This window comes from Acinetobacter sp. C32I (assembly GCF_023702715.1).
Classification (GTDB): domain Bacteria; phylum Pseudomonadota; class Gammaproteobacteria; order Pseudomonadales; family Moraxellaceae; genus Acinetobacter.
Genome location: NZ_CP098480.1, coordinates 2882347 through 2997689, shown reverse-complemented (window position 1 = coordinate 2997689; position 115343 = coordinate 2882347). Strand labels below are relative to the sequence as shown.

Sequence of the window (115343 nt, the reverse complement as noted above, 5' to 3'; positions counted from 1 at the left end):
AATGAATTGTATTTTTATGGAAAGGTTGTCTATGGGTTGGGAAGGATGGTTATCACTGGCGTTAACACTAGGAGGACTACTTACACTCATCTTTTCAAAAATTGCCCCACATATTGTGATGCTGGCAATTTTGACAATATTAAGTGTTTTTGGTGTGTTAACCGCTCAGGAAGCTTTGGCAGGTTTTAGTAATTCTGGATTGATTACAGTGGCAGCGATGTTTGTCGTTGCGGCAGGTATTTCTAATTCAGGAGGAATTGATCTGTTTGTGAATAAGTTATTGGGTACTCCAAAATCTGAACGCATGGCATTATTGCGAATTTTCTTACCCATCGCTCCGCTCAGCGCTTTTTTAAATAATACACCTGTTGTTGCAACCATGATTCCTGCCTTGAATAGCTGGTCGAAAAAAATTGGGGTCGCACCGTCAAAATTAATGATTCCTTTGAGCTATACTGCGATTTTGGGTGGGACGATTACCTTGATCGGGACAAGTACGAACTTGGTGGTTAATGGGCAATATCAAGTGCTAACAGGTCAAGAAGGTTTTGGCATTTTCGATATCACGGTGATTGGTTTGCCTGTCGCGATTATTGGAATGTTGATCATGTATTGGTTTGCACCGAAATTATTGCCCAATCATCAAGAGCAAAATGTTTTTTCAAATCTACGAGAATTTACCTTAGAAGTCGTGGTAAGCCCAAATGGGCCATTGGTGGGGCAATCGGTTGCGGCCGCAGGCTTGAGAAATCTAAAACGTGTTTATCTGGTTGAAATTGAACGACAGCAAACCATTTTAACTGCCGTGTCTTCGGATGAAATTTTATTCGGCAATGATCGCTTAGTGTTTGCTGGAGATACTGAAGCGATCACTGAACTATTAAAGATTCATGGTTTGGTTGCACCAGCGAGTATTGACGAAAAAACCGCTTTGGAAGAAGTACATGCGGGTCGTCGATTAGTTGAAGCGGTGGTTTCTCCGCATTGTGAGGCAATTGGAAGTGCAATTCGGGATTCTAAGTTTCGTAACCGTTACGGTGCTGTGGTATTGGCTGTGGCACGGAATGGTGAGCGCCTCAAGGGTGGTTTGGGACAGATTAAACTACAGGCTGGTGATACCTTATTGCTGGAAGCACGCCCAGCCTTTGTAACGCGTCAAAAATATAATAAAGATTTTCTTTTGATCAATGAACTGGATCATGAGCCACCTCAACACGAGAAGGCATTATTGTCATGGGGAATTTTACTGGCAGCTGTTTTTGCAGCAGGCTTTGGCATACTGAGCATGTTGAACGCTGCGTTATTGGCCGCAGGGATGATGTTGCTGACGGGCTGTTTAACGGTAAAGCAGGCTGAGAAGAGTCTTGATCTGACCGTGATTTTAACCATTGCCGCTTCTTTTGCTCTAGGAGCCGCCTTAGAGAAAACGGGTGTTGCTGAGATGCTGGCACAATTGATCGTACATTTCAGTGCAGGTGAGGCGATTCTATTATTAATTTTGACCTATTGTTTTGTGTCTATATTGACAGAAGTGATTACCAATAATGCAGCGGCATTGCTGACTTTACCAGTTGTGTTAGAAATCACGACACAAGCTGATTTGAATCCGATCCCTTTTGTTTTTGCAATTATGATGGGGGCATCTGCAAGTTTTGCGACCCCACTGGGTTATCAAACTAATCTGATGGTGCTTGGACCTGGTAACTACCGTTTTAGTGATTTTATTAAAGTCGGTTTACCCATGAATATCTTGATTGGCACGATAACAATTTTGTTGCTGCTTTTACTTTTTCCGATAAAGCTATAAATGAGAAAGCCCTGAATCATTCAGGGCTTTCTCATATGTGAGTGTATTGGCTTAGAAATGAATGTCTAAACCGATATAAGGACCTTTAAAGTTAAATTTAAGGTCATTTTTTTCGTAATCATCTAGTTTGACATCGAGGATACGATAGCCTGCTTTTAAGCCAACATCGACCAAGAGATTGTCAATAAAGTTGTATTGTAGTTCGGCTTGTGCATCGGTGATTTTAGCGTCGTTAAAGTTGCTATATAACAACTCAGCTTTAGCGCTTAAGCCTGTGAAAGGTAGTTTTACCCCAGCTGATCCATAGATGACAGGAACTGTTTTATCGATATCAGTTTTGCTTAGGCCTAGTGTTTTTACATCACCGTTCAGGTTAGTGGCACCTAGACCAACATCTGCATTTACGATGGTGTCCAAGATTTCATAATACAAAATGAAGTCGGTATGATCGATATTCAGATCATAGACAGGTTGGCCTGCCAGCTCTTTCTCTGTTTGTGATTTTAAATTGACATAGCGAATTTTTGCATTTGGAATCAGTGGAATTGGGTGTTCAAATGCAAGGGAAACTTGTGCAGAACCTTTACGATCAAGGTCTTGATCTGGTGCAGAAGTTTGCGCAGCCATATTGACTTCACCATTGTAATTCCAATAGCTAAGATCACCTTTTACACCAATCATATCTGCTTGTGCTAGACCACAAAAGCTTGTCCCTAAAGCAAGCATTGATATTTTTAATATTTTCATTGCATTGTCCTAATCAGTATCAAAAACCGTAATGAATTGTTGTGAATTCATCAGTGAATGGGCGAATCATATAGTGATCTTGGAAAATATGCAGTAGTCTAATTTTAAATTTTTATAACGGGATCAAGAATAATGACAGATACAGCAAGCGTGCGAGATTATCCACTGTATGTCGCGGGAAAAGCGGTAAGCACAGGGCAATGGCTTGAAGTACATGATAAGTATCGAAATACGATCTATGCACGTGTTGCTCTGGCCGATGCCAAAGTGCTTGAAAAAGCGATTTCTGCTTCAGTAAAAGCAGAACAGGAAATGGCAGCATTAAAGCCCTTTCAAAAACAACAAATCTTATTGCATTGTGTAAAGCGCTTTAATGAACTGCGTGAAGAATTGACGGACATCCTGATTGCCGAAGGAGGCAAGCCACGAGGTGCAGCCAGTGCAGAAGTTGAACGTCTGATTAATACCTTCCAATTGGCTGCGGATGCGGTGACGCAGTTGGATGATGGCCGTATGTTGCCCTTGGCGGTGACACCTGCAGCAGCCCGTTTTCGTGGCATGGTTAAGCATGTGCCAATTGGTGCGATTTCTTTAATCAGTCCGTTTAATTTCCCTTTAAATCTGGTGGCACATAAGATTGCCCCTGCGATTGCAGCAGGCTGTCCTTTTGTTTTAAAACCTGCCAGTTTGACCCCAATCAGTGCATTAATGATCGCTAAGGTATTAGCTGAAACAGATTTACCCAAAGGTTCATGGTCGATTTTGCCGTGTGACCGTCAAGCAGCAGATATTTTGGTGACCGACGATCGCTTTAAATTACTCAGCTTTACAGGTTCAGATCAGGTCGGCTGGGATATGAAAGCACGTGCAGGTCGCAAGAAAGTCACTTTAGAACTGGGCGGTAATGCTGCGGTTCTGATCGATGCAGATACTGTGATTGATGAAGCGCTCATAGATCGTTTGCTTAGCGCCGCTTATGGGCATGCGGGGCAGGTCTGTATCAGTGTGCAGCGGATTTTAATTCATGCTGATATTTATGCAGAAGTGAAAAAGAAACTGGTCGCCAAACTGAAAAAAATCAAAGTGGATGATCCCGCTTTAACAACGACATTGGTTGGACCCATGATTAAGGAGACTGAGGCGGTTCGCTTAAAAAAATGGCTGGATAAAGCCGAAAAAAAAGGAGCAAAAATACTCACTGGAGGAAGTTTACAAGGTATGTTGTTTGAACCCACGTTGCTGGAAAATGTAGATGCCAAGCTGGAAATCTATAAAGATGAAGCTTTTGGCCCTGTGGCGATCCTCGAAAAATTTAAGGATTTTGAGCAAGGTATTGCCACCATTAACCAGAGTCGTTTTGGTTTGCAGGCGGGTGTGTATACGCAAAATCTCAATAAAATGCTGTATGCATGGGACCATTTACATGTCGGAGGTGTGATTATTAACGATGTCCCAACTTTCCGTGTCGATAATATGCCTTATGGCGGCGTGAAGGATTCTGGCCTTGGTCGGGAAGGGATTCATTCTGCAATTCGGGATATGCAAGAGGAAAGATTATTAGCCATCAAACAATAAAAAAGATTGTGGCCCAAGCGGAGTTTTAGCTGCGCTTGATTGTTTTATGTACTTGATTTTTATAAGTTGACTGCAAGGTCAAAATTACAGTCTGTTGAAAAATAATCAGTTGTTTAAAAAAGATGACTTTTTCTTTCAGAATTTACAGTAAAAAGAAATAAAAACAGGTATTGTTCGGCTATTAAAAGCAGAAAAACAAAGCCCAATCTTTAAGGAAGATGGTTTGGTTTTTGCTTTGTTTGTCTATGTAAACGGAGACCCACAAGGTTGAAATTTCATGCAAGCAAAACAAGATTTTTTATGGCACTTTTCATGTCTGTTGGATAATAAAAACCTAGGGCAGCATGGAACGGCCAGCAGGACAATTTAGGTGTTTTATGGCAGATTCTCGTGAAAACTGGACATCACGATCTGGTTTTATTATTGCAGCTGTTGGTTCAGCTGTAGGTTTAGGTAACATTTGGCGTTTCCCTTATGTTGCTTATGAAAATGGCGGCGGGGCGTTTCTTATCCCTTATTTACTGGCGTTGATTACTGCTGGTTTACCTCTTTTATTCTTAGATTATGCAACAGGTCATCGTGCGCGTAACTCACCACCCAAAGCCTATCGTGCACTATTTAAAGGCGGTGAGACACTTGGTTGGTGGCAAGTCTGTGTCTGTATCATCATTGGTTTGTACTATGCCAGCGTACTGACTTGGGCAGGAAGTTATGTCTACTTCTCAATTGGTCAGGCGTGGGGCAGTGACCCAGAAAGCTTCTTCTTCAATACTTATTTGCAGACCTCGAAAGCAACAGGCTTCGATCTACAATTCGTGAGTCATTTGTTTTGGCCAATCGTTGGGATTTGGGCACTGACCTTAATCATTTTGTATGGCGGTGTTAAGAAGGGCGTTGAATTATCCAATAAGATTTTCATGCCGTTGTTATTTGTCTTGTTTACGGTTCTTGTGATTCAGTCATTACGTTTACCTGGTGCGGTAGAAGGCTTAAATGCATTCTTTACTCCGAACTGGTCAGCGATGATGAACTATAAAGTTTGGTTAGCTGCATATGGCCATACTTTCTTCTCACTGTCTGTAGGTTTCGGGATCATGGTGACTTATGCGTCTTATCTCAAACCAAAGACCAACTTAACGGGTTCTGGCTTGATTGTTGGCTTTGCCAATGCATCGACTGAAATTTTAGCCGGTATTGGTATTTTTGCTGCGTTGGGCTTTATGGCGCACACTGCAGGGAAAGAAGTACAGGATGTTGTGAGTGGTGGTATTGGTTTGGCATTTATTGCCTTCCCGAAAATCATTTCAAGTTTAGGTGCGGGTGCAGATTTATTTGGTTTCTTATTCTTCTCTTCGCTGTTTGTTGCAGGTATATCTTCCATGGTAAGTATTTTGGAAGTGCCGATTGCTGCAATGCAGGATAAGTTGAAATGGGGCCGTACCAAAGCTGTAACGATTATTGGTGGTGGTAGTGCACTTGTTTCAGTGATCTTATTCTCTAGTGTGAATGCGATTAAACTGGTGGATATCGTCGATCACTTCATCAATAACATCGGTATTATTGGTGGTGCATTGATCTCGATTATCAGTATTGCTTGGTTTAAACGTTCTGCCTTGCGTGAATTGCGTGATCATGTGAATCGTATTTCGACTGTTCAATTGGGCAAAGGTTGGGATTTCACTTTAACAGTGATCACATCGTTGATCTTGTTAACGACCTTAAGCATGACCGTATTTAACTTGGTGAAAAACGGTTACGATAGTTATAGCATGAGCTTACAAGGCGTATTTGGATGGGGCAGCGTGATTTTCTGTGCTGTCGTTGCAATTGTACTCAGCCGAATCAAAGATCGCTAGGAGAACAAATATGAATACTTCAGCAATCGTAATGATGGTGATTTCAATGGTGTTTTTATGGGGCGGATTGGCATTGTCTATTCTGCACTTAACTAAAAACCCAGAAGAGTTAGATGACGTTCTGGAAGAAGTCAAAGATCAGCATACGCTTTAAATGTTAAAGCTAAAAATAACCCAATCATAGATTGGGTTATTTTTTGAACAATAACGCAGGCTTTAAACTGTATAAGTAAATTTTAGATATTGCAGGATTTTTTATTAAGCGTATTTGTGAATAGCTTTTTACCATTCTTATCTATATAAATGTAATCAACCACAATACCATTTTTTATATAATTCTTTAAATACGTGCAATTATATGCTTGATTTTCTGGAATTAAGTTGTTTTTTGCATCGTCGAGATCTACTTCATCTGCAGTATGGTTAAATGTCTGATAAGTATAAGTAACATGAAGCTTATCCTGTTTAATATTAATAAGTTTGACCGTTGAATTAACATTAAAAGGTATTTGTGATTGTTCTACTAAAAGGTCTTTAGCTATCGATTCAACAAGCTCCGTTTGAAGCTTATGTTTATAAGCAATTAAGGCTGCTATTAGAACTACAGTAAAAGTGATTCCCCAAATGGCTAATTTATATTCTTTGTAACTAAAATTCATTTTAGATAATTAAATAAGTTGTTGATATTATTTTAAACATAGACTGAAATATTGACAATATTAGATAAAAAAGCAGGCTTTAAAGCCTGCTTTTTTATTTTTGATTTATCCCAATTTTTTAATCAGGCAATAATAGAAACCATCACCAGCGTGGGCAGAAGGGAACAGCTGACGACCATGGGTCTGTTCAACGCCCCAATTGGCTTCGATTTTGATTTCTTCTGCATCCGTATGTGCTGCAAAGAATGCAGCCATTTGCTGCTCATTTTCAGCTTTTAGAATCGAGCAGGTGATATACAGTAAAGTGCCGCCCACTTTAAGCTGTTGCCACATCTGCTGCAAAATCTGCTGTTGTAACGTAACCGTTTGCGCGATATCGGTCGACTGTCTAAGCAGACGAATATCGGGGTGGCGACGAATCACACCTGTTGCAGAACAAGGCGCATCCAGCACGATACAATCGACGGGCTCTGGTGCCTGCCACGTGGTGGCATCAGCTGTAATAATCTCAACATTGTCCTGATCTAGGGCAAGACGTTCTAAATTTTCAGAAACACGCAGTAAACGTTTGGCATCATGATCAAGTGCAATCAATTTTTTAGGATGAAAGCGCTCAAGGATATGTGCGGCTTTACCACCCGGTGCAGCACAAGCATCGACAACAACTTTATTATCTAAGTTCGGTAAAAGCGTGGCGCACAATTGTGCATGCTCATCCTGAACAGAAAAACCGCCTGCTTCAAAACCGGGTAAATGGGTAATATTGCCCGTTTGTTCCAGAACAATACCCACATCTGAAAGTGTGCAAGGACGAGCATCAATCTGTTCTTCGTCCAAAATCTCTAAATATTCGTTACGACTGACTTGGCGTTCGTTGATGCGCAGGGTCAATGGCGCGACTTGTTTTAAGGCTTGGCATAGCGGCTCTACTTGCTCAGGCCAATCTTTTTTGAGTCGTTTGAATAACCAACTTGGTAAACCATGGGTATGATTCAATGCGGTTTGAAATTCATCTGTTTCACGTGAAACACGGCGCAGAATCGCATTGACCAAACCACTCATTGGCTCGAAACCGAGTTGCTTAGCCGCATTTACAGTTTCTGAAATCGCAGCATGCACTGGAATACGCGTACATAAAATTTGATATAAACCCAGATATAAACAACTTTCTAGGGCTTCATTGTCTAATGGTTTTGTGAGCAAGGGTAAGGTAATGGCTTTTAACGAATACCATTGGCGCAAACAACCTAACGTAAGCTCGTGGTATAAACCACGGTCACGTTCAGAAACGATATTGATATGTTGATTTAAAACGGAAGACAAAGATTGCCCATTTTGAACCGCCAAAAGTGTTTTGACCACTTGCGCACGCAGATTCAAATTTTTTGTAGATGATTGATTCGATTGGCTCATGGGAGAATTTGTCCAATATGCAATTTTTGAGTTTGAGCAATTTGTACTGGATTGAGGGCTTTAGCACCTGGCCATTGTAAGCTGGTTAAGCACACTGCAGTATTTTCGCCACAAGCAACATGCACGCCTTGTTTATCAATGGCAAGGATTTCACCAGCTTGTGCATCGGTTTTGCTCAGTTGTGAAAGTGTAGAACCCCAAACACGTAAGGCATTGTTTTCATCGAGCTGAATAAACGCGACTGGCCAAGGGTTAAAGGCACGAATATTACGGTCGATTTGAACTGCATTTACAGTCCAATCGATACGCGCTTCGGCTTTCACTAATTTGTGCGCATAAACGGTCAGTGCTTCATCTTGTACTTCACGTTTTTCAATAAAATCCTGCAAGCTTTGTTCGGATTCAAGCACAGTACAAATCGCTTCTGCGCCTTGAACCGCCAATTTGTCATGCAAGCTGGCCGTGGTATCTTCCGCAGTAATTGGGCAATAGGTTTTATACATCATATCGCCAGTATCTAAACCAGCCGCCATTTGCATGATGGTAATGCCCGTTTCAGCATCCCCTGTGGCAATGGCACGTTGAATCGGGGCAGCACCACGCCAGCGTGGTAACAGTGAACCATGAATATTTAAACAACCGTATTTCGGTGTATCCAAAACCGCTTGCGGTAAAATCAAGCCATAGGCTGCAACCACCATCACATCTGCGCCTAGTGCAGCAAGCTCTTGTCGAGCGGCCAAACCTTCTTCCGTAGACGCTTTAAAATTCAAAGGTTGATAAACGGGTAAACCGTGTTCAAGTGCCAATTGTTTAACAGGCGATGGCGTTAATTTTTGCCCACGTCCTGATTTACGGTCAGGTTGGGTATAAACCGCAATGATCTGGTGGGATGTTTTTAATAATGCCGCCAATGCGGTTGCCGCAAATTCAGGCGTACCAGCAAAAATGATTTTCACAAATGGAATCCAAATAAAACTTATCTCAAATTATAAGCGAAAACGCGGCGAGTCCCTAATTCACGGACTGAATTGCTTTTGTGCAAAAAAGATAGGCCTGTTGGTCATCTGTTAAACGATAACTTGTAGTATGATGCAAAGAGCTCAGTATCATTTCGCCAGAGAGAAAGTCTTATTTTTCTCGAGCACACACTTGTTGGGAATACAAAATGCCTGATTATCGTTCGAAAACATCAACACATGGAAGAAATATGGCGGGCGCGCGCGGTTTATGGCGTGCAACCGGTATGAAAGATGAAGATTTTGGCAAGCCAATTATTGCGGTGGTCAACTCATTTACCCAGTTTGTTCCCGGTCACGTGCATCTTAAAGATTTAGGTCAACTTGTTGCGAGAGAAATTGAAGCTTCTGGTGGTGTGGCAAAAGAATTTAATACCATTGCTGTCGATGACGGCATTGCCATGGGCCATGACGGGATGCTGTATTCACTGCCATCACGTGATTTGATTGCCGATTCTGTGGAATACATGGTCAATGCCCATTGTGCCGATGCCATGGTCTGTATCTCGAACTGTGACAAGATCACACCGGGAATGCTAATGGCTGCGATGCGCTTGAATATCCCAGTGGTATTCGTGTCTGGTGGTCCAATGGAAGCGGGTAAAGTCAAATTCCGTGGTGATGAAAAGGCGATTGACTTGGTTGATGCCATGGTGGTTGCAGCAGACGAAAGCTACACCGATGAAGAAGTTGCTGCGTTTGAACGCTCAGCATGTCCGACGTGTGGTTCATGTTCAGGGATGTTCACGGCCAACTCAATGAACTGCTTAACTGAAGCTTTAGGTTTATCTTTACCAGGCAATGGTTCGATCGTGGCGACCCATGCCAACCGTGAAAAACTGTTCTTAAGAGCAGGTCGTTTAGTGGTTGAACTGGCGAAACGTTATTATGAACAGAATGATGACAGCATTTTGCCACGTTCAATTGCAACCAAAGCCGCATTTGAAAATGCCATGACGCTTGATATCGCGATGGGTGGTTCAACCAATACCGTATTGCATTTACTTGCTGCCGCACATGAAGCTGAAGTTGATTTCACGATGGATGATATCGACCGCCTGTCTCGTCAAGTACCGGTATTGTCAAAAGTTGCCCCAGCAAAACAAGACGTGCATATGGAAGATGTGCACCGTGCGGGTGGCATCATGGCGATCTTAGGCGAGCTAGATCGTGCGAATTTACTGAATACCTCATGCCCAACCGTGCATGAACCAACCCTAAAAGATGCATTGGACAAGTGGGATATTATCCGTACTGAAGATGCGGACGTGTATGAGTTCTATCGTTCATCTCCAGGTGGTATTCCAACCCAAGTGGCATTCTCGCAAAACCGTTATTATTCAACTTTGGATGGTGACCGTGAAAAAGGCGTGATTCGTAATGCTGAACATGCTTTCTCTAAAGATGGTGGTTTGGCCGTCCTTTACGGCAACATCGCTCTAGATGGCTGTATCGTCAAAACTGCGGGTGTGGATGAGTCGATTCTTAAATTCACTGGTACAGCACGTGTTTTTGAAAGCCAAGACGCAGCGGTTGAAGCGATTCTGGATCATAAAATCGTAGCGGGTGACATTGTGGTGATTCGCTACGAAGGCCCACGTGGTGGACCAGGGATGCAGGAAATGTTGTACCCAACCAGTTACTTGAAGTCGAAAGGCTTAGGTAAGGACTGTGCCTTGATTACCGATGGTCGCTTCTCGGGCGGATCATCTGGTTTGTCGATTGGTCACGTGTCTCCTGAAGCAGCTGAAGGTGGTGCCATTGGTCTGGTTGAAGATGGTGATACCATTCAAATCGATATTCCGAATCGTACCATTCATCTTGATATCGACGATGCAACCATGGCGCATCGCCGTACCGTTCAAGAAGCCAAAGGTTGGCATCCAGCAGAAGAACGTAAACGTAAAGTGTCTAAGTCATTGAAGATTTACGCAATACATTCGACCAGCGCAGCCAAAGGCGCAGTACGAGTTTTGTAATCCCTTTCAGTCCCTCTTTCAATTAAGGGGGACTTTTTTGTTATTTTATAAGATACTGAACAGACTTATTGACTCACTTGTTCCAACCCAAGTTTGAGTATATCGATTCATATTTCACTTTATGACCATTAGAGGCTATCGACATGTCTTTGTTACGTCGTTGGTTTGATCCCCTCCGATCGAGTTGGTTCTATCAGAAACCTTCACGTCAGGCGGTGTTACCCACGGAACAGGGTTTAAGCATTTACCTGCGTCTAGACGATGTTTATAGCTATCTTGCGGTACAACAACTGGATCAGCTCAATGAAATCTTGAGTGATGAGTTGAAACCTCTAAAAGTAATTATTTCGAGGCAGGACGCAGAGCCTCCGAATGGCATGTCCACGCAGGAATGGCTCAGTTACTGTTTAAATGATGCCAAGATTCTTGCCAAGCAACATCGTTTTGGCTTTGATGACACCCCAGAAATTCCCAGCGCAGAAGCATTACAACAAGCTGAAACCATTCTTCGAAACACCCCCTTACGTGAACAGAACTTCTTACATTTACTGGAAGATGTGTTCCATATGCTGTGGCAACAACAATACGGCAAATTACGTACCCTGTATGCCATGGCCAGTCGGCACCAAAGCCCTCAAGATTATCCTGAACGCATTTTTAAAGATGTGCCCGTTGCCGCCAGCTATTTCGAATTTGGTGAACGGAAATATCAAGCGGTCGATGATTTATTGCGTTTGACTCGTCGTCTAAAACAGCAAAAATTGCTGACGGGAAATCCAATTTTCCTGATTAATCATATCGAATGGCGCGAGCATTTGATTAATGATGGTGAGGCGCTCAATGAAGTGCAGGCCATGCATCCCGAGCTAGATTTATATATCGCGCTTGAAGATCCCATGAGCTGGTTATTATTGGCCTATATCAAAGAAGAACTGGCCAATTATTATAATATTCAGTTGAAAGTCTATCCGCTGAGTTATCACGGGCGGGATTGGTTTGATTGGAGTTTGGCAACACGTGTTTCCAAGCGAACACAAGTGGCATTTACGCCGTTCTGCCGTCCGACCAAGGAAGCGACGTATGAGATGGCACGACTGTTTTATAGTGTGCCTGAAGAACAGCAAGTCGATTGTATCCACCAGATTTTTGAAGGGGTGTGGACACGGGGTAAAGACCTATCATTTAAAGCCCATTTTCAGCGCATGCAAAAGCGTTTAGAGATCGAGCACATCACTGAACAGGATGTCGAAGCTTTATTGCAGCAGAACGATGAACTGTGTCAGCAAAAGCATCAGCCTGATTTTCCAGTGTTAGAATTGCGTATTGACGGGCAAAGTTATGTGTTTAACAGCCTGTATCGGGTCTGGATGATTGAAAGCATTATCAGCAATGTGTTGGAAGATAAATATAGAATCGCCTCAAGCTCTGCCTGAGGCCTACTCCCAAAAATAAGAATAGGGCAAACTTGGCTTTTTTTCGTAGCATAACTCCGATGCAAGATCGGAGATTCGGATGTGACTTTTTTAGCAATTATTGTAATGGTATTTATCTTTGCGGGCATGATTAAAGGCATGATCGGCTTAGGTTTACCTGCGGTCTCCATGGGACTACTGACGATTGCCATGAGTCCATTTCAGGCTGCATCCCTGCTGATCGTTCCGTCCATGATCACCAATATCTGGCAGCTGTTTGCTGAGGGGCGGGTCTGGACTTTTGTATGCCGCTTTTGGTCTTTGTTGCTTGGGATTGTGGTTGGATCGGTCTGGAGTTTTTTACCCACTTTAAGCCAAAGTCATGGCCAAAGCAGTGAAATTCTATTGGGTACGATGCTGATACTGTACGGGCTTTATGGTTTATGCGTTAAGAATCTGCCTCACTTGGGCAAATATGAGCGCTGGCTCTCACCTGTGGTCGGTTATATCGGTGGGGCGGTGACCGTAGCAACAGGTGTGGTGATTATTCCCGTAGTGCCTTATTTACAGTCTTTGCATTTAAAACGGGATGAGCTGGTTCAGGCTTTGGGCTTGACCTTTACCGTGTCCACCATTTGCCTCGCCGTATTTTTACAGCATAACCCGATGGCAGGCATCACTCTGGATTATCGCCTATCCATCGTGGCTTTGATCGCGGCTTTAATAGGTATGTGGTTGGGTAAAAAAATCCGCTATCAATTGAATGAGCAACGCTTCCGCCGCCTATTTTTTATGGGCTTGGTCGCATTAGGTGCGTATATGCTATCGCATTAATTGGGGGCTGAACTAAGGACGATGTTGCAATAAAAAATCTGCAAACTGTTGATAAGTTTCGGGCAATTGGCTGAAATCCTGCGTTGCCAACAGCAGTTTCCGATTGGCCCATGCACCCATGAGTTGTACGGTGTGGAAATCATAGTCGGGTTCTAAACGCTGTGCAGCACGGGCAGGCATAATCGCGATGCCGACGCCTTTTGCCACTACTTCAGCAATCGCAGCGAAATTAGGCAAACGCAAACGGTATTGGATATTAAAACCGAGCAACTTGGCTTGGGTTTCGATGGATTGCTGCAAAGAATGATGCGGCATCAATCCAATAAAACCATAGTTTAGGGCCTCGACCAAATTCAATTGTTTGTGTTGGGCGAGAGCATGTGAGGCTGGGCAAATCAGCACCAAGGGATCACTGGCAAATTCTTGGGTCTGCAATGGGCGAATATCAAAGAAACTGGAAACCAAGCCGAGTTTGGCCATGCCTTTGCCGAGCGCCGCAATAATCTCTGAACTTTCAGCTTCATGCAGATCGATATTGATGTCAGGATGGCGCATCAGATATTGCGGTAACAGCGGTGGCAGATATTCACTTTGTGCAGAGGAGTTGCACCACAGGGTTATGGATTCGGGTTGTTGCTGCCGAAAGCGTTGCATCTCTTGTTCAAGTTGGTCTTTTTGTCGGAGCAAACGTCGTGCATGTTCGGCTAAGGCATGGCCTGCACTGGTGAGCTCAACACCCGTGGTGTGTCGAATGAATAAAGGCGTATCGAAATATTGTTCAAGTTTTTTGATGCGTTCACTGGCTGCTTGCAAGGAAATTGCAGAACGTTCCGCCCCTTTGGTCAGACTGCCTGTAGTGACGATATGCAGAAATAGCTGTAAATCAAAAAAATCAAAACGCATGATGTCAACGCATTGAAATGCAAAAAATCATCATACTAAACATCACTTAAATAAAGATAGTGGACTTAAGTGCAGCAAAAACTGTTTTTGGTGAGGGGCGAAGCGTTTAAGCCTGATCCAAAGGATGATCTTTAAACAACTGTACCATCCATTCAATAAATACCCGTTGTCGAGGTGAAACCCGTGTTTTTGAGGGGTAAAGCAAAGAAACGGGTAAAGAAGGAACAGTGTATTGGGTTAACACAGGGCACAGCTGACCATTTTCGATTTGCTTTAAATGACCATAACGTGGCACCTGAATAATACCAAAGCCTTGTTCTGCCGCAGCAGAGTAGGTCTGTGCCCCATTGACTTGAATCAAGGAGGTGAGGTCATAAAACTCAACTTTATCGTGAATCAAAAACGCTAAGGGAAGCGTTTTTTGTCGTGCTGTGGAGTGGAAGCCCACCATAAAATGCTGTTTTAAATCACTTAGTGTATTCGGAGTACCATAGTTTTTGAGGTATTCAGGACTCGCGAGAGTGACTTGCGGGATCAGCCCCAAAGGTCTGACCACCAGTTCACTATTATTTAAATGACCAATCCGAATCACACAGTCGATGCCTTCTTTAATCAGATCAACATAGCGATCACTTTCAGTTAGTTGTAATTGAATTTGTGGATATTCGCTGAGAAACTGATGTAGTTTGGGCAGAATAAAATGCGCAGCAAAGATACCGTGAACTTCGACCTTTAAGGGACCTTGCGGTTTGGCATGTAAAAAATCATGATCTGATTCATCAATATAAGCCAGAATATATTTACAGCGTTGATAGTACAGATGGCCTTCATCGGTCGGATTCACTTGTCGTGTGGTCCGAAATAGTAGGCGGGTATTCAACTGCATTTCCAACTGTTTAATCGCATCTGTCAGGGTCGAGCGCGGTAAGTTCAGGATCTGTGCTGCTTTGGTAAAACTTCGCTGCTCAACCACATGTACGAATGCCGACATTGCATTTAACTTGTCCATAGGCTTGATTCTTTTGTTCGGCCTATCCGTATAAAGAAGCCGAAATTTGATGGATTATCTTGTTCTCACTGAACAGTATCATAGATCGTATTCCGTGATAAGTTGAGTTGGACGAGGTTAAAAATGAATACGCCAGCAAATGATAAAAAAGTGATTTTGATTACAGGCGCATCCCGAGGTATAGGTGCTTTTACCGCGACCTTATTGGCACAGCAAGGCCATCAAATCGTGATTAATTATGCGCGCAATGATTTAGAAGCAAATCAGCTGGTCGAAAAAATTACAGCTGCGGGTGGGACAGCAAGCGCATTTAAAGCAGATATCAGCCAGTCGCATCAGGTTGAGCAGCTATTTGAATATGTCATTCAACACTACGGGCGAGTGGATATTCTGATTAATAATGCGGGCATCATGTGCTTGCAAAAAATTGAAGCTTTAGATGATGAAACCATTGAAAAGGTTTTAGCGATTAATTTAAAAGGCAGCTTATATAGCATGCGAGAGGCGGCGAAACGACTTGAGCAAGGTGGAAAAATTATCAATCTGTCCAGTAGCGTGATTGGTATGAAACTGGAAGGGTATGGTATTTATACCGCATCTAAAGCAGCCATCGAAGCTTTGACCGCTATCCTTGCCAAAGAATTAAGAGGCAAAAATATTACGGTTAATGCAATTGCACCTGGGCCAACAGCGACGGAGCTATTTTTTGAGGGCAAGAGCGAAGCATTGATTGCACAGTTGGCCAAAGCAGCTCCTTTAGAGCGTTTAGGTACAGTGGAAGATATTGCTGCGGTGCTTGATTTTGCCGTGAGTGATGCCAGTAACTGGATCAATGCACAAGTGATTAGAGCCAATGGTGGCATTATCTAGGAGTGGCATCTTTCTCAAAATAAAAAAAAGGCAGCTTGCGCTGCCTTCAAGGTTTTAGTTTTTATCTTTTAAACTGAATAACAGGTTCAGGAAAATCGCAGCAAAAGTTGCGGTTCCAATACCACCTAAATTAAAGCTACCAAATAACAATTCAAAGTTACCTGCACCTAAAATAATGGTGACAGAGGCAATGATCAGATTTTTATTGTTTGAGAAATCGACTTTGTTTTCGATCCAGATTTTCGCACCGGCAATGGTAATCAAGCCAAACACCACAATCGAAGCACCTGTCAGAACTGCGGTTGGAATGGTACTGATGACTGCGCCAAACTTAGGCGAAAGCCCCAAGAAAATAGCAAACACACCAGCGATCACGAATACAATTGTCGAATAGACACGGGTCACTGCCATTACACCAATGTTTTCCCCATAAGTGGTCATCCCTGGTGCACCGACACTGCCCGATAAGGTTGTGGCCAAACCATCGGCAACAAAAGCTTTGCCCAATTGCGGAGTCAGGTTTTCGCCAGTCATTGCACCCACAGCTTTGATATGTCCCAGATTCTCTGCCACTAAAATCAGAGCCACAGGGGCAATAATTAGGATTGCATTTAAATCAAAAGTTGGATGTGAAAAGCTTGGAATACCAAACCATGGCGCTGCTGCGATTTGGGAGAAATCAATCGGTTTGCCATAGCCTAAAACATTGGTTGCAATGGCATAAAGCGCATAGGCAATCAGTAAGCCAACGAGTAACAATAAACGCTGTAATAGCCCTTTGGTAAAGACTGCAATGATGCCCATACTCAATACCGTGATGAGTGCCATCCACATCTCAAACGGTTGACCGGCAACCCCTTTAATGGTGACAGGTGCAAGGTTGAGACCAATGATCATCACGATCGCGCCAGTGACGACGGGTGGCATCAGTTTTTCAATCCAGCGTGTACCTGTCAGCATCACCGCAAAACCGATCAAGGCATAAAAAATACCACAGGCGACGATCCCGCCAAGTGCAACCGAAAGGTTAGGATTGGCCCCAGAGCCCGTGATATGTCCTGTTGCCGCCGCAACTACACCGATAAAGGCAAAACTTGAACCTAAATAGCTTGGTACGCGTCCACCAGTGATCAGGAAGAAAATAATGGTACAAATCCCTGACATTAAGATGGCAAGGTTTGGGCTAAAACCCATTAATAAGGGTGCAAGAACCGTTGCACCAAACATTGCAAATGCGTGTTGAACCCCGAGCACCGCACTTTGTAAGGGCGGTAAATATTCATTTGTCGCAACAGGGCGATGATCGATCTTCCCCTGATACGGCTGCCATTTTGGAAACCAACTTGACATAAATTAGACTCATTATGTGATATCAGCGCGTATGATACCCTGTCTTAAAACGAGCTTTCACCTATAAGCCATTGAGAATATTGCCAGAACAGGCATTACGGGTTTGTATTTTTACCTTTTGGTAAAATTTGTTTCAAAATAAGCTAGCGGTTTTATTATTTATTTTTGTGCTGATGCTTTGAAAAGTTAACTCTTTTATTTTCAAAATATTTTTTGAATTTTTTCTGTTTTTAAAATTTAGATGGCATATTTTGCCAGTCTCGCCATCAACAGTCATGATTTCTTTCGATGGCGAGGCTGGCGTTCGACTTAACCTGTATTACGCAGACCTGCGGCAATCCCCGCAATACTGACCATCAAGGCATGATCGACAGGGCTGTGTTCGGTTTGGTGTTCAGCCAGATATAAACGACGACGTTTCATCAACTCCGCTTGTAATAAATGCAGTGGCAATAAATACGGCTTACGCACCTGCATGGATTGATCTAAAACTTCATTGTTGCTGAGCAGTTTAGATTCACCCTTTAAGCTCAGCAGGGTATCCACCGCATTTTGCAGACGCTGGCGTAACTCCACGCCAAGCACCTTTAAGTCCTGATCTTGGGTCAGATGTGATTCATAATACAGGGCAATATCGGCATCAGATTTAGACAATACCATTTCCAACATATCAATCAGGGTTTGGAAATAAGGCCATTGTTCCAACATTTCATTCAAGGTGTTTTTATGCTGCTCATGCACCTGATTAATCGCCGTACCTGTACCTAACCAAGCAGGCAGCATCAAACGGATTTGGGTCCATGCAAACACCCATGGAATGGCACGCAGTGATTCAATACCGCCACTGACTTTACGTTTGGCTGGGCGTGAACCCAATGGCAGCATTTGCAGTTCCAGTTCTGGTGTAACTGTCCGTAGATAGCTGACAAAGTTTGGATTTTCACGCACAGTTTGACGATAGACCTTGACCGATAAATCAGTCATTTGATTCATCAAGTCACGCCATTGTTTTTTCGGTTCCGGTGGTGGGAGCAAAGTCGCTTCTAAAGTTGCAGCGGTATAGATTTCCAGATTTTGCAGCGCAATACCTTCTAGACCGAATTTGAAGCGAATCATCTCACCTTGTTCAGTCACTCGAATCGCACCTGAAATTGAGCCTGGTGGCTGCGAGAACAGGGCTTGTTGCGTTGGCGCACCACCACGACTGATTGAACCACCGCGACCATGAAACAAGGTCAATTGCACGCCATGTTGTTTGGCAATTGCAGTCAATTCTTCTTGGGCGCGGTATTGCGCCCAGTTGGCGGACATAAAGCCTGCATCTTTGGCAGAATCTGAATAGCCAATCATCACCTCATGTTTGCCTTGAATATGCTGTTTATACCAATGCATATTGAACAAGGTGGTCATGGTTTTGGCCGCGCCATCCAGATCTTTCAAGGTTTCAAATAAAGGCACGACGCGTAGCGGATGTTGAATCCCAGCTTCCTTTTGCAACAATAAAACTGCGAGCACATCACTTGGATATTCTGCCATCGAAATGATATAGGCACCCAAGCTCTCGGTTGGCTGTTCCGCCAAGGTACGCATGGTGGCAAATACTTCCAGTACGTCTGGATGCTGAATCAGGCTGCCTTCAGGTTCATTGAAGAACTTCGGTAATAATGGACGTTTGCTTTGCAGCTCTTGGATCAGGAAGTTTTGACGTGCTTGTTCTGTCCATGATTCAAAATTGCCAAGACCCAGATATTCAGTAATGGCAGAAATGGCCTGACGGTGACGGCCCGATTCTTGACGAATATCCAGCTTGAGCAGTTCTATGCCGAAACAGTTGACCCGATAAATGAAATCCAGCAATTGTCCATTGGCGATTTCGGCTAAGTTACTGTCAATCAACGAGCGATAGCAAAGCAGTAAAGGGGCTAATAGTTCATCTTTATCTTTGATGATATTGCTGTCATCGGCTTCAGCCCCTTGTAAGCGTTGTCCCAACCAATAGCGGGTGGCTTTTAAACGTTCACGGGTGTCGCGCAGATATTCACGATACGGTTCAGGGTGTTCATAGCCCAATGCCTGAGTCAGTTCTTCAGAACAACTTTGAATCGACAGTTCCCAACGCAGATTTTCAATATCACGCAAATACAAATCAGCAGCTTGCCAACGTGATAGCCACAGCACTTCTTGGGTGACTTGATGGGTGACATTTGGATTGCCATCGCGGTCACCGCCCATCCATGAAGCAAAACGGATCGGTGCAATGCTCAAAGGTAAGGCATGCTCACAATGCTGCTGCGTGAGTTCATTCAGTTCACGTACGAATTTCGGTACCGCATTCCAGAGCGACTGCTCGATGGTGGCAAAGCCCCATTTGGCTTCATCGACAGGAGTTGGACGATGCTGACGAATCTCATCGGTTTGCCATGCTGAGCTGACCAATTGCTTCAGTGTCGCGATGGTTTGTTGGCGTTCTCTTGGTGTCAGTTTTTGTTGATCTAACTGTGAAAGACAGTCGGTAATATCATCATATTTTTGAATCAGGGTACGCCGGCTGACCTCGGTTGGGTGTGCTGTCAGTACCAGTTCAATTTTTAAATCACAGATCTGTTGGAATAATTGCTGTGCATTGATTTGTTGGGTTTTGAATTTTTCGAATAAATGTGGCAGCGGGTTTGGGCTAGGCGCGTGCTCATCGAACTCGGCCTGACGACGGCTACGCACCACATGATATTGTTCAGCAATATTGGCGAAGTTCAGAAAATGTGAGAATGCGCGGGTCAGCGGCAAAATCTCTTCATCTTTTAAACCGAGAAACAATTGTTCGAGCTGTTTTTCTGCTTCGATCTGGCCGTCACGTGCACCTTTGGCTAATGCGCGAATTTGCTCAATCTGATTAAACAAATCTTGCCCAGCATGTTGCTTTAAGGTCTCTCCAAGTAAATTGCCCAGTAAGCGGACATCTTCACGTAGTGGAGCAGTGATTTGCTGAATCATTCTAATTCTCCTGTTGTTCTCACTCGACTATAGCGCGATTGAGAGACATTCCAAGAGCAGAACGTAAAAAAATGTGAATATTCTCTAAATTATTGGTTGATATTTAAGCATAAAAATTTCGATGGCCTGTTCAATCATCTGATTGATTTCAGTTGCGCTGGGCACAGGGGCTAAACCCAGTAATACTTGTTGATGACGGATACCCAACATCAGCGAGATGATCAGCTCCGTTTGCTTTAGTGGCGCATCTGCCTGAATAAATTTAAAGGCGATGGCTTGCTCAAAAAAATCACACCAGACATGACACATGCGGGTATGTGAGGCATCAAAAAACTGTTGGGTTAAGGGACTTTGTTCTGCTGCCAATTCAAACAGCAGGCAATCCAGCTTCAGCGCTTCAGGCAGATAAATAATACTTAATGCACGCTGACACATAAGCACCAGTGCCTGTTTAAAATCAGCGTCTGCGGTCAGTTCAATCTGTTTGGTTCGAATCGATTCTTCACAGCTTTCTTCAATCGCACAGATAAATAGATTGCCCTTATCTTGGAAGTGGTTATACACCGTGAGTTTGGTCACCCCCGCTTCTTTGGCAATCTGATTCATATTGGTGGCGTGATAGCCCATTTTTAAAAAAATAGATTTTGCAGCCTGTAAAATCTTGGCTCTTTTTTCTAAATCTTTAGGGCGACCACTGTTGATTTGCACGTTACCGTTCTCTTTTAATTAATTTAAAAATCAAAATTCTAGCTTTAATTTTTAATTAGTGTACTCATGGGTATATTAATTAAAAAATAAACAATCTATGATAATGCTCATATCACGCCTTAAAAATCAATTTGAATAAGAGCGCAAAGAGATGAATCAGATCAATCGTATCATATTGGGGTTACTCATTGTCAGTAGTGTACTCCTCAGCGCCTGTCAAAAAGAGGTGCCGAAGACAGAGGAAATTCCCTATGTCATGGTAACTCAGCCCAGTCGCAATCATGTCGATCAAAAAAGCTATGCAGGGGATGTGCAAGCGCGACAGCAAACTGCTTTGGCCTTCCGGGTCGGGGGACAGATTACTGAACGTTATGTTGATGTCGGTGATCGGGTTAAAGTGGGACAAGTGCTGGCAAAACTGGATGTCAAAGATGCGCAATTGCAAATGAATGCAGCCAAGGCCCAGCTACAGAGTGCAGAGGCTGCGGCAAAAATTGCGGCTCAAGAATATCAGCGTTATCAGCAATTACTCCCTGTGAATGCAGTAAGCCGTTCACAATTTGATGCGGTCAAGAATCAATATGAATCTGCTCAAGCAAGCCTGCAACAAGCACGTTCTAATTATGAAGTGTCTTCTAATCAAACGGGTTATAACCAGCTGATCTCCAATAAAAATGGGGTGATTACCCAACGTCAGATTGAGATTGGGCAAGTGCTGGCCGCAGGACAAGCCGCTTATCAATTGGCGATTGATGGTGAGCGCGAAGTGGTGTTCGGGGTACCTGAACAGGCGGTCAGTACCATTAAGGTCGGACAACCGGCATGGGTCACTTTATGGTCGCAACCTGATGCACGTTTTGCTGCCAAAGTCCGTGAAGTCTCTCCAGCAGCAGATCAATCACGTACTTTCACGGTTAAGGTCTCTTTGCTCGAAGGCCAGTCCAGTATCCAGTTAGGGCAAAGTGCACGGGTGTTCTTTGTGGCACAAGACAATAATGTTTTGAGCGTGCCTTTATCCAGTGTCACCGCCAATGAGCAACAAGCCTATGTTTGGGTGGTGAATGCCAATCAAAGCATTCGTAAAGTCCCTGTGACTCTGGGCAGTTATGGACGTGATAGTGTGCCAGTTGTATCTGGTTTAAAAGCAACGGATTGGGTGGTGGTTGGCGGGGTGCACTTATTGCGTGACCAGCAAAAAATTCATCCAGTTGACCGTGATAATCGCGATGTCACCGTCAAAACGGGAGGTTAAACATGAAATTTAACCTTTCCGAATGGGCACTCAAAAATAAGGGCATTATCCTTTATTTTATGCTGTTGCTCGGCATCGTGGGCATCATGTCCTATTCCAAATTGTCGCAAAGTGAAGATCCGCCATTTACCTTTAAAGTGATGGTGGTACAGACCTATTGGCCTGGCGCAACCGCCAAAGAAGTCTCAACACTGGTGACGGATCGAATTGAAAAAGAATTGATGACCACGGGGCAGTATGACCGCATCATGGCCTATTCACGGCCGGGTGAGTCTTTGGTGACCTTTGTCGCGAAAGACAGTTTGCCGTCAAGTGCTATTCCTGACGTTTGGTACAACGTGCGCAAGAAGGTCAATGATATCCGCTCGCAGTTGCCGAGTGGCGTACAAGGGCCTTTTTTCAATGATGAGTTTGGGGACACCTTTGGCAATATCTATGTGCTGACAGGCAAAGACTTTGACTATGCGGTGATGAAAGAATATGCCGATCGTTTGCAACTGCAGTTGCAACGGGTCAAAGATGTCAACAAGGTCAATCTGGTGGGTCTGCAAGATCAGAAAATCTGGATTGAATTATCAAATACCAAAGCGGTACAACTGGGTGTACCAGTTACAGCCATTCAGGAAGCGATTCAAAAGCAAAATGACATGGCCGGTGCGGGGTTCTTTGAAACCGGTACGGACCGTATTCAAATCCGTGTCAGTGGGCATTTGCATAGTGTCGAAGACCTGAAAAAGATGCCATTGCTGGTCGGTGATAAAACCATTCAACTGGGCGATGTTGCAGATGTTTATCGTGGCTTTAGTGAACCGGCGCAACCCCGTATGCGCTTTATGGGGGAGAACGGGATCGGGATTGCGGTCTCGATGCGCAAAGGTGGTGACATCATTGCGCTGGGTAAAAATCTGGAAACCGAATTTAATCGTCTACAAAAAACCTTACCCTTGGGCATGAAACTGCAAAAAGTTTCGGATCAGCCGGTTGCGGTACAACGCAGTATTCAAGAGTTCTTAAAAGTCTTGGCCGAAGCCGTGATCATTGTGTTATTGGTCAGCTTCTTCTCGCTGGGTTTCCGTACTGGTTTGGTGGTGGCGCTGTCTATTCCACTGGTATTGGCGATGACTTTTGCAGGCATGAATCTGTTTGATGTAGGGCTGCATAAGATTTCCTTGGGGGCATTGATTCTGGCCTTAGGGTTGCTGGTCGATGATGCCATTATCGCCGTGGAAATGATGGCGATTAAAATGGAGCAGGGCTATAGTCGATTAAAAGCCGCAGGCTTTGCGTGGCAAACTACGGCTTTCCCGATGTTGACAGGGACTCTCATTACCGCCGCCGGATTTTTGCCGATTGCCACCGCTCAATCAGGGACAGGTGAATACACCCGTTCTATTTTCCAAGTAGTGACCATTGCGCTGATCGTGTCATGGATCGCAGCGGTGTTGTTTGTGCCGTATTTGGGTGAAAAACTCTTGCCCGATTTCACCAAACAGCAGCAACAAGCGGCATGGTATGTCCGTCTTTGGGCAAGATTGCGCAAGCAACCTGCGCCTGTGGTGGAAGCGCATGCTCAGCATCATGACCCCTATCAATCCAAGTTTTATCAATCTTTCCGTCATGTGGTAGAAGTCTGTATTACCTATCGCAAAACCGTGATTGCAGTAACCGTAGGCATCTTTGTGTTGTCGGTGGCGATGTTTAAACTGGTGCCGCAACAATTCTTCCCGCCATCGAATCGTGCAGAAATTTTGGTGGACTTAAAGCTGGAAGAGGGTGCATCTCTGACCGCAACTGAACAAGCGGTGCATAAAGTAGAGCAGTTCCTGTCTACGCAAAAGGGCATTGATAACTATGTGGCCTATGTCGGTACAGGCTCACCACGTTTTTATTTACCACTCGATCAGCAATTACCTCAGGCCAGCTTTGCCCAGTTTGTGGTGTTGGCTTCCTCCCTAGATGATCGGGATGAAATCCGCCGTTCTCTGGATAAGCAGATCAAGCAATTATTGCCGCAAGTGCGGACAAGGGTGTCGTTATTGGAAAATGGTCCACCGGTGGGTTATCCATTGCAGTATCGTATCTCGGGTGAAGACCTCGGCACTGTACGTCAATGGGCTCAGAAAGTGGCCAAAGTCCTGAGTGAAGACCCAAATACCACCAATGTCCATTTGGATTGGGGTGAGCCGAGCAAAATCATTGCGATCGAAATTGACCAAGACCGTGCGCGTCAAATGGGTGTGTCCAGTGTCGATTTAGCCAACTTCCTCAATGCTTCGGTAACGGGGGCGGTGATGAATCAATATCGCGAAAAACGGGAGTTGATTGAAATCCGTTTGCGTGGTGATAAATCGGAACGTGTTGAAGTCGCATCTTTAGCGAGTTTGGCGGTGCCAACCAGTAAAGGCACAACAGTTCCGTTGGCGCAAATTGCCAATATTGAATCCCGCTTTGAAGAAGGTCTGATTTGGCATCGTAATCGTTTGCCAACCATTACCGTTCGTGCCGATATTCGCACGCATTTACAACCTGCAACCGTGGTTCAGCAGTTAGCAGATCAAATGCAGACGCTTCGTGCAGACTTGCCAAGTGGTTATTTGCTTGAAGTTGGGGGGACGGTTGAGGAGTCAGCGAAAGGGCAGAATTCAGTCAATGCAGGTATGCCATTATTCTTGGCTGTGGTGATGACTTTATTGATGATTCAATTGCGCAGTATGTCGCGGGCAACCATTGTCTTGCTCACTGCACCCTTAGGTTTGATTGGTGTGGTGGCATTCCTGTTGCTGTTCAATAAACCCTTTGGTTTCGTCGCCATGTTGGGCACCATTGCCCTGTCAGGGATGATCATGCGTAACTCGCTGATTTTGATTGACCAGATTGAACAGGACATTCAGGCGGGGCATGAACCGTGGGAGGCCGTGATAGGTGCAACCATGCGCCGTTTCCGTCCGATCGTGTTAACAGCACTGGCGGCAGTACTGGCCATGATCCCTTTATCACGCAGTATTTTCTTTGGTCCGATGGCGGTTGCGATTATGGGTGGCTTGATTGTTGCCACCTTATTAACCCTATTTTTCCTGCCTGCGCTTTATGCGGCATGGTTTAAGGTTAAAAAAACAACACAACTATCGTAATTATTTTGTGAATAAAGGTGCGAAACATTGAAAATTTCAATATAGTAGCACCTATATTTTAAGACCAAAAAATAATTGAATTTCATAGCATGACAAATTTTGCACGATGCTGTGAATGAGGTGATATAAAGCATGGGGCAAGACAATATTGAGCAGCATCGCCGCTACGTGGCGATTTCTTATGTGTTCATGTTTCTTGCATTATTTACAATAGTGTTTGCGGTGTTTGCATACCTATTAGCAAAAAAAGTTGCGATTGTGGATAATGCCGAAGTATGGATACATGCGCATGCACTCTGGATTATGCGTAATGTGCTGTTATTTTTATTGATGGCTTTCTTCGCAGCGCTATGGTTTATTCCCCTGTTCTTTTTTGCTTGGAACAGCGCACTCTGGGTCACCGCGATGACGGTTGCTGGGGTGGTGTTTAGTTCAATTGCATGGTTGTTCTTATTAAATGCATGGTTAAAAGGGATTGCCAAGTACTTTAAGAATAAAGCCGTTTTTTAAATTTATGGCTTTTTTATTGCAATAACCCTTGTAAATTTATCGTACAGCCCCTATTAAGGCTCTGTTGACTTTTTTATTACCGAAGTCAGCAGAGCCTATTTGTTTTTTTAGATTTAAATAAATTCCGTGAGGAGCATCGCCAACCATGGCTAAACGTGATTATTATGAGGTTTTAGGCGTTTCGAAAACCGCAAGTGATGATGAGATCAAAAAAGCCTATCGTAAGTTGGCGATGAAGTATCATCCAGACCGTAACCCGGACAACGCTGAAGCAGAAGAAAAGTTCAAAGAAGCGGCAGAAGCTTATGAAGTGCTTTCTGATGAAGAAAAGCGCAGCATGTATGACCGCGCTGGGCACAGTGCCTTTGAAGGTGGCTTCGGTGGCGCAGGTGGTGGTTTCGGTGGTTTTAGCGCAGAAGACATTTTCAGTCAGTTTGGCGATATTTTTGGTGGTGCATTTGGTGGCGGTGGCCGTCAGCAACAACGTCAACGCCGTGGTTCAGACCTCCGTTATGTGATGGAACTGACGCTTGAAGAAGCGGTCAAAGGTGTGAAAAAAACCATTACCTTTACTGCGCCAGCGCCATGTGAAACCTGTGATGGCAAAGGATCTAAAAATCCGAACGATGTTGAAACCTGTCGTACCTGTCATGGTGCGGGTCAAGTGCGTATGCAACAAGGTTTCTTCTCAGTTCAGCAAACCTGTAGTACCTGTCGTGGTCAAGGTAAAATCATCAAGAATCCATGTAGCAGCTGCCATGGTTCAGGTGTTGCAGATCGTCAGCAAACCCTTGAAGTCACCATTCCTGCAGGCGTGGACAATGGTGACCGCGTACGCTTAACTGGTAAAGGTGAAGCGATTCGTGATGGTCAAGCGGGTGACTTATACGTTGAAGTGGTGGTTCGTGAACACGAAGTCTTCCAACGTGATGGTGCAGATCTGTATATGGATGTGCCTGTCAGCATTGCAGATGCAGCTTTAGGGAAGGAAATTGAAATTCCGACCCTTGATGGCCGTGTCAGCTTAAAAATTCCAGAAGGAACGCAAACGGGTAAATTATTCCGCTTACGCGGCAAAGGCGTTCGTCCTGTACGTAGCAGCATGGTTGGCGATCTATTGTGCCGTATCGTGGTCGAAACCCCTGTGAATTTAAACAGTCGCCAACGTGAATTATTGAAAGAATTACAAGCTTCATTTGATGGTGATGGCCATGCTGCATCGCCAAAGAAAAAATCGTTCTTTGATCGTCTATTTGACTAATTAGACATCAATAAAAAAACCTGCTGCGGCAGGTTTTTTTATTGGATAAGGCAATAGATTAACGCCAAAATTTCCACCAAGATTTTTGTGGGGGATGTAGTACCTTTTCATCTTGTAAGAGCGTTTCTAAACGACAGATCATATTTTCAATCACACCATTGATAATCATAGAGCCGAAGAGTCCAGTATGGTATTTTTCATGGACTAAAATGTCGCTGATAAAATAAGCTATTTCTTGTATGTCGAATTGATCAACTCCGCCAATTGTTTGTGCCTGTTTGATATCGACTGATTTTTTATATTTTGAAAAAACGAAAATATGACGAAACAAATCTTCTAAGTTGGAGATCGGGTCTATGTATAGACTTGCCATCATTGCAGCATCGTCTAAATAGAGTTCCTGATAAGTCTTGGGGAAATTGGGAATATTTCGATAATATTTAACCAGTTTATCTATTTCAAATGCGTTATAAGGTTTGACTGACATCGTGTGCCTTAAATTTCAATTTTCTTAAATGCCTTATTTTAACTTTTTTACAAACACAGAGTTTTGCTATAGTAGCTGAATTGTTTAAATAAAAGACTGGGAAAAATTATGTCATCTTCTCCACGCATTGGAATCTTGGGTGCAGGCGGACGCATGGGGCGTATTCTGATTCAAGCGGTACAACAAGCAGGCTACCAACTGGCAGCCGCTGTTGAGCGTCCTGAAAGCAGCTTGGTGGGTGCAGATGCAGGGGAACTTGCAGGCATTGGCAACATCGGTGTCAAGATCGTGGGAAGTTTGAGTGAAGTCTTAAAAGACTGTGATGTGGTGATTGATTTCACGGCACCGGTTGCAACGGAACAGCATTTGAAGCTATGCCGTGAAGCAGGTGTGGCCATGGTAATTGGCACCACAGGAATGTCGGATGAACAAAAGGCATTTTTGGATGAGACGGCAACCCAGACCCCAGTCGTCTATGCTGCTAATTATTCAGTGGGCGTCAATGTGTCGATTAAATTACTGGAACTCGCAGCGAAAGTGTTTGGCGATACGGTGGATATCGAAATCATTGAAGCGCACCATCGCCATAAAGTCGATGCGCCTTCTGGTACGGCATTTATGATGGGCGAGGCGATTGCCGATACTTTAGGCCGTAATTTAAAAGAAGTGGCGGTGTATGGCCGTGAAGGTTATACCGGCCCTCGTGATCGTCAAACCATTGGTTTTGAAACCATTCGTGGTGGCGATATTGTCGGTGAACATACAGTGATGTTTATTGGTGAGGGTGAGCGTGTTGAAGTCACGCACAAAGCCACCAACCGTATGAACTTTGCTTCAGGTGCAGTCCGTGCAGCAGCGTGGGTGGTTGGCCGTGAAGCACGTAAATATGATATGAAAGATGTTTTAGGCTTTAACGAGATTGATGTTTAAAACGTTCCTTTTTTGTACTATAAAAGAGCTTGTTGAGCTTTCTTTCCGAAAGGAGTGAAACAAGCTCTCGCCCTGATTACAACAATTGAGCATGACATGAATAAAAAACATATTGTTCTTGCTACACTGCTCAGTCTCAGCAGCTTTGCGGTGACTGCAGCAACAGATACAGCCAAACTCAGTTTGCATCGGAATAATATTAAGGTTTGGACGTACCAAACAGAAAACAATCCGATTATCCAATATAAAGCTGAAACCACATTTGACGTACCCTTAGAGCGCGCTGTGGCAGTGGTACTGGATGTAGAACGTACACCGCAATGGGTGCCGTATGTGGGCAAGGCACAAATGCTGTCTCGGGATGATAAAAAAGGTGAATTTACCCTATATATGGTACTGGATTTTCCTTTCCCTTTAAAAGACCGTGATGTGGTGATTAAAGGCAAAATGACTAAGAATGCCGATGGCAGCATTAATATTAAAAATAATGCCATTCAAAATAACTACCCTGAGCAGCCTGATGTGGTGCGTTTAAGCAAATACGCAGGGGAATGGACCTTTCAGAAATTAGCCAATAATAAAGTCAAAGTGACCACCAGTGGCTATGCTGATCCAGCCGGTTCAATTCCATTGAGCTTTGTGAATATGTTTGTGCAGCAACAACCTTATCAAATGCTGATGAAAATGAAAAAGGAAGTGAATAATCCTTTATATGCACAGCCGAAATTGCCTGATGTACTGAAATAATAAAAAAGCCTGATTGAAATCAGGCTTTTTTATTTGTGCTTAAGCTTGAGGGCACTGTTTTAGCTGTGGATTTGCTTTTGATACAAGTTTCATTTGAATGAATACGAGAATTAAGCCGATACCTGCTAATACTGCTCCGATCATAGAGACTGCCGCATAGTTTAAGCCGAGGCTTAAGACTGCACCGCCTGCTGCAGCTCCAATGGCATTGCCTAAGTTAAAGGCACCAATATTCACTGAAGAAGCAAGACCTGAGGCTTCATGTGCAACCGACATCACGCGCATTTGTAATGGCGGAACAATGGCAAAGGCTGCTGCGCCCCAGATCACCAAACCGATTGCTGCACCCAATTGGCTTTGAGCAAGGATTGGGAAGATGACCATCAACGCGATCAGTAGTACCAAGAAGCCAATCAAGGTTTTATCAATTGATAAGTCTGCAAACTTCCCACCGAAATGGTTCCCGATTGAAAAACCAATTCCGATCAAGACCAGCATCATAGTGATAAAGGTCGGTGAGGCATGGGTAAACTCAACCAGACTTGGTGCGATATAGGTGTACAAGGTAAACATCGCTGAGGCACCAAATACGGTTGTGAGCAATGCCAATACCACGGGGAGACGAGTAAGAACACTTAACTCCATTTTTACATTTGGCTTTTGTCCAACAGAGCCGACCGGAAGGGCCTTCCAAAGTGACAGCATGGTGATGACACCGAGGGCTGAAATCGCGAGGAAAGACATTCTCCAACCAATGTTTTGCCCCACCCATGTTGCCAGTGGTACACCACCAATATTGGCGATGGTGAGGCCCATAAACATGGTGGCCACCGCACTGGCCTGTTTATTTGCTGGAACAACACTGGCCGCCACCACCGAGCCAATCCCGAAGAAGGCACCGTGGTTTAAGCTGGTAATTAATCGAGCACCCATTAAGCTCATGTAATTGGGTGCAAAGGCTGCGATCAGATTACCGATGGTGAAGATTGCCATGAGTAGAATCAGGGCATTACGACGGGCAAAGCCACCAAACCACAGGGTCATGATCGGTGCACCGAGCATTACACCCAGTGCATAACCTGTAATCAACATGCCTGCACTTGGAATCGATACCCCAAGGTCATTGGCAATATTGGGCAACAGCCCCATTGGAGAGAACTCTGTTGTTCCAATTGCAAATGCACCAATCGCCAGTGCCAGCAAAGGAAGGTTGATGCGGCTGCTCATATTATTTGTCCCATTCAGGCGCAAATGGTTCAGGACTCACTTCTCGACCATTACGTTCAAGTTGAGCGATCAACTGCATTTCCTCTGCACTTAAAGTTAGGTCTTGTGCTTTTAAGTTGCTGATCAGGTTTTCACGTTTGGTTGATGATGGAATCACAGCAAAACCATTTTGTAAGGCCCAAGCCAAAGCGACTTGTGCGGTGGTTGCTTGATGCTGTGCAGCGATCTCAACTAAGGTTGGGTCCTGCAGTACTTTGCCATAAGCCAAGGTCATGTATGAAGTCACATCAATATTTTGTTCACGTAAATAGTTCACCAAATTACGGTTCTGTAAATATGGGCTGAGTTCAATCTGGTTGGTGGCAATGTGTTCGACACCAATGCTGTCAATCGCTTGCTGGGTCAAGGCGATATTAAAGTTTGAAATCCCGATTTGTTTCGTCAAACCCTGTTGTTTTGCCTCTAATAACAATTGCATCACGCTTGGGATGGAGACACCCAGTGCTGGAGCAGGCCAGTGAATTAAAGTGAGATCAACGGCATCGGTACGTAGTTTTTGCAGACTGTCTTTTAAGCTGGGAATGAATTTATCTTCAGCAAAGTTATCGACCCAGATTTTTGTGGTGAGGAATAAATCTTGGCGCGCAACGCCGCTTTCAGCAATGGCTTGGCCAACTGCCGCTTCATTCTCATAAACCTGTGCCGTATCGATGGCACGATAACCCACATCAAGGGCGGTTTTAACTGAGTCAATGACTGCTTGATCTTTAAGACGGAAAGTACCTAAGCCAAATTGTGGAATACGCATATTTTTTACCTAATCTTGTGTTGCTCGATTGAGCGTTTTCTGTTGATGGGTGCAATTTTGCAATGATTATTGTTGCTAAAAAATAGATGAATTTGCAAAATACAGTTGACTAAATATCAATAATTGAGAGGGTGGCAATGAAATCTACGGTAGAAGAACTGCTTGCTTTTATGACCATCGTCGATACAGGTTCATTTATTGCCGCTGCTGAACGACTGGGACAGACGGCATCTGGGCTGAGTCGCTCGCTCAGCCGTTTAGAATCCAAGCTCGAAGTGACCTTATTAGAACGGACCACGCGAAAATTAAAGCTCACTCAAGAAGGCCAGCAGTTTTTACAACAGGCCCGTAAAATCCTGAGTGATTTGAATGCCGCCGAAGAAGCTTTACAAAAATCAGATCAGGATACTTCGGGAGTGATTCGGATTGACTCAGCCACACCTTTTATTTTGCATGTGATTACGCCATTGGTACATCAGTTTCGGCAGTGTTATCCCAATATTGAAATCGAGTTGAATAGTAATGATTTGGTGATTGATTTACTGGAACATAAAACCGATGTGGCGTTTCGTTTTGGTGAATTACATGATTCCAGCTTACACGCCAAATTGGTGTGTAAAAGTCGTATCTATATTGTTGCCAGTCCTGAATATCTAAAACGCAAGGGCACGCCTTTACAGCCTCAAGCATTGCCTGAACATGATGTGATTGGTTTTACCCGTCCAACCTACATCAACACTTGGCCGATTAAAATTGAGGGAGAGTATTTTCAAGCACAACCCAAAGTGAGAGCGTCAAGTGGTGAAACGGTCCGACAACTGTGTTTACGTGGGCAGGGTATTGCTCGGTTATCTGAATTTGAAATTTGGCAGGACATTCGAGAAGGTCGTCTTGAGGCGCTGTTTGAAGATCAAATCGAACATTCTTATCAAAGCATCCATGCTGTTTATTATCAACAAGAGCACTTGCCGAAACGTGTCCGTTTATTTATTGAGTTTTTGACTGAGCAACTAAGCCAGGGCTTCTCGGTTTGCCAATAGCATCATTTTGCAGTTGTACATTCAGCACCGGAATTGATGGCCCTGTTTTTTGTATCACTGACACAACAATATGTTGCTGCTGTAGCTTGCATTCAAGTTCGACTGTTGGCAGAAAGTTGCTTGAGAGTATCAAACCATTTTCATTGGGTTTCTTATAGGTCAGTTTGATAATGCGAGTCTGCTCGGGGGCGTCACTTTTTTCCATTTTCCATAATTCATAGGTCGGTTGGTTTTGAATTTGCAGATAGCCCTGAGAAAGTGATTTACACACTTGCTGTTGTTGATGGGTGGCTTGATCAGTGAGATTGCAGCCTGTAAATAAAACGGCGCTTAATATAAATAAGATATTACTTTTCATGGTCTTATCCTTTGGCTGTTGATTTTTATAGCTTAACGGTGTTGTATAAACCAATACAGATACAGAAATTTATAAAAAAGCAGTACAGAGATGACCTTCCAATATCAACGTTTAGCAGAACAGCTGGCGCATAAAATTTACCAGCATGAGTTACAGCCACAACAGAAGTTAAGTTCTTTAAGGGAATTTGCACGTCAGCAAAGTATTAGCCTGAGTACAGCGCAACAGTGTTACGAACTACTAGAAGCCAAAGGGTTGATTTATGTAAAAGCCAAATCGGGCTATTTTGTCAATTCGAGACAATATCAAAGTGCCGTACCTGACAGTCCCAGTTTTGAATCTAAGGCGAGGCAAGTTTCAAATTTAGACTTGCAAAACCAGATTCAGACCGCCTCAATTCAACACAATTTAACCCCTTTGGGGGCGATTCAATTGTCTCCGCATTTGATTCCTGTGGATGGGTTGCGTCGCTCTTTACAACGCGCGCTCAAGCATTGTCAGCCCGAAGATTTTTTATATTGTAATAAGCAGGGGCATCAGCATTTACGCCAAGCGTTGTCAGACCATTGGCGTGAAGATGGAATTTATGTTGCGACAGAGGATATTTTTATTAGCAATGGCTGTATGCCAGCTTTATCCCTGTTAATCCAACAGATTAGCAAAGAAGGCGATAGTATTTTAATTCCAACCCCGACCTTTAATGGTCAGTTGCAAATGCTGGCCAGCCTCAAGCGCAACATTATCGAAATCCCAGCGGATCATCGTGGTGTTGATCTAGAACGTTTAGAATTTTTCATGCAGCAGGGCAATGCCAAACTGTGTTTGCTCACCGCCAATTTCCAGAACCCTTTGGGTTATTGTCTTAGCAATGAACAGAAACAGCAGATCGCGCTACTGGCACAAAAATATCAATGCTTTATCTTGGAAGATGATATTTATGGCGAATGCAGTTTCCAAAAGGAACGACCTATGCCGATTCGTTATTGGGATCAGGACGGTTATGTGATCTGGTGTGGTTCGGTCTCTAAATCATTATCAACCGCCTATCGGGTCGGGTGGTTCTGTTTAGGGAGACAGTTGCAACACTTACGTCCACAGTTGCTGGCCAATAACGTGGGGGTGAATACGCCGTTACAGTTAGGTTTAGCCGACTTTATTTATAGTCGTGGTTATCGGGAGCATTTAGACCGACTCAGACCCAAGTTAATGCAGCAAGTAGAGCAGTACCGAGCGTACATTTTAGAGCGTTTTCATGGCATTCCGATTGCGCTGAGCCAGTCACAAGGTGGCTATGCTTTATGGATGCAGCTTCCAGAAAGTATCACGGGTTTGGAACTGTATTATTTGGCGCAAGCACAGGGGATAAACATTGTGCCGGGTGAAGTGTTTGGTGAAGACCGTCGTTATCAGCATTTTATCCGCTTAAATGCGGGCCATGCCTTAACAGCAGAAATCCGCCAAGCGATTCAACAGTTGGCGGATTGGGTCAGAACAAGCCTGAATTAATCGAAATCGGCTTTGAGCACAATACGATAACGCGCTTGGCCTGAATGCAGACGTTCAATCGCTTCATTCAGTTGCGACATCGAAAATAGCTCAATCTGTGGCGCAATGTTTTTACGTGCGGCAAATTGCAGCAGTTGGCGTAGCGCCAAAGGTGAACCTGTAGGCGACGCAGTCACCGATTTGGCGCCACTCATGATTGCCCCGACGGCAACAGGAATGGGTTCTAAAGTAATCCCCAAGAAATGCAGGCTACCATTCGGTGCAAGGGTATTTAGATAGGCTTGCCAGTTCAACGTCACATTGACAGTACTGAGCAATAAATCAAACTTACCTCGTTGTGCCTTGATCGCTTGAGCATCACGGCTATTGACCACGTGGTCGGCGCCCATGGCTTTCAGCTCTTCCGTTTTATCTGGATTAGAACTAAAGGCAGTGATTTCACAGCCCCATGCTTTCAGTAATTTAATCGCCATATGACCGAGACCACCGATTCCAATCACACCGACATGATGCGTGGCTTGAATCTTGTGCTTGAGCAAAGGATCAAAGACGGTAATACCACCACACAGTAGTGGGCCAGCACTTTCAGGGTCTAAATCGTCTGGTAGGGGAATGACCCATTGCCAACCTGCACGAACTTTGTCGGCAAAACCACCAGCATGCCCAACGATGGTGGCAGTTCTTTCGCCAGTACAGAGCACCTGATTGCCACCGATACAGGGATCACAGGCTTGGCAGGTCTCAGCGGTCCAACCTATTCCTACTCGTTGACCGAGCTTCAACCCTTTGGCTTCTGATCCTAGTGCAATGATGGTCCCAATGATTTCATGTCCAGCCACCGCAGGGTAAACCGATGATTGCCATTCATTATTAATTACCGACAGATCAGAATGGCATAAGCCACAATATTCAACTTTGACTTCAACCTGATGGGCTTGTAATTCTCCCGCATCAAATTGGTACGGCACCACTTGCTCACCTGCTTGCATTGCAGCATAAGCACGAATTTGATTATTGCTCATTGGAACTCCCATTCAAGGAAAATCGATGATGATTTGTTATTTAAATTGGCAATGATTTTCATGATCATTGACCATACCAACCGCCTGCATAAAGGCATAACAGGTGGTCGGGCCCACGAATTTAAAGCCACGTTTTTTTAAAGTTTTGGACAGTTTTTGGCTAAGTTCAGTTTGTGCAGGTGCTTCGCGGTAATTCGCCACATCATTATTTTCAGTTTGATGATCGACGAAACTCCATAACCAAGCAGGGACATCTTCGACTTCATCTTTCAGTTTGAGCCAAGCAATGGCATTGTCGCGAATAGCTTTGAGTTTGCCGATATGACGGATTAAACCTGCATCACTGAGTTTGAGTTCGAGTTGATCATCGCTGAGTGCTGCGACGTCTGCAATGGAATGTTGAAAGAAATGTGAGCGGTAGTGTTCACGTTTTTTCAGTACCGTAATCCAAGAAAGCCCCGCTTGTTGTCCTTCCAGACAGAGCATCTCAAACAAATGGGTTTCATCATGTTGCGGCTTGCCCCATTCCTGATCATGGTAGGCAATATAGAGGGGATCATCGGAGCACCAGCCACAGCGTTGAGTTGACATATTTGATGCTCCTTGTTGTTATTTGAACAGTATCATTTAAAGTTGGAATACCACCCATTCATTTGGGCGAGTATCCCAATAATACAATTCTGCATCGGTTAAATCAGCAAATTTAAGCCAAAAGTCTTTACCTGATTTATCGGCAAAGCCGGTACTGATCAGCAAGGCTTCTTCAGTAATTTCCATAATCCAACCCTGATAGCTGGTGCCATTCAGGATGATTTTTTGCTGATTTCCAGACTCTGCAAATTCAACCAGACGTTCAATCAATGCTTCTGACATTGTGTGTTCCTAACGTAAATATGGGTATGGGTTGACTGCACCACGCCCTTTGCCATTTAAATAAATTCCATAGTGTAAATGCGGAGCGGTATAGCGGGCGTTACCGGTATTGCCCACGTAACCGATCAGATCACCTTTACGGACATAGTCGCCAACATTGAGACCACGTTTATGTCCATCCAGATGCGCATAATAGTGCCAAGAGCCTGCTGGACCCATGATCCAGATTACCTTGCCACCTAAATTATTATTACGTAAATCAGCAACTAAGCCTTCGGTCGCACTATACACTTTCGTACCGCGCTCTGCCATGATATCGATTCCCTCATGACTGCGGCCCTGACTCCGTGCCGCGCCCCAAGTATCCCGTAATTCATTTCGACTCACACCTTTGACAGGCACAGGCAGGCGGCTGTCTAAACGCATGCTCTTGAGCTTGTTCACCTGAGCATTGGGTAAGGGGGTAGGCTTCTTTGGGGTGGTGGCACATGCTGATAGTAAAACCATCAGCACACCTAGAACCGTATAGGAAATCGAATGACGCACACAAACTCCTTGCGTTTTGAACTACAGCATTGAAGGGGTTAAGCCTTTTGTTTGGCTGTGATCAATTTTTTCATGGCTGTTGGAATGCCTTTGGCAATCGCAGTTTCTGGACTGAACCATATGCCATTTAATTCGATGCTGAGTTGTTCTTTTTGATCGTGTTCCACGTGGAACAACTTTTCATGCAGCAACCAAGTAAAGTGAGTAAAGCTATGGCTAATCTGCAAAGATGATACTTGAGCTTGTAGTTTAAAGTGCTGTTCAATCTGTTGTAATTCGGTTGCTTGCTCGATGATCGGGAGGCAATACAGTCCCCCCCAAAGCCCATGTGCTTCACGTTGTTGCCACAGCCATTCATCACCTGACTGAATCAGGAGCACATTCGCGGTTCTGACGGGGATGGGCTTCTTGGCCTTTTTAAACGGTAGTTCCTGTTCTAGTCCTTGTTGATAGGCCTGACAGTGTTGCTGCATTGGACAGTATAAACACAGTGGCTTTTTCGGGGTACAGACTGTTGCGCCTAAATCCATGATTGCTTGGGTGTAATCATGATTGCGCTCTTCTGGGCAAAGAGCTTCCGCAATTTGCCAGAGTGTTCGTTCATGTTGAGGTTTGGATAGATCATCTTCAATGGCGAGGAAACGAGCCAATACACGTTTCACGTTGCCGTCCATAATTACGCCATATTGACGTAAGCCGAGCGACATGAGCGCACCAGCGGTGGAGCGACCAATGCCTGGCAGCTCAATCCATTGTTCGAGTGTTTCTGGAAATTTCCCTTGTTGACTGACAATACCTGCTGCTTTATGCAGATTGCGTGCACGGGCGTAGTAGCCAAGACCTGCCCAATAAGGTGCGACATCATCCCAACTGGCTTTTCCCAGGGTTTCAACACTCGGGAAGCGTTTAATAAAACGGTCGAAATATTGCAGTACAGTTTTGACTTGAGTCTGTTGCAACATGATCTCTGAGACCCACACTTTGTAGGGATCATCGGCTACTTGCCATGGTAGGTCGTGGCGACCGTGTTGGTCGAACCATGTCAGGAGTGCATCAGAAAATGAGAAATCAGGCATGAATCAGAACAGTAAAAAGCAGAGCCGTAGTATAGCGGAAATAGGCAGAGGAGTTGATGTATACAAACAAATTCGTGATTAAATGCTGATCAAGATTGGCTTTTGCAAAGGCGACATTCATGTCACCTTGCACGAGTAGAAATTTTCTAGGATTTAAACAAACGATATCGTCGCTCAATTCCGTGTTGATGGGGTTTTGAGAGATCGTCTTTTCAAATCACTTTAAATGTTTATCTAACAGCTCATACATCGCCTCAAGACTTTGACGCTCTGCTTCGACGTTATAGCCTAAGTCAACATTATTGGCTTTAGCACGCTCGTCTGCGAGCGGATTACTAAAACCATGTTTGGCATCTTCAAAAATAATCACCTCATGATCCACGGCAGCGTCATGCATTTCCTGACGGAAGCTGGCGACATTGTCCAAAGTGACCATGCTGTCCAGTTCGCCATGTAGGACTAAAATCTCGGCTTTGACTTTGCCTTTCTCAGCAGGAGCTTTCGGACTTAATATCGCATGGAACGTGGCAACGGCTTTGATATCTGCACCTGAACGCGCCAAATCTAGCACCACTTTACCGCCATAGCAGAAACCAACCGCTGCCAATTTGTCAGCATTCACTTCTACTTGAGCCGCTAAAGCATTTAAGCCTGCTCGAGCACGGTCAACAATGGTATCTGGCTGTTCAAAGGTTTGGTTCATCCATTCCGATGCTTGAGGCACGGCTGTGGTCACTTTTTTATCACCATACATATCAATCGCGAGCGCAGCAAAACCATGTGCCGCCAGCTCGCGCGCGCGTTGCTCGGTATATTCATTACGGCCCCACCATTCAGGTGCAACAATCACACCTGCAACAGGTGTATCAATTGCTGGCGCTGCAAAATAACCAATTAAACGTTGACCATCAGGCGCGGTATATTCAATTTCACGTGTGTTAATCGAGAAGCTCATGATTTAATCCTGATCTGTATTTTTAGACTGCCTTGATTAAAGCATAAAAAAGTAAAATGAGTGATAGGACAAAATCAGAAATGCGGTGTCTATCATGATTTTTAGCCATAAAAAAAGAAGAATCAGGGATTCTTCTTTTTGAGTATGAGCGAGATGAATACAGAACTAAACTTTGCCTCTGGATAGGAAACCAACGATTGCTAAAATAGCGGCAACTACAAGTAAAATAACGGCAAAGTCTTTGGATAAACCTGCAACACCACCAAAACCTAATAAACTGGCAATGAGTGCAATGACGGCAAAAATAATGGCCCAACGGAACATGTTGTGTCCTCCTATTTTTTCATTCTTTTTTCACTATAGCGCGTGTTTTTTGCACAAAATGTGGTGTTTATGTGGTTTAAATGTTTAATACTTAAAGAAGTGTTAAACCAATTAAAAGAGTAAAGTCAGCAAAGCAAAGATGAATGCTATAATAGAAAGCTCTGTTTAAAACTGAACGCTCTGGTATGTCCGTCGAACTGCGCCCCAACTTTTGGAAACACTATCCGCTGGATCAGCTCAGCAATGCGGAGTGGGAAGCATTGTGTGATGGTTGTGGTTTATGCTGTCTGGTTAAACTTGAGGATGAAGAAACAGCAGAAGTGGCCTATACCAAAGTGGCATGCAAATTACTGGACTGTAAAACTGCGCGTTGTTCAGATTATCCCAATCGTCAGCAGCAAGTGCCAGATTGTATCCAGCTGACGCCTGAACGACTCAGCACCATTTCTTGGTTACCATCCAGCTGTGCGTACCGTCGATTAAGTGAAGGTAAGAATTTACCTTCATGGCATTACCTGAATACTGGTTCACGGCAAAGTGTGATCAAGGCTAAGAAGTCCGCTGCAGGGCGTTGTATTTCAGAAGCTGAAATCGATGAAGAACAAATTGAAGATTATATTGTGCGTTGGATACGTTAATCGCGGCTAGCAAATCAATAAGACATGATGATCATAAAAACAACACTTTTGCAGTTTTTTTATTGCTGATGTTCCCTAAGATAAAGGATAAAAGAGGGAGATAAGCCATGAATAAACTGTGGATGACACCTTGGCTCTATAGCGGCATTTTATTGCTGGCTGCGTGTGGTGCCAACGAAAGCAATTCTAAAACGCCAGAACAGAATACAGCACAACAGGCGTCAAGCCAGCGCATTGCACAAAAGTATCAGATTGAGAGCGTCGCTGAATTTGATGAGCCATGGGCGATTGCGAGTTTGTCCGATCAGCGTTTACTGATTATTGAGCGTAAAGGGCAATTAAAATTATTTGATCCCCAAACCAAGAGCAGTACCAATGTCGTTGGTGTTCCAACCGTCAGTTATGGTGGGCAAGGAGGCTTAGGTGATGTGATTTTGCATCCTGATTTTCAGCAAAATCATGAATTATATTTAAGCTATGCCAGCAAAGGTCAGGGTGGTTATGGGGCCGAGATTGCACATGCAAAACTGGATTTATCTGATCCTAAACACCCCAAGCTCACGGATTTAAAAACCATTTGGCAACAAGTGCCGAAAGTGTCAGGGCAAGGTCATTATGGTCATCGTATGCAGTTTGGTCCCGATGGCAAACTTTGGGTCAGTTCGGGGGAGCGCCAGAAGTTTGATCCCGCCCAAGATTTAAACAGTAATTTAGGCAAGATTTTACGTTTAAATGCTGATGGTACGCCTGCTGAGGGCAACCCGTTTCAGCAAAAAGGCGGTGTCACTGCAGAGATTTGGTCACTGGGTCATCGTAATCCATTGGGCATGGCTTTCGACCAGCAAGGACAATTGTGGGTGGTTGAAATGGGCCCTAAAGGTGGTGATGAATTAAACCGTATTGTGAAAGGGGAAAACTATGGCTATCCAACGGTTTCGAATGGCGACCATTATTCAGGGTTGCCGATTCCTGATCATGATACCCGTCCAGAATTTAAAGCCCCTGAAATCGATTGGACACCTGTGATCTCACCGTCTAGCTTAATCATTTATTCAGCTCAGCAGTTTCCCCTGTGGCAACACAAAGCATTGATTGGTGGTTTATCCTCTCAAGCAATTGTGGTGGTGGATTTAGCTGCTAAACCAGTTCAAGAAGTTCAACGACTTGAGATGAAACAACGAATTCGTGGCCTACATCAAGCCCAAGATGGTTCAATCTGGGTGATCGAAGATGGACCGAAAGCCAAGCTACTTAAACTGCATACCAATTAAATTTTAACTCCAAGTGATACAGATAATGAATCAACCGAAAGCCTTTTCTATGACTTTAAAAAAACTATTTGTACTTACAGGACTGTTGTCCTGCAGTTCAGCGCTTTGGGCTGGAAATTTGACCGAGCAACAAGTTCAAACCATTGTTGATCAGCAATTTAAGCCTTTATTGGCACAATATAAAATTCCAGGTATGGCCGTTGCTGTGACCTTGAATGGTCAACATTATTTCGTGAATTATGGGCTTGCTTCAAAGCAAAACCAGCAAGCGGTCAGCAACAGTACTTTATTTGAACTTGGCTCGGTTAGTAAGACCTTTAATGCGACTTTAGCAGGCTACGCACAGGCACAAGGACAACTGTCTTTGTCGGATCATCCTGCCAAATATTTCCCTGAACTGAAAAATACTGCGGTCAATCGTGCCACGATCTTGAATCTGGGGACCTATAACGCAGGTGGTTTTCCGTTGCAGTTCCCCGATGAAGTGGTTCAGCAGCAGGATATGATCAAGTATTTTCAGACTTGGCAAGCAAAAACCAAAGTCGGCGCTGCCCGTCAATATTCCAACCCAAGTATTGGTTTGATGGGCTATGTCACTGCCTTGGCAATGGAAAAACCGTATAGTGAACTGATTGAAACAACCTTGCTGCCACAATTGGGAATGACACAAAGTTTTATTCGAGTACCTGAGCAGCACATGTCGCAATATGCATGGGGGTACAAAGCCGATCAAGCCATGCGTGTTTCACCGGGTATGTTTGATGCAGAAGCTTATGGGCTGAAAAGTAGCAGTGCGGATATGCTGAAATTCCTCGATGCGCAAATCAATCCACAGCAGTTCAAACAACCACTTCGCCAAGCGATTGAAAATACTCATGTGGGTTATTTTAAAGTGGGTGCAATGACCCAAGGCCTGGGCTGGGAACAGTATGCCTATCCTGTAGCACTTGAAACACTGTTACAGGGTAACTCGAGCAAAATGGCGTTAGAAAGTCATGCAATCACACCAATTAAACAACCAAAGCTTGCCATGCCTGCGACCTTCTTTAATAAGACAGGAGCAACCAATGGTTTTGGTGCCTATGTGGCCTTTATTCCGCAGCAAAAAATTGGAATCGTGATGTTAGCCAATACCAATTTTCCCAATGAAGAGCGGATCAAAGCCAGCTATCGGGTGATGCAACAGTTGGTTCAGAACAACAGCGCGCAATAGAATGTCGCGTGAGTGCAGATTCAAATTGTAGATTTGAGCCAGACACAATAGACTAGGGTAAAAGATCATAAAGCCAGTGATGATGTCAGATACGCATATTCCTTTACCTGAACGTTTACGTCCTCGTGACTTGTCCGAAATTATCGGACAAGATCATTTGTTGGGTGAAAATGCCCCTTTACGTCAGATGATTGATCAAGGGCATTTGCCTTCGATCATCTTCTGGGGGCCTCCAGGGGTCGGAAAAACCACGATTGCATTGTTATTGGCTCAGGCGGTAGATCGTCCTTTTATCAGCCTATCTGCCCTCAATACAGGCGTGAAAGAACTCCGTGAGGTGATTGCGGAAAGTGGTGACTTGTTGACCCCTGTGGTATTTATTGATGAGATCCATCGCTTCAATAAATCGCAGCAAGATGCCTTACTCAATGCGGTTGAGAAAGGCAAAATCACCTTGATTGGGGCAACCACAGAGAATCCTTCTTTTGAAGTGAATAGTGCCTTGCTGTCCCGTTGTCAGGTGTATACCCTGAATAATCTGAGTGCTGATGCGATTCAAACCCTACTGAATAAAGCGATTCAAACAGATAAGTTCTTAAAAGAACGTTTTATCCAGATTGAAGAATATGATGCACTGATTCAGTTTGCGGCAGGTGATGCACGTAAGGCGCTTAATCTGATTGATCTAATTGCCAGTACCTTTGAACCTGATATTGAGAATCTCGTAACCAATGCCATCGTCGTTAAAGTCGCGCAGCAGAATATCGCACGCTATGACAAATCGGGTGAGCAGCATTACGATCTGGTTTCGGCTTTTATTAAATCGATTCGTGGTAGTGATCCAGATGCAACCCTGTACTGGATGGCACGCATGCTGAAAGGTGGCGAAGATCCAGTCTTTATTGCACGTCGTATGTTGATTGCCGCATCGGAAGATATCGGCAATTCCAATCCAAATGCCTTGTTATTGGCGGGAGAGTGTTTCCGTTCAGTCCAAGCGGTGGGGATGCCTGAAGCGCGTATTATTCTAGGCCAATGTGCCGTGTATCTGGCCACTAGCCCGAAAAGTAATAGCACCTATCTCGCGATTAACAAAGCCTTAGAGTTGGCAGAAAAAACCGCAAACCTGCCTGTGCCTTTGCACTTACGCAATGCACCAACCAAGTTGATGAAGCAGCAAGGTTATGGCGTGGATTATCTGTATCCGCACAACTATCCTGAACACTTCGTGTTACAGGACTATTTGCCTCCAGAATTACGCGGTACCAAACTGTATGAACGAGCCTTAAATAAACGTGAGGTCGAAGGCGAACGTTTGCAGCAACGCCGTTGGCAGCAGGAACAACAGCAGCAGTAATCAAAACTCGGTGAATTCACCGATCATTTTAAAATTGCCCAGAGCAAGATTCCGAATCGCATCGATAGATTTTGCTTTGGCCTCAATATGCTATTTGTATAAAAATGAACGCAAAAAAAGCAACACTGATTGGATTGGTCGCGATCTTGCTCTGGAGTTTGATCGTTGCCTTAATTAAGGATGTCAGTAGTCATTTTGGCGCAGTGGGCGGTGCAGCACTGATTTATACACTGGCCTCAATTTTCCTGTTTTTTTCGGTCGGCTGGACCAGCCTCAAAAGTTTTCCCAAAACCTATTTGATCTGGGGCAGTATTCTATTTGTTGCCTATGAAATTTGTTTATCGCTTTCGATTGGCTATAGCAGTAATAATCGACAGGCAATTGAAGTGGGAATGGTCAATTATTTATGGCCGACCTTTACCATGGTGGCTGCCATTGTTTTTAATCAGCAAAAAGCCAATGTCCTGATTATTCCTGGCTTTATCCTTTCAATATTGGGAATCTGTTGGGTACTCGGTGGCGAGCAGGGTTTTGATTTGGCTGGTATGCTGCAAAATATTCAGCACAATCCATTTAGTTATGGGCTGGCCTTTATTGGAACATTACTTTGGGCTGCCTATTGCACGCTCACCGCGAGAATTGCGCAGGGAACCAATGGCATCACCCTATTTTTTACGCTGGTCTCGGTGGTGCTGTGGATTAAATATGCATTGATGGGGGGCGGTAGTTTTGATTTTGATGGGCCTTCTTCAATTGCATTATTTTTTGCGGCAGTAGCGATGGGCTTTGGTTATGCCGCTTGGAATGTTGGGATTTTGCATGGCAATGTAACGTTATTGGCAGGTGCATCCTATTTTATTCCAGTTCTATCTGCCTTCTTCTCGGCAATTCTACTTAGTACGCCATTAGGCCTTTCTTTCTGGTATGGCGCATTTATGGTGTGTTTAGGCTCGATTCTATGTTGGCTAGCAACGCAGAGAAAACACTAAAATATTGTCTGGTTTTATGGGGTCTTGCTGATGCGCTGAACAGTCACTGTATTTTTGTAAGCGACCTCTAGACACTACAGATAAAAGGTCGCATCATCCCGCTTATCAAGGATGATCAAGCTCCACCATGACCACAAACAAAATTAATGCTGCGGAAAGTATCCGAGGCTTGGCATGTCTCGCCGTTGTGTTGTCACATCTATCACTGACCTTTTTTCCGCAACTGCATAATTTTGATGTCAGTGCTGTACCGCGATATGATTTTTTTATGCAGTTACATCACTCGCCGTTGGCCTTCTTTTATTCAGGTACAGGCGCGGTTTTTGTGTTCTTTGTTTTAAGTGGTTTTGTACTGACATTATCCAGTTTTAAAAAGCACAATACCGCAACGCAATTGAAAAATTCCTTGATTAAGCGCTATCCACGTTTGGCCATTCCAGCTTTTGTCTCTTGTATTGTCGCTTATCTGGTGTGTTTTGTACCTGTGGATGTGTCGCATGTTTCCGAATGGGGAGCCGCACTCGCCAACCCACATCCGCAACTGGGTACCGCCTTATATGAAGGCAGTATTGGCGCATTCTTATTTGGCGATTCCAGTTATAACTGGGTGCTGTGGACCATGCAAATTGAGTTGCTTGGGTCACTGGTGATTTATCTGGCTTGCTATCTCTATGGCAAGCTGCCAATTCTATGCGGTCTATTTCTCATCATCAGCATTGTGACCGCATATATGATCTCGCAAACCGTGTTGTTGGGTCTTCTCAGTTTTGTTTTGGGGATGGGACTGTTTCTCTATGCCGCAGAACTGAGTACAGCAGTTTCGGTACTGCTATTTTTGTTGGGATTGTATTTTTGTGGCGCACACAACAGCAGCAATAGTTACCAGTTTTTTACTCAATTTTGGGGCGAGCAAAGCTACGATTATCTCAACTTTATTGGCGGCTTTTGCATTGTTTATGCGGTGCTGAAAGGCAAATGGCTAGCACAGTTTTTTGATCGGTCTGTTTTGGTATTTCTAGGCAAAATCTCATTTTCAATTTATTTAATTCATCTTGCTGTACTTTATGCTTTGGGGATTCCATTGTTTAATCTATTGCATGTGCAATGGGGCTTCTCCTATTTAAATGCAGGACTCTTGGCAAGTTTACTGATTGTGCTGCTGAGCATCGTGTTGGCACAGCCGTATAGTCATTATGTCGATGATCTTGCGATTAAAGTCTCCAATAAACTGGCGAAAATGTTTTAAGCACTGAGCTATGCCGCATCCAAGTCATGTTGCGGCACAGTAAAAAATTGATCAAACATTACAAAAATAATCCGTGAATACTTTCTATTGTGGACAGAATCGGCTTTAATCAAAAAAGACATAATAAAAATATGGGTTTTAATGCATGAACCGTACTTATCTCAAATACTGTGCCTTATTTACTTCTATTTCACTGGCTGTAGTGGGCTGTGCAACCACGGCAGTGCCTGTCACTGCAACAGAACAACTGTTTTATGGTGGCCCGATTCTAACCATGTCGGGCAACAGTCCTGAATATGCAGAAGCCCTGTTGGTAAAGGATGGAAAAATCCGTTTTGTAGGCTCAAAACAGCAGGCTGAACGTTTGGCGGATAAAAAAGTTCAGCCGATTGATCTAAACAATAAAACCTTATTACCGAGTTTTATTGATGCGCATAGTCATGTGAATATGGTCGGTTTCCATCAAATGGTAGCTAATCTCTACCCCATGCCTGATGGTCAGGTCTCCGATATCAACTCTTTGGTGAATGTGCTGAATAGTTGGAAAGTCCAAAATCCATCCGTAATTAAAACCATGGGCGGCTGGATTTTGGGGAATGGCTATGATGATGCACAACTGAATGAGCAGCGTCATCCGACGGCAACCGATCTAGATCGGGTCTCTCAAGACCAACCGGTGATGATTTTGCATCAATCAGGGCATTTAGCATCAGTCAATCACAAAGCACTGGAGTTACTGAAGATTAATCAAAATACCCTGAATCCAGCGGGTGGTGTGATTCGCCGTGAAGCAGGCTCAAATGTTCCAAATGGCGTATTAGAAGAGTCTGCTTTATTTACTGCAATTGGCTCAATTTTTAAAGATGTCCCCCCTGCGGTGATGTTCCAAATTGCAGAAAAAGGCATTGATACCTATGTAAAAAATGGTTTTACCACGGTACAGGAAGGGCGGGCCGACCAGGGCACCACTGAAATGTGGCATGCTTTAGCCAAGCAGAATCGACTGCCAATTGATGTGGTTTCTTATCCCGATATCACCACCAGCCAAGACTATATGCTCAAGCAAGGCAGCCAGCGACAGTATGATCATCATTTTCGGATTGGTGGAGTGAAAATCAGTTTAGATGGCTCACCCCAAGGCAAAACCGCTTGGCTGACCCAGCCTTATCTGGTACCACCTGAAGGTAAAGATAAGACCTATAAGGGCTATCCTGCCATGAGTAATGATCAGCAGGTCAAGGACTATATCAATTTAGCCTTTAAGCAAGGTTGGCAGGTGCTTGCGCATGCCAATGGGGATGCCGCGATTGATCAATTTATCGGGGCGGTAAAAGATGCGACCGCGAAGCAAGGCAAAGCCGATCGTCGTAGCGTATTAATCCATTCGCAAACGATTCGTGATGATCAGCTGGATCAGCTCAAAGCCTTAGATATTATTCCGTCCTTCTTTTCGTTGCATACCTTTTATTGGGGTGATTGGCATCGTCAGCAAACGCTAGGCGAAACCCGAGCTGCCCATATTTCGCCAACTGCAACAGCTTTAAAAAAGCATCTGATCTTTACCGAACATCATGATGCACCTGTGGTACCACCAAGCAGTATGATGATGCTGGATGCGACTGTGAACCGAGTAACACGGAGCAATTATATCTTGGGTGCAGATGAGCGCATTAGCCCATATCTGGCATTAAAGTCGATGACGGATTGGGCTGCGTATCAGTACTTTGAGGACCAAACCAAGGGTACTTTAAGCCAAGGTAAATTGGCTGATTTGGTGATTCTGAATCAGAACCCGTTGACTGTACCGAGTCGTGAGATTAAAAACATTAAAGTATTAGCTACTTATAAAGAAGGCAAACTGATTTATCAGAACGCGCAGAATTAAACTGAAAACTGAGCCAGATGGCTCGGTTTTATTTTTAGTCCAAGTATCAATATTATTCTGTGTATTTAAAGATATACCAAATACTTCCGATGAAACTGATTAGTTGGCCGAGCACCCAACCCAGTACAGAAAGATTTGAACACTGTGTAATTGAGTCATAGATGATTTCTGTATAGGAAGCGGTTTCCATCATATTCATGAATATGAATTCTAGGATGAATAGAATCAAGACAACTGCTAAATATAAATATTTGTTTTTTATTAAAATTAGAATGATTGAAAAAATAATGGAAAATATTCCACACATGCTGAGCATGGACGGATCATTTGCAGACACACCCTGCAACTCTTTAAAGTAGGTGACAGTACCAACAGCGATATATTCAGAAAGACATAGATCCTGTCCAAATTTATCGATGGTATATCCAGCTATGCCTGATATCAATAAGAACAAAATTGAAAGATATCTAATCATCATTTTATAAACTTAAGCCAAAGATAGATCGAATACCCATGTTTCTACAAAATATTCAAGATCTGCTTAGCGACTTGATTAATAGTGGAATGCCTATTAATGGGTTTTTAGAGTTAATTGATTCAATATCATAAATCAAAAACCGAGCCAGATGGCTCGGTTTTTGATTACTACCAACGATAATTGATCTTGCCGTAATAGAACGCGCCATTAAAGCCAAAAGGCGAGAACTGGCTATAAGGTAAGCTGCCGCCTGTGGGTTGGTTGATATCGTAGACATCTTTATCAGGATATACATCGGTAATATTGTCGCCACCGACCGTGAAGTTCCAGTTTTGATATTGGTAAGACAGCGCTAAATCGAGTAACCACTTGGCTGAGAATTTTTGGTCTTTGGCTTCACCTGAATTACTAAAGGTTTTAAAGCTGCCATAGCGGGTGAGATTGGTATTCACCGTGAAGTTTCCAAGCTTATAGTCATTCGCCAAACTGAATTTATGCTCAGGGGTACTGGCAGCCAATAAACCGTATTGCTCTCGACGATCCAGACGCGTGAGGTTAATACCCAACGCATCTAAGATGGCTGGATTTCCATCCACATGCGTCACTTTATTTTTATTGTAGTTGTAGGCCAGTGAGGTATTTAGTTCGCCATAAGGTAATGCAGTCCATTTATAGGTTGCCACTAAGTCAACACCGCGCGTGCGGGTATCGCTGGCATTGTTGAAATAACGAATCGTGCTGAAGTTGGTGTCGGTGATTCCTTTTGAATTTAGGTACTGGCGCACGGCCGCACTGCTGGCATTGATATTGGAGGACAGACTAATCCGGTTATCAATATCAATTTGATAGGCATCCAAAGTCACATACAGTTGATCTGTTGGGGTCAGTACTAAACCTATACTATAGTTCTTGGATTTCTCTGGTTTAAGTTGTTCCGCACCAAGCAATTGAGCAACTTGCGAAGAGGTTGGAAAGGTGCCTGCCTCAACCAATTGACTATTGACCAGTTGTGAGGAGGTTTGCGCAAAATATTGTTGAGCCAAACTTGGTGCTCGGAAACCGGTAGAGGCACTGCCACGTAGCGCAACAGTTGGATGAATCGCATAGCGCAAAGACAATGAAGCATTATCGGTATGACCAAAATCATTGTAATATTCATGGCGATAGGCTGTAGATGCTGAGAGTTTTTCAGTTAAATTGGCCTCTAAGTCCAGATAAGCCGCATAACTGTCGCGTGACCATTCACCAGCATCGGCAGAGCGAAAGCCCGCTAAACCAGAAGAGCCACTTTTATAATAGGACGCTGGATCACCCGCTTGGATTTGATACTTCTGATTCAAATATTGCGTACCAAAGGCAACATTCAGTGGGCTGGCGAGTGCTGCAAGGTTAAACTCTCGAGAAACATCAAAATTCACTACCGTTTGAGCATTTTTCAGTGTGCCATTTTGGAAGCCGAAAGGCGTGGTAGCGGTGTCTTTATAGAGATCGACATTAATGGTCTTGGTGTCGACATCATAACGATTTAAACCATAATTCACCGAGGCATCATAATGCCATGCAGACCAATCGCCTTTGATCCCTGCAACTGCGCCAAAATCATCGAGTTGGCCCTGAATGATCGGCAGATAGCCATTGGGAAACAGGGCAGGAATATTATTGGAGGCATTGCTTAAACGATAGAATCCAGCAGTTTCTGCATTACGATGGCTATAGGTCGCAAAAGAATACAGCTCGGCATGATCACTGAGGTCATAACCCAGATTCACTGCGGCTTTGACTTCATCGGAATCTGGATCACCAAAACGGAAAGTGCGCTGTCCATAAGTGGTTGATTTGGGATCACGCAGGTCAGCACCTGCACGATTGGTGGCTTGGCTATCCTGCCATTCCCCTGAAAAGATCGCATAGCCATAATTATTCAGTTTGGTCCCACCAGAAACAAAAGATTGCTTCTGTTCACCATCTCCTTTGTTATAAATCCCGTATTTAATCCCAGCCTCGCCATGTGTCGGGTTGGATTTCAAAATAATATTAATCACGCCTGCAATCGCATCGGAACCATAGCGAGCCGATGCGCCTTCACGCAGTACTTCGACACGACTAATCGCTGAGATCGGAATGGCATTTAAATCGGTTGGGGCAGAGCCACGACCAATGGTTCCGCCAAGGTTAATAAAGGCACCTGTATGGCGACGTTTTCCATTGACCAAGACCAGCACCTGATCTGGTGCAAGTCCTTTCAGTTGGGCAGGGCGAACCAGTTCAGTTCCATCCACCACGGTTGGGCGTGGAAAATTAATTGAAGGAATAATTCGAGAGAGTGCTGTACCAAGTTCATTGGAGCCAGTGCGTTCGGTCAGTTCTTTGGCACTGATCACATCAATGGGTTGTAGGGACTCTGTTTGCGAACGATTGTTGGCGCGAGTTCCGGTGACGACAATGGTGGCGAGTGTTTTGACTTGTTCTGGCTCTACCGGATTGTTCTCAGCGGCATGTACATTGCTATACAGGGCCAGCAAAATCAGGCTACTACTTAGACTGAAAGGAAAAGTTTTTACAAGGGGAGCATTCATTTTGATCTTCTAACTCAAGTTTTGTAAACATTTGTGAATATGGTAGGAGCATCAAAATATTTTCAAAAACAATATAAAAACATAAGGTTAGAATTAAAGCTGCAAAGCTGATGGAATGCTTTTTAAGTGGATGATTTATATGGTATTGAGATTTAAAACGAAGCACTTTATTTTTGAATAAAGAATAAAAAAACCAGCCCGATTGGACTGGTTTTTTGTTTAGAACTAACAGCTTAGCTAGGCTTAGATATCGTCTAAGTTAATGCCTAAACGTGCAGCAACTTCTTCGTATGCTTCAACCACACCGCCTAAACCTTGGCGGAAGCGGTCTTTATCCAATTTTTTCTTGGTGTCTTTATCCCATAAACGGCAACCGTCTGGAGAGAATTCATCACCCAATACGATACGGTCATGGAACACACCGAATTCAAGTTTGAAATCAACCAGAATCATATTACCTGCATCGAATAATGCTTTAAGTACATCATTCACTTGGTAAGTGAGTTCTTTCATTTTTTCAAGTTGTTCCGCAGTTGCCCAACCTAAAGCAATCGCTTGAGATTCGTTCACCATTGGATCGCCAAGCGCATCATCTTTGAAGAACAATTCAAATGTTGGCGGAGTTAATTCCTTACCTTCTTCAACACCTAAACGACGGCACAATGAACCCGCTGCATAGTTACGAATGACGCATTCAACTGGAATCATCTGAAGTTTTTTAACCAGCACTTCAGTTGGAGAAAGCAATTTTTCAAAATGCGTTTCGATACCCGCAGCGGCTAATTTTTCCATGATGAAGGCGTTAAAACGGTTGTTGACCTTGCCCTTACGATCGAGTTGCTCGATTTTTTCGCCATTGAATGCCGAAGCATCATCACGAAAGACTAAAATCAGGTGATCAGCGTTATCTGTCTCGTATACAGATTTAGCTTTACCAGTATAGAGCAAGGTTTGTTTTAACATGGGGGAACCTTTTGAAAAAAATGCCTAGTAAACGACTAGGCTGGCCAATTTTGGTAAATCTGGGCTAACACTTCAGTTGCAACCGCTGGTTCTGCAAAAGTTGTGTCGAGTTTGAAGAGGGCAATGGTATTGCTTGAGCCAACCGCAGAAAGCTTCAACAGGTAGTTTTGCTCACCCACCTTAATTGTTGCTTCATAGCCATGATCTGCTTGAGAGATGACTTTGTAGTTGAGGCTGCTCACGGTTGCAAAGGCATACTGCCAAGCAGTTGCTGTTGGACCTTCCACTTTCAGTAACGGGTTTTTATTCCCATCCATCACCAATTGTGGACGACCTAAAGTCGTTGCTGCCGCTTCAGTGGTAGTGCTTGCAGCGTTCATTGACTCTGGACGAGGCAATGCATAACGGTTGCCAGTTTTGTTTTCAAATGTTGGCGCATGTTGAATCGCAAGTGGGTCAACCGTTGGTGCTGGATACAATGGCGTGAATGGTCTTACCGTTGCATTCTCAGGGAATTTGAGTGGTTCAAGCGCTTGCGCTTTTTTATAATCTAAAGAATGATTATTGAGGGCAAAACGACCACAACCAGCCAAACTTAAAGCTGAAATGACAAGGACAACACCAAGACGTAATTGCATCATAAATTGCTCGTATTAAATAATGCCCGCAGTTTTTAAATCTGTGCGGAGCGGTTCACGATATTGTTCTGCGAGAGCGGTTAAAGGCAGGCGTAGACCTGTACTAATGTATCCCATCTCATGCAATGCCCATTTCACAGGAATTGGGTTTGATTCGCAAAACAAAATATTGTGTAGATTTGCAATTTGTTGATTCAAACTTTGTGCTTTGGCTTGATCGCCAGCTAAGGCTGCTTCACAAACTTCGCTCATTTGTTTTGGTGCAACATTGGCGGTAACCGAGATATTGCCTTTCGCGCCAAGTAAAATCAGTTCCCAAGCGGTTTCATCATCGCCTGAGTAAACTGCAATTTTATCTTTTAAACCTTCGATGAGGGCTTGACCACGAGGTACATCACCTGTTGCATCTTTAATCCCAACAATGTTTTTAACATCGGCAAGACGAATCACGGTTTCGTTTTGCATGTCAACGCCAGTACGACCTGGAACATTATAAAGAATTTGTGGAATATCAACTGCTTCAGCAATCGCTTTGTAGTGTTGATATAAGCCTTCTTGTGTGGGTTTATTATAATATGGCGTCACGAGCAATGCCGCATCTGCACCGAGTTCTTTGGCTGCTTTGGTCAGTTCAATTGCTTCGTGAGTCGAATTTGCACCTGTACCCGCAATAATTGGAATACGTTTATTGGCTACACGAATCACTTCTTTGATGACTTGTGTGTGCTCTTCCATGCTTAATGTAGATGCTTCGCCCGTTGTGCCAACAGCAACAATACTATGTGTACCTTGTTGGATGTGCCACTCAACGAGCTTCTCAAGGCTCTTCCAATCTACGCGACCATCTTCAAACATAGGGGTGACGAGTGCGACAATTGAGCCTTGAATATTCTGTGCTAGCTGAGTCATTTTAAAAAACTATCCTATTTTCCCATCCGAGATTGAATTAGTTGAAACGAAATATTGGATGGTTGCAGTATTTTGATTCGTCGTTCAATAATGAATTCGATTGAATGACAATTATGCAAATTATGACTGATCGGCGGCATAAGAACAATATGCTTTAGTCAAACAGCCGAAAACTTTCATTCATCTTTTACTTGAATGATTTTCATCTTATGAAAAGTTTGTGCCGGTTTGGCTAGTCAGAAACAACCAGGCAGCGTATCGTACAAGGAGCAATCTAGGTTGAATAATGAGATGCAAAGCGATTCAAAACACAGCGCATTAATTGTTGTCGATGTGCAAAATGGGTTTACCCCGGGTGGAAACTTGGCAGTCACGGATGCCGATCAAATTATCCCTGTGATTAATCAATTGGCACATCAGTTTGAAACGGTGGTGCTGACCCAAGACTGGCATCCTGATCAACATATTTCTTTCGCTGATAATCATGCACATAAAGCGCCTTTTGAAACCATTGAGTTAGCTTATGGCACGCAGGTATTGTGGCCAAAGCATTGTGTACAGGGGACGCAGGATGCCGAATTTCATCCTGCTTTGGATATTCCAACGGCACAATTGATTATCCGAAAAGGCTTTCACGTTAATATTGATAGCTATTCAGCCTTTATGGAAGCGGATCGTAAAACCCCGACTGGATTAAAGGGCTATCTTCAAGAACATCAAATTGATACGGTCTATATTGTGGGTATTGCCACTGATTTTTGTGTGGCATGGACAGCCTTGGATGCCGCGCAGATGGGTTTTAACACCTATGTGATTGAGGATGCCTGTAAAGCGATTGATTTGAATGGTTCATTACACAGTGCATGGCAAAGTATGTCAGAACACGGGATTCAGCGGATTCAGTCTGCTGCAATTTTGGCATAAGCTTGAGCTGTTTGATCTAAAGGCGTTACACTTCTCAGGCTGATGCATCAGCATCAGTTCAATTATGCCTTAAACCTAAGCTGAGCGTTTTATGACCGTGGAACTTGATGATTTTGATCAAAAAATTATCCATCATTTACAAATGAATGGACGCTTGGCCAATCAGGAATTGGCTGAATTGGTGGGCTTATCGACCTCGCAATGTTCACGTCGTCGGGTTCAGCTTGAACAGAAGAAAATTATCACGGGTTATTATGCCCAAATCGCATTGAGTGCTGATCCTGCGCCGATCATGGGCATTATTGAAGTGAAACTGCAAAACTATAGTGACGCAACCCATGATCGTTTTGTTGAATTCTTGATGCACGAACCTGCTGTGAAAGATATTCATAAACTGACAGGCAGTTATGATTTTGCCCTTAAAGTGGCAGTTAAAAATCTGGATGAGATGGTCAAACTCATTGGGATTTTGTCTTCCAAGAACTTTGGTGTTAGTAATCTCAATACTTCAATTGTGTTGGAAAAATTAAAAGAAAACGGAATTGCGATTAAATAAAAATAGGATTTTATGGTCGTTTGATCTGAGACAAAGTTAGAGCAAGGCTGATCGAAGTGCATAGACTATTCGAAATGGATTATTTTGAATATAAATTGCATTTATGGCAAAAATATAAGAATAAATTGCGAAATTTTAATAAAAATGATCAAATATGCCATGTCTTTCTTTGAAAGCTCTCTCTCCCTTTAGCTGTTGTTCTCCTATTTGAGTTGTACCGTTATGAATACCGAGCAAAATGTATCTCTGGTAAGTCCAGTCATGCCTGTGATTGAGCAGCACTCTAAAATTGAAGATGCATTGGCAATGTTGATCGGAACATTCATTCTGTCTTTTGCAATGACTTTATTGCAGCAGGCAGGCATTATGACGGGAGGGACAGCAGGTCTATCTTTGCTGATTCACTACATTACCGATCTGAAGTTCGGCGTATTATTTTTCCTGATCAATATTCCATTTTATTATTTTGCCTATAAAAAGATGGGCATCGCGCTGGTGGTGAAAACTTTTATTGCCGTTGCATTATTGGCAGGATTTACTGAAATTATTCCACAGTTTTTTCATCTCTCCGATGTCAATCCAATCTACGCTACGATTTTTGCCAATGTCTTGATGGGTGTGAGTTTTTTGATTCTATTTAGACATCGTTCGAGCTTGGGTGGTATCAACCTACTGGCGTTGTATTTGCAGGAACGCTTTAAAATTCCAGCAGGAAAAGTGCAAATGGGTATTGATGTGGTGATTTTATTAACCTCATTGTTGTTTGTGGACTGGAAGCTGATTTTGATCTCGATTTTTGGTGTCATTATTTTGAATTCAATCATTTTATTAAATCATAAAACCACACGTTATGTGGCTTGATGCATGCGTATTTCTGCTATTAACCTGACTGTTGCAGAACACAAGCTATATCGATCATGAGACGCTAGATGTGATCTAGCCTATGAAATGGCTGAAGTCATAACAAGCATAATCATAAAAAAAGCGCCATAAAGAATTTCTTTATGGCGCTTTTTTTATAGTCAGGGTCGTACAAACAACGCTGATAGCTGTATCGAATTACTCGACCGTAACACTCTTGGCGAGGTTACGTGGTTGATCGACATCAGTACCACGTAACACGGCAACATGATAAGACAACAGTTGTACAGGCACGCTGTAAACGATCGGTGCTAACCATTCATTTACCGCTGGCACATGAACCACGTGTTGACGATCTTTACCGTGAATACCACTATTTTCATCTGCAAAGACAAATAATTCACCACCACGGGCTTGTACTTCTTCCATGTTCGATTTGAGTTTATCGAGCATGTCATCTTGTGGTGCTAAGATGACCACAGGCATTTCATTATCCACTAATGCCAATGGACCATGCTTCAACTCACCTGCTGCATAACCTTCCGCATGAATATATGAAATTTCTTTCAGTTTCAATGCGCCTTCTAATGCGATCGGGAAGTGTGTACCACGGCCCAAGAATAAACAGTGATTTTTCTCAACGAATAATGCAGATAAACGCAGAATCTCAGTATCACCTTGTAAGGTGTCCAAAATCACTTTTGGACAATGCCATAATGCTGTTGTGATCTCATTCAATTGAGCATCAGACAAGCGATTTTTGACTTGACCAATTTTTAAGATCAATAACATTAATGCTGCAAGCTGGGTGGTAAAGGCTTTGGTTGATGCCACCCCAATTTCAGGACCAGCAAGCGTCAGTAAATGATGATCTGTTTCACGTACCATTGATGAGGTTGCAACGTTACAAATCGTCATGGTACTGATGTCAATGCTATTGGCTTTGGCACGTTTCTGGGTTTCACGCAACGCGGCTAAAGTATCCGCAGTTTCACCTGATTGAGAAATACAGATATACAGCGTATTTGCCACAATCACTGGGCTGCGGTAACGGAACTCGCTTGCAATTTCAACTTGGCAAGGGACACCAATCAGTTGCTCAAACCAATATTTGGCAATCATCCCCGCATGGTAGCTGGTCCCACAGGCAATGATCTGGATTTGCTGAATCTTGTCAAAATCGGCATTGGCATGATTGAGGAAATCTTCACGTAAGCTATTGCCGTTCAATGCTTGAGAAATGGTTTGCTGAATCGCTTCAGGTTGCTCATAAATCTCTTTCAGCATGAAGTGCTTATATTCACCTTTAGAGGCATTACTCACTGTTGCGTCTAACTCTTTGACTGGACGTTGTACAGGCTCGCCGTTGACAAAAACTTCAATGCTGCTACGGGTTAAACGCGCAATATCACCTTCTTCTAGATAAACGAAGCGATTGGTCACAGGCAATAGTGCCAATTGGTCGGAACTGATAAAGTTCTCACCTATACCGACACCAATGACTAGTGGTGAACCTTCACGAACTGTAATCAGCTCGTCTGGATGTGCTGTATGTACAATCCCCAGTGCATAAGCACCTTTAAGGCGAGGTGTGATCTTTTGTACGGCTTCCAGCAAACTATCCGTTTGCTTTAATGCATCATGAACAAGGTGTGCAACAACTTCAGTATCCGTTTGCGAGGTAAACACATAACCTAAAGCTTGCAATTCATCTTTGAGTTCTTGGTAGTTTTCAATGATCCCGTTATGAACCACTGCAACATCACCCGAAACGTGCGGGTGGGCATTATTTTCTGTCGGTTTACCATGAGTTGCCCAACGTGTATGCGCAATACCCACATTACCAGTTAAATGTTGTTCTGATACGGCTTCGGCCAAGTTGGCAACTTTACCAACACGACGTTCACGTAAAATTTTCTGATTATTGAGTAATGCTAAACCAGCAGAGTCGTAACCACGATATTCCAGACGCTTGAGTCCTTCAATCAGAATATCGGTTACACAACGTTCCGCAACGCCACCAACAATACCACACATAATTTTATCCTCTTATTTTTTCAGCTTTTGGGGACGTTGATAATTTGCTTTTTCAAACTGTTTTGATCGTTCGACAGCCAAACTATGCTCAGCTACATCTCGAGTGAGGGTTGATCCTGCACCTGTTGTAGCACCTTGACCAATTTTGATTGGTGCAACCAATGAGTTATTGGTTCCAATGAATACATTGTCGCCAATAATGGTTCGGTGTTTGTTGGCACCATCATAATTACAGGTAATAGTACCTGCACCAATATTACAGCCCGCACCAATATCTGCATCACCTAAGTAAGTAAAGTGATTGGCTTTTGAACCTAGCCCCATATTGGTATTCTTTACTTCAACGAAGTTGCCGATATGTACGTCATTGGCAAGGTTTGCACCTGGGCGTAAACGTGCGAAAGGCCCAATTTGGGTGTTTTCGCCGACAATTGCATTCTCAAAAATACTATAGGGTTGAACTTTTGTACCAGCAGCAATACGGGTATTTTTTAGAATACAGCCTGCGCCGAGTTGTACGTTATTGCCCAGTTCACAGTCGCCTTCGATGATGACATTGACATCAATCTGTACATCTTGCCCACAGCTTAAGGTACCACGTAAATCAAAACGATTTGGGTCAATTAAGTGAACACCTTGTAGCATCAATTCTTTGGCTTGCTGCTGTTGGAACTGGCGTTCCAAGGTCGCAAGCTGTAAGCGGTTATTCACACCTTCAACCTCAAACGCGAGCTCTGGTTCAACAGAGGCAACTTCTAAGCCATCCGCAATTGCCATCGCAACAATATCGGTGAGGTAATATTCACCTTGCGCATTTTCATTAGAAAGTTGAGGCAACCATTCATGAAGTTTTGCATTGCTGACACAATAAATGCCAGTATTAAATTCTTTAATTTGACGTTGTGCTTCGTTGGCATCTTTATGTTCAACAATGGCTTGAATTTTACCATTTTGGCGAACAATCCGGCCATAACCTGTTGCATCATCGACAGTGAGCGTCACTAAGCCGATGCCTGTTTGAGTGGATGCATCCAATAATTTTTGTAGTGTAGCTGCCTGAATACAAGGCACATCACCTGATAAAATCAGTGAAACACCTTCCTGAGGTAAGACAGCTAAGGTCATTTGTACTGCATGGCCTGTGCCTAATTGTTCAGCTTGTTCAACCCATTCAATCTGTTCTGCTGCAAAGCTTTGTTTAACCAGTTCACCGCCATGCCCATAAATGGTAATAATGTTTTGGGCATTGAGTTTTTTTGCGGTTTGAATGACATGACCGAGCAGAGGACGACCTGCAAGTGGTTGTAATACTTTTGGTAATTGTGAACGCATCCGCGTTCCTTTCCCTGCTGCAAGAATAATAACAGTTGTTGACATAACTAACTCTAATAGTGGCTTAAGTCAAAAGATAAAAATGAAAAATAAGAATACAGAGTGCTGCCCAAAGGCCAGCAATGATGTCATCGAGCATAATCCCTAAGCCGCCAGACACTTTTTGGTCAGCCCAGCTAATGGGGAATGGTTTCCAGACATCAAATATACGGAATAAGATAAAACCGACAATGACCCACAGCCAATTCATTTGCTGTAAATAGAGCAAAGGCAGGAGGGTGATCGATTGTCCTGCAAATTCATCCCAGACAATGCGACCATCGTCATGCACATTGATGACTTTTGCAGTATGTCCACAGATATAAATGCCAATTAGGGACATTAAAACAACCACGACCATACTGGCCGATAGACCCAGATAAAGCCATAGTGGCGTAAATAACAGTGCAAAGGCAGAACCAAAGGTGCCTGGCGCTTTGGGTGCTAAACCAGAACCAAAACCGACACCGCAGAACACGATGAAACGGTCGAACCAAGTCATTTGGTTAAAGTGAATGGGAGGCTTATGCAAAGTGTTGGTATCCATGAACAGGTAATGGGTGTGTTTTGCCCATATACTCAAATAACAATCCAGTTTGTTGGGTAATTTCGCCGATTATTGTAAGCGGAACATCTAATTGTTGTCGCGATAGTTGTTTAAAGTTTTGCGGTGATATTGTAAAGCATAATTCGTAATCATCGCCACCTGCAAGCGCATAATGCCAAGCTTGTTGCAAATCCAGTTGTTTTAGTGACGCATCTAGCGGAAGCTGTTCCAGCTGTAATTTTGCACCGACATTGGATGCTTTTAAAATATGACCTAAGTCTTGCGCCAATCCATCCGAGATATCAATCATACTCGATGCCAGCCCTTTGAGCTGTTGGCCGAGTTGGCAACGTGGGGTTGGATAATCCAAACGTTGTTGCAAAGCATGACCAAGATGTTGTAATCCAAACGCAGCATCACCAATTTGGCCACTGACACAGATATAGTCACCGACTTGGGCGCCTGCACGGGTAATGGCCTGACCGTGTTCAATCCAGCCTAAGGCGGTCACACTGATGGTCAACTGCGTACTTTGGGTGGTATCGCCGCCAATCAAGCTGACACCGAATTGATCACAGCAATCGAACAGTCCCTGGCTAAATCCAGCCAGCCAGTCATGATCAACTGAGGGAAGGCTCAATGCGAGTAAAATACTGTGGGGTTTTGCCCCCATTGCCGCCAAGTCAGATAAATTGACTGCGACGCTTTTCCAGCCGATAGCATGGGCAGCGGTGTCGAAGGGAAAATGGCGACCAGCAACCAGTGTATCTGCGCAGATCACCAGTTGTTGTGAAGAGGGTGGGGTAATAATGGCTGAGTCATCCCCGATACCTAAACTGACATCAGATTTTGATGCACGTTTAAAGTAATGCTCAATAATTGAAAACTCAGCCATTTAACACAAGCCTATTATTTTGCTTGCTGTTTTTCAGCTTCACGTAGCTTTGATGACAGACGGTCTAATACACCATTGATGTATTTATGACTGTCTGCACCACCAAAGTGTTTAGCTAGCTCAATCGCTTCATCAAGTACAACACGATACGGAACTTCGAGGTGATCTCGAAGTTCATACGCACCCAGTCGTAAGGTTGCAAGTTCTACGCCATCCAAGGCATTTAACTCACGGTCAAGTACAGGGATGAGTAACTCATCTAAAGCTTCATGTTGAGCAACCACTTGAGTGAGCAATTCATGGTAATAGTTAAGGTCAACTTTGTGCATGGCATTTTCAACACGCGTGCGTGCTTCAATTTCATGAACTGGGTTATGACTCATTTGCCATTCATAAATCCCTTGTACAGCAAAACGACGTGCTTTGCGTTTCGCTGCATAAGCGGCCTGAAGTGTTTGCGACATGCTTTAAATTGCCTTTAATAAGTTAACCATTTCGATTGCAGTCAATGCAGCTTCGCTACCTTTGTTACCTGCTTTCGTACCAGAACGTTCAATTGCTTGTTCAATGCTGTCTGTGGTTAAGACACCATTGATTACCGGCATTGTGCTTTCAAGTGCAACTACACCTAAACCTTTTGCACATTCACCTGCAACAAAATCAAAATGTGGTGTGCTACCACGGATCACTGCACCTAATGCAATGATGGCATCAAATTGATTTGAAGCCGCTAATTTTTTTGCAACGATCGGCAGTTCCCACGCACCTGGTGCATGGATCACGGTGATCGCTTCTTCTGCAACGCCGTGGCGTTTCAATGTGTCGATCGCACCTTCGAGTAAATGTTCAACCACGAAGCTGTTGAAACGACCCACTAAGATCGCATAACGACCTTCGCTTGCGAGATGTAATAAACCTTCAATTCGGCGAATTGCCATAGCAACCTCGATTATTTTGCTGTGATTTGATCGGCAGTGATGTATTCCACTACCTCTAAATTAAAACCAGATAAGGCATTGAAACGAAGAGGAGAACTCAACAGCTTCATTTTCTCAACACCTAAATCGCGTAAAATCTGTGCACCAACGCCAATGGTTTGATATTGATGAGAAAGTGCTGCATTGGATTTCAATGGTTTTGGCTGGTTTAAGCTGTTGAGTGCAGGGCCTAGGTCTTCTAGGTGGTCCTGACCAATCCACACCAACACACCACGATCACTGGCAGCAATGGTTTTCATTGCAAGATCTAAATTCCAAGCAGACGAACCATCGGCTTTATTGAGTTTCAATAAGTCACGAATCGGGCTGAAACCATGTACACGAACGGTGGTCACACCTTGTTTCGGATCGCCTTTAACTAAGGCAATGTGAATATCTGGATTACCGATTTCACGGTACTTGTACAGTTCAAATGCGCCATATTCCGTCTCGATGCTTTCTTGAGACAAACGTTCAACAGTTTGCTCATTGGTCATGCGGTAATGGATCAGATCTGCAATGGTTCCGATTTTTAAGCCGTGTTTTTCTGCAAACACTTCTAGATCGGGGCGACGTGCCATTGTACCGTCATCATTAATAATTTCACAGATCACAGAAGCGGGCTCTAAACCTGCTAAACGGGTCAAGTCACAACCTGCTTCGGTATGACCTGCACGGTGTAGTACACCACCCGGTTGTGCCATCAATGGAAAGATGTGACCCGGTTGAACGATATCACTTGGTTTGGCATGTGCCGCAACCGCAGTACGAATAGTATGAGCACGTTCCGCAGCTGAAATACCTGTGCTGATGCCTTCTGCAGCTTCAATCGAAAGTGTGAAGTTGGTTGCGTGTTGCGCGCCGTTTTGATCAACCATCAATGGAAGGTTGAGTTGTTTACAGCGGTCGCGACTGAGTGTTAAGCAAACTAAACCACGTGCATGGGTAATCATGAAGTTAATATCTTCAGGGCGAACATGCGTTGCGGCGATGACGAGGTCACCTTCATTTTCACGATCTTCATCATCCATCAGGATGACCATTTTGCCTGCACGAATATCTGCAACAAGCTCTTCAACATGACTCAGCGGCATTCACTTTCACCTTTTATCTTGCCTTTTTAGGCACTAGTGTTCGATAAATCTGGCATAGTTTACCGCATTTTAAAAAATTTCGCCTGTGCTTCTTTATCAATAAAAAGTTAGGCCAAACAAATTATCTTGCAACACATTATCCTGCCCAGCTTTGCCACTTTAAAAGACAGTGTGATGCGATTGTAAGCTTTATATCTATGGGCTAAACAAAAAACACAAGGCTTTGTATCTAGACAAAGCCTTGTGTTTTGAATGGCTCTATTCGCGTAGCCTAAGTACTATTTATTCCAGCTCTGTCGAGGGTTTGGCTTTTTTACCCATTAAAATTTCGGTACGTAGCGTTTGCGCCAATGTTGCACATTCTTCATTCATGCCATTAATCATAAACGCATGACGGGTCATGATATTGCTTGGGTTTGGCATCGCCACCAATTCATAATTGTTTTGAATGGTTTTGAGCTGCTCATGATTTAAGTGCAACGCCGCTTCTTTGGCATGTAAGTGTTGTGCCAATCGTTTCGCAGCTTCAACGGCATCCAGTTGCATGGCATCCACCGCACTCGCTACCGCACCACGGGTTTGCAGTGCAAAGCGTTTATCTTCACGATAACGTTTATACAGAACATCGGCCAATAACTGGAAAACCGCACCAACCATCATCAGGCATTCTAAGGCATGCGTTTTTTCTGAGCTGGTGGCCAGGGTTGCGCCTTCTGCATTAAATTCTTGAACCACCTGAATCTGAGCCGCATCAATCTGGTAATGCTTGGCACAGAGCGCAATACTTTTATCTAAAAATAATTGGCATAATTTGAAATACGGAACTGAAACAGACTGGTTCACACTATTCAATAACTGCTTAGGATCATAAAACTGAATATTGAGCGCCAAAGCTTGATCATCCATTGATACGGATTCAACTGGATTTTTTTCAACACGCGGTTTGGCTTGAACTTTTGCCTGCTGTTGCGCCTGAGTAACCAAAGTCACGGCATTTTGTTTTTCAAGTGCAAGAGCTTGGGTTAAACGTTGAATCTCATGCTTGAGATGATTCTCTTGATTGATACGTGCCAAGTATTCGCTACGTGTTGGGCGTGCGATTGCGCGATAGGCCAACCAAATCAGACCATGAATGAACAGTGAAACTAAAATCGCTAACCATTGAGTCCGTAAAATCTCACCGATACTCGGCTGGATTAAGGTAATTTCAACGGTACCGACTTTCTTTTCATTTTGTAGCGCATCTCGAACAAACACTTCGCCTTGGCGAGTCTTGGCCATGCCACTGGTTGCAAGCACTTGTTTATTGGCATCCAAGATCCGAATAGAGGCAACACTTGGATTGGTGGCATAACGATTTGCCACCAAGGCCAGTGAAACGGTATTGGCAGGTTCCAACTCTGCAAGACTATCTGCCACTAACTGACTGGTCATCAGTTGTCCTTGGCTAGCGCGGTTTTCATTGAGTTGATGTGTCGTTGCAATCACCAATAAAAAGGTATGCAATGCAAAACTTACGATCAGTAGGCTAGCAAATAGCCCTTGGCGAGGCGCATTCAAGTTAAACTTCCAAGGCAAATAGATTCATGGGTTATGTTATGATTCTTACAATAGTTGTCGCTCAACCACGAGTCAATTCATGCGAGAAATCATTCTTATATCCTTTCTAGGACCAGATCAACCGAATCAGTTTACTCGATTAATGCAGGTACTATCCGTACATTCTTTGCAAATTCTCGATGTCGGTCAGGCGGTTATCCATAATCAACTGACCCTTGGGATCGTTGTTGCATCGGATAATGAGACCGCAACAGCATTAGCAATGAAAGAGATTCTGATTTTAGCACATGATATTGGCTTAACTGTGCGATTTAAACCAATCTCCAACGCAGAATATGATCAATGGGTGAGTGAAGGTGGAAGAACACGTTATATCGTGACTGCACTTGCGCCAGAACTGACGGCTGCACACTTGCAAGCCGTGACTAAAATTGTGTCGAGTCAGGGCTTTAATATTGAAACGGTTACCCGTTTATCAGGACGTCTAGAACTTGATGCGGAAAGCCCATTCCCACGCCGTGCCTGTGTGCAGTTTGGGTTAAGTGGACAGATGCTGGATGCACAGGCAATGCGTGCAGCTTGCCTCAGTTTATCTGGTGAACTGAATATTGATGTTGCGGTACAGGAAGACAATGCCTATCGCCGTAATCGTCGTTTAGTTTGCTTTGATATGGATTCGACCTTGATCGAGCAAGAAGTCATTGATGAATTGGCATTAGAAGCAGGTGTTGGTGCTCAAGTTGCTGAAATTACTGAGCGTGCCATGCTGGGTGAACTTGATTTCCAACAAAGTTTCCGCGCCCGTGTCGCTTTATTAAAAGGTTTGGATGCTTCTGTATTGCCGAAAATTGCAGAACGTTTGACGGTGACGGAAGGGGCAGAGCGTTTGATCTCTACCTTGAAGGCCTTGGGTTATAAGACCGCAATCCTCTCTGGTGGTTTCCAGTACTTTGCTGAGTACTTACAAGCAAAACTGGGAATTGATGAAGTACATGCCAACATTTTAGATGTCGAAAATGGTGTGGTGACAGGTGAGGTCAAGGGTGCGATTGTTGATGGTGCTCGTAAAGCAGAGTTACTGCGTCAACTGGCGGAAAAAATGGGGATTTCACTAGAGCAGGCGATGGCCGTGGGTGATGGTGCCAATGACTTGCCGATGCTTTCAATTGCCGGTCTGGGGGTTGCATTCCGCGCTAAACCTTTGGTCCGCCAAAATGCCAATCAAGCCATATCGAGTGTTGGTTTGGATGGGGTATTGTACTTGTTGGGTATGCACGATAAGGACTTAAATCGAGCTTAATACCGCTATCAATACTGCAAAAAATAAGGTCGCTCATGCAGCGGCCTTATTCATTTTTTGTACGTCATTTATCCGTCATAATTATGTCTAAATGTATAGAAAAACAACGATAAAAAAATTCCGAAAAAAGTTTTTTTGCAGCCAAAAACACGCATAGTTTTTTGTAATGACACGCGGCAATTGATGCTATATGGAGATTCTGGACTTTTCTCTATTTTAAAAATGTAATGACAAAAGCATATTGCGACAGCTTGTGTCGTAAGGTTAATTTCAGGCTCTTTTTTTCTCAAAAAAACGCTCCATAATGCATAAAGACGTTAATGCAACACGAAGTACTGTTAGAGATTACAGAACAAGATAGAGGTCTGAACACGATACAGATCACCCTTTTTAAGACGGAGGTTTCTATGGAAGCAGCGAATTTCACCATGTTGGTTGGATTTGGCTTAATCGCTGTCGCAGTTATTGCTGTTTTCTTTTCTCCTTATCGTCGTTGGTTAGGTTTTATGTTGGCAGGTATGTTGTGCTGGGGACTATTAGAAGTGGTGCGCTTTGGTGTGCAAACCATGTTCGAGATGTCCGTTGCCTATAGCTACCTAACCGCCTTGAGCCTCGCGATGATGACGGTTACATTTATTCTTTTACGTGAAGACAAACAAGCACAAAAACAGCTGGCAAATCGCCAGTATATTGAACATACACCTGTTTATAAGGACGACCAGCAACAATGTTCTAGCAGATAAATTATAATAATTCGAACAACATCAAAGGCATGCTCAGCATGCCTTTTTTGTACTAATTTTTTGCAACAAAGCTTTTACAGACCGCTCTACAACTGTGCTAGGATACGGTTGTCTTAATTTTCATCATAATACTGTAGGCATAATTGTCATGAAGCTTTCTTCTTTACCTGTGGTTAAGTTACCTATCGTTGATGTAAGCACTGATCCACTAGATTTATTAGTGGCAGGTTTGGCGTTACGTATGAAGCAATTGGCACGTACCAGCCCAAAGTTTATTGAATTGGTACATGACCGTGAATTCCGTATTCAGATTGGTACCGATTTAGGTTTTGCCCGTCAAATTCTTGTGAATCACGGTAAGATTGATACGGTTGCAGGCAGCCCAGAAAAAGCAGACTTTATTTTACAATTTGCATCAAGCGAGCAAGGTGTTAAAACTTTGTTGAAAGGTGACCCGACTGCATTTATGACGGGTATGCAAGATGGCAGTATCAAAATGGAAGGTGACTTTAGCTTATTGGTGTGGTTCAACCAAGCGGCGAAATTGATCCCACCCAAAGTGCCAAAACCTGTTAAAGAAAAAATTCGTCAAGCACGTGCCTTTATTAAAGAAAAAACAGGCAAATAAATGAGCTGATATAAAAAAACTCCCCAATGGGGAGTTTTTTTATTGTCATGATTTATTCGATTTCTAGGTTGAACGTCACTGGACCGTCATTGACCAGATGCACTTTCATATCTGCGGCAAAAATCCCAGTTTGCACGTGGTCGAATTGTTGTTGTGCATATTCAACCAATTGTTCATATAGGACTTTGGCTTCTGCTGGAGGCATAGCAGGGCCAAAGTCAGGACGCAAGCCTTTTTGTGTTTGTGCCATCAGCGTAAATTGAGAGACCAGTAGTAGCCCACCATTGGCTTGGCGGACATTCCATCCCATTTTGCCTTGTTCATCATCAAAAATACGATATTTCAATATTTTATCAATCAGCTTTTGGCCTTTTTCTAAAGTATCTTCTTTACCTAGGCCTAGAAACACCAATAAGCCGTGTTGAATCTCGCCTGTGGTTTGCCCGTCAACCACAACTTTGGCTTCTAGGACACGTTGAATTAATGCGCGCATAAAAAGGAAGATCGGTATTGAATCAGCGTAACAGTCTAACAGATTTGGTTGTTCTACACTGAACCCAGCAAGATGCTTGGCTGGCCTTAATCTTATTTTTCGATTTATTTTATTAAAATTATCTTTTTTATCTATTGTTTAAATCTTTGTATAGTCCCTGTGCAGGAAAGGCATTTAGATTTTGGATTTAATAGCATGTTTAAGCGAACTTTTTTATTTACGATAATGGCAGCAACGCTTGGCACCGCGTATGCAGCGCCTTTAACAAAAGACAACGGTGCACCTGTAGGTGACAATCAAAACTCAATGACAGCAGGTGCGAATGGCGCCACGCTACTACAAGATGTACAACTGATTCAAAAATTACAACGTTTTGGTCGTGAACGTATTCCTGAACGTGTGGTGCATGCCCGTGGTACAGGCGTATATGGTGATTTCGTTGCAAGTAAGGATTTGTCTGATTTAACGGTCGCATCGATGTTTAAGGCAGGTACAAGCACCCCTGTTTTTGTACGCTTTTCAACAGTCATCCATCCTAAAGGCTCGCCTGAAACCGCACGTGACCCGCATGGTTTTGCCGTGAAGTTCTATACACAGCAAGGCAATTGGGATTTGGTCGGCAATAATCTACCCGTATTCTTTATCCGTGATGCAATCAAGTTCCCTGATTTTGTTCATGCCATGAAGCCTGATCCAGTCACCAATGTCCAAGATCCGAATCGTATTTTTGATTTCTTAAAAAGCCAGCCTTGGTCAATCAATATGTTGACCTATGTCTATTCAAATTTAGGCACACCAGAAAGCTACCGCACGCTAGATGGCTTTGGCGTACATGCTTTTAAACTCTATAACGACAAAGGTGAATATAAGTACGTTAAGTTCAACTGGCGTTCTAAACAAGGCGTGAAAGGGTTGAATCTTGATCAGGTACGTGAAGTTCAAGGTCGTGACTGGAATCATTTGACCAATGATATGTACAAAAATGTCTATGCTGGAAACTATCCAAAATGGGACTTGTATATTCAGGTGCTTGATCCAAAAGATTTAGATAAATTTGATTTTAATCCATTAGATGCAACCAAAATCTGGCCAACTGATCTGCTGCCTGAAGTCAAAGTCGGAACTTTGACCCTGAATCGTATGCCGAAGAACTTCTTCCAGGAAACGGAACAATCGGCTTTTGCACCAGGCAACTTGATTCCAGGCATTGAACCGTCAGAAGACCGTTTACTGCAAGGTCGTATCTTCTCTTATTCGGATACGCAATTATATCGTTTAGGCGCTAATCATCAGCAGATTCCAGTGAATCGTCCTCGGGTTGCGGTGAATAACAACAACCAAGAAGGCTTTATGAACATGGGGCAAACCGAGTCTCAGGTTAACTATGAGCCAAGTACGATTGAGCCTAAACCATCTACTGAGATTGCCAGAGCTGTACAAACACCGTTGCAAGGAACGGTTTTACAACAGGCAATTCAGAAACAGCAACCCTTCAAGCAAGCAGGTGAGTTATACCGTAGCTATTCTGCGCTAGAAAAAAATGACTTGATTCGTAATCTTGCGGCAGACCTTGGACAAGTCAAAGATATCGAGACCAAGACCATCATGGTGTCTTATTTCTATAAAGCCGATGCTGATTATGGGACACATCTTGCCAAGGCTGTGGGTGTGAATCTTAAAAATGCTCAAGCGAAAGCAGCGCAATTGAAAGACGAATAAGTCGTTTTAGCATGTGGTAACAGGTGCCTGAATGTTACCCCCAGAAAGTCCTGTAACCTCAATAGCCTTTCCTGCACCTAGGGCGAGTGTTACAGGCACTCCTGATTCAATTTTAGGATATTGTGATGATTCACTTTAGAACTGCATTATTTGCAATTGGCGTAGCCTGCGGCAGTGTTTCGGCTCCAGCTTATGCGGACACAGCATCTGCCGCAATCAACGGATCAGAAGAGGTGGTTGAGCTATTTTTCTCTGCGGCCAAGATAGGCAATGTTGAAGTTTTACAAGAGTTTTTGAAGCATGGTTTTCCGATCGATGTGCAGGATCGCTCCGGTTATAGCGCATTGATGATGGCGAGCTATTACGGGCAAAAAGAAGCGGTCAATGTGTTGATCAAACAAGGTGCCAATCGCTGTCTTCGAGACAAGCGTGGACATACCGCCTTAATGGGGGCGATTGTTAAGGCCGAATGGAGCATTGCCAAACAATTGCGTCAGGTCGATTGTGATGTTAATGCCGCAAAAACAGGTCAACTCAGCGCTGAACAGTTTGCAATTCAATTCGGACAACAGCAACGCTTAAAACAGATTCAGGCTGAGCTCTCCAACTAGGTTCTACTATATCTGTAAGCTATTGAATTTAAAAAGACACCGAATCAGATAATTTTGAGAAAAATATCCATCGTCGTAGACAGTCTCATTTCTGGATAAAAGTATGCTTTAATGCTTGAAATAGAATAGATCCTAATTCAGTCATGTCTACACCAATTATTCAATCTTTACTGGATACCGACTTATATAAATTCACCATGTTACAGGTGGTGTTGCATCAGTTTCCTCAAACGCATAGTGTGTATTTATTTCGTTGCCGCAATTTAGAAGATACGGTTTATCCCTTAGTTGATATTTTGGATGACTTGAATCAGCAGCTGGATTTGCTCTGTGAACTGCGTTTTGCCGAAGATGAATTACAGTACCTGCGTTCATTGCGTTTTATTAAAAGTGATTTCGTTGATTATCTGGAATTGTTTCAACTCAAACGTCGTTTTATCCAAGCCAGTATTGATGAGGCTGGGCGCTTAGATATTCGCATTGAAGGCCCGATGGTTCAGGCGATGATGTTTGAGATTTTTGTCTTGGCCATCGTCAATGAATTGTATTTCCGTCGTATTCGTAGTGATGAAGTGTTGCTTGAGGGTGAACGCCGTCTGCAACAGAAATTGCTGCAGTTACAGCATTATGCCCAAGAACAACAAGATAAAGAGCCACCATTTTTAGTCTCTGATTTTGGTACGCGTCGTCGTTATAGTTTTGAATGGCAGAAACATGTGGTGCAAGCCTTTCAGGCTGCGGCACCCAAAGTCTTCCGAGGCACCAGTAATGTGTTATTGGCCAAACAATTGGGGATTAGTCCAATTGGGACCATGGCGCATGAATTTTTGCAGGCTTTTCAGGCGCTTGATGTGCGGCTACGAAATTTCCAAAAAGCCGCATTGGAAGCATGGGTGCAAGAGTATCGTGGTGATTTAGGTATTGCCCTGACCGATGTGGTGGGAATGGATGCGTTCCTGCGTGATTTCGATTTGTATTTTGCCAAGTTATTTGATGGTCTGCGCCACGACAGTGGTGATCCGTATGAATGGGGTGATAAGGCGTATGCACATTATCGCAAACTCAAGATTGATACCAAAACCAAGATGTTAACCTTTAGCGATGGTTTGAATTTAGAAAAAGCATGGTTATTGCATCAGTATTTTAAAGACCGTTTCCAAGTGAGTTTTGGGATTGGCACCAATTTGACCAATGATATGGGACAGAAGCCGTTGAATATTGTGTTGAAATTGGTGGAGTGTAATCGTCAGTCGGTGGCGAAGATTTCGGATAGTCCAGGTAAGACCATGACGGATAATGATACTTTCTTGGCGTATTTGCGTCAGGTATTTGAGATTGAAGAAGCCTAGCTATTCTTTCACAGTCAAAATTTGGTACGGCTGTGGAATAGCTCAAAGGTGATGAGAGATCTGTATAGGTACTCTTTACTTTTGAAAGATCAAAAGTAACAAAAATCTTTTGTTGAACTGACGGCACATCCTTGATGCCGCAGTTCAACGGGCGGCATCCATGCCGCCTCCGCACCAGTAAATTTTTTCGACAGGTTTATATGGCTTAACTTCCTAAATTGTCAGCAAATTTTAAACTTTTAATCCATAATCGTTGGACTTTTTGCTATATCTACTTTTCTGCTAAATGAATGCAAAAAATCAGACAAAGATAAAAAGTCGGCTATGTTAATATCATCCCCAATGCGGATGATAAAACAGCATAACCATGACTGACGTAGATTTTAAACTGGGTTTACTGATTGAGCCTGAACAACTGGTGCCTTATTTAGGCAGCGAGTTGATTCGTATTGTCGATTTAAGCCGAGCTTCGGTATATGAACAACTGCATATTCCCCATGCGATTCATTTACAACCTAAATACTTGGTTGCACAACAAGAACAAGCCAATGGGGTATTGCCTGATTTAGCAGGCTTACACGCTTTAATCGAAAAATTAAATATTTCACCTCAGCATCATGTTGTGGTCTATGACGATGAGGGTGGGGCTTGGGCAGGGCGTTTGATCTGGAATTTACATTGCCTTGGTTTTAACCGCACCAGTTTGATTAATGGTGGCATTCATGGCTGGTTGGGGGCAGGTTTGCCGACCACAGCTGAAGTTGATCCAGTAAAACCCGTTGCGGACCTATTTCAGATTGATTTAGACACCGTGCAGCAGCATCGAATTGAATATCACGAATTGTTACAACAGGTCGAACAAGACAATATTCAGCTCTGGGATTGCCGTACCAACGAGGAATATACAGGTTTGCGCCTCGCTGCGCGACGCGGTGGTCACATCCCAAATGCACTGCATTTTGAATGGAGTACTGCCCTAAACCGTGAAAATCATCTAAAATTACACCCGCTTGAACGCACACAACAACGTTTAGAACAATTAGGCTTTAATTTACAACAACCTGTAGTGGTGTACTGTCAGTCTCATCACCGTTCTGGCTTGGCGTATATTTTGGCAAGATTGCTTAACTGGCAGGTGAGAGCCTACGATGGTGCGTGGAGTGAATGGGGCAATCGCCTCGATAGTCCTATTATTTCAGGGGAGTCACCGTCTTGAGTTTTGCAGCAGATTTGAAAAAACAACTCTTTATCAAAGCACAGAATCTTGTGCCGCAACATCAACTCAGCCGTGTTGTCGGTAAGGTTGCCGCAAGTGAAAATGTCTTGGTAAAAACTGCTGTAATTCAGACATTCAAAGCAAAATATGGCATTGATATGAGCATTGCAGCGCAAAGCAATGCACTGCAATATAAGTCATTTAATGAATTTTTTACCCGTGCGTTAAAAGAGGGTATCCGTGGCATCGATGAACAAGCGGATAGCATTGTTTGTCCAGCGGATGGTGCGATTTCGCAACTGGGTAAAATCGAAGCAGGTGATATTTTTCAAGCTAAAGGCCAAAGCTTTTCTGCTGAAAAATTGATTGGTGATCCGCAGTTGGCGAAACCATTTATTGATGGTCAATTTGCAACCGTGTATTTATCACCTAAAGATTATCACCGCGTCCATATGCCATTGGCGGGAACATTGACCGAAACCTTATATATTCCCGGCGAGTTGTTCTCAGTCAATCAAACCACGGCTGAAAATGTACCAGGTTTGTTTGCACGTAATGAGCGTATGGTGTGTTTGTTTGATACCGAACTGGGTCGTATGGCGGTGGTTTTGGTTGGCGCAATGATTGTGGCAGGTATTGAAACAGTTGCAACGGGTAAAGTAAAACCATCGGGCAAAGTTGAATTGCAGCATCACCAAATGAAATTGGATAAAGGTGCAGAGTTAGGTCGTTTCTACCTAGGCTCAACCGCTGTGGTTTTATTTGAAAAAGATAAAATGGTCTGGGAAGAGCAGTTTAAAGCCAATTCGACGGTGGTGATGGGTGAGCGTTTAGGTCATTCAGTTTAATTTAGATATGATTTTAAAAAGCTCCAAAATTGGGGCTTTTTATTTAGAGTTTAAATCTTATATATTTTGTATGATGTGAAATAGTCTTAGATAATTTAAAATAAAGGCAAATAATGATGAAATTTTTAATACCACAACTTTCATTTTTTGAATTTTTAGGAATCTTGACGTTTGCAACGATATTCAGTAATTATTTTCTGGATCGACCATTGATCAATATGACGGTTTTTATACTGTATTGTATTTTTGCAGGGATATTATCCAGTTTAAATTTGTATATCCGTTATAAAAGAAATACCGCTATTTCTGATTAATTACGATTGCTGTGTATGAACTCATCTTCGGTAGATCAAACATATGATTGAAGATATCAGATATTTAATTATTTTTGCGAAAATTGCTGAGTTTGGTTCAATTTCAAAAGGTGCTAAAGCATTAGGCTTATCTACCACGACAGTGAGTATGCATTTAGCCAAGTTAGAAAAGAATTTGGAATGTGCCTTATTTTATCGAAATACACGGAAAATGACCTTAACTCATGATGGGCAAAAACTTTTAGATACCGCCCAAGTCATGTTGGAAACCTATGAATCTGGTCTTTCAGATTTTAAGCAACGTTCTATTCTTAGAAAGACACAGTTGCATATTTCTATTCCTGCGGTTTTTATCCACAGTGAGTTGATGCGCTGTATCACGACATTTTGTGAGGCATATCAGGGCTTAACTGTGCATATCACCTGTGATGATAGTCGGACAGATTTGATCGCTGAGAATGTGGATATTGCTGTTCGAATTGGTGAGCTTCCAGACAGTTCATTTAAAGCTCGCTATTTATTTCCTTTAGCCCGAAGTATTGTTGCAACACCTGAATTTTTAAGCCAACAGCAACCCATTACTCATCCTAAAGAGCTGATCAATATGAAATGGATTGGTTTGAGTATGAGAAAAAATAAAAGAATATTGCGGCATCAACACACAGGAGAGGAAGTCGAAATTTCCTATCAGCCTCATATTTCTGTGAATAATGTTGAAGCCACGTATCGTCTGGCAAAATTAAATGCAGGGTTGGCAGCGCCTCCTGATGAGTTAATCCAAGCTGATCTTGAACAGCAAAATATTGTGAAAGTTCTACCGAACTGGACACTTGAGCCGTTGAGTGTGTATGCGGTTTGGCCTGCCAATATTCCAATCAATAGTATTGCACATGCTTTGATTGAGCGAATTTATCAATCATTTAACTCCAAAATAGTTTGATGAGCATGTAGCTTGATAGAATGATTAACGACCCACCCATTATGGTATTCAGGATTTTGAGCTGGCGTGAGTTGGTTAATATTTTGGCGAGTTTATGCCCAGAAATGCCCCAAAGTATTAAACAGATATAGCAGGTAATGAAATAGATGAGAGTAAACAAAATAAAGGGATGATAACTCACGGGGGAGGAAAATAATGAGATACCAGAGAGGCAGGCAATCCATGCTTTGGGATTGAGCCACTGTAAGAGAAATCCATCCATAAAATTGGCTGCCGCAATATTATTTGATATTTCAACTTCTGCTTTTGAACATATAATTTTTTGCCCGATATAGAAAATAAATAAGCTGCCTAAAACCTCAAGGATCATAAAAAATGTCGGGTAATGCATGATGGTTTTAGATATCCCAAAACCTAAAAATATAAGCAGTAAACTAAAGCCAATGCTTGCACCTGAGATAAAGGGCAGTGTTTTTCTAAATCCATACATTAAGCTGGAGGAGAGAATGGAAATATTGATGGGTCCTGGTGAGATGGACATCGTAAATGAAAAAATAAACATACTGAAAAGAATGGAAAGCTGCATGGTTATCGTCTTTTGAGATCAATCTTAAAAGCAGATGATACAGCGTGGTTTAAATAAGATTAGTCTGGTTTTATCAAAAGCAGATTTTGATTTTTTGGAGGTTTAAAGCTAAAAGGTAATGCATTTTATTTATCAAAAATAAACATTATTGGGCTCATGGGTTGAGTATCTTATCTAAAAATTATAGCTGTTAGAAATAATGAAAATTTACCAAGTAGATGCTTTCAGTAATCAACTCTTTAAAGGAAATCCTGCTGCAGTTGTCTTGCTAGAACAGTGGTTAGATGAGCATATCATGCAGAATATTGCATTAGAGAATAATTTGTCTGAGACCAGTTTTGCTAGAAAAATTGATGATCAAAATTATGAAATTAAATGGTTTTCACCGGTAAAAGAAGTACAGTTTTGTGGTTATGGCACGCTAGCGACCAGTTTTATTATTTTTAGGAATCAGCCTGAAATTGAGTCATTGGTCTTTTATGTCGCGAACTTAGGTGAGTTTTTTATTACTCGTGGTGAAAAGGACCAGATCAAAATGAACTTTCCGATACAAATGCCACATCGCTTGGAGATGATTCCTCAAGCATTAAAAGACAGCCTGTCTCAAGAAATCTCTGAAGTTTATATCAATCCACAGGCCTATATTGTGGTCTATCCTAATACCCAGGCTGTTTTAAATGAACAACCTAATTTTAATTTGATTAAAAAACTCGGTGGGCGGCGTGTTGCAATCACCACACTAAATGATGCTGTAGAAGAAAGATTTGCTCGGTTTGATATCATTTCCCGTTACTTTACACCGTCTATGGGAATAGATGAAGATCCAGTCACAGGTTCATTACATACGTCACTGATACCACTGTGGCAGCCATTACTTAAAAAAGAAAATATTGTCGCTTATCAAGCTTCAAAACGCGGGGGTGTGCTGCATTGCAAGTTACTTGAGAATGATCGAATTGAAATCGCAGGCGAGTGTCGCTTATATCTAGAAGGTGAAATTTTCATTTAATTAATAAACTAAAAATCCATGTACGTTTTTGCTTACATCGATTAGGGGCAATGTCCCATTTTCAGCCAAGGCTGAATTGCCTAATATGAACTCATCAGGAACAGGAAGTTCCAAAACATAAAACAAGAATGATAAGTTTGTGCATCAGGACGTGAGATATGACAGGAGTTATATCTAGTGAAAGGAATACGAAAAAGCCCGACAGGATGTCGGGCTTTTTTCATTTAAACTAAAACTCAGTCAATTTTTAGCTCACCTGCTTGGCACTATAATAAGCATGAATCGAGGCTGCACAACGTTCAATGATCGAGTCTTCATCCTTTTTCCAGATGAGCTTCACTTCACTGAGGGTGTTCTCGTCTTGGATTGGAATCAGTCTGACATTGCTAGGCAAAATTACTTTAAATTCTTCGGGCACAATACACACGCCAAAACCATTAGCAACCAGTTCCAGTTGAGACCTTTTTCTTGAATAGATTCTGGTTCTTTTAGGACTAAAACCATTCACCAAACATAAATTGGCTGCCAAATAACTTAAACCACCACGGGCTTTATGTGGTACAGAAACAAAATTCAATGGCGCCAATTCACGGATCGAGATACTTTCTTTTTCACTTAATAATGGGTCTGCAATATGGGCAGCAACATATAAGGGAGCCGTGTATAAACTGATCGAATTGATATCATTTAAATTATGATAAATCGGGGGCCGAATAAAACCCAGATCAATTGTCCCATTCAACAAATATTCGAGCTGTAATTCAGAGGATAGGGTATTCATTTCGATATCAATGTTATGGGTATCACAGAGCTGCTCAAAGATTTCCAACTTGTTTTGATCCAGCACAATACTACTGGAGTGCGCGATTTTAATGATTCGACCTTCACCACGGCTGATGCTTTGGGCGCTGACAATCGAACTTTTTAAATGATCAATATTGGTTTTTAGACTTTTATACAGGGCTTCCCCTGCAGGTGTGAGTCTAATTTTCTTCTCGGATCGATCAAAAATTTCAAAACCGATTTCTTCTTCTAAATTTTTAATTTGTCTGCTGAGGGCCGATTGAGCAATAAATAGCTTTTCCGAGGCAGCAATAAAACCCCCAGTTTCAACAATCGTGATTAGATAATTGAATTGTTTGAATGTCCACATATCTCAAAATTAGATCAGTGCTTGTTTTTTCTATATTAGATTAGATGGAAGAAATCTTATACCTTTTTTTATAGATCCTTGATTTAGGTGGCTGAACATGACAATGAGAAATAAGATTTTGACCTTGATTACGGCCGTAGTGATTTGTTTACTGGCACACAGCTACGATCAGTATATGGGCGTGATGACGAAAGAGCAGACTATTGATTTATTGGGAGATTGATACGTTCTCTAGACTTATTGCGCTATGCCGAGTTACTTTTTTAAATGCTGAGCAGTTCAGCAGTGTACGCTTTTTCTTACACGAATTAGAGGCAATGTCCCATTTTCAGCTAAGGCTGAATTGCCTAATATGAACTCATCAGGAACAGGAAGTTCCAAAACATAAAACAAGAATGATAAGTTTGCGCATCAGGACGTGAGATATGACAGGAGTTGTATCTAGTGAAAGAATACGAAAAAGCCCGACTTGGATGTCGGGCTTTTTTTATGCGCGATGGATTTGTTTTTCCCATAGCTCAATCAAAAGCTGCATGGATTTGCTCAGTGGTTTATAAGCTGGCCAAATGGCATGAATCGGCATATCCAGCCCATTGGTGGTATCGAGAAAGGCTAAGCGAACTAGACTTTGTTTGGCAAAATGTGTTTGCACTACGGAAAGGGGGAAATTACCCCAACCGAGACCTTGTTCCACCATATCAATGGCCATGGATAAATTGTCGCTATACCAATAAGAATCCGAGACCAATACTCGACTGTCAGGTAATGGATAATGCCTGCTAGCTACAATAATCTGTCTGAGTTCAGATAACATGGTGAGTTCATTTTTATTATGCGCTTTGAGCTGTTGTGCATCTTGAGGTGAAACCGCAGCAACAAATTGTTCCATGCCCAGCAAACGGAAGCGTTCATTGTTATCGAGTTGTGATGAGCTATAGGCGATATAGAGATCAATTTCGTTATTGTGTAGCCGTGTTTTGAGCTCTTGTTGTGGTGCACTGACGATTTCAATATTTAACAAGGGATAGCGTTGAATCAACTGTTCAATCCCTGCCAATAAAAACTTTTGATTCACATCTGCGGCGATACCAATACAGAGGCTAGTCTCGAGTCCCGTTGAAAGTTCAGTCAGATGCAGGTCGAGCTGACCTAATTTGGTCACAATCAGTCGGGCATGTGGTTCGATTGAAAGTGCGACTTCTGTCGGGGCGAGATGATTTTTACTACGTTCAAATAGTTTTAAATTTAACTCTGCTTCAAGATTGGCAATCGCCATACTAACTGCGGACGGCACTCGATTTAGGGCGCGCGCCGCTGCGGAAAAATTACCACGATCAATAATTTCCAGAATCAGTTCAAGCTGCTCACGACTGAGTTTCATGGCAATTTCCTTGTCAGTAAATCTGATGACGATTGACTTTTTTTATCAAATTTAAAGCGTAAAATCCACCCATTATTGATTTTAAGGTGTGGTCATGCAAGGAACCAAGAGAAGAGTCACTTATGTGTTTTTCTATGAAGTTTTTAGCTTTTTTATCTGTGCAATGGTGCTGGCAGTGCTTTCAGGTACCACCATCAGCCATACAGGGCCTTTATCGATCTTGATTGCGGTAATTGCAGTGACGGTGAATTTCTTTTATAACGCTGTGTTTGAGATGTGGGAAAAGAAGCAGACATCAAAAAAACGTACGGTACTCAGACGTGTGGCACATGCCATTGGCTTTCAAATTGTGTTGGTGATGATTTTGATTCCCTTGATTGCCTGGTGGATGCAGATCAGTTTAGTCAAAGCCTTCTTGCTCGATTTTAGTTTAATGGTGCTGATTCCATGTTATACCTTTGTTTATAATTACTTTTTTGATCATATTTTTGGGTTGCCTAGTCATTTGCTTGAGCCAGCAGCGATGAGTGCCAAAACCAGCTCTTAATTGGCAGTCTTATGCTTAAATTTATAAAAAAGAGTGCATTTTATGCACTCTTTTTTATGTGAAATTTAAATTATTAAAGTCGAATCCAAGTCATATTACGGAAACTATTATTGCTTGGATTTTTGGCATTGATACTCAACATTTTGCCTGTTTTGCTGAGGCGTCCATTCAGGTTGTATTTGTGACCATCATAAGGATTGAGCCAAACACCTTGTCCAAATTCTTCATTTTGACTCAACATCTTTAGACCAGTTAGCACTTCCATACCGATAATCTGCTGGTTTTTTAAAGTACCTGTACATGCTGTACATAAGGTCGGTGCAGCCTCCTTGGCAGAAGGATACATTTTGACAATCACCGCACTGTATTGCTCGGTCGCAGAATGTTTGCGAATGACGATATCAGACAGATACGAGCCCGTACGCTCATCCACGACTTTCCACGTCCCAATCAGCGGATCTGTTGGAGCAGCATGAATTGCCAAAGGGGTATTGAGTCCAAGTAAGAGAATACAAGCACGAAGAAAAGGGGTATTGAGCATGAGGAATACATCGAGAAATATAAATAATGAAATGAAACAACAATTTATTATATTATTTTAGTGGAATGATCACATCATATTTAAGGGAACTTAGCAGTTCCCTTCAGGTTTAAATCATGCGGTATAAGCGTTCTTTCGGGAACACCGCAGTAAAGGTCGAACCTTCATTTTCTTTAGAGGTAATTTCCAAGTGCGCACCGTGTTGCATCAACACGTGTTTCACAATCGCAAGCCCTAATCCTGTTCCACCTGTTTGACGGCTACGTGCGCTATCGACACGGTAGAAACGTTCTGTTAGACGCGGCAAATGTTTTGGGTTAATCCCGATGCCATTATCCTGTACGGTAAAGTACGCATGATCGCCATCTTCATGCCAGCCAATGGTGATGATGCCACCTGCAGGCGTGTATTTAATCGCATTGGTAATTAAATTACTGAATGCACTGGCAATTTCGATATCAGAACCAATCAGGTCGCAATGGCTATCAATATCCAGATTGAGGGTATGACCATAATCGAGATTGTAGGCACGGGCATCATCAAAGATTTGGTTCATCAGATTGGCCATATCAATAATCTGATTCTTTGCGACTTTCTTATTATTTTCTAAATTTGATAATAATAAGAGGTCATTGACCAAGGCATTCATCCGTTTGGTCTGAGATTGCATCTGGGTGAAAGCACGTTTCCAACGCGGGGTAATATCATCTTGATCGGTAAAGGTTTCGATATAGCCACTGAGCACGGTCAATGGTGTGCGTAACTCATGTGAAATATTATCGACAAAGTCTTTACGCATTTGTTCCAGATTATGCACCCGTGTGGTGTCATACGCGACCAGCAGACGGCTTTCTCCACCAAAACGGGTGAGTTTGACCTGTACATAACGTTCTTCATCCATCTGCGCCTGTAAACGGATACCATCAGGAGATTGATGGCTATGGTTGAAATATTCAATAAAATTGGGTTGGCGCAGAATCGACAATAAGTTGCGGCCACGATCCAAAGGGCTAATCCCTAACAGTTTCTCAGCGGCAGGATTCCACCATTCGATTTGATGTTGATCATCAATTAAAACCACCGCTTCGGCCAATGCCACCAGAGAGGATTGCGCCCGATCAATCAATCCGACCATCTCCGCTTGAACAATGCGTTCTTGACGTTGTGCACGGTAAACATTGAACAGCAAAGCGCCCCAAATCCCGTTCAGATTGGGTGGGACATCATAAGGGCGATTGGAAATCCATTCATTGACCAGATAAAGCGAGCGTAGCTGTAGGAAAAAAAACAGCACGAAGGCAATAAAAATACAGCTCCAGAAGTAACCCACCCCGAATCCGACTAAGCTTGCAATCAATAAGAAAAAAAGTAACAGTCTTAAATCTTGTTTTGCAAAGGTCCATAAACTGCTGTAGCGAAAACGTTGGTGTTCACGTGCCAGTTCAGGGACGGGGTAAGGCTCATACATAAAGGATTTTTAACCTACTGCTAAATCTGCTCGTGTCGAAAAACGGTAACCTGTGCCACGAACGGTTTGTACAAAACGGTCGACACCAAAAGGCTCTAACACTTTGCGTAAACGACGGATATGCACATCAATGGTACGGTCTTCAATATAGACATTGCCACCCCAGACCTGATCTAGGAGTTGAGCACGGGTATAGGCGCGCTCAGGATGGGTCATGAAGAAGGCCAATAAACGATATTCGGTTGGGCCCATATCTAAAATACTGTTGCCGAAACTCACGCGCTGGCTGACAGGATCAAGTAATAAACCATTGGCATCAATCACTTTCTCACCGCTCAATGCATTGGCACGACGTAATACCGCTTTGATACGAGAGACCAGTTCACGGGTTGAAAATGGCTTGGTCATGTAATCATCGGCACCTGCGTCCAGACCTTGTACTTTGTGGTCTTCTTCACCACGTGCAGTTAGCATGATCACAGGAATCTCGGCCAAATTTTCATCGCGTTTGAGGCGACGGCATAAATCCACACCGCTCACGCCACCCGGTAGCATCCAATCCAGCAAAATAAGCGCAGGACGCTGATCAACGATAATCTGATGCGCTTGTTTGGCATCCTCAGCTTGTAAACATTGGAAGCCTGCCATATCCAAAGAGGTATGGATCATTTCGCGGATCGGTAGCTCATCATCGACAATTAAAATATAGTCATCTTTCACAGCGCAATACCCTTAAAATCTGTAACGGTTTAACCGTTTTGTTGTTATGACAGGCTTATTACAAAGATTAATTATGACAATATCATTGCAAAAGAATTAATAAAGTCGAATTTAGCAATAAATTGTGACAAGCATGGGGCAGAGTCGTGACGGATTGATGACAATTTGCCTAGCAATAAAGCAAATGAATTCATTTGCTTAACTTAACTGTAGTTTAACAGCTTTGTGTGTCACAAAACTGTAAAACGATTTTAATTTTTTTGCGAGGTGGTTTCGATAAAAGACAAAAAGACAGCACAGCAGGCGGACAAAACATCTTCCAGAGGCTGTTTGAAGCCTTCCGAGACCCAACGAATAATAATATGGGTGACATAACCATTTAGGCCAGTTGCCATCAACGAGACTTCTTCAGTGCTATGTGGGGCATTGGGCATGGTGATCATCACGAAGCCCTGAATAATGCGATCGAATTGGGTCAGCGTTTCTTGAATGGTGGCTTGATTATGTAAATCCTGCACCAGCATGGCATCAATATAAATAATCCGTGCCATACGAGGATCATCTTTAATCGCGCTCAATAACGCTGACAAACCTGCAGTCACCATATTCTTGGGTTCAGGTGCTGCCATGAGGACAGCTTGGGTTAAGCAGGTTTGCATTTTTTCAATCATTTTTAAGAATACGGTTTGAAATAGTTCTTCACTTTTCTTAAATGATTCATAAAAATAGCGTTCAGTCAGCTTGGCTTCATTACAGACATCTTTGACCGTGACTGAGAAAAAGCCTTGTGTGCCGTAGGTTGCAATACCTGCTTCAATCAATTTTTCACGACGTGCTTCTTTGCGCTCGGTTAAAGACAGACCTTTAAATTGTCGTTCTTTCGCTTCTGTATTTTTTTTCTTGCTTGTCGCTTGATCTTGAGTTGCCATTGAAAAAACCGTTCCCTAAAAAGTCTTTAAACCGCGTGTCTAATATATGCATTTCAACTATGTTGTGCTGACTAGCATAACCAAATTTTGAAAATATGCCTTGTCTCTTTTAAACATCATCAGTCATGAAATGTAAATAGGCCTATTATGACATGTAGGATGTTGGTTATTGCCATTTGTCTTAAAGCTAGAGTGTACTATATTGACAACACGTATTGTCAAAATTATATTGGTTACAGGTTAAACAGCACATGGTCTGAGCGAATATGTGCGTATCATTCGCAGTACAAAGGATAGGCAATGAAAAATTTTAAAAATAAAGTCGCAGCGATCACCGGTGCAGGTTCTGGGATTGGACAACAATTGGCCGTTTTATTGGCGAAACAAGGCTGTCATTTATCGTTGAGTGATATCAATGACAAAGGTCTGGCACAAACCGTTGAATTGGTGAAGCAGTATCCTGTAACAGTGACCACCAAAGTACTCGATGTTTCAAACCGTGATGCGGTGAAACAGTGGGCACAAGAGACGGTACAGGATCATGGCTCAGTCAATTTGATCTTCAATAACGCAGGCGTAGCACTTGGCTCAACTGTCGAAGGCGCAAGCTATGAAGATTTAGAATGGATCGTTGGGATTAATTTCTGGGGTGTGGTCTATGGCACCAAAGAATTCCTGCCATTCATTAAACAAACCAAAGATGGGCATATCATCAACATCTCCAGTATTTTTGGTTTAACCTCGCAACCAACGCAATCGGCGTATAACGCAACTAAATTTGCGGTACGCGGTTTTACTGAATCACTGCGCCAAGAGCTAGATATTGAGAAGGGCGGTGTCAGCTCACTCTGCGTACATCCGGGCGGGATTCGTACCAATATCGCCAAAGCAGCGAAAATGAATGACAGTTTGAAGAGCTTGGGCATGGACCCGAACAAATCAATCAAGCAATTTGACAAGTTCCTACGTACCCCACCAGAAGAAGCCGCTCGTCAAATTTTAAATGCAGTATTGAAAGATAAACGCCGTTTATTGATTGGTACCGATGCGCGTATTGTGGATTCGTTCCAACGTTTATTCCCGACGGGTTATCAACGTATTGCAGCGCTTGCAACCAAGATGATGTAAGTTATCAGCATAAAAAAGCCATTCCTTGTGAATGGCTTTTTTATTTGCATAAGAAGATGATTTTAGATCAGTACCTTAATCTTGGTCTTTTTCCAAAAGAATTGATAATAAAAGGCTTGGAACAGACATAGACAGACAAAGGACAGTGCATAGGCAATCCAAATGCCTGTTAAGCCCCACAATGAGCTAAACCAATACGCGCATGGCACTTCGATCAGAACAATTGTGAAAATATTGATGAGCATTGGGATATTGACCGCACCACTGGCACGCATAATCGATGCAAAAATAGCACTGGCACCAAAGAACAGAATCGACCACAGCACAATAAATAACAGTTGTTGACCCAGTTCAATCACACTGTGATCGGTAATAAACAGCGCCATCAGATATTTTGAGAACAAATAAGCCAAGGCAATTAAACTACCGGTAAATAAGAAATTCATACCTAAAGCGGTACGGGTGACTTTGGCCAGTAAATCAGGTTTACCTGCACCAATCGCTTGTGCAGCAAAAATCGAAGCGGCAATCGAAATTGACAAGGCTGGAAATTGAATGTAGTTCAGTACCTGATTGACTGCGCCGTAAGCAGCGGTGGCATGTGCACCATAATGGTTAATCAAGCCAATAATCACCAGACCCGCTAAGGAGGTGGTGACCATCTGAATCCCTGTTGGAATTCCGAGTTTTAAAATTAATTTACTCAGTTCTGCATCATGGCGAATATGTTGCAGCAATAGACCATCAATTTTCAGTGGATGGTTTTTATAATTTAGATAAATTGCTAAAAAAATCAGCACCGCGGCATAACCGATAATGGTTGCAATCGCAGGGGCAACAATACCTAACGCTGGAAAACCAAAATAACCTTTCAGTAAAACGGGGGTTACGCCCAAACCAATCAAGCTGGTGAGACTCAGGGCAATCAGTGGCGTCACACTATCACCGACACCCCGCAAGATTGAGGTATAAATAATATAGACGAACAGTAAGGGACTGCCCACCAACATCCATTGTACATAAGGCAAGGACAGGTGCATCACTTTAGGATCGGTACCCAGCAACTCCAAAATATGTTTGGCGAAGATCAGGCCCAAGACTGCAATAATGCTGCCGCCGATCAAGGTCATAAATACAGTGGAACCAATCACTGAGCGAACTTTTTCTAGATTCTGCGCACCCCATGCCTGTCCAATCAGCACCGTGGAGCCTGCAGAAATTCCAATTACAAAAGCCAGTAAAAAGAACAGGATGGGGAAGAATACCGAGACTGCGGCAATTGCATTGACTCCCATCATTTGACCGACAAAGATGGTATTAATGGTTCCCGACAGGTTTTGCAAAATATTGGTGGCAATCAACGGCACCAGAAACACAAAAAAGGTTTTCCAGAGATTCGGCTGCATGACCAAGGGTTGGCGTGGTGTCATTCAATTTCCTTCACGCTTCATCCTGAAACGATTGTATTTTTGTCAACATAACATTTTCAGTTGTGTTGAAGATGAGGGTTCAGTTTCTTTTTGTTGATCAACATTGTACGAGGATTTCACCTGCGCGTTGCAGTGTTTGATCGGTTTTGGCAAAACAGAAACGAATCAGGCGTAATGAGGCTGGTGCTTGTTGATAGAACACCGAAATTGGAATGGCCACAATTTTATGTTGCTCCGCAAGAAATTGGCACATCTCGACATCATTAAGATCAGGACGAATGTTGCTGTAATCCAGATTTTGGAAATAGGTGCCTTGAGATGGAATGAAGTCGAAACGTGAATCTTGAATTTGGGCGTTGAACAGATCACGTTTCGCCTGATAAAAACTAGGCAATTCTTGAATATGCTCAGGGTGTTGTTGCATATAGTTGGCTAGTGCAATCTGGCACGGGGTGGTGCCACAGAAATTGGCAAATTGATAGATTTGGCGGAACAGGCGCATGAGTTGTGGCGCAGCAACACAATAGCCGGTTTTCCAGCCTGTGACATGATAGGTTTTGCCGAAAGAACCAATCACAAAGCTGCGTTCACGCAATTCTGGAAATTGCAGTGCGCTATGGTGTTTTTGCCCATCAAAAATCAGATGTTCATAGACTTCATCGGAGAGCACTACGATATTTTTATCTTGAATCAGCTCAATTAACTGTCGCCAATCCTGTTCTGACCAAATTGCCCCTGTTGGATTGTGTGGGGTGTTGACAATAATCATGCGAGTGTTGGCATTGATACTGTCTTTGACCTTTTGCCAATTCACCTGAAAGCTGGGTGCATCTAAATGGATATGCACTGATTTTCCACCTGCCAACTGAACCGCAGGGGCATAGCTGTCATAGCTTGGATCGAAAATAATCACTTCATCGCCAGCGTGGATACAGGCTTGAATGGCACAGAAAATTGCAATGGTTGCGCCAGGGGTGATGGTGATCTCAGTGACTGGATCGAGTTGCAACTGATCACGCGCTAAGAATTGTGTCGCCAGTTGTTGTCTTAAAGTCAGTACACCATCACCCGCAGGGTATTGGTTATAGCCTGAAAGTGTCGCTTGGCTGAGGGCTTCGAGCAATGCAGGTGGCGCAGGGAAATCTGGGAAACCTTGAGACAGGTTCAGGGCATTGAGTCGGTGTGCGAGTTCAGTCATGACACTAAAAATGGTGACGCCTTGGCTTGGGAGTTTTGACTGAAGTTGCAACATCGGATGTCCTTTTTATGTCTAATTTCTTTTTTACGATGACTCTGCACAGCCTCGTATGCTGTGAGAAATTATATGTAATTTGCATAGGCATGTTTTACTTTTCAAGGATGAAAAGTAACAAAAATCCTTTGTAGTGCTGACGGCCCATCCTTGAGGCCGCAGCACTACGGGCGGCATCCATGCCGCCGTCACGATAGTTGATCCCAACTTAAATTGAGCTAGAGAATTTTACGATTTGATTTATTTACAAAACATTTTCAACAATGGCACGAATCACACCGAGTGCTAAACCAATAAACGCACCGACAATCACACCGTTGACGCGGATCATATGCAAATCACCGCCAACTTCACTTTCGATTTTGGCGATCATTTCCCGAGAATCCCATTCATGAATGCGCTCACTGATATAACGAATGATTTTGTCGCTATATTGCTCACTGAAATTGGTGGCTAAACCGACCATTTTTTCATTCAGTACCTGACGGACTTTTTCATTCTGAATCAGGCTCTCACCCAACTGTTGAATGGCGGCTTGTAAATTGGTAGCAATGCCTGAATCTTCCTGCATTAAATCAGTTTTAATCGCATCACATAGAATGGCCACAGCGCCACTGATAAAGTTCAGCACTTGTGGGCTATCAAGTAGAGCATCTTTACCACGATTTAAGCGTTGGCTGGCTTCACTGTCAGGTTCTGCCAGTTCCAGCATTAAATTATGCGTGGTGGCTTCAATATCTTGACGCCAAGGATGATCAGGATTGGCCAGCATTGATTCAACTTTTTCAATGAGTGAGTCAATGGTGCGTTGCTGTACATCAATGCCAATCCAGCTTGCGCCTTTAGCCAGTTTCCAAACACCGAGTTCTTGGAATAATTTACGTGATAAATCACGTGCTTCTTCAGGGTGAGATACCATCCATTCATGTGCCAGATCCAGTCCACGTTGTAATACATCTTGATGGAAATCATTTTCCAGTACCGCACGCAGCATTTCACTGGCCAGTTTATTGACCTTAGTACTTCTGACCCATTGCACACTGTTATTTTGGACAAAGTGTGCAATCTGATCTTGGCTGACAAATTCAAAGATTCTCGGCACAGTATGCTGAATCATCTGTACCACTTGTTGATTGTTCTTTGGACTGGCCAACCATTGACCCACCGCCAAACTGATATCGGCATTTTGTAAGCTACGTTCCACAATTTGTGGGGATAAGAAATTTTCCTGTACAAAGCGTCCCATTGATTCGGCAATACGCGCTTTATTGCGTGGAATAATTTCAGTGTGATCACGCAACAGTTTGGGTAAGGGCATTCTGCCGAAAGGGTTGCGGAATAAGACGGTGACTGCATACCAATCGGCTAAGCCACCAACCACACCTGCTTCTGCACCGAGCATGAAAATATGGATGAGCCATTTATATTCAGGCAGGAAATGTGCCGCGACCATTAAAGCGACCCATGACACCACTGCAATAATCAGTGCCATGGTGGCGAAGTATTTACTTCGTTGTAAGCTTGGGACGTGGATTTCTTCGACTGAACTCATTGAGTCATCCTTTTAATTTCATTTCTTGTTTTGAGGTGGTGCAGGCGGCTGCAACACATCTCCTGATGGACTCAAGCCATATTTAGGCCCTAGTGATTGCAAAATCAGTTGTGCATCAAAGGCATCTGGTGATTGCTGCTGTGTCTTAAAGCACTCGATAGTATACGACACTTGAATCGGATCAATATTGACCACTTGTGGGGTATCGTAGAATGGATCCGGCCAAAAGGCAGGATGACGACGATAATAACCATAAGGATAATAAGATGGTGTCGGATAAATTACCGCCTGACGAGGTGTTTTATGACGGGCATTACTTGGATCGTCCACCACACTAAAATAGCGGAAACCATTTTTGACCGTGGTTTGCGCTGCTTTGAGCAAGGTAATTTCCTCAGCCGTACCATAACTCAAATTATTATCCGCTTGGAAACCAACGCGGTAAGTTTTGTTATTTAACGGATAAGCGGTGAATTGTCCGAGTTGATCAAAGGTTCTGGGTTTGGAGGGAACCGTTGCACATCCTGCAAATGTCAGTGCGACAAGGAGCGGGGTGCATATTAATAAAGCTTTCATATGCCATTCCTTTATTCAGTGTCGAGGGAGATCGACTTAAAAACTACTATTCGGTTGAGTTAAAAATTCCAGTTCTTCAGCGCTTGAGTTACGGCCTAAAATTGCATTGCGATGTGGATAACGACCAAAACGATCAATGATCACTTTATGCTTTTTCTCAAAGTTTAAATTAATTTCATTGCCTAAGCGTTGAAACAATTTTAGGGCAAATTCATGTATGAGCTTGGATTCGCTATGCATAAACGGCATATAAAGAAAGGAACGTTGCTCAGGACTGAGTTGTGCATCCAATTGCAAGCTAATCGCTTCTTGTGACAGGGTTAAAGCCAAGCTGTCGTAGGCAAAGGCTTGAGCCTGATCTCGGTATAAATTTCGTGAGAACTGATCGAGGATAATAATTTCAGCCAGACGTCCTTCAGGTGTTTGGCGCCATGACCACAGCTCTGCCTGAGCAGCTTGTTGATGAATCTCTGCAAAGGACGCATGAATTTTTGCATCAAAATCATCACTTTTGGCAAACCAAAGTGCACGATGATCAGGGTCAAACCAAAAATTAAGAATGTCTTGCGCTTGCATGGTCGAGTATCCATTGGAAGATTTATTTTTCAATAAAATCACAATTTTTGCGTGTCTTATGTAACAAGATTGTGATAAAAATTGCCAAACTAAATCAGATGACTAGATTGTAATTGTCGTTATAATTGGCTGAGTCGAAGGGATTGGCATGCACAGCATGTCTGTAGAATCGACGACGTCGTTACCATGCATGTGGTCGGCTGATCTTGAATAAGCGAGCATAGAATATGAATCAACCCAGCCTTACTTCCTCTGTGATACCAACTTGGGTAGATGCCTCGCTATTAAAGGGGATGTTACGTGGGATCGAACGTGAAAGCCTACGCATGCAAAGCAATGGATTCTTATCACAACAAAATCATCCCATCGCTTTAGGTTCGGCACTCACACATCCACATATCACCACTGATTATTCAGAAGCGTTGATGGAGTTTATTACCACACCACAAACGACCATTGCTGCCGCTTTAAATGAGTTGAGTGATATCCATAGTGTCGTACATCAGCAGCTTGAAGAGGGTGAGAAACTCTGGCCTTTATCGATGCCATGTATGCTGGATGATAACGAAGAAAATATTAAACTAGCACAATATGGCAGTTCCAATATTGGCCGCTTTAAAACCTTATACCGTCGTGGTTTAGGCGTGCGTTATGGCCGCCGTATGCAGACCATTTCAGGGGTGCACTATAATTTATCTTTTCCTGAACAACTGTTTGCTGTTTTACAGCAACATGAAAGTAATCCAGAATTAAAACAACTCAGCCTACAAGATTATCGTAGTCACCGTTATTTTGGCTTGATCCGCAATTTTATTCGCCTGATTCCTTTAGTGATGTATATGTTGGGCGCAAGTCCATCGGTGTGCCGTTGCTTCCTGACCGGTCGCCAGCATCATTTACAGCCTTTAGTCAAAGGCACCTTATATTTACCAGAAGCGACTGCATTGCGGATGGGGCGTTTGGGCTATCAAAACTCAGCACAAAAAGAACTTGGGATTCATTATAACGACCTGCACGATTACTTGGATGGCCTACAAAAAGCCGTGCATACCCCATATCCAGAATTTACCCAGCTCGGTTTAAATGATGAACAGGGCGAGCCAATTCAAATCAATGATCACGTATTACAGATTGAAAATGAATATTACAGTCTGGTGCGTCCTAAACAGGTGCCACAAGCGGGTGAAACACCTTCGCAAGCGTTAAAAAATCGTGGTGTCGGCTATGTCGAATTACGTGCAGTCGATGTGAATCCGTATAGCGCGATTGGGATTGATGAAATTTCGGCAGGCTTCCTTGAAAGTCTAGCCTTGTACTGCTTACTCAAAGACAGTCCAGATTTATTTGCCGAAGAACAAGAGCAAATTGATCGGAACCAAACTGAAGTGGTCAATCGTGGTCGTGCAGCAGATGCCAAGATTGAAGCGGGAGATCAGTCGATTGCTTTAAAAGACTGGGCACAAACTCATTTAAATGCAATTCAAGCCTGTGCCAAGGTCCTAGACCAAATGGATGGCACCGAGCTATATCAAGATGCCATTCAAGTGATGCAACAACGTCTAGACCATGTTGAAAACACACCTTCGGCGCACGTCATTGCAGATACCTTGCAACATGGTGGCACATGGAATTTTGGTAGTGTCATGGCACAGCAACATGTTGATCATTATGACCAACATCCATTGAGTGAAGAACGCAAACACTATTTTGAACAATTGGCGCAAACTTCGTTGCAAAAACAGGCGCAACTTGAACAAGATAACGACATGAGTTTTGAACAATATCTTGCACAATACCGTTAAAATTTTAGAGGACTTCCCATGCGATGGAATTACCGCTTAGTCAGTGCAGTACTGGTACTGACCAGCATTATTGGTATCTCATTTGCGTTGTATTTAGAACATGTGCAAGGTTTGGATCCTTGTCCACTCTGTATTTTCCAACGTCTTGGCTTAATTGGGATGGGTTTAATTGCACTTGTCGCATTTATCCATAATCCAGTTTCAAGCGGATTTAAACGTTTTTATGCCTTCTTGGCGACTTTATCCATTGGTTGGTCGGTTGGTGTTGCGGCACGTCATGTTTGGTTGCAAAGCTTACCGCCAGATCAGGTTCCGAGCTGTGGACCTGGCTTAAACTATCTGGTGGATGCCTTGCCGATGAAAACCGTACTGCAAGAAGTACTTTCGGGTTCAGGTGAATGTGCTGCGATAGATTGGACTTTCCTCGGTCAATCGCTACCCGTTTGGTCTCTGGTTTATTTCAGTTTGATTTTATTGATCTGCTTATGGCAATTATTTAGAAACTATCGCGTTACACAAAAATAAGCGAATCATTGTTCTAAATCATTTAAAAACCCGAAATATGAATGCATATTTCGGGTTTAATTTTCTCAAAAACTAAACAAGTTGTGCCATTTTGTTGCTTAAAGGCTTTTTTTGTGGACAGATAGGTCTGTTTTTTGTAAAGTTCAGCCGATTCCCCGTACGATCTGATTATAAAAAATGCTTTTTAATATATTTAATGTATTAGAAAAAATAGGGCTAAATGCACAGAAACGTGCTATCCACGTACAATTTTCTAATAATCTACTGAATAATCAAGTTTTTTTACAACGCATACAAGGCCAGCATCAACTCAATGAGGGCTTGGAAGCAGAGCTGATTTGTCTTTCGACCAATGCCCAGATTCCCCTCAAACAATTTATTGGAGTTCAGGTTGCGGTTGATCAGGTCACCGATTCAGGGCAACTGTTTCGTACTACGGGGATTGTGACTGAGGCCAGTTATGGACAAAGCGATGGTGCATTAACGCTGTATAAACTGACCTTAAATGATGCGACCCATTTATGGCATAAGCGCCGTAATAGCCGTGTTTTTATGAATAAAACGATTGTGGAAATCACCGAAGTTTTATTCAAGGAATGGCAGCAAAGAAGTCCACTATTTGCGGCAAGTTTAAATCTAGATCTGAGTGGCTTAAGCCAGAATTATGATATACGCCCATTTGTAATGGGTCATAATGAATCCGACTATTCTTTTCTTACACGCCTATGGCGCAGTGAAGGCATAAACTGGCTGATTGATGAGGCTGAACTTTTTGTGCCGCATTCAAGTACGCCTGTCAAAGCGCAGAAGCTAAGATTGATTGATGATAATAGTCAATATCAAGCTTTGGCTCGACGGAGTATTCGCTATCACCGCAGTAGTGCTACTGAATTCCAAGACAGCATGACCAGTTTCGTGGCAGTGCGTAGTTTGCAGCCGACTGCGGTGCATCTGCAACGTTGGCAGCCTGATGCCTTGGCACAAGAAGAAGGTGCAGGTTCAGTGGTCACTAGCCATAACCATTCGGACAGTTTTGACTCTGCCAGTTTAAGCCTTGAGCAGGCATGGCATATCAGCCCAGCTTGGATGCAGGACTTAAAAGGTGAAGACCAAGCCACGGCTTCAGGTGGCAGTCAGTTAGAAAAACTGAATCAGCAATTCAATGACATGTACGCCAGTCAAGCCAAATACTTTAAGGCTTATAGCACCGTGCGTGATAGCCAAGTCGGTTATTGGTTTAATCTCAGGGAACATCCTGAAATTGACCAACATGAAGGAGCTGATCAAGAGTTCCTGATTATTGCCAAGAATTTCTATAATCAAAATAATTTACCGAAAGATTTACAGCAACAGGTCAGTCAACTGCTCAGCCAAAGCCGCTGGGATCAACGAGGCTATGACGACATCGAGCGCCAAGGCAATGAGCTGACCTTAATTCGCCGTCAGATCAAAATCACCCCTGAATATGATCCAGAATTGCATCGTCCGGTTGCCTATCCGCAACGCGCCAAAGTAGTAGGGCCTGAAGGGGAAACCATCTATGTGGATGAGTGGGGACGGATCAAAGTACGTTTTCTGTTTACCCGTAGCGATGATCATGGACATGATGGTGGTGCGGGCAGCAATGACAATGACACCGACTCCGCATGGGTCGATGTCCTGACGCCTTGGGCGGGGGAAGGTTATGGTGCTCGCTTCTTGCCGCGTATCGGTGAGGTGGTCGTCATTGACTTCTTTGATGGCAATATCGACCGTCCTTTTGTGACAGGGCGAATCCATGAAGCACAGCGTTCTCCGACCAAATTTGATGTCAAAGGGCAACTCCCAGACACTAAAAGACTCAGTGGTATCCGCAGTCAGGAAGTGAATGGCAATGGTTTTAACCAGTTACGTTTTGATGATACGACAGGGCAAATCAGTACCCAGTTACAAAGTAGCCATGCTGCAACACAGTTGAATTTAGGTAATTTAAGTCATCCTAAAGTGCAGGAAACCAGTAACGGTCGTGGCGAGGGCTTTGAGCTCAGAACGGATGCTTGGGGCGCTGTACGGGCAGGTAAGGGTATGCTGATTAGTACCTATGCCCAAGAACAGGCCATTGCTGATCATCTGGAAGCTGCGCAAGCGCAATCTTTGCTGTCACAGGGCTATGACAGTATGAAAATGCTCAGTGAAGTGGCTGCGAAGCAACAGACTGATGCGCTAAATGTGATTAACCGTCTACCGAAGTTTATTCAGTCATTGGAGCTTAAAACCACAGGTCAAGCACTGGATAGCACTTTAAATTTATTTAAAGAAGGGATGAGCAATGATCCGATTCATGCTTTGAAAGATTGTGGTGGTTTTATTGAGGATATTGGTGCCCTCGGCGGAAATGCCAAAGGCGCGGTCGAAGAGTTTAATGCGTTCTTTAGTGATGCCAAAGATGCGGTCGAAAATCTGAAAGAGTTCATTGAAAACGTAGAAGAGCATGGCGCTGATATTGTTAAAGGTAAGCTTGCCAGTATTAAAGATCGGATTCAGCAAAACCCGTTTGAAAGTATTAAAGAAGTCGGAAAGGTTTTGGCCAATGTCGATATTAAAGATTTTGAGCTGATGAGTACCTGCGGAACGTTTAGTAAAGGCAGCAAGTTAGAAGTGACCCCGTCCAAAGCGTTGAATTCGTTACAGGGCTTTATGGAGGGTTATACCCAAGGTTTGGAAAGCAGTTCGAATGCCAAACAGCAAGAGCAAGGCAAGATTTTCAGACAGGCGCTGATGTTGTTGGCATCGCCGAATGGGATTGCATTAACCACGCCTGAAAATATTATCTTACAGGCCTCTCAGGATATTGCCGAGAGTGCCAGTGGTTCAATTAACCTGAGTGCACAGAAGAATATTATTGGGCATGCACAGGACAAGATCAGTTTGTTTGCCGCGCAAAAGGGCTTTAGGGCGTATGCAGCAAAAGGGAAATTGGAGTTGCAGGCGCAGGATGATGCGATTGAAGCGATTGCCAAGAAGGTGATTAAACTGATTTCTACTGAAGATAAGATTGAAATCACCAGTCCTAAAGAGATTGTACTAACAGCGGGTGGTTCTCAGCTGAAGATCAATGCCAATGGGGTGTTTTCAACCACGGGTGGTAAGTTTGAGAGTAAGGCTGGTCAGCATTTGTTTGTGAGTGGCGCTAAGGTTTCATACGAGGTTCCTAAATTACCTAGCACGCCGACTTTTAGCAATCGCTTAGATATTTATGATTTATTTTGGGAGAGTGATTTTAGCCAGCTCAGTTATAAAGCTTTTGTACAGGGCACGAATTCATTTACTTCGGGATCAATAGATGAGCATGGTCGTACAGGGAAAATTAGTACGCCAGATCCAACCAAAGTTCAGGTTCTTGTTGGCTCTAATGATGAATGGGGATTAGTCATTGATAGTTTTGATGAAGATGATTTTTTAGCAGATCAAAATGTGAATGACTCAGAAACAGAGAATAATGTAGAAGATAGGGATTGGAAATGAATAAAAAATCATTAGTGACGATACAAATCTTAGACTTATTTGGTAGTCCAATCTCAAAAGCACAATATGAAGTAAAAAATCAGAGAACTGGGCAAGTTATTGCTGCGGGATTTACGAATTCATCTGGATGTATCGTTGAGATTAGTCGAGATAAAGGTACGGCTTTAGATGTTTATATCAAAAGTATGTTTAATGGCTTGATGATCAAGGTACAAAGTTTTGTAATGTCTAGAGATCGCATGCTCGTAAAAATTACAAGCCCAAAAGTAATGTTGGATTTAAAAACATTAACAAATCAAGGTAATAATGGACAATATAAAAGAAAAACGCATGTTGTAAAAAAGGGTGAAACTTTATTTGAAATAGCTCAAAAAAATCATACTACTGTTCGAGCATTGGAGCGTTTGAATAAAATAGATGACCCCAATAAGATTAGTATTGGGCAAGTGATTAAGTTGCCAGTGAATATTCCTGCTACAGGAAATAATTCACATCAAGAAAAAGCTAAACAGACCACTCAGCAGAGAACACAACCTTCGGCTAGCAGCACTAAAACAAAAGCACCACAGACTCCACCTGTAAGGCCATCGAGTACAACACCTCAGAAAAAGCAGGAAGAAGGAATTTTTGGAGCAAATTTTGGCAGTAAAATCCTCGACCAAGTGAATGAGCTTTATGAAGAAGGTAAAAAAACGCTGAATGAAGCTACAAACGCTGCTTCCAAGATACTGACAGTGGATGACCGTAGTCAGGATGGTGGTACACCTAAAGCAGATGCTCCAAATTTATGTAAAACCAATCCGCAATGTATTTCAAGTGGTAAGAGTGAGCTTATTCGAGAAGTGAATATTCGTTTGGCGGGCTTCGGTGGGGCTTTACCTACGGATGAGTTTACCGAACTAACTGCAAATTGTATTAAGCAATTCCAACGGGATTATATGGGGGTACCAGAGACGGGGAAAATTTGTGGCTCAGTATTGGTAGCGTTGGATAAATTTTATGAAGAATACCCTATTGCAGGTTTTATGGGGAAAGCTGCTTGTAATTGTGGAAAATGTTCGGGCTTTGGTAATGGTAATATGGGGGTTCAATCTGGTTCAAATAAAGCAAATGAATATCCAGGATTACACCGAAGTCTAATCTGGATATTAAAGGCTGTAAATTTTTATTTAAAAAATGAATTTAAGAAAAAGAAAATCGAAGTGGCTTATATAGAGTCTGGTTATAGATGTATTGAAAATAATAAAAAGCATGGAAGAGCAACAGTAAATCATATGGGGTTAGCTCTGGATATTCATTTTAATAAGAATGGAAGTAGGACTCGTGAAGTCAATGATATGGAATTTATTCGAAAAGAAATTATGATTAAAAAAATGCGAGCATCAGAAAATAGAGAGGTTGATAAAATTTATTTAGAACCAAAAGTTTTTAATAGTGGAACTTCAGGAGCAACTACATGGGTACATTTTGACGTTACTAAATTCTCAGCTGTATATTTTAGTGGAAATATTTTTCAAAAAACAATAGTTGAATTAAATGGCGTTAAAATGTCTACTCTAGTAAACAGTTTGAAAGTTCCTAGGATTTTAAGTTGTGGAGGGGGGGTGTCAACACCAAAACCACATGATAATATAGTGGGGGGTGAACTAGTACTAAGTAATGATGATATTATAGATATTATGAAAGTAACTGAGACTGAGGTAATAAAGTTTAAAACAGAGAAGTATTTTACTGATCAAGCTGCTGGTGTTGTAGATACTATTATGAATAGAGTCAAGTCTGGTGTATGGGGGAATAGTGTCAGAAGTGTAGTCAATGCTGATAGACAGTTTTCTAAAATTACAGGTCCTAAAAGTTTAGATCCTTATGGTAGTGTTGAAAAAATGCCAATATCGCATGTAAGTACAAGGGTTAGGAATTTTGTTAATAGCTATCTTATAGAAAGAGCAGATGGTAAACTTTCCATTATTGGAGAAAATCTAAACTATGCAAATAAATATTATTCAGATGCAAAAAATAGAAAGGCATGGGTAGATAAATTTCATGATGAAGCAGTAAAGAAAGGTATGATACTTGGCAATGGAACAGCTATACATGCTCATGGCACTACGAATGAACTAAGAAATAAAATGCCAAAACCTTTTAAAATAGTTCTCCCTAAAAACTTCAAAGGAATTTAATATGTTTAGTAAATATGTGGTTGGTACAGGATTAGTATTGTTAGCATTTGGTTCAACAATATCAGCATGTGCGGATAGTTCGTCAGTAAATTGTAATAAAAATAATGTTTATGAAAGTATGCAATGTATAGAAAAGGAAAATAAAAAATTAATTATTAAACTTGATAATGAGAAAAATAGAGAAAAAAATGATTATGATAAATGGGTGAAAAAAATAAAAAGTAATTGTGAAGGTAAAATAAGTCATATAGCTGGGGAAGGTGCTGGTCTAGTTAGAAATCAATGTTATAGGGATGAATATTTATCTAGATTATCATTTTTAACAACTGGAAAATCTTCGAAAGAAGAAGAAAATATTCATGGTTTAGTATTAACACATTTACCTTACAATTCAGTTGATCATTTTAAATGTCTTTTAAAGAAAGATATAAATAGTTGTTCTAAAGTTAATTTGGTGAGCTCATCTAATTTGATAAAATTCTATCCATCTATTTCTCCTAGTTATGGGGATGGTATTGTTCTTCCAGAAACAGAAAGTGGTAAACAAATCATTATTTCTCCATTTGAAGATAATGAGGATGAGGGGCCACAACTTGCTATTTTAATCATTAATGCTTTTGGTGTGGAAGAAAAGAAATTTATACCAGCAACTAAAAACGTATTAATCGATAAGAATTATAATTTAACTTATATGGAAGGAAATAAAGAAAAACGAGTACAATTAAAATGATAATTTTATTTGTATTGTAGTAAATACGTGAAATCAGCCCGAATTTTGCTTAGTTCGGGTTTTTTTGTAAACAAACAGTAAGAGCAAGGCAAACTTTTCAGACAGGCGCTGATGTTGCTGGCATTGTTGAATGGGATTGCATTAGCCACACCTGAAAATATTATCTTTCAGACCGCTCAGGATATTGCCGAGAGTGCTAGTGGTTCAATTAATTTGAGCGTACAGAAAAATATTATTGGCATGTACAGGACAAGATCAGTTTGTTTGCTGCGTAAAATGGCTTTAGGGTTTATATAGCAAAAGGGAAATTGGAGTTGCAGGCGAGGTTCCGCAATTACCGAATAGCTTTAATTATGGTAATGGGATTAATTTATATAAAATTTTTCAATGGAGTAATTTTGATAGTATTAAATATAAGGGTATTTTTGAGAATCAAAAAATTATCCAAGGAAGTTTAGAGTGGTTGAAGTGAACAGAACGATTTAAAAGTAGTACTCCTGATAAAATGAAAGCCAGGATTGTGTCAACATTTTAAGAGATAATGGCGGGTTGCTAATGAAATTTATATGTTTTTTATTTTCTGTTTTATTAACTAGTGGATGCAGTGCGAAGATAAATGTTAATAGTTTGGATCAAAATCAGCAATGTGAAAATGATCTTAATGCTATTGTTTATAAAAATTTTGACATGAAAGAAATTAAAAAGAAAGATATTACTTTCGATTTTTCAGAAAAGGATTACATACAAATATTTGTGAAAAGTAAAAGTGGGGTAAACAATGGAGCGACATTTGGGTGGATTAAAATTGATAAAAATAATAATAAATTATATGATGTTACTTATGATAATGAAAATAAAATTCCAATGAATACTTTAGGTAAAAATAATTATATCGATAGATGTCTGTAGTTTTAGTGCTGTTAAAAAGTTTTGTGGTATAAAAATAAGGAGATAAGTTTGTGAAAGTTTTTAATCATATAAAAATGTATTTAGCTATATTAGTGCTAACCCCTATTTTTGCTTGCTCAAGCAGTTCGTCAGTCGCCAAAGAAATTAACAAAATAGAAGAAAATGTGAAGGTGGTTAAATCTTCAGCATCGTTGGATTCATTTATAAATTTTAATGATACTTTTTATTCATTCAAAATTTGTAATATAACTGGTAAATGTCAATTGAATAAGGCGAGAAATAATAAAGATCAATATTTTTTTGAGAGTTTTGATCCTCCGAATGATGAATTTTATTTAAAAAAGAATAAGGATGGGTATGTTCTCTATTATAAAAATATTTATAATGAGGATGTTTTAATGGGGTGGGCAAATTCTCATATTTTATCTGAGAATGATGAAAATTTAATTTTAGGTATAAATAAAGTGTTTTTGACTATGGGGGGAGTCGATTTTTTATTAATGGGTGATAATTCAAACCAAGTAAAATCCAGAAACCATAAGAAAGGTATTTATTTCTTGAGTGATAATTATGACAAAAATCCATACTATCAAAAACAAGAAATTAAATTTACGAAACAAAAGGATGGTACGATACTTTTAGATTGTAAGGCTTATATGAAAAATGAAACAGTAAAAAAACAATTTTCTGGAATTTTTTATAATGAATGTTTAGATGAAAGTAAAGTTTATTTTAAGAAAATATAATCTATAAATATAAAATGATAAAGAAGGTCATAAAAACCTTCTTTATTCTTGCAAAAATTAGGGTGTAGTTTGTTCGATATCTGGAGCAACAGTGCAGGAGTTAATTTAGGGCATCTAGTGGGGAAATAGAAATTGTAAGGATGAAACTATGTATCTATCGTATTTTTTAAAGTCAATTTTTTGAAATGTGTATGATGAATAAATTATTATAACTATTTAATTTACCCTCAAACTGAAACACCTGATGATTTTGTACCTAAGCAGGTAAATTGCTTAACCAAGAAAAAGATTAAATTTAGTGAGTATTACGGCCGTTGTGGTTGATTTTAATGGAATTTATTATGACTTCACCTTATAAAAAATATACTTATATTCTAAGCTTAGTCAGCCTAAGCATCATAACTTCTTCCTGTAGCACTGTCTTAGAAAAGAAACATGAGACTTCTCATCAAAACCGAACACAAAAAGCTTCATCAAATCCTGCAAAGTTAAAAAATGATGATGGTTTCCTGATCACTTCACTTCCTTATAGCTCGAATGCACATCTGAATTGTATTTTATCTGCACAGAGAATGAATTGTGGCTCAATTAACTTAATTGATAGTGTAAGTTTAATCAAAGTTTATAATTTTATTAACCCAAGTTATGTTGATTCAGTCATTTTTCCAAAAACAAGCGATGGTGTTCTATTAATTGCCTCACCTTTTTCAAATGAAAGTGGACACCTAGGAATCAATCTGACTTCTGTGAATAAATTGGGTTTGGTTAAAAGCATTACTTTGGATGCATCTAAAAATATTGAAATTAATCAAAACTATGAGATTTTATATAAAGAAAATGGAAAAGATCTAAAACTGAAGTTAAATGAACAGGGTGACTTTGTTAAATAAAGATATTTATAGATTTTTTGAGCTTGTTGCAGCCTTTGACTATAAAGCTCAGCTAGAACCTAACTGAGCTTTTATCGTTTAGGTCTCAACAATGCCTTCTAAATCATCAAAGGTATAGTTATGGGGTACATTGATCATATGGGTTTGTACACCAGCTTCAACCTTCTCTTTAGCATCTGGATATAACCAGCGGGTAATCTGTTCAGCCACACTGGAATGATACTGAATTTCAAAATGATTCAGGCCATAGAAAACCGCTTTATGGGTGTCAGGTAATTTCAGTTGGAAACGCGGGTTTGGATGTTCACCTAAAGCACTTTTCACACTGACCAGATAATCCCCAATCACAGACAGCGCTTTATTGCGTAACTTCTCAAATTCTAAAGTCCCTGCAATCAAGAAGGTATTGATATGGGACGGTAACGGAGCGGGTTTACGATTGTCGTCGGCAAAACCAATGCGGGCATCATTATGTTCCCAGTCATCATCACGGACACTACCATAACGCAGATCAAGTATGCCGTTACTGCGCACATTCACCAGTTGACCAAGCAAGTTGATAAACGGGAATCCACCGAGTTTGTCCTGTAAAACGAAACCAAAGCGTTCAAGTACTGCACCATGATGTGGCGAACCGATACAAACCAGATTCTCGACCATATGCACCCATTGATACAGATTCTGTTTGCCATAAAACAGGGCACTACGCGAAACCAAGCCGCCCATACTGTGCCCGATCAGGTCAATACTGGTGATACGCGGATTACGCTGTACCAAATCCTCTAAGGTATTGGCAAAACTACGGCCATTGGCTGAAATTCGACGTCCAGTATTGTAATTCAAATACAACATGGTGTTGTTATCGCGTTGTGCAAGTAAACGCTCACCAATCCCGCCATAACGATGGTTAGACCAGGTTAAATGGTTCATACATAAACCATGGGCAAGAATCACCACACGGCCTGTTAGCTCGCCCTGCTGTAAAGAACCATAGTGATCATAAAGCACCATCGGCAAAGCCATTGGATTGTGTTGCTTTAAGAAGAAATCACCAAAAATTCCATTCAACGCACCGACCAAAAAATGCAGGGTTGGGGTTAAGGGCTTGTCATGCAAAACTGGAAATTTTTCAATAATGCGACGTAAATTGGGTGCCAGAAAATGACTGCCATATTTCTGCAGTGCCACATATGAAAACTGATAAAACTTTTGCAGTTGCGGGTGCTTTTGTAATTGTTTGGCTTTTTGTGCACTTAAACCGAGCGTTGTCCTTAATACCTCAGTCTGTACCACTTGGATCAGTTCATGTACACCGCTGAGGCTGGTACTGACCAGCTGTGCCAAACCTTCCAAAACATCTGCCTGACTCGGGGGCGTGCGATCCCACTTACAATAGGTTTCATGCAGAGGTGTTAAACTTGGCATATTGATTTCCCCATCCTTGATATATACCGAAGGTTTGAAGTGTTTTTTCTGAATATTGTTTAGATAAACTACAACAAACGCTTACATCTTATGTCTTTCATACGTAATTTTTTTAGAATACTGATGAACGGAGTACAGTATCGTTTTTTGTGTCAGACAATATCCAGCTTAAATGTAATTTATATTGTTATTTGTTTAACTATTAATCAAAATAATGTGATTTATTTCACTTTATGTCAAGTCATTGCCTATTTTGGTGCGTATGCAAATTATCTATCTACATGGTTTTCGAAGCAGTCCGATGTCGATAAAAGGGCAGCAGTTGCAACAATATTGTGCACAGTATGAGGCGATACAGGTGCATTTACCTGATTTAAATCAGCCACCCAATCAAGTGCTAGAACAACTCTCTCAGCTTATCGAAAATTTAGCACAGGATAAAGTAGTTTTAGTGGGAAGCAGCCTCGGTGGTTTCTATGCGACATATCTTGTCGCAAAATATGGTTGTGCTGCTGTATTGATTAATCCTGCTATGCGACCATGGCAATTATTCGAAGATTTATTTGGGGTTGAGCAAATCCCGCTCAAAGTCACTGCATCATGGACACTTGATGCCAATCAACTGCAGCAATTACAATCGATTGCTGACACGAAGCTCGTTCATGCTGATAAAATTCTAGTGCTTTTGCAACAAGGCGACGAAGTTTTGGATTATCGTGAAGCTCAACGCTATTATAGTGCAGTTCATCCATCCTCATTGATTTTAACCGACGCTAATGGTAATCATGCAATGGATGATTTTGAAGAAAAATTACCTTTAGTTCTCGAATTTTTATCGGCAGCCATCCAATAAGGAAGTCAGACCAAGTGACACAATACACGGCACAATCTCTTGAAGTTCTTTCTGGTTTAGATCCAGTGCGTCGTCGACCGGGCATGTATACCGATACCTCACGTCCAAACCATTTGGCGCAAGAGGTGATTGATAATGCAGTCGATGAAGCACTTGCGGGTCATGCCAACCAGATTTGTGTCACGGTCTATGAAGACGGTTCATTGTCAGTCGAAGATAATGGTCGTGGTATGCCAGTCGATATTCATCCTGAATATGGGCAAAGTGGTATCGAGATTATTTTGACCAAGCTGCATGCAGGCGGTAAATTCAGCACCGATAACTATCAGTTCTCAGGTGGTTTGCATGGGGTCGGGATTTCCGTTGTAAATGCCTTGTCGACCCGTGTTGAAGTGGCCGTACAGCGTCAAGGTAATCTGTACCAAATGGCCTTTGAACAAGGTGAGCCCGTTGCACCATTATCGGTGTTAGAAGGTAAGGTTGCCAAGCGTGCGACAGGCACGACGGTACGTTTCTGGCCTGAAACTAAATATTTTGATAGTCCTAAATTTGCGCTGAAAGCACTGAAACATAATTTAAAAGCCAAGGCGGTTTTAGCTGCGGGCTTAAAAATAATTTATGACGACAAAATCAATAACGAAAAGATTGAATGGCAGTTTGAAAATGGTCTAGTCGACTATTTGATGGATGAACTGCAAGATCGTGACATCTTGCCAGATCCTGCTTTTGTCAGCAGTGGACAAGCAGACCGCGCAGCCTGTGAATTTGCGATTTGCTGGAATGTGGAGGGTGGCGAGCAGATTCAGGAAAGCTATGTCAACTTGATTCCAACCGCGCAAGGCGGTACCCATGTCAATGGTCTGCGTTCAGGCGTGACTGAGGCTTTACGTGAATTTTGTGAATTACGCAATTTATTGCCGCGTAATATGAAACTGTCTGCGGAAGATGTTTGGGATGGCGTAAACTTTATTCTATCGCTGAAATTCCAAGAGCCACAATTTTCAGGCCAAACCAAAGAACGTTTATCCAGTCGTGAAGCCTCTAATATTGTGCTGAACATCGCCAAAGATGCGTTTGCTTTATGGTTAAACCAGCATGCCGAGATTGCGACACAACTGGCTGAAATGGCGATTGCCAAAGCAGGGCGTCGTCTTAAAGCCGCGAAAAAAGTAGAACGTAAGAAGATTGTCGCAGGCCCAGCCCTACCAGGGAAATTAGCCGATTGTGTCGGTTTAACCCGTGAGGACAGTGAGCTGTTTATTGTCGAAGGGGATTCTGCGGGCGGTAGTGCCAAACAGGCACGTGACAAGAATTTCCAAGCGATTATGCCGATTCGTGGAAAAATCCTGAATACTTGGGAAGTCTCCTCGGACGAAGTTTTGGCTTCTCAAGAAGTGCATGATATCGCTATTGCCATAGGCGTTGATCCAGGCAGTGATGATCTGTCTGAATTACGTTATGGCAAGATCTGTATCCTTGCCGATGCAGACTCGGATGGTCTGCATATCGCAACCTTATTATGTGCTTTATTCGTAAAACATTTCCCGACCTTGGTTGAGGAAGGCCATCTGTTCGTCGCTATGCCACCACTCTATCGTATCGATATTGGTAAAGAGGTGTACTATGCCTTGGATGATGACGAGCTTGAAAGCATCCTGAAAAAAGTCAAAGGCAACAAGAATCCGCAGATCACCCGATTTAAAGGGTTGGGCGAGATGAATGCCAGTCAGTTGCGTGAAACCACCATGGACCCGAATACGCGTCGTTTGGTGCAGTTGGATTTGGATGATGCACATCTAACCGCAGGTTTATTGGATAAATTGCTAGCGAAAAAGCGTTCAGCAGATCGTAAACACTGGTTAGAACAGAAGGGTAATTTGGCGGATATTACGGTTTAAGCCCTTTGTCCTATTATTAGATTAAAGCCAAGCTAATGTTTGGCTTTTTCTTTTGCTGAACTTTTAATATGCGAGCTGAACAAATTTGCATCATTTTAGGTCGTTGCGTATTTTTTGTATGCAATGTTGTATACAAGATGAAAGAATTAAGGCTTAACTTTTATTTAAATTAATAAAAAACAACAACTTGTTTTGTTGGCACAGAAATTGAATAACTCCACCCAGTAAAAATCACAATTATTGATGGGTGGAGAAACAAGATGCAAAACAAATTGATGTCGATGTCTGTACTGATGGCAGCCATGATGGGGATCGGTCTGGTTGGCTGTTCCAAACCAGCAGAAAAAACAGAACAGACTAAAACAGAAGCCAAAACTGCACCTGCAGCCAGTGGCGATACCATTAAAGTGGGGATTCTACATTCGCTTTCAGGCACCATGGCGATTTCAGAAACCTCGCTGAAAGATACCGCCTTGATGACCATTAATGAGATTAATGCCAATGGTGGGGTACTCGGAAAAAAATTAGAGCCTGTGATTGTTGACCCTGCATCGGATTGGCCATTATTTGCAGAAAAAGCCCGTCAGTTGATTACCCAAGATAAAGTGGCTGTTATTTTTGGCTGTTGGACATCCGTTTCTCGTAAATCAGTTCTACCTGTAGTTGAAGAACTGAATGGCTTATTGTTCTATCCCGTGCAATATGAAGGTCAGGAACAATCTAAAAACATCTTCTACACGGGCGCAGCGCCAAATCAACAAGCGATTCCTGCGGTTGAATACTTGATGGGGGATGAGGGCGGTAAAGCAGAACGTTTTGTGTTACTCGGCACAGATTATGTCTACCCACGCACTACCAATAAAATTCTTCGTGCTTTCTTGAAATCGAAAGGCGTGGCTGATGCTGACATCATGGAAGAATACACGCCATTTGGTCACAGCAATTATCAAACCATTGTTTCCAATATTAAGAAATTCTCTGCGGGTAAAAAGACTGCGGTAATTTCGACCATTAATGGCGACTCTAATGTGCCGTTCTATCGTGAGCTGGGTAACCAAGGCATCAAAGCATCGGATATTCCGGTGATGGCGTTCTCGGTGGGTGAGGAAGAATTACGTGGTATTGATACCAAACCATTGGTGGGTCATTTAGCGGCATGGAATTATTTCATGTCGGTGAAAAATCCAAAGAACACTGAGTTTGTGAATAAATTCAAACAATATGCGGTGCAATACAAACTTCCAAATGCTGACAAAGTAGTGACCAATGATCCGATGGAAGCAACTTATGTCGGTATCAATATGTGGAAGCAAGCGGTTGAAAAAGCGGGCACGACTGAGGTCGACAAAGTCCGTGATGCGATGGCAGGTCAGACCTTTGCTGCCCCATCAGGCTATACCTTAAAAATGGATGAAACTAATCATCATCTACATAAACCCGTGATGATTGGACAGATCCGTGGCGATGGTCAATTCGACGTGGTCTATAAAACACCGCAAACCATCAAGGCGGAGCCTTGGAGTCCGTATATCCCGAAATAAGGGTTTTTTCGCCTGCTGTGCTGTATTGGCAGCAGGCATTTTTATTCTGATTTTTTTGATCTATTTAAAACCGTAATAATAAGGGGAGTTCTATGGCGAAACACTATGTTTTGGCACTGCTCTGCATCATGGCACAGATGATTTTTAGTCCAGCATGGGCAGAAGCCACATCCGCAACAACCGTGACGTCTACAGCTTCTCAAGATGCCATTCAGACCTTTGTGAAGTCCGATTTTGCGACGCGTCGTGCCATGCTCAATCAATGGCCTGCTAGTATTGAACAACTGGATCAACTGGTGGCCTATATTGATCAAAATGAGCTGTATACCGATAGTGCAGGCAATACTTATTTGCTGAAAAATGATGACAAACTGTTTAGTTATCCTGAGCAGCAGGCGCTGGAACAATGGCCAGCAGATTTATCCCAAGTAACTTTGGTGAACACTTTACGCAAGGCGTTGAATTTTGGTCAAGCCAAAGCCAAACTCAATTCAACTGATGCATCGCAACGCTTAGCTGCAGTTGATATTTTAGAAAATAATTTGGCTGAACTTGATGTCGCGATGGTGAAGCAGCTTTATCTGAATGAAAAAAATGATCAGGTCAAAGCACGTTTAGCGCAGCTCAAAGCTCGTTTGGATTTTAACAGTAGCGATGAGTTCACCAAACTTGAAGCAGTGAAAGTCTTGGCCGATTCAAATCGTCCTGACGTATTTGCTTTGATCAACCAAACTTTAGAACAACCACAAAGCAATCCTGCATTGAAGGCAGCGTTGTTGGATGCACACAATCAAATTAAAACCCGCCTGCAAATCAGTGAGTGGTCAGGCCATGTCTTTTCAGGTTTGAGTACCGCCAGCATTTTGCTGCTTGCAGCACTTGGCTTAGCCATTACCTATGGTCTGCTTGGGGTAATTAACATGGCACATGGTGAGCTCATCATGATTGGCGCCTATACCACCTACGTGATTCAAAGCTTTTTTAAAACCCATTTTGCTGGATTAGTCGATTGGTATCTGTTGGCAGCAATTCCTGCGGCATTTCTGGTCAGTGCTTTGATGGGCATGTTGATTGAACGCACCGTGATTCGTCCGCTCTATGGTCGTCAATTGGAGACTTTACTTGCTACCTTTGGGGTGAGTCTGATCCTGATGCAATTGGTGCGTATGGTGTTTGGTGCGCAGAATGTCGAGGTTTCCAATGTGGCATGGTTGAGTGGCGGAATTGCGCTAACACCGAGCCTGATGCTGCCGTATAACCGGATCGCCATTATTGGTTTTACCGTCGCAGTGTTATTACTGTTGCTGTTCTTACTCAATAAAACTCGTTTTGGTTTATTTGTACGTGCGGTGACGCAAAATCGTCAAATGGCACGCGCTGTTGGTATCCGTTCTGCACGGATTGACATGATGGCCTTTGGTCTCGGTTCAGGCTTGGCGGGTTTGGCAGGCTGTGCCTTGGCACAAGTGGGTAATGTTGGACCTGACCTTGGACAAAACTACATTATCGATGCCTTCCTTGTGGTCGTTGTTGGTGGCGTGGGTCAAGTTTGGGGGGCGGTATTGGCGGCACTCGGACTGGGGATTAGCGGTACAGTTTTAGAGATTGGTTTAGGCGCAGTGCTCGCAAAAATTATTCTCTTGGTTCTTGTGATTTTGTTTATCCAAAAGCGTCCACAAGGTTTGTTTGCCATCAAAGGCCGTTTTGTGGAGTAAGCCAATGAAAATCACTTCTTTATTTGCCGACAAGCCCTATAGCGCGGTGGCGATTGCAGTTTGTTTCGGCGTGCTGTTGTTGTTGCCATGGCTACACCTGTTGTCTCCTGACTCTGCATTTTATCTGTCTGCTTACTGGATCACCTTGATTGGCAAGATCATGTGTTTGGCTTTGGTCGCTTTGGCACTGGATCTAGTCTGGGGCTATGCCGGGATTCTAAGCTTGGGGCATGGTTTGTATTTTGCTTTGGGCGGTTATGCCTTTGGCATGTACCTCATGCGTCAATCTGCAGGCGATGGTCTGCCTGATTTTATGCGCTTTCTGAGTTGGACTGAATTGCCTTGGTATTGGGTCGGGACCGAGCATATTGCGTGGGCCTTGGCTTTAGTCATTCTTGTACCGGGTTTGATCGCATTTATCTTTGGCTTTTTTGCCTTTCGCTCCAAAATCAAAGGCGTGTATTTCTCGATTATTACCCAAGCCATGACCTTTGCAGCAGCGCTATTGTTCTTCCGTAATGAAACAGGCTTTGGGGGCAATAATGGTTTTACGGGTTTTAAGACCATTCTCGGCTTTGATATTACCTCTGCACCAATGCGCGCAACGCTATGCTTTTTGACTGCGTTGATGTTGATGTTGTGCTTCCTTGGTCTGCGTCAACTGATGAATCGTCCTTATGGGAGAGTATTGGGTGCGATTCGTGACAGTGAAAATCGCCTGCAATATCTCGGCTATCGCACGTTGTGGTACAAGCTATCTGCATGGGTATTGTCTGCGGTGATTGCAGGCATTGCAGGGGCGTTGTATGTACCGCAGGCAGGCATCATTAACCCAAGTGAAATGAACCCAGTCAATTCAATTGAAATGGCGGTGTGGGTGGCTGCGGGTGGACGTGGCACTTTGATTGGCCCGATTTTAGGGGCAGGTTTAATCAATGCAGTGAAAACCTATTTCACTGTGGCTGCGCCAGAAGCATGGTTATTGATTTTGGGCGCGCTGTTCATTGTGGTGACCTTGTTCTTACCAAAAGGTGTGATTGGTTTATTTGACCGTTTTAAAAAGGAGCGTGATTAAATGAGTGATGTATTAATAGACTCAGCTCAACATGGCGGTCAACTGGGTGAGGGCTATGGTCGTGCCAAGCCGCAAGGTGCGGATTTTAGCCATGGTATTGCCTTATATCTGGAAAAAGTCAGTGTCTGGTTTGACTCATTTCGAGCCCTCAATGATTTGTCGTTGTACATTGCCGAGGGTGAATTACGCTGCATCATCGGGCCAAATGGTGCGGGGAAAACCACCTTGATGGATGTGATTACAGGTAAAACGCGTCCAACCACAGGCACAGCATTTTTTGGGCAAAACTATGATCTTGCCAAAATGAGTACCGAGCAAATTGCCGAAGCGGGCATCGGTCGAAAATTCCAAAAACCAACGGTATTTGAAAATTTTACTGTCATGGAAAATCTACTGTTGGCAGCACCACGAGATAAACGGGTGAAGAAAAGCTTCTTTTCGCGTTTAGACCCAGAAGCGCAATTAGCTTTGGATGAAAGTCTGGAACAGATTCGTTTAAAGGAGTTTGTACACAAGCCAGCGGGCTTACTGTCGCATGGGCAAAAGCAGTGGTTAGAAATTGGCATGTTGCTGATGCAACGACCGAAGTTGATTTTATTGGATGAGCCTGTTGCAGGCATGACCGATGCTGAAACCGAACGCACGGCTGAACTGTGTCTGGAGCTGAAAAAAAATCACACCCTTGTGGTGGTCGAACATGACATGAGTTTTATTGACACCATCAGTGAAAAAGTCACGGTACTGGCGCAAGGGGCGATCTTGGCTGAGGGCACATTGGCAGAAGTTCAGGCCAATGAAGATGTGATTGAAAAGTATTTAGGACGTTAGGAGAGGCACATGTTAGAAGTGAAACAAATTAATCAGTTCTATGGTGGCAGTCATATTCTGCGTGATGTGTCTTTTAATGCGCCTGTGGGTGAATGTAGTGTGGTACTGGGTCGTAATGGTGTGGGCAAAACCACCTTACTGAAATGCCTGATGGGGATACTACCGATTAAATCAGGACAGATTTTGTTAGATGGCAAAGACATCGCCAAAATGTCCCCTGAACAACGGGTGCGTGCAGGTTTGGCCTATGTGCCGCAAGGGCGTGATATCTTTTCGACTTTAACCGTAGAGGAAAATATTTTAATTGGCATGGCCAAATTTTCAGGGGCCAAGACCCGTAAGGTGCCAAGCCATTTATATGAAATTTTCCCTGTGTTGGATGAAATGAAACATCGCCGTGGCGGAGATTTATCGGGTGGTCAGCAACAACAGCTTGCGATTGCCCGAGCGTTGGCCTCAGAACCAAGCGTATTAATTCTGGATGAACCGACTGAAGGGATTCAGCCCTCGATTATTAAAGATATTGGTCGGGTGATTCGTAAATTGGCAGATCAAGGCGAAATGGCGATTATTTTGGTTGAGCAGTTTTATGATTTTGCTGAAGAGTTGGCAGATGCGTATACCGTGATGGCACGTGGGCAAGTGATTGCGCAGGGGCGGGGGGAGGAGATGCCTGAGAAGGGGATTCGGGAGTTAGTGGCGATTTAGTCTTTCTTGGCTAATTGTTGCTTTATCTGTGTTTTTAGTAATCTATCTTTATGATGTACCCTACTTTTGAAGGATCAAAAGTAGGCAAAAATCCTTTGTTCGACTAACGGTACGTCCTTGTGACCGTAGTCGAACATGGCGACATCCATGTCGCCTGTCACGATAGTGAGTGTTGGGAAAATGCAATTTAGAACATTAAATGGTTAGCCTAGATTTATTTGTCTTCAACCTTATAAAACGTGCCACCTGCATAGACATTGTGTCCAAAGCCACACGAGGACTCACCATTGTGTTGCTCAACTTCAATTTTTTGACCTAGATTCGGGTCATTGGCGAATTGCAGTTTGATCTGACAGTCCTCATAGCGATAGCTGGCTTGTTTTGACTTGATTGGCATGCTGGTTTCAAACTGACCCATATTGGGTCCATAGATTAAGCCACGTAGTCCGAAGTAATAACCATCAAATGCAATCGCATATTGATTCTGCTTTTTACTGACCTTGAGGTAATCCCATTGCCCAAAACCATTGGCTCGGACATAAGTGCCTTGTAGATCCGAAGATAGTTTTGGTTTAGGGAGCTGTTTTAAGTTGTATTGACTGGTTTTTGAGTCTTTATCTCTGAGAAACCAGACTCTGGCCCATTGCGGTTTGCCTAGTTTGGCATAGCTTAACCCGACATTATTGTTAGCGATTTCAATCTCTCGGTCACTGACCTGAATACCACTTTCATCTGCATTAAGCTGACAGAAATGTGCCCATGCAGCTTGATCTTCAAATTGATTGGCGGCTTTGAGATATTGCTTTTGATCGTAAAACTTTTTACCTGCTTGCGCATATTGTTTTACTTTGGTGCAGCCTTGTTGTAATTCTTGCTCAAAAGAAAATTCGGCAAAGCTCGCGCTTGAAGCGATTGCGATGGAAAGGCACAGACCGAGTTGAGATGTTTTAATCATTTTGGCTATTTTTGAAATCAAGTATTGCTTTCATTCTAAGCCACAATTCAGTCGTAGGACAGTAGGGTAAAAGTGAGCTTTTTATTGAGATTCTGTGAGTTGCAGTTGCAGTTGCAGTTGCATCCAGACCAAATCTCGCCATGTCCCAAACTTTTGTCCCACTTGAGGCATATAACCTGTTTGAATAAAGCCAAGCTGTTCATGTAGCACGATTGAACCCTTATTTTCACTATCAATCGCAGCCACCATGATATGCATGTTTTGCTGTTTGGCCAGATGGATCAGTTGTTGCATCAGGGCTTTTCCCAGACCTTGGCGAGCGTGGCTTGGATCAACAAAAACAGAATGTTCAATGCTTTGGCGATAACCACTGATGCTTCGAAATGCAGTGTAATAGGCATAACCAGCGATTTGATGGCTATTCAAGTCTTCGACCACGATCATGGGGAAGTGCTGTTGCTGCATGCCGTGAAAACGTTGCTGATAATCTGTTAAGGAAACCGCATGATCATTCCAATTTGCTGTGCCATTCAGGATCTCTGCATTATAGATCGCGAGGATTTGTTCGAGGTCATCGACTGTGGCAAAACGCATGTGGAAATGTGCGGCTAAAACTGAAGCAGTAAGCGCAAGATGTTCAGACATATGTGCAGGTCATCAAATTGGACAAAATAAACCGATATGATGCTGATCGGATAAAAGATCAACAGGCATTTATATTCGGTGATACCAACAAAAACAGCAAGGAAATCCTTGCTGTTTTTTAACATTCTAATCAGATTAGAAATGGTATTTGATCAAAGCGCTGACGTTGTTTTCGTCACGGTTTTTCATACCAAATTTGTTATTCCAAACAGAATGCTCAACACCTAAATAGAGGCGAGTGTCTGGTGAAATGTGTTTACCCAAGTTCCACTTGTATTGTGTGGTCCAGTTGAGTTCACTGGCGTGATCTTTTTCACCTGTCGACCAGTCAAGGAAACCATCCACCAAGAAATCTTCGTTTGATACTTTAAATGGCAATGCATAAGCAATCGTCATTTGATAGTCATCAGCAGTATTTTCGTTGTTAGCGCGATAGAAGTTTACATTCGCATACTGGAAATATGGAATCGCGAGATCGAAACCTACACCATACAAGAAGTTGTCAAAACTAGCGAAGTCATCATTGTTGCTTTCCCAAGTGGTTGAGATCAACACATCTTTGATTGGACCAAACGCAAGTTTTTGACCTGAAATTTCACCCAAGCTTAAACGTGGAGAAAGCTCGAAATAAGTGCTTTTGTGGTCATCGCTGCCACGCATACGGTCCATAAAGAAAAATACATCGGCGTATTTAACTTTTGCCGCATATTCAACCGTGATGGTTGTTTGCTTTTCATCAACAACTTCGTAGTTCTCGCCATACAAACCAGTCAAGCTGAAATCTTGCCAAATCGGCTTCGCTTGAGTGAAAGCTGCTGTAGATACCAATAAACATGTTGCTGCAAGTTGCTTCAATTGCATTTAAAAAATCTCCCCCCAAAAGGCGTGTAAAGGATACAAGGTATTAAGCAAAAATAAAGCCAAATTTGACCAAATGAACAAAAGAATTGTATATGCCAGAAGCTGTCTAAAAGGACGTTCAAGTTAGTCATCTTTTTGTTGAAGATTTCATCAAAATGTCAAAAATCAGCTTGCATATTTCAGAGGAAAGTCAGATATTGGAACTATAGAAGATCTTCTTACATACTGAAAAGCAACAGATGCAAAGCGAGGAGACAACAGGTATTTACATAATCAGAATATACAACTGCACTGAATGATTGCATGCTCAAAGTGTGCCAGATAAGAAAATTTTGTAGCACCGTCTCACAGATAAGAGAGGAAGATATTTATGAATATTGAAATCCGTACAGATAAAAACATTCAAGGTAGTGAACGCTTAATCAGTTATGTTCGTGCAGAACTTACACAAGAATTTCAACGTTATAGCGAGCGTATTACACATTTTTCGGTTCATATTAGTGATGAGAACGGGGATAAAACGGGCGATCATGACAAACGTTGTATGATTGAGGCTCGTCCAGCAGGAATGAAACCTGTCGCAGTGACACACAAAGCAGCAAATATTGATAACTCGATTCATGGTGCAATTGATAAACTGAAACGTAGTTTGGAGCATCTGTATGAGAAAAAAGAACACCACCGTGGTGGCTTACCCGAATATGTCGATGTAGATGACGATGTAAAAGTGGATGATGAAGCGTAAAAATCGACGCATAAAAAAAGCCCTGTTTGGGGCTTTTTTTATGCGTGTATCAAATTTATACATGATTTTTTAGATGCTTTTATAAAATCCTGTCAGGATATTCGGCATAATAGACGCATTAAAAAATATTGTGAGAATTGGTCATGTTAAATAAGCAACAGCAGGCCTTGGTGCAAGCCATACAACAACTCAATTTGGACCAAGTGCAGTCTTTACTTGCTGAAGGACTCGACCCGAATTTTATTGACCCTGAACAAGGCCCACCCGTTTCTTTGATTTGTGATGGCTTATTCGCATGGTGGGAACAAATCTGCGAAGCTTATGAAGCGGGTAAACCATTGAGCGCAGAACAAAAGCAACAAGAGCTTAAAGTCTATCTTGATATTTTAGATGCGCTTATTCAAGCCAAAGCCAATTTACATTTATGGGATGCAGAAGAGTTTTATGGCCCGCTTTGGGATGCGGCAAGTTCTGCCTGCGTACCTGTAGTACAACGTTTACTTGATGAAAAAGTAGACCCGAATACCCGTGACGAAGAAGGTCTCACCATTTTATCTTCAATCAGCCAGTTATTCTTTGATTGTGAATTTGATGAAATTGATTGGTCAGAGTCATTGCCAGAAGAGCGTGCAACACTGGAATTGCTACGCCAGCATGGTGCAAAAATGTCAAAAGAGCTCAGCGCATAAGCCAAGCCATTAGAAATAGAATGAGGAATAGAATGAAAACATTACAAACATTGAGCTTGATTGCTGCATCAACGCTGACCACGACCGCTTTTGCGGCGGATTTTTCTTTTGACCGCCCTGGTGCGGGTATGGGCACAGGGATTACTCCTGTAGGACAGTTGGCATGGGAGCAAAGTTTGCCGAGTGTCAGCTATCAAGAAGGTAAGGTCGATGGTGTTAAAGACAAGACTTTAACCCTGAATGGTGACATGTTATTGCGTACTGGCTTGGCCGATGGCTTGGAATTGCAATTGGGTTGGCAGGGTCCAGTATGGCAGCAATACAAACGTGCAGGCACGAAAAAAGAGACCAATGGTCTGGGCGATGTCAGCATTGGTTTGAAAAAAGCCATTGATTTAAAAGATGATCGTTTATCCATGGCCTTGTTGGCTGAAGCCATTATTGCAACCGGCAATGATGAATTCACCAACCATGATGATATCTATAGCCTCACTTCTGCTGTCGCGTATGAGTTTAGCGATCTGATCGGTACGTCGATCACCATGCGTTATGAAGCGCAAAACAGTGACTGGGCTGTGACTGCGATTCCAACCATAGATTATAAAATTGCTGGTAAATTATCGGGTTATTCAGAGTTTGTTTATCGTAAAGCCGAGAGCCAAGACTATGAATATGGTCTCGGTACAGGTCTGATTTATGCTTTGAATAATCGCACGCAATTGGATGCCAGCATTGGTGTTGACCTGAATGGCGATCAAAAAAGTTATAACGGTGGCTTCGGCGTATCGGTTTTATTCTAAGAACAAACCGCCTGAATGCACTTAAATCCATTTCTATATGAATGGGGGAGCTTCAGGCAGGTCGTAGTGAGAGAATCATGAAAATGTCTGTTCAGGTGGGGAGATCTTTCTCGCTGATGCGTTACTTTCTCGGGACTTTA

General features: G+C 42.7%; 107 protein-coding genes and 1 pseudogene (1 of these 108 running past the window's edge). 59 read left to right on the top strand and 49 right to left on the bottom strand.

Annotated features, from left to right (window positions below; genetic code table 11):
* Positions 1 to 31: 31 nt before the first annotated feature.
* Positions 32 to 1807 (top strand): SLC13 family permease, encoded by a 1776-nt coding sequence (locus NDN13_RS14290; protein ID WP_251115933.1) that lies wholly within the window; start codon positions 32 to 34, stop codon positions 1805 to 1807.
* Between the two features lie 51 nt (positions 1808 to 1858).
* Here the strand turns inward: NDN13_RS14290 and NDN13_RS14285 are convergent, their stop codons facing one another.
* The gene (locus NDN13_RS14285; RefSeq protein ID WP_251115932.1) at positions 1859 to 2554 is read right to left on the bottom strand and encodes a TIGR04219 family outer membrane beta-barrel protein; all 696 of its coding nucleotides are present in this window, start codon (positions 2552 to 2554) and stop codon (positions 1859 to 1861) included.
* A 132-nt stretch (positions 2555 to 2686) separates the two neighbouring features.
* Here NDN13_RS14285 and NDN13_RS14280 point away from each other — a divergent pair, with 132 nt between their 5' ends.
* The 3 genes from NDN13_RS14280 to NDN13_RS14270 all read left to right on the top strand — a co-directional run bounded on the left by NDN13_RS14280 (position 2687) and on the right by NDN13_RS14270 (position 6139).
* Positions 2687 to 4129 carry an aldehyde dehydrogenase family protein gene (locus tag NDN13_RS14280; RefSeq protein WP_251115931.1) on the top strand — a complete coding sequence of 481 codons (1443 nt, stop codon included), beginning with the start codon at positions 2687 to 2689 and terminating at the stop codon, positions 4127 to 4129.
* Positions 4130 to 4506: 377 nt separating this feature from the next.
* On the top strand, positions 4507 to 5985 hold the full coding sequence (locus NDN13_RS14275; RefSeq protein ID WP_251115930.1) for a sodium-dependent transporter: 1479 nt from the start codon (positions 4507 to 4509) through the stop codon (positions 5983 to 5985).
* A 10-nt stretch (positions 5986 to 5995) separates the two neighbouring features.
* The gene (locus tag NDN13_RS14270; RefSeq protein ID WP_023271084.1) at positions 5996 to 6139 is read left to right on the top strand and encodes a methionine/alanine import family NSS transporter small subunit; all 144 of its coding nucleotides are present in this window, start codon (positions 5996 to 5998) and stop codon (positions 6137 to 6139) included.
* Positions 6140 to 6221: 82 nt separating this feature from the next.
* On the opposite strand, the gene NDN13_RS14265 is transcribed toward NDN13_RS14270, so the two are convergent.
* The 3 genes from NDN13_RS14265 to fmt all read right to left on the bottom strand — a co-directional run bounded on the left by NDN13_RS14265 (position 6222) and on the right by fmt (position 9016).
* Positions 6222 to 6644, bottom strand: a complete 423-nt coding sequence (locus tag NDN13_RS14265) for a hypothetical protein (protein WP_251115929.1) — start codon at positions 6642 to 6644, stop codon at positions 6222 to 6224.
* Between the two features lie 105 nt (positions 6645 to 6749).
* Positions 6750 to 8057, bottom strand: a complete 1308-nt coding sequence (gene rsmB, locus NDN13_RS14260; protein ID WP_251115928.1) for a 16S rRNA (cytosine(967)-C(5))-methyltransferase RsmB — start codon at positions 8055 to 8057, stop codon at positions 6750 to 6752.
* Complete coding sequence (gene fmt, locus NDN13_RS14255; RefSeq protein WP_101236159.1) at positions 8054 to 9016, bottom strand: methionyl-tRNA formyltransferase; 963 nt, start codon at positions 9014 to 9016, stop codon at positions 8054 to 8056. Before fmt ends, rsmB begins: the two co-directional genes overlap by 4 nt.
* Before the next feature lie 209 nt (positions 9017 to 9225).
* On the opposite strand from fmt, the gene ilvD reads away from it, so the two are divergent.
* The 3 genes from ilvD (at position 9226) to NDN13_RS14240 (ending at position 13301) form a co-directional block, all read left to right on the top strand.
* Complete coding sequence (gene ilvD, locus NDN13_RS14250) at positions 9226 to 11055, top strand: dihydroxy-acid dehydratase (protein ID WP_251115927.1); 1830 nt, start codon at positions 9226 to 9228, stop codon at positions 11053 to 11055.
* 143 nt (positions 11056 to 11198) lie between these two features.
* Positions 11199 to 12488, top strand: coding sequence for a hypothetical protein (locus NDN13_RS14245; protein ID WP_251115926.1), 1290 nt, complete (start codon positions 11199 to 11201; stop codon positions 12486 to 12488).
* 81 nt (positions 12489 to 12569) lie between these two features.
* Positions 12570 to 13301: a sulfite exporter TauE/SafE family protein gene (locus NDN13_RS14240; RefSeq protein WP_251115925.1), complete on the top strand. Its 732-nt coding sequence runs from the start codon at positions 12570 to 12572 to the stop codon at positions 13299 to 13301.
* Between the two features lie 12 nt (positions 13302 to 13313).
* Here NDN13_RS14240 and NDN13_RS14235 read toward each other — a convergent pair whose 3' ends face one another.
* Positions 13314 to 14204, bottom strand: coding sequence for a LysR family transcriptional regulator (locus NDN13_RS14235; protein ID WP_101236156.1), 891 nt, complete (start codon positions 14202 to 14204; stop codon positions 13314 to 13316).
* A gap of 106 nt (positions 14205 to 14310) precedes the next feature.
* On the bottom strand, positions 14311 to 15213 hold the full coding sequence (locus tag NDN13_RS14230; RefSeq protein WP_251115924.1) for a LysR family transcriptional regulator: 903 nt from the start codon (positions 15211 to 15213) through the stop codon (positions 14311 to 14313).
* Positions 15214 to 15336: 123 nt separating this feature from the next.
* Here NDN13_RS14230 and NDN13_RS14225 point away from each other — a divergent pair, with 123 nt between their 5' ends.
* Positions 15337 to 16083, top strand: coding sequence for an SDR family oxidoreductase (locus NDN13_RS14225; protein WP_251115923.1), 747 nt, complete (start codon positions 15337 to 15339; stop codon positions 16081 to 16083).
* A gap of 54 nt (positions 16084 to 16137) precedes the next feature.
* On the opposite strand, the gene NDN13_RS14220 is transcribed toward NDN13_RS14225, so the two are convergent.
* The 3 genes from NDN13_RS14220 to NDN13_RS14210 all read right to left on the bottom strand — a co-directional run bounded on the left by NDN13_RS14220 (position 16138) and on the right by NDN13_RS14210 (position 21132).
* Positions 16138 to 17433 (bottom strand): solute carrier family 23 protein, encoded by a 1296-nt coding sequence (locus tag NDN13_RS14220; RefSeq protein ID WP_004803411.1) that lies wholly within the window; start codon positions 17431 to 17433, stop codon positions 16138 to 16140.
* Positions 17434 to 17742: 309 nt separating this feature from the next.
* Positions 17743 to 20424: a phosphoenolpyruvate carboxylase gene (gene ppc / locus NDN13_RS14215; protein ID WP_251115922.1), complete on the bottom strand. Its 2682-nt coding sequence runs from the start codon at positions 20422 to 20424 to the stop codon at positions 17743 to 17745.
* An 84-nt stretch (positions 20425 to 20508) separates the two neighbouring features.
* Positions 20509 to 21132: a TetR/AcrR family transcriptional regulator gene (locus NDN13_RS14210; RefSeq protein ID WP_251115921.1), complete on the bottom strand. Its 624-nt coding sequence runs from the start codon at positions 21130 to 21132 to the stop codon at positions 20509 to 20511.
* Between the two features lie 151 nt (positions 21133 to 21283).
* Here NDN13_RS14210 and NDN13_RS14205 point away from each other — a divergent pair, with 151 nt between their 5' ends.
* From NDN13_RS14205 to dnaJ, 4 genes are all read left to right on the top strand, one after another.
* Entirely contained in the window at positions 21284 to 22384 is a 1101-nt protein-coding gene (locus NDN13_RS14205; RefSeq protein WP_251115920.1) for an efflux RND transporter periplasmic adaptor subunit, read from the top strand.
* A 2-nt stretch (positions 22385 to 22386) separates the two neighbouring features.
* Complete coding sequence (locus tag NDN13_RS14200; RefSeq protein WP_251115919.1) at positions 22387 to 25515, top strand: efflux RND transporter permease subunit; 3129 nt, start codon at positions 22387 to 22389, stop codon at positions 25513 to 25515.
* 132 nt (positions 25516 to 25647) lie between these two features.
* Entirely contained in the window at positions 25648 to 26025 is a 378-nt protein-coding gene (locus NDN13_RS14195) for a hypothetical protein (protein WP_251115918.1), read from the top strand.
* 145 nt (positions 26026 to 26170) lie between these two features.
* Complete coding sequence (gene dnaJ, locus NDN13_RS14190) at positions 26171 to 27286, top strand: molecular chaperone DnaJ (protein ID WP_004656932.1); 1116 nt, start codon at positions 26171 to 26173, stop codon at positions 27284 to 27286.
* A 58-nt stretch (positions 27287 to 27344) separates the two neighbouring features.
* Here dnaJ and NDN13_RS14185 read toward each other — a convergent pair whose 3' ends face one another.
* Complete coding sequence (locus NDN13_RS14185; RefSeq protein ID WP_251115917.1) at positions 27345 to 27773, bottom strand: hypothetical protein; 429 nt, start codon at positions 27771 to 27773, stop codon at positions 27345 to 27347.
* Between the two features lie 108 nt (positions 27774 to 27881).
* On the opposite strand from NDN13_RS14185, the gene dapB reads away from it, so the two are divergent.
* Together dapB and NDN13_RS14175 are read left to right on the top strand one after the other, a co-directional pair.
* Entirely contained in the window at positions 27882 to 28703 is an 822-nt protein-coding gene (gene dapB / locus NDN13_RS14180) for a 4-hydroxy-tetrahydrodipicolinate reductase (protein ID WP_005201708.1), read from the top strand.
* A gap of 96 nt (positions 28704 to 28799) precedes the next feature.
* Entirely contained in the window at positions 28800 to 29450 is a 651-nt protein-coding gene (locus NDN13_RS14175) for an START domain-containing protein (RefSeq protein ID WP_251115916.1), read from the top strand.
* Between the two features lie 39 nt (positions 29451 to 29489).
* On the opposite strand, the gene NDN13_RS14170 is transcribed toward NDN13_RS14175, so the two are convergent.
* A complete protein-coding gene (locus NDN13_RS14170; protein WP_251115915.1) occupies positions 29490 to 30677 on the bottom strand; it encodes an MFS transporter in 1188 nt (395 codons plus the stop codon).
* 1 nt (position 30678) lies between these two features.
* Positions 30679 to 31485 (bottom strand): 2,5-didehydrogluconate reductase DkgB, encoded by an 807-nt coding sequence (gene dkgB / locus NDN13_RS14165; protein WP_251115914.1) that lies wholly within the window; start codon positions 31483 to 31485, stop codon positions 30679 to 30681.
* Between the two features lie 137 nt (positions 31486 to 31622).
* On the opposite strand from dkgB, the gene NDN13_RS14160 reads away from it, so the two are divergent.
* Complete coding sequence (locus tag NDN13_RS14160; RefSeq protein WP_251115913.1) at positions 31623 to 32525, top strand: LysR family transcriptional regulator; 903 nt, start codon at positions 31623 to 31625, stop codon at positions 32523 to 32525.
* On the opposite strand, the gene NDN13_RS14155 is transcribed toward NDN13_RS14160, so the two are convergent.
* Positions 32473 to 32883, bottom strand: coding sequence for a hypothetical protein (locus NDN13_RS14155; protein ID WP_251115912.1), 411 nt, complete (start codon positions 32881 to 32883; stop codon positions 32473 to 32475). The two genes, NDN13_RS14160 and NDN13_RS14155, sit on opposite strands and share 53 nt — an antisense overlap.
* Before the next feature lie 90 nt (positions 32884 to 32973).
* On the opposite strand from NDN13_RS14155, the gene NDN13_RS14150 reads away from it, so the two are divergent.
* On the top strand, positions 32974 to 34389 hold the full coding sequence (locus NDN13_RS14150; RefSeq protein WP_251115911.1) for an aminotransferase-like domain-containing protein: 1416 nt from the start codon (positions 32974 to 32976) through the stop codon (positions 34387 to 34389).
* Here NDN13_RS14150 and ahr read toward each other — a convergent pair.
* The 7 genes from ahr to NDN13_RS14115 form a co-directional block, all read right to left on the bottom strand.
* Complete coding sequence (gene ahr, locus NDN13_RS14145; RefSeq protein ID WP_251115910.1) at positions 34386 to 35411, bottom strand: NADPH-dependent aldehyde reductase Ahr; 1026 nt, start codon at positions 35409 to 35411, stop codon at positions 34386 to 34388. The genes NDN13_RS14150 and ahr overlap by 4 nt on opposite strands.
* A gap of 36 nt (positions 35412 to 35447) precedes the next feature.
* Positions 35448 to 36002 (bottom strand): DNA-3-methyladenine glycosylase I, encoded by a 555-nt coding sequence (locus tag NDN13_RS14140; protein WP_251115909.1) that lies wholly within the window; start codon positions 36000 to 36002, stop codon positions 35448 to 35450.
* A gap of 36 nt (positions 36003 to 36038) precedes the next feature.
* Positions 36039 to 36284, bottom strand: a complete 246-nt coding sequence (locus NDN13_RS14135) for a hypothetical protein (RefSeq protein WP_251115908.1) — start codon at positions 36282 to 36284, stop codon at positions 36039 to 36041.
* Between the two features lie 9 nt (positions 36285 to 36293).
* Positions 36294 to 36791 (bottom strand): M23 family metallopeptidase, encoded by a 498-nt coding sequence (locus NDN13_RS14130; RefSeq protein WP_436899310.1) that lies wholly within the window; start codon positions 36789 to 36791, stop codon positions 36294 to 36296.
* A gap of 77 nt (positions 36792 to 36868) precedes the next feature.
* The gene (mutY, locus tag NDN13_RS14125; RefSeq protein ID WP_251115906.1) at positions 36869 to 37906 is read right to left on the bottom strand and encodes an A/G-specific adenine glycosylase; all 1038 of its coding nucleotides are present in this window, start codon (positions 37904 to 37906) and stop codon (positions 36869 to 36871) included.
* 217 nt (positions 37907 to 38123) lie between these two features.
* Positions 38124 to 38861 (bottom strand): dienelactone hydrolase family protein, encoded by a 738-nt coding sequence (locus NDN13_RS14120; protein WP_251115905.1) that lies wholly within the window; start codon positions 38859 to 38861, stop codon positions 38124 to 38126.
* A 165-nt stretch (positions 38862 to 39026) separates the two neighbouring features.
* On the bottom strand, positions 39027 to 39185 hold the full coding sequence (locus NDN13_RS14115) for a DUF1328 domain-containing protein (RefSeq protein WP_016162498.1): 159 nt from the start codon (positions 39183 to 39185) through the stop codon (positions 39027 to 39029).
* 185 nt (positions 39186 to 39370) lie between these two features.
* On the opposite strand from NDN13_RS14115, the gene NDN13_RS14110 reads away from it, so the two are divergent.
* From NDN13_RS14110 to NDN13_RS14080, 7 genes are all read left to right on the top strand, one after another.
* Positions 39371 to 39823 carry a YcgN family cysteine cluster protein gene (locus NDN13_RS14110; protein WP_251115904.1) on the top strand — a complete coding sequence of 151 codons (453 nt, stop codon included), beginning with the start codon at positions 39371 to 39373 and terminating at the stop codon, positions 39821 to 39823.
* Positions 39824 to 39930: 107 nt separating this feature from the next.
* Positions 39931 to 41094, top strand: coding sequence for a PQQ-dependent sugar dehydrogenase (locus tag NDN13_RS14105; RefSeq protein ID WP_251115903.1), 1164 nt, complete (start codon positions 39931 to 39933; stop codon positions 41092 to 41094).
* Positions 41095 to 41119: 25 nt separating this feature from the next.
* On the top strand, positions 41120 to 42307 hold the full coding sequence (gene ampC / locus NDN13_RS14100) for a class C beta-lactamase (RefSeq protein WP_251115902.1): 1188 nt from the start codon (positions 41120 to 41122) through the stop codon (positions 42305 to 42307).
* Positions 42308 to 42389: 82 nt separating this feature from the next.
* Complete coding sequence (locus NDN13_RS14095; RefSeq protein ID WP_251118241.1) at positions 42390 to 43664, top strand: replication-associated recombination protein A; 1275 nt, start codon at positions 42390 to 42392, stop codon at positions 43662 to 43664.
* A gap of 104 nt (positions 43665 to 43768) precedes the next feature.
* Entirely contained in the window at positions 43769 to 44653 is an 885-nt protein-coding gene (yddG, locus tag NDN13_RS14090; RefSeq protein WP_251115901.1) for an aromatic amino acid DMT transporter YddG, read from the top strand.
* 127 nt (positions 44654 to 44780) lie between these two features.
* On the top strand, positions 44781 to 45899 hold the full coding sequence (locus NDN13_RS14085) for an acyltransferase family protein (protein ID WP_251115900.1): 1119 nt from the start codon (positions 44781 to 44783) through the stop codon (positions 45897 to 45899).
* Positions 45900 to 46044: 145 nt separating this feature from the next.
* Positions 46045 to 47784, top strand: coding sequence for an amidohydrolase (locus tag NDN13_RS14080; RefSeq protein ID WP_251115899.1), 1740 nt, complete (start codon positions 46045 to 46047; stop codon positions 47782 to 47784).
* 645 nt (positions 47785 to 48429) lie between these two features.
* Here NDN13_RS14080 and NDN13_RS14075 read toward each other — a convergent pair.
* From NDN13_RS14075 to dapA, 4 genes are all read right to left on the bottom strand, one after another.
* A complete protein-coding gene (locus NDN13_RS14075) occupies positions 48430 to 50838 on the bottom strand; it encodes a TonB-dependent receptor plug domain-containing protein (RefSeq protein ID WP_251115898.1) in 2409 nt (802 codons plus the stop codon).
* Between the two features lie 243 nt (positions 50839 to 51081).
* A complete protein-coding gene (gene purC, locus NDN13_RS14070) occupies positions 51082 to 51801 on the bottom strand; it encodes a phosphoribosylaminoimidazolesuccinocarboxamide synthase (protein WP_251115897.1) in 720 nt (239 codons plus the stop codon).
* Positions 51802 to 51836: 35 nt separating this feature from the next.
* A complete protein-coding gene (locus tag NDN13_RS14065; RefSeq protein WP_251118240.1) occupies positions 51837 to 52439 on the bottom strand; it encodes a lipoprotein-34 precursor (NlpB) in 603 nt (200 codons plus the stop codon).
* A 15-nt stretch (positions 52440 to 52454) separates the two neighbouring features.
* Positions 52455 to 53348 carry a 4-hydroxy-tetrahydrodipicolinate synthase gene (dapA, locus tag NDN13_RS14060; protein WP_251115896.1) on the bottom strand — a complete coding sequence of 298 codons (894 nt, stop codon included), beginning with the start codon at positions 53346 to 53348 and terminating at the stop codon, positions 52455 to 52457.
* Positions 53349 to 53639: 291 nt separating this feature from the next.
* Between dapA and pncA the strand changes: the two genes are divergently transcribed.
* The 3 genes from pncA to NDN13_RS14045 all read left to right on the top strand — a co-directional run bounded on the left by pncA (position 53640) and on the right by NDN13_RS14045 (position 55689).
* On the top strand, positions 53640 to 54272 hold the full coding sequence (gene pncA, locus NDN13_RS14055) for a bifunctional nicotinamidase/pyrazinamidase (RefSeq protein ID WP_251115895.1): 633 nt from the start codon (positions 53640 to 53642) through the stop codon (positions 54270 to 54272).
* Positions 54273 to 54363: 91 nt separating this feature from the next.
* Positions 54364 to 54828 (top strand): Lrp/AsnC family transcriptional regulator, encoded by a 465-nt coding sequence (locus NDN13_RS14050; RefSeq protein ID WP_004803451.1) that lies wholly within the window; start codon positions 54364 to 54366, stop codon positions 54826 to 54828.
* 222 nt (positions 54829 to 55050) lie between these two features.
* On the top strand, positions 55051 to 55689 hold the full coding sequence (locus NDN13_RS14045) for a YitT family protein (RefSeq protein ID WP_004656984.1): 639 nt from the start codon (positions 55051 to 55053) through the stop codon (positions 55687 to 55689).
* Between the two features lie 198 nt (positions 55690 to 55887).
* Here the strand turns inward: NDN13_RS14045 and glmS are convergent, their stop codons facing one another.
* The 8 genes from glmS to NDN13_RS14005 all read right to left on the bottom strand — a co-directional run bounded on the left by glmS (position 55888) and on the right by NDN13_RS14005 (position 64188).
* Positions 55888 to 57726, bottom strand: coding sequence for a glutamine--fructose-6-phosphate transaminase (isomerizing) (gene glmS, locus NDN13_RS14040; RefSeq protein WP_251115894.1), 1839 nt, complete (start codon positions 57724 to 57726; stop codon positions 55888 to 55890).
* A gap of 12 nt (positions 57727 to 57738) precedes the next feature.
* Positions 57739 to 59103: a bifunctional UDP-N-acetylglucosamine diphosphorylase/glucosamine-1-phosphate N-acetyltransferase GlmU gene (gene glmU / locus NDN13_RS14035; RefSeq protein WP_251115893.1), complete on the bottom strand. Its 1365-nt coding sequence runs from the start codon at positions 59101 to 59103 to the stop codon at positions 57739 to 57741.
* 19 nt (positions 59104 to 59122) lie between these two features.
* A complete protein-coding gene (locus tag NDN13_RS14030) occupies positions 59123 to 59644 on the bottom strand; it encodes a phosphatidylglycerophosphatase A family protein (RefSeq protein ID WP_251115892.1) in 522 nt (173 codons plus the stop codon).
* Entirely contained in the window at positions 59622 to 60539 is a 918-nt protein-coding gene (thiL, locus tag NDN13_RS14025; protein WP_251115891.1) for a thiamine-phosphate kinase, read from the bottom strand. Before thiL ends, NDN13_RS14030 begins: the two co-directional genes overlap by 23 nt.
* A gap of 14 nt (positions 60540 to 60553) precedes the next feature.
* Positions 60554 to 61003, bottom strand: a complete 450-nt coding sequence (gene nusB / locus NDN13_RS14020) for a transcription antitermination factor NusB (protein ID WP_004657014.1) — start codon at positions 61001 to 61003, stop codon at positions 60554 to 60556.
* A 3-nt stretch (positions 61004 to 61006) separates the two neighbouring features.
* The gene (ribH, locus tag NDN13_RS14015; protein WP_004657017.1) at positions 61007 to 61477 is read right to left on the bottom strand and encodes a 6,7-dimethyl-8-ribityllumazine synthase; all 471 of its coding nucleotides are present in this window, start codon (positions 61475 to 61477) and stop codon (positions 61007 to 61009) included.
* 11 nt (positions 61478 to 61488) lie between these two features.
* Positions 61489 to 62610 carry a bifunctional 3,4-dihydroxy-2-butanone-4-phosphate synthase/GTP cyclohydrolase II gene (gene ribBA, locus NDN13_RS14010; protein WP_251115890.1) on the bottom strand — a complete coding sequence of 374 codons (1122 nt, stop codon included), beginning with the start codon at positions 62608 to 62610 and terminating at the stop codon, positions 61489 to 61491.
* A 282-nt stretch (positions 62611 to 62892) separates the two neighbouring features.
* Entirely contained in the window at positions 62893 to 64188 is a 1296-nt protein-coding gene (locus tag NDN13_RS14005; RefSeq protein ID WP_251115889.1) for a hypothetical protein, read from the bottom strand.
* A 61-nt stretch (positions 64189 to 64249) separates the two neighbouring features.
* Here NDN13_RS14005 and serB point away from each other — a divergent pair, with 61 nt between their 5' ends.
* From serB to NDN13_RS13990, 3 genes are all read left to right on the top strand, one after another.
* Positions 64250 to 65470, top strand: coding sequence for a phosphoserine phosphatase SerB (gene serB / locus NDN13_RS14000; RefSeq protein ID WP_016542246.1), 1221 nt, complete (start codon positions 64250 to 64252; stop codon positions 65468 to 65470).
* Positions 65471 to 65877: 407 nt separating this feature from the next.
* Complete coding sequence (gene aciT, locus NDN13_RS13995) at positions 65878 to 66213, top strand: ciprofloxacin tolerance protein AciT (protein WP_004657025.1); 336 nt, start codon at positions 65878 to 65880, stop codon at positions 66211 to 66213.
* 148 nt (positions 66214 to 66361) lie between these two features.
* Positions 66362 to 66841, top strand: a complete 480-nt coding sequence (locus NDN13_RS13990) for an SCP-2 sterol transfer family protein (protein WP_251115888.1) — start codon at positions 66362 to 66364, stop codon at positions 66839 to 66841.
* 52 nt (positions 66842 to 66893) lie between these two features.
* On the opposite strand, the gene dtd is transcribed toward NDN13_RS13990, so the two are convergent.
* Positions 66894 to 67334: a D-aminoacyl-tRNA deacylase gene (dtd, locus tag NDN13_RS13985; protein WP_251115887.1), complete on the bottom strand. Its 441-nt coding sequence runs from the start codon at positions 67332 to 67334 to the stop codon at positions 66894 to 66896.
* Between the two features lie 195 nt (positions 67335 to 67529).
* Here dtd and NDN13_RS13980 point away from each other — a divergent pair, with 195 nt between their 5' ends.
* The 6 genes from NDN13_RS13980 (at position 67530) to NDN13_RS13955 (ending at position 74331) form a co-directional block, all read left to right on the top strand.
* Complete coding sequence (locus tag NDN13_RS13980) at positions 67530 to 69053, top strand: catalase (protein WP_251115886.1); 1524 nt, start codon at positions 67530 to 67532, stop codon at positions 69051 to 69053.
* Between the two features lie 125 nt (positions 69054 to 69178).
* A complete protein-coding gene (locus NDN13_RS13975) occupies positions 69179 to 69664 on the top strand; it encodes an ankyrin repeat domain-containing protein (protein WP_251115885.1) in 486 nt (161 codons plus the stop codon).
* A gap of 143 nt (positions 69665 to 69807) precedes the next feature.
* Entirely contained in the window at positions 69808 to 71013 is a 1206-nt protein-coding gene (pncB, locus tag NDN13_RS13970; protein WP_251115884.1) for a nicotinate phosphoribosyltransferase, read from the top strand.
* 367 nt (positions 71014 to 71380) lie between these two features.
* A complete protein-coding gene (locus NDN13_RS13965) occupies positions 71381 to 72229 on the top strand; it encodes a sulfurtransferase (protein ID WP_004803481.1) in 849 nt (282 codons plus the stop codon).
* On the top strand, positions 72226 to 73077 hold the full coding sequence (gene asd, locus NDN13_RS13960) for an archaetidylserine decarboxylase (RefSeq protein WP_251115883.1): 852 nt from the start codon (positions 72226 to 72228) through the stop codon (positions 73075 to 73077). The genes NDN13_RS13965 and asd overlap by 4 nt, the downstream gene beginning before the upstream one ends.
* Positions 73078 to 73434: 357 nt before the next feature.
* On the top strand, positions 73435 to 74331 hold the full coding sequence (locus tag NDN13_RS13955; RefSeq protein ID WP_251115882.1) for a LysR family transcriptional regulator: 897 nt from the start codon (positions 73435 to 73437) through the stop codon (positions 74329 to 74331).
* Here the strand turns inward: NDN13_RS13955 and NDN13_RS13950 are convergent.
* Positions 74312 to 74917, bottom strand: coding sequence for a LysE family translocator (locus NDN13_RS13950; protein WP_251115881.1), 606 nt, complete (start codon positions 74915 to 74917; stop codon positions 74312 to 74314). The genes NDN13_RS13955 and NDN13_RS13950 overlap by 20 nt on opposite strands.
* A gap of 199 nt (positions 74918 to 75116) precedes the next feature.
* Here NDN13_RS13950 and NDN13_RS13945 point away from each other — a divergent pair, with 199 nt between their 5' ends.
* A complete protein-coding gene (locus NDN13_RS13945; RefSeq protein WP_251115880.1) occupies positions 75117 to 75926 on the top strand; it encodes a PhzF family phenazine biosynthesis protein in 810 nt (269 codons plus the stop codon).
* Positions 75927 to 76173: 247 nt separating this feature from the next.
* Here the strand turns inward: NDN13_RS13945 and NDN13_RS13940 are convergent, their stop codons facing one another.
* Positions 76174 to 77079: a LysR family transcriptional regulator gene (locus NDN13_RS13940; protein WP_005201658.1), complete on the bottom strand. Its 906-nt coding sequence runs from the start codon at positions 77077 to 77079 to the stop codon at positions 76174 to 76176.
* Between the two features lie 97 nt (positions 77080 to 77176).
* Here NDN13_RS13940 and NDN13_RS19805 point away from each other — a divergent pair, with 97 nt between their 5' ends.
* Positions 77177 to 77302, top strand: coding sequence for a hypothetical protein (locus NDN13_RS19805; RefSeq protein ID WP_277606514.1), 126 nt, complete (start codon positions 77177 to 77179; stop codon positions 77300 to 77302).
* Positions 77303 to 77566: 264 nt separating this feature from the next.
* Here the strand turns inward: NDN13_RS19805 and NDN13_RS13935 are convergent, their stop codons facing one another.
* Entirely contained in the window at positions 77567 to 78460 is an 894-nt protein-coding gene (locus NDN13_RS13935; RefSeq protein ID WP_251115879.1) for a LysR family transcriptional regulator, read from the bottom strand.
* Positions 78461 to 78554: 94 nt separating this feature from the next.
* Between NDN13_RS13935 and NDN13_RS13930 the strand changes: the two genes are divergently transcribed.
* A complete protein-coding gene (locus NDN13_RS13930; RefSeq protein WP_251115878.1) occupies positions 78555 to 79007 on the top strand; it encodes a PACE efflux transporter in 453 nt (150 codons plus the stop codon).
* 73 nt (positions 79008 to 79080) lie between these two features.
* On the opposite strand, the gene NDN13_RS13925 is transcribed toward NDN13_RS13930, so the two are convergent.
* From NDN13_RS13925 to NDN13_RS13910, 4 genes are all read right to left on the bottom strand, one after another.
* The gene (locus NDN13_RS13925; protein WP_033132726.1) at positions 79081 to 79548 is read right to left on the bottom strand and encodes a DUF2147 domain-containing protein; all 468 of its coding nucleotides are present in this window, start codon (positions 79546 to 79548) and stop codon (positions 79081 to 79083) included.
* Between the two features lie 109 nt (positions 79549 to 79657).
* Positions 79658 to 81016 carry a phosphate regulon sensor histidine kinase PhoR gene (gene phoR / locus NDN13_RS13920; RefSeq protein ID WP_251115877.1) on the bottom strand — a complete coding sequence of 453 codons (1359 nt, stop codon included), beginning with the start codon at positions 81014 to 81016 and terminating at the stop codon, positions 79658 to 79660.
* A gap of 9 nt (positions 81017 to 81025) precedes the next feature.
* Positions 81026 to 81736, bottom strand: a complete 711-nt coding sequence (gene phoB, locus NDN13_RS13915; RefSeq protein ID WP_004657056.1) for a phosphate regulon transcriptional regulator PhoB — start codon at positions 81734 to 81736, stop codon at positions 81026 to 81028.
* 251 nt (positions 81737 to 81987) lie between these two features.
* Positions 81988 to 82665, bottom strand: coding sequence for a TetR/AcrR family transcriptional regulator (locus NDN13_RS13910; RefSeq protein WP_251115876.1), 678 nt, complete (start codon positions 82663 to 82665; stop codon positions 81988 to 81990).
* 300 nt (positions 82666 to 82965) lie between these two features.
* On the opposite strand from NDN13_RS13910, the gene NDN13_RS13905 reads away from it, so the two are divergent.
* Positions 82966 to 83793 carry an SDR family NAD(P)-dependent oxidoreductase gene (locus NDN13_RS13905; protein WP_251115875.1) on the top strand — a complete coding sequence of 276 codons (828 nt, stop codon included), beginning with the start codon at positions 82966 to 82968 and terminating at the stop codon, positions 83791 to 83793.
* A gap of 62 nt (positions 83794 to 83855) precedes the next feature.
* On the opposite strand, the gene NDN13_RS13900 is transcribed toward NDN13_RS13905, so the two are convergent.
* The 5 genes from NDN13_RS13900 to NDN13_RS13880 form a co-directional block, all read right to left on the bottom strand.
* A complete protein-coding gene (locus NDN13_RS13900; protein ID WP_004803509.1) occupies positions 83856 to 85223 on the bottom strand; it encodes an MATE family efflux transporter in 1368 nt (455 codons plus the stop codon).
* A gap of 97 nt (positions 85224 to 85320) precedes the next feature.
* The gene (locus NDN13_RS13895) at positions 85321 to 86475 is read right to left on the bottom strand and encodes a pyridoxal phosphate-dependent aminotransferase (RefSeq protein ID WP_251115874.1); all 1155 of its coding nucleotides are present in this window, start codon (positions 86473 to 86475) and stop codon (positions 85321 to 85323) included.
* Between the two features lie 244 nt (positions 86476 to 86719).
* Entirely contained in the window at positions 86720 to 88027 is a 1308-nt protein-coding gene (locus NDN13_RS13890) for a DUF445 domain-containing protein (RefSeq protein ID WP_005201653.1), read from the bottom strand.
* Between the two features lie 18 nt (positions 88028 to 88045).
* Positions 88046 to 88603 carry a CC0125/CC1285 family lipoprotein gene (locus tag NDN13_RS13885; protein WP_005317281.1) on the bottom strand — a complete coding sequence of 186 codons (558 nt, stop codon included), beginning with the start codon at positions 88601 to 88603 and terminating at the stop codon, positions 88046 to 88048.
* A gap of 36 nt (positions 88604 to 88639) precedes the next feature.
* The gene (locus tag NDN13_RS13880) at positions 88640 to 89179 is read right to left on the bottom strand and encodes a DUF924 family protein (protein WP_251115873.1); all 540 of its coding nucleotides are present in this window, start codon (positions 89177 to 89179) and stop codon (positions 88640 to 88642) included.
* 227 nt (positions 89180 to 89406) lie between these two features.
* On the opposite strand from NDN13_RS13880, the gene gshA reads away from it, so the two are divergent.
* The 9 genes and pseudogenes from gshA (at position 89407) to NDN13_RS13835 (ending at position 100465) form a co-directional block, all read left to right on the top strand.
* Entirely contained in the window at positions 89407 to 90981 is a 1575-nt protein-coding gene (gene gshA, locus NDN13_RS13875) for a glutamate--cysteine ligase (RefSeq protein ID WP_251115872.1), read from the top strand.
* Positions 90982 to 90999: 18 nt separating this feature from the next.
* On the top strand, positions 91000 to 91506 hold the full coding sequence (locus NDN13_RS13870) for a disulfide bond formation protein B (RefSeq protein ID WP_251115871.1): 507 nt from the start codon (positions 91000 to 91002) through the stop codon (positions 91504 to 91506).
* A 177-nt stretch (positions 91507 to 91683) separates the two neighbouring features.
* Positions 91684 to 95010 (top strand): type VI secretion system Vgr family protein, encoded by a 3327-nt coding sequence (locus NDN13_RS13865; protein ID WP_251115870.1) that lies wholly within the window; start codon positions 91684 to 91686, stop codon positions 95008 to 95010.
* Positions 95007 to 97190: a LysM peptidoglycan-binding domain-containing protein gene (locus NDN13_RS13860; RefSeq protein WP_251115869.1), complete on the top strand. Its 2184-nt coding sequence runs from the start codon at positions 95007 to 95009 to the stop codon at positions 97188 to 97190. Before NDN13_RS13865 ends, NDN13_RS13860 begins: the two co-directional genes overlap by 4 nt.
* Position 97191: 1 nt before the next feature.
* Entirely contained in the window at positions 97192 to 97920 is a 729-nt protein-coding gene (locus tag NDN13_RS13855; RefSeq protein ID WP_251115868.1) for a hypothetical protein, read from the top strand.
* Between the two features lie 81 nt (positions 97921 to 98001).
* A pseudogene (locus NDN13_RS13850) lies at positions 98002 to 98192 on the top strand (DUF2345 domain-containing protein); the annotation flags it as partial.
* Positions 98193 to 98475: 283 nt separating this feature from the next.
* Entirely contained in the window at positions 98476 to 98829 is a 354-nt protein-coding gene (locus tag NDN13_RS13845; protein ID WP_004657087.1) for a hypothetical protein, read from the top strand.
* A 50-nt stretch (positions 98830 to 98879) separates the two neighbouring features.
* Positions 98880 to 99575 (top strand): hypothetical protein, encoded by a 696-nt coding sequence (locus NDN13_RS13840; protein ID WP_251115867.1) that lies wholly within the window; start codon positions 98880 to 98882, stop codon positions 99573 to 99575.
* A gap of 341 nt (positions 99576 to 99916) precedes the next feature.
* Positions 99917 to 100465: a hypothetical protein gene (locus NDN13_RS13835; RefSeq protein WP_251115866.1), complete on the top strand. Its 549-nt coding sequence runs from the start codon at positions 99917 to 99919 to the stop codon at positions 100463 to 100465.
* A gap of 78 nt (positions 100466 to 100543) precedes the next feature.
* On the opposite strand, the gene NDN13_RS13830 is transcribed toward NDN13_RS13835, so the two are convergent.
* Entirely contained in the window at positions 100544 to 101890 is a 1347-nt protein-coding gene (locus tag NDN13_RS13830; RefSeq protein ID WP_251110473.1) for a PGAP1-like alpha/beta domain-containing protein, read from the bottom strand.
* Positions 101891 to 102152: 262 nt separating this feature from the next.
* Here NDN13_RS13830 and NDN13_RS13825 point away from each other — a divergent pair, with 262 nt between their 5' ends.
* The 7 genes from NDN13_RS13825 to urtE all read left to right on the top strand — a co-directional run bounded on the left by NDN13_RS13825 (position 102153) and on the right by urtE (position 110508).
* The gene (locus NDN13_RS13825; RefSeq protein WP_251115865.1) at positions 102153 to 102743 is read left to right on the top strand and encodes a YqiA/YcfP family alpha/beta fold hydrolase; all 591 of its coding nucleotides are present in this window, start codon (positions 102153 to 102155) and stop codon (positions 102741 to 102743) included.
* A gap of 14 nt (positions 102744 to 102757) precedes the next feature.
* Positions 102758 to 104641 carry a DNA topoisomerase IV subunit B gene (parE, locus tag NDN13_RS13820; RefSeq protein ID WP_004803540.1) on the top strand — a complete coding sequence of 628 codons (1884 nt, stop codon included), beginning with the start codon at positions 102758 to 102760 and terminating at the stop codon, positions 104639 to 104641.
* 260 nt (positions 104642 to 104901) lie between these two features.
* Positions 104902 to 106182 (top strand): urea ABC transporter substrate-binding protein, encoded by a 1281-nt coding sequence (gene urtA / locus NDN13_RS13815; protein WP_251115864.1) that lies wholly within the window; start codon positions 104902 to 104904, stop codon positions 106180 to 106182.
* Between the two features lie 92 nt (positions 106183 to 106274).
* On the top strand, positions 106275 to 107897 hold the full coding sequence (gene urtB, locus NDN13_RS13810; protein WP_251115863.1) for an urea ABC transporter permease subunit UrtB: 1623 nt from the start codon (positions 106275 to 106277) through the stop codon (positions 107895 to 107897).
* A gap of 4 nt (positions 107898 to 107901) precedes the next feature.
* A complete protein-coding gene (urtC, locus tag NDN13_RS13805) occupies positions 107902 to 108972 on the top strand; it encodes an urea ABC transporter permease subunit UrtC (protein ID WP_251115862.1) in 1071 nt (356 codons plus the stop codon).
* Positions 108973 to 109800, top strand: a complete 828-nt coding sequence (gene urtD / locus NDN13_RS13800) for an urea ABC transporter ATP-binding protein UrtD (protein ID WP_004657105.1) — start codon at positions 108973 to 108975, stop codon at positions 109798 to 109800. It abuts the gene before it with no gap.
* Between the two features lie 9 nt (positions 109801 to 109809).
* Positions 109810 to 110508 carry an urea ABC transporter ATP-binding subunit UrtE gene (urtE, locus tag NDN13_RS13795; RefSeq protein ID WP_004776300.1) on the top strand — a complete coding sequence of 233 codons (699 nt, stop codon included), beginning with the start codon at positions 109810 to 109812 and terminating at the stop codon, positions 110506 to 110508.
* Positions 110509 to 110722: 214 nt separating this feature from the next.
* Here the strand turns inward: urtE and NDN13_RS13790 are convergent, their stop codons facing one another.
* The 3 genes from NDN13_RS13790 to NDN13_RS13780 all read right to left on the bottom strand — a co-directional run bounded on the left by NDN13_RS13790 (position 110723) and on the right by NDN13_RS13780 (position 112969).
* Positions 110723 to 111463 carry a hypothetical protein gene (locus NDN13_RS13790; protein ID WP_251115861.1) on the bottom strand — a complete coding sequence of 247 codons (741 nt, stop codon included), beginning with the start codon at positions 111461 to 111463 and terminating at the stop codon, positions 110723 to 110725.
* An 81-nt stretch (positions 111464 to 111544) separates the two neighbouring features.
* Positions 111545 to 112108, bottom strand: coding sequence for a GNAT family N-acetyltransferase (locus tag NDN13_RS13785; protein WP_251115860.1), 564 nt, complete (start codon positions 112106 to 112108; stop codon positions 111545 to 111547).
* A gap of 135 nt (positions 112109 to 112243) precedes the next feature.
* Positions 112244 to 112969, bottom strand: coding sequence for an outer membrane protein OmpK (locus NDN13_RS13780; RefSeq protein WP_005201617.1), 726 nt, complete (start codon positions 112967 to 112969; stop codon positions 112244 to 112246).
* A 370-nt stretch (positions 112970 to 113339) separates the two neighbouring features.
* On the opposite strand from NDN13_RS13780, the gene NDN13_RS13775 reads away from it, so the two are divergent.
* The 4 genes from NDN13_RS13775 to dsbD form a co-directional block, all read left to right on the top strand.
* Positions 113340 to 113714 carry an HPF/RaiA family ribosome-associated protein gene (locus NDN13_RS13775; RefSeq protein WP_004657113.1) on the top strand — a complete coding sequence of 125 codons (375 nt, stop codon included), beginning with the start codon at positions 113340 to 113342 and terminating at the stop codon, positions 113712 to 113714.
* 143 nt (positions 113715 to 113857) lie between these two features.
* A complete protein-coding gene (locus NDN13_RS13770) occupies positions 113858 to 114403 on the top strand; it encodes an ankyrin repeat domain-containing protein (RefSeq protein WP_251115859.1) in 546 nt (181 codons plus the stop codon).
* Positions 114404 to 114435: 32 nt separating this feature from the next.
* Positions 114436 to 115203, top strand: coding sequence for a transporter (locus tag NDN13_RS13765; protein WP_251115858.1), 768 nt, complete (start codon positions 114436 to 114438; stop codon positions 115201 to 115203).
* 77 nt (positions 115204 to 115280) lie between these two features.
* Positions 115281 to 115343 carry the start of a protein-disulfide reductase DsbD gene (dsbD, locus tag NDN13_RS13760; RefSeq protein WP_251115857.1) on the top strand. It continues 1785 nt past the right edge of the window, so the window shows 63 of its 1848 coding nt (coding positions 1-63); the start codon lies at positions 115281 to 115283; its stop codon lies off the right edge, out of view.

Coding starts and splice junctions, on each gene's coding strand:
- NDN13_RS14080 (WP_251115899.1), top strand. CDS start 46,045: ATGAACCGTACTTATCTCAAATACTGTGCCTTATTTACTTCTATTTCA.
- NDN13_RS13880 (WP_251115873.1), bottom strand. CDS start 89,179: ATGCAAGCGCAAGACATTCTTAATTTTTGGTTTGACCCTGATCATCGT.
- thiL (WP_251115891.1), bottom strand. CDS start 60,539: ATGGCTGAGTTTTCAATTATTGAGCATTACTTTAAACGTGCATCAAAA.
- rsmB (WP_251115928.1), bottom strand. CDS start 8,057: ATGAGCCAATCGAATCAATCATCTACAAAAAATTTGAATCTGCGTGCG.
- phoR (WP_251115877.1), bottom strand. CDS start 81,016: ATGTATGAGCCTTACCCCGTCCCTGAACTGGCACGTGAACACCAACGT.
- NDN13_RS14075 (WP_251115898.1), bottom strand. CDS start 50,838: ATGAATGCTCCCCTTGTAAAAACTTTTCCTTTCAGTCTAAGTAGTAGC.
- NDN13_RS14290 (WP_251115933.1), top strand. CDS start 32: ATGGGTTGGGAAGGATGGTTATCACTGGCGTTAACACTAGGAGGACTA.
- NDN13_RS13940 (WP_005201658.1), bottom strand. CDS start 77,079: ATGTGGACATTCAAACAATTCAATTATCTAATCACGATTGTTGAAACT.
- ribH (WP_004657017.1), bottom strand. CDS start 61,477: ATGGCAATTCGCCGAATTGAAGGTTTATTACATCTCGCAAGCGAAGGT.
- NDN13_RS13945 (WP_251115880.1), top strand. CDS start 75,117: ATGAAAATTTACCAAGTAGATGCTTTCAGTAATCAACTCTTTAAAGGA.
- NDN13_RS14285 (WP_251115932.1), bottom strand. CDS start 2,554: ATGAAAATATTAAAAATATCAATGCTTGCTTTAGGGACAAGCTTTTGT.
- NDN13_RS14265 (WP_251115929.1), bottom strand. CDS start 6,644: ATGAATTTTAGTTACAAAGAATATAAATTAGCCATTTGGGGAATCACT.
- NDN13_RS14185 (WP_251115917.1), bottom strand. CDS start 27,773: ATGTCAGTCAAACCTTATAACGCATTTGAAATAGATAAACTGGTTAAA.
- NDN13_RS14275 (WP_251115930.1), top strand. CDS start 4,507: ATGGCAGATTCTCGTGAAAACTGGACATCACGATCTGGTTTTATTATT.
- ilvD (WP_251115927.1), top strand. CDS start 9,226: ATGCCTGATTATCGTTCGAAAACATCAACACATGGAAGAAATATGGCG.
- NDN13_RS14230 (WP_251115924.1), bottom strand. CDS start 15,213: ATGGACAAGTTAAATGCAATGTCGGCATTCGTACATGTGGTTGAGCAG.
- NDN13_RS13785 (WP_251115860.1), bottom strand. CDS start 112,108: ATGTCTGAACATCTTGCGCTTACTGCTTCAGTTTTAGCCGCACATTTC.
- NDN13_RS13950 (WP_251115881.1), bottom strand. CDS start 74,917: ATGCAGCTTTCCATTCTTTTCAGTATGTTTATTTTTTCATTTACGATG.
- NDN13_RS13790 (WP_251115861.1), bottom strand. CDS start 111,463: ATGATTAAAACATCTCAACTCGGTCTGTGCCTTTCCATCGCAATCGCT.
- NDN13_RS14045 (WP_004656984.1), top strand. CDS start 55,051: ATGAATACCGAGCAAAATGTATCTCTGGTAAGTCCAGTCATGCCTGTG.
- NDN13_RS13865 (WP_251115870.1), top strand. CDS start 91,684: ATGCTTTTTAATATATTTAATGTATTAGAAAAAATAGGGCTAAATGCA.
- yddG (WP_251115901.1), top strand. CDS start 43,769: ATGAACGCAAAAAAAGCAACACTGATTGGATTGGTCGCGATCTTGCTC.
- NDN13_RS14050 (WP_004803451.1), top strand. CDS start 54,364: ATGACCGTGGAACTTGATGATTTTGATCAAAAAATTATCCATCATTTA.
- NDN13_RS13965 (WP_004803481.1), top strand. CDS start 71,381: ATGACTGACGTAGATTTTAAACTGGGTTTACTGATTGAGCCTGAACAA.
- NDN13_RS13890 (WP_005201653.1), bottom strand. CDS start 88,027: ATGAGTTCAGTCGAAGAAATCCACGTCCCAAGCTTACAACGAAGTAAA.
- NDN13_RS13900 (WP_004803509.1), bottom strand. CDS start 85,223: ATGACACCACGCCAACCCTTGGTCATGCAGCCGAATCTCTGGAAAACC.
- NDN13_RS14065 (WP_251118240.1), bottom strand. CDS start 52,439: ATGCAATTACGTCTTGGTGTTGTCCTTGTCATTTCAGCTTTAAGTTTG.
- NDN13_RS13910 (WP_251115876.1), bottom strand. CDS start 82,665: ATGGCAACTCAAGATCAAGCGACAAGCAAGAAAAAAAATACAGAAGCG.
- NDN13_RS14110 (WP_251115904.1), top strand. CDS start 39,371: ATGTCCGTCGAACTGCGCCCCAACTTTTGGAAACACTATCCGCTGGAT.
- NDN13_RS13825 (WP_251115865.1), top strand. CDS start 102,153: ATGCAAATTATCTATCTACATGGTTTTCGAAGCAGTCCGATGTCGATA.
- pncB (WP_251115884.1), top strand. CDS start 69,808: ATGTCTACACCAATTATTCAATCTTTACTGGATACCGACTTATATAAA.
- NDN13_RS14220 (WP_004803411.1), bottom strand. CDS start 17,433: ATGTCAAGTTGGTTTCCAAAATGGCAGCCGTATCAGGGGAAGATCGAT.
- NDN13_RS13980 (WP_251115886.1), top strand. CDS start 67,530: ATGTTTAAGCGAACTTTTTTATTTACGATAATGGCAGCAACGCTTGGC.
- NDN13_RS13905 (WP_251115875.1), top strand. CDS start 82,966: ATGAAAAATTTTAAAAATAAAGTCGCAGCGATCACCGGTGCAGGTTCT.
- purC (WP_251115897.1), bottom strand. CDS start 51,801: ATGTTAAAACAAACCTTGCTCTATACTGGTAAAGCTAAATCTGTATAC.
- NDN13_RS13925 (WP_033132726.1), bottom strand. CDS start 79,548: ATGCTCAATACCCCTTTTCTTCGTGCTTGTATTCTCTTACTTGGACTC.
- NDN13_RS13930 (WP_251115878.1), top strand. CDS start 78,555: ATGCAAGGAACCAAGAGAAGAGTCACTTATGTGTTTTTCTATGAAGTT.
- urtA (WP_251115864.1), top strand. CDS start 104,902: ATGCAAAACAAATTGATGTCGATGTCTGTACTGATGGCAGCCATGATG.
- NDN13_RS14235 (WP_101236156.1), bottom strand. CDS start 14,204: ATGCGTTTTGATTTTTTTGATTTACAGCTATTTCTGCATATCGTCACT.
- NDN13_RS13885 (WP_005317281.1), bottom strand. CDS start 88,603: ATGAAAGCTTTATTAATATGCACCCCGCTCCTTGTCGCACTGACATTT.
- NDN13_RS13775 (WP_004657113.1), top strand. CDS start 113,340: ATGAATATTGAAATCCGTACAGATAAAAACATTCAAGGTAGTGAACGC.
- urtC (WP_251115862.1), top strand. CDS start 107,902: ATGAAAATCACTTCTTTATTTGCCGACAAGCCCTATAGCGCGGTGGCG.
- NDN13_RS13895 (WP_251115874.1), bottom strand. CDS start 86,475: ATGTTGCAACTTCAGTCAAAACTCCCAAGCCAAGGCGTCACCATTTTT.
- NDN13_RS14120 (WP_251115905.1), bottom strand. CDS start 38,861: ATGAGCTTCTCGATTAACACACGTGAAATTGAATATACCGCGCCTGAT.
- NDN13_RS13955 (WP_251115882.1), top strand. CDS start 73,435: ATGATTGAAGATATCAGATATTTAATTATTTTTGCGAAAATTGCTGAG.
- NDN13_RS14115 (WP_016162498.1), bottom strand. CDS start 39,185: ATGTTCCGTTGGGCCATTATTTTTGCCGTCATTGCACTCATTGCCAGT.
- dapB (WP_005201708.1), top strand. CDS start 27,882: ATGTCATCTTCTCCACGCATTGGAATCTTGGGTGCAGGCGGACGCATG.
- ribBA (WP_251115890.1), bottom strand. CDS start 62,610: ATGCCGCTGAGTCATGTTGAAGAGCTTGTTGCAGATATTCGTGCAGGC.
- gshA (WP_251115872.1), top strand. CDS start 89,407: ATGAATCAACCCAGCCTTACTTCCTCTGTGATACCAACTTGGGTAGAT.
- NDN13_RS14085 (WP_251115900.1), top strand. CDS start 44,781: ATGACCACAAACAAAATTAATGCTGCGGAAAGTATCCGAGGCTTGGCA.
- NDN13_RS13855 (WP_251115868.1), top strand. CDS start 97,192: ATGTTTAGTAAATATGTGGTTGGTACAGGATTAGTATTGTTAGCATTT.
- NDN13_RS14130 (WP_436899310.1), bottom strand. CDS start 36,791: ATGGTTTTACTATCAGCATGTGCCACCACCCCAAAGAAGCCTACCCCC.
- NDN13_RS13835 (WP_251115866.1), top strand. CDS start 99,917: ATGACTTCACCTTATAAAAAATATACTTATATTCTAAGCTTAGTCAGC.
- ampC (WP_251115902.1), top strand. CDS start 41,120: ATGAATCAACCGAAAGCCTTTTCTATGACTTTAAAAAAACTATTTGTA.
- dapA (WP_251115896.1), bottom strand. CDS start 53,348: ATGACTCAGCTAGCACAGAATATTCAAGGCTCAATTGTCGCACTCGTC.
- NDN13_RS14245 (WP_251115926.1), top strand. CDS start 11,199: ATGTCTTTGTTACGTCGTTGGTTTGATCCCCTCCGATCGAGTTGGTTC.
- dnaJ (WP_004656932.1), top strand. CDS start 26,171: ATGGCTAAACGTGATTATTATGAGGTTTTAGGCGTTTCGAAAACCGCA.
- ppc (WP_251115922.1), bottom strand. CDS start 20,424: ATGATTCAGCAAATCACTGCTCCACTACGTGAAGATGTCCGCTTACTG.
- dtd (WP_251115887.1), bottom strand. CDS start 67,334: ATGCGCGCATTAATTCAACGTGTCCTAGAAGCCAAAGTTGTGGTTGAC.
- NDN13_RS13870 (WP_251115871.1), top strand. CDS start 91,000: ATGCGATGGAATTACCGCTTAGTCAGTGCAGTACTGGTACTGACCAGC.
- NDN13_RS13935 (WP_251115879.1), bottom strand. CDS start 78,460: ATGAAACTCAGTCGTGAGCAGCTTGAACTGATTCTGGAAATTATTGAT.
- NDN13_RS14140 (WP_251115909.1), bottom strand. CDS start 36,002: ATGTCAACTCAACGCTGTGGCTGGTGCTCCGATGATCCCCTCTATATT.
- NDN13_RS14200 (WP_251115919.1), top strand. CDS start 22,387: ATGAAATTTAACCTTTCCGAATGGGCACTCAAAAATAAGGGCATTATC.
- serB (WP_016542246.1), top strand. CDS start 64,250: ATGCGAGAAATCATTCTTATATCCTTTCTAGGACCAGATCAACCGAAT.
- NDN13_RS14030 (WP_251115892.1), bottom strand. CDS start 59,644: ATGGATACCAACACTTTGCATAAGCCTCCCATTCACTTTAACCAAATG.
- ahr (WP_251115910.1), bottom strand. CDS start 35,411: ATGAGCAATAATCAAATTCGTGCTTATGCTGCAATGCAAGCAGGTGAG.
- NDN13_RS14095 (WP_251118241.1), top strand. CDS start 42,390: ATGTCAGATACGCATATTCCTTTACCTGAACGTTTACGTCCTCGTGAC.
- glmS (WP_251115894.1), bottom strand. CDS start 57,726: ATGTGTGGTATTGTTGGTGGCGTTGCGGAACGTTGTGTAACCGATATT.
- NDN13_RS14195 (WP_251115918.1), top strand. CDS start 25,648: ATGGGGCAAGACAATATTGAGCAGCATCGCCGCTACGTGGCGATTTCT.
- NDN13_RS13860 (WP_251115869.1), top strand. CDS start 95,007: ATGAATAAAAAATCATTAGTGACGATACAAATCTTAGACTTATTTGGT.
- NDN13_RS14150 (WP_251115911.1), top strand. CDS start 32,974: ATGACCTTCCAATATCAACGTTTAGCAGAACAGCTGGCGCATAAAATT.
- NDN13_RS14155 (WP_251115912.1), bottom strand. CDS start 32,883: ATGAAAAGTAATATCTTATTTATATTAAGCGCCGTTTTATTTACAGGC.
- NDN13_RS14160 (WP_251115913.1), top strand. CDS start 31,623: ATGAAATCTACGGTAGAAGAACTGCTTGCTTTTATGACCATCGTCGAT.
- NDN13_RS13975 (WP_251115885.1), top strand. CDS start 69,179: ATGATTCACTTTAGAACTGCATTATTTGCAATTGGCGTAGCCTGCGGC.
- NDN13_RS14135 (WP_251115908.1), bottom strand. CDS start 36,284: ATGTCAGAAGCATTGATTGAACGTCTGGTTGAATTTGCAGAGTCTGGA.
- NDN13_RS13990 (WP_251115888.1), top strand. CDS start 66,362: ATGAAGCTTTCTTCTTTACCTGTGGTTAAGTTACCTATCGTTGATGTA.
- urtD (WP_004657105.1), top strand. CDS start 108,973: ATGAGTGATGTATTAATAGACTCAGCTCAACATGGCGGTCAACTGGGT.
- NDN13_RS14205 (WP_251115920.1), top strand. CDS start 21,284: ATGAATCAGATCAATCGTATCATATTGGGGTTACTCATTGTCAGTAGT.
- NDN13_RS14175 (WP_251115916.1), top strand. CDS start 28,800: ATGAATAAAAAACATATTGTTCTTGCTACACTGCTCAGTCTCAGCAGC.
- NDN13_RS19805 (WP_277606514.1), top strand. CDS start 77,177: ATGACAATGAGAAATAAGATTTTGACCTTGATTACGGCCGTAGTGATT.
- nusB (WP_004657014.1), bottom strand. CDS start 61,003: ATGTCGCAAACACTTCAGGCCGCTTATGCAGCGAAACGCAAAGCACGT.
- mutY (WP_251115906.1), bottom strand. CDS start 37,906: ATGCCTGATTTCTCATTTTCTGATGCACTCCTGACATGGTTCGACCAA.
- NDN13_RS13770 (WP_251115859.1), top strand. CDS start 113,858: ATGTTAAATAAGCAACAGCAGGCCTTGGTGCAAGCCATACAACAACTC.
- NDN13_RS14270 (WP_023271084.1), top strand. CDS start 5,996: ATGAATACTTCAGCAATCGTAATGATGGTGATTTCAATGGTGTTTTTA.
- NDN13_RS13780 (WP_005201617.1), bottom strand. CDS start 112,969: ATGCAATTGAAGCAACTTGCAGCAACATGTTTATTGGTATCTACAGCA.
- aciT (WP_004657025.1), top strand. CDS start 65,878: ATGGAAGCAGCGAATTTCACCATGTTGGTTGGATTTGGCTTAATCGCT.
- pncA (WP_251115895.1), top strand. CDS start 53,640: ATGCAAAGCGATTCAAAACACAGCGCATTAATTGTTGTCGATGTGCAA.
- urtE (WP_004776300.1), top strand. CDS start 109,810: ATGTTAGAAGTGAAACAAATTAATCAGTTCTATGGTGGCAGTCATATT.
- NDN13_RS13765 (WP_251115858.1), top strand. CDS start 114,436: ATGAAAACATTACAAACATTGAGCTTGATTGCTGCATCAACGCTGACC.
- NDN13_RS14225 (WP_251115923.1), top strand. CDS start 15,337: ATGAATACGCCAGCAAATGATAAAAAAGTGATTTTGATTACAGGCGCA.
- glmU (WP_251115893.1), bottom strand. CDS start 59,103: ATGTCAACAACTGTTATTATTCTTGCAGCAGGGAAAGGAACGCGGATG.
- urtB (WP_251115863.1), top strand. CDS start 106,275: ATGGCGAAACACTATGTTTTGGCACTGCTCTGCATCATGGCACAGATG.
- NDN13_RS14280 (WP_251115931.1), top strand. CDS start 2,687: ATGACAGATACAGCAAGCGTGCGAGATTATCCACTGTATGTCGCGGGA.
- dkgB (WP_251115914.1), bottom strand. CDS start 31,485: ATGCGTATTCCACAATTTGGCTTAGGTACTTTCCGTCTTAAAGATCAA.
- NDN13_RS14105 (WP_251115903.1), top strand. CDS start 39,931: ATGAATAAACTGTGGATGACACCTTGGCTCTATAGCGGCATTTTATTG.
- NDN13_RS14170 (WP_251115915.1), bottom strand. CDS start 30,677: ATGAGCAGCCGCATCAACCTTCCTTTGCTGGCACTGGCGATTGGTGCA.
- NDN13_RS13845 (WP_004657087.1), top strand. CDS start 98,476: ATGAAATTTATATGTTTTTTATTTTCTGTTTTATTAACTAGTGGATGC.
- NDN13_RS13830 (WP_251110473.1), bottom strand. CDS start 101,890: ATGCCAAGTTTAACACCTCTGCATGAAACCTATTGTAAGTGGGATCGC.